The 97,491-nt window shown below is 42.7% G+C and carries 101 protein-coding genes, 4 tRNA genes and 4 pseudogenes (1 of these 109 cut by a window edge); 34 read left to right on the forward strand and 75 right to left on the reverse strand.

From position 1 onward, the window contains the following. The 3 genes from gnd to ahpF all read left to right on the forward strand — a co-directional run. A protein-coding gene (gene gnd, locus MY9_RS20390) for a decarboxylating NADP(+)-dependent phosphogluconate dehydrogenase (protein ID WP_014666060.1) crosses the window boundary here: on the forward strand, positions 1-940 show its 3' portion. The gene continues 467 nt to the left of window position 1, outside the view; 940 of the gene's 1,407 nt are visible here — the last part of the coding sequence; its start codon lies off the left edge, out of view; the stop codon is at positions 938-940. Between the two features lie 473 nt (positions 941-1,413). Continuing rightward, complete coding sequence (ahpC, locus tag MY9_RS20395; protein ID WP_014666061.1) at positions 1,414-1,977, forward strand: alkyl hydroperoxide reductase subunit C; 564 nt, start codon at positions 1,414-1,416, stop codon at positions 1,975-1,977. Between the two features lie 13 nt (positions 1,978-1,990). Then, positions 1,991-3,520: an alkyl hydroperoxide reductase subunit F gene (gene ahpF, locus MY9_RS20400; RefSeq protein ID WP_014666062.1), complete on the forward strand. Its 1,530-nt coding sequence runs from the start codon at positions 1,991-1,993 to the stop codon at positions 3,518-3,520. A 109-nt stretch (positions 3,521-3,629) separates the two neighbouring features. Here ahpF and MY9_RS20405 read toward each other — a convergent pair whose 3' ends face one another. Then, a complete protein-coding gene (locus tag MY9_RS20405) occupies positions 3,630-4,982 on the reverse strand; it encodes a polysaccharide pyruvyl transferase family protein (RefSeq protein WP_014666063.1) in 1,353 nt (450 codons plus the stop codon). A 287-nt stretch (positions 4,983-5,269) separates the two neighbouring features. Then, positions 5,270-5,421 (reverse strand): annotated as a pseudogene (locus MY9_RS21715) (family 1 glycosylhydrolase); the annotation flags it as partial. Positions 5,422-5,683: 262 nt separating this feature from the next. Here MY9_RS21715 and MY9_RS20410 point away from each other — a divergent pair. From MY9_RS20410 to fbp, 3 genes are all read left to right on the forward strand, one after another. After that, positions 5,684-6,235 carry a hypothetical protein gene (locus tag MY9_RS20410; protein WP_041521546.1) on the forward strand — a complete coding sequence of 184 codons (552 nt, stop codon included), beginning with the start codon at positions 5,684-5,686 and terminating at the stop codon, positions 6,233-6,235. 40 nt (positions 6,236-6,275) lie between these two features. Next, positions 6,276-6,437 carry a hypothetical protein gene (locus MY9_RS20415; protein WP_014666065.1) on the forward strand — a complete coding sequence of 54 codons (162 nt, stop codon included), beginning with the start codon at positions 6,276-6,278 and terminating at the stop codon, positions 6,435-6,437. 203 nt (positions 6,438-6,640) lie between these two features. Next, entirely contained in the window at positions 6,641-8,566 is a 1,926-nt protein-coding gene (gene fbp / locus MY9_RS20420) for a fructose-1,6-bisphosphatase (RefSeq protein ID WP_014666066.1), read from the forward strand. A 1,026-nt stretch (positions 8,567-9,592) separates the two neighbouring features. Here the strand turns inward: fbp and MY9_RS20425 are convergent. The 6 genes from MY9_RS20425 to MY9_RS21415 form a co-directional block, all read right to left on the reverse strand. Next, entirely contained in the window at positions 9,593-12,310 is a 2,718-nt protein-coding gene (locus MY9_RS20425) for an AbiH family protein (RefSeq protein ID WP_014666068.1), read from the reverse strand. 46 nt (positions 12,311-12,356) lie between these two features. Beyond that, positions 12,357-15,515: a type I restriction endonuclease subunit R gene (locus tag MY9_RS20430; protein WP_014666069.1), complete on the reverse strand. Its 3,159-nt coding sequence runs from the start codon at positions 15,513-15,515 to the stop codon at positions 12,357-12,359. A gap of 21 nt (positions 15,516-15,536) precedes the next feature. After that, positions 15,537-16,823, reverse strand: a complete 1,287-nt coding sequence (locus MY9_RS21410) for a restriction endonuclease subunit S (protein WP_014666070.1) — start codon at positions 16,821-16,823, stop codon at positions 15,537-15,539. Then, positions 16,813-18,405 (reverse strand): type I restriction-modification system subunit M, encoded by a 1,593-nt coding sequence (locus tag MY9_RS20440; protein ID WP_014666071.1) that lies wholly within the window; start codon positions 18,403-18,405, stop codon positions 16,813-16,815. Before MY9_RS20440 ends, MY9_RS21410 begins: the two co-directional genes overlap by 11 nt. A gap of 390 nt (positions 18,406-18,795) precedes the next feature. Continuing rightward, positions 18,796-19,275: a 23S rRNA (pseudouridine(1915)-N(3))-methyltransferase RlmH gene (gene rlmH, locus MY9_RS20445; protein ID WP_003226975.1), complete on the reverse strand. Its 480-nt coding sequence runs from the start codon at positions 19,273-19,275 to the stop codon at positions 18,796-18,798. A gap of 80 nt (positions 19,276-19,355) precedes the next feature. After that, positions 19,356-19,526: a CxxH/CxxC protein gene (locus MY9_RS21415; RefSeq protein ID WP_003219122.1), complete on the reverse strand. Its 171-nt coding sequence runs from the start codon at positions 19,524-19,526 to the stop codon at positions 19,356-19,358. Positions 19,527-19,712: 186 nt separating this feature from the next. Here MY9_RS21415 and MY9_RS20450 point away from each other — a divergent pair, with 186 nt between their 5' ends. Then, entirely contained in the window at positions 19,713-20,126 is a 414-nt protein-coding gene (locus tag MY9_RS20450) for a hypothetical protein (protein WP_014666072.1), read from the forward strand. A gap of 33 nt (positions 20,127-20,159) precedes the next feature. On the opposite strand, the gene fdhA is transcribed toward MY9_RS20450, so the two are convergent. The 6 genes from fdhA to MY9_RS20480 form a co-directional block, all read right to left on the reverse strand. Continuing rightward, a complete protein-coding gene (fdhA, locus tag MY9_RS20455; RefSeq protein ID WP_014666073.1) occupies positions 20,160-21,386 on the reverse strand; it encodes a formaldehyde dehydrogenase, glutathione-independent in 1,227 nt (408 codons plus the stop codon). 62 nt (positions 21,387-21,448) lie between these two features. After that, complete coding sequence (locus tag MY9_RS20460; protein ID WP_014666074.1) at positions 21,449-21,619, reverse strand: hypothetical protein; 171 nt, start codon at positions 21,617-21,619, stop codon at positions 21,449-21,451. A gap of 101 nt (positions 21,620-21,720) precedes the next feature. Then, entirely contained in the window at positions 21,721-21,969 is a 249-nt protein-coding gene (locus MY9_RS20465) for a DUF2651 family protein (RefSeq protein WP_014666075.1), read from the reverse strand. 15 nt (positions 21,970-21,984) lie between these two features. Continuing rightward, complete coding sequence (locus MY9_RS20470) at positions 21,985-23,148, reverse strand: hypothetical protein (RefSeq protein ID WP_014666076.1); 1,164 nt, start codon at positions 23,146-23,148, stop codon at positions 21,985-21,987. Positions 23,149-23,158: 10 nt separating this feature from the next. Beyond that, the gene (locus MY9_RS20475; protein ID WP_014666077.1) at positions 23,159-23,896 is read right to left on the reverse strand and encodes a YiiX/YebB-like N1pC/P60 family cysteine hydrolase; all 738 of its coding nucleotides are present in this window, start codon (positions 23,894-23,896) and stop codon (positions 23,159-23,161) included. A 147-nt stretch (positions 23,897-24,043) separates the two neighbouring features. Then, the gene (locus tag MY9_RS20480) at positions 24,044-24,514 is read right to left on the reverse strand and encodes a GNAT family N-acetyltransferase (RefSeq protein ID WP_014666078.1); all 471 of its coding nucleotides are present in this window, start codon (positions 24,512-24,514) and stop codon (positions 24,044-24,046) included. Between the two features lie 110 nt (positions 24,515-24,624). Between MY9_RS20480 and rapG the strand changes: the two genes are divergently transcribed. Together rapG and MY9_RS20490 are read left to right on the forward strand one after the other, a co-directional pair. Beyond that, entirely contained in the window at positions 24,625-25,722 is a 1,098-nt protein-coding gene (rapG, locus tag MY9_RS20485; RefSeq protein ID WP_014666079.1) for a response regulator aspartate phosphatase RapG, read from the forward strand. After that, complete coding sequence (locus tag MY9_RS20490; protein ID WP_014666080.1) at positions 25,723-25,839, forward strand: Phr family secreted Rap phosphatase inhibitor; 117 nt, start codon at positions 25,723-25,725, stop codon at positions 25,837-25,839. It begins immediately after the preceding gene. Positions 25,840-26,075: 236 nt separating this feature from the next. Here MY9_RS20490 and rocF read toward each other — a convergent pair whose 3' ends face one another. The 3 genes from rocF to rocD all read right to left on the reverse strand — a co-directional run bounded on the left by rocF (position 26,076) and on the right by rocD (position 29,871). Then, positions 26,076-26,966, reverse strand: coding sequence for an arginase (gene rocF, locus MY9_RS20495; protein ID WP_003226959.1), 891 nt, complete (start codon positions 26,964-26,966; stop codon positions 26,076-26,078). A gap of 73 nt (positions 26,967-27,039) precedes the next feature. After that, positions 27,040-28,443: an amino acid permease gene (locus MY9_RS20500; protein WP_014666081.1), complete on the reverse strand. Its 1,404-nt coding sequence runs from the start codon at positions 28,441-28,443 to the stop codon at positions 27,040-27,042. 222 nt (positions 28,444-28,665) lie between these two features. Continuing rightward, on the reverse strand, positions 28,666-29,871 hold the full coding sequence (rocD, locus tag MY9_RS20505) for an ornithine aminotransferase (protein WP_014666082.1): 1,206 nt from the start codon (positions 29,869-29,871) through the stop codon (positions 28,666-28,668). Positions 29,872-30,111: 240 nt separating this feature from the next. Here rocD and rocR point away from each other — a divergent pair, with 240 nt between their 5' ends. Continuing rightward, positions 30,112-31,494, forward strand: coding sequence for an arginine utilization regulatory protein RocR (rocR, locus tag MY9_RS20510; RefSeq protein ID WP_014666083.1), 1,383 nt, complete (start codon positions 30,112-30,114; stop codon positions 31,492-31,494). On the opposite strand, the gene MY9_RS20515 is transcribed toward rocR, so the two are convergent. Both MY9_RS20515 and MY9_RS20520 read right to left on the reverse strand, forming a co-directional pair. Beyond that, a complete protein-coding gene (locus MY9_RS20515) occupies positions 31,476-32,942 on the reverse strand; it encodes a sensor histidine kinase (RefSeq protein WP_014666084.1) in 1,467 nt (488 codons plus the stop codon). The two genes, rocR and MY9_RS20515, sit on opposite strands and share 19 nt — an antisense overlap. Next, entirely contained in the window at positions 32,939-33,622 is a 684-nt protein-coding gene (locus MY9_RS20520) for a response regulator transcription factor (RefSeq protein ID WP_014666085.1), read from the reverse strand. Before MY9_RS20520 ends, MY9_RS20515 begins: the two co-directional genes overlap by 4 nt. 211 nt (positions 33,623-33,833) lie before the next feature. Between MY9_RS20520 and MY9_RS20525 the strand changes: the two genes are divergently transcribed. Both MY9_RS20525 and MY9_RS20530 read left to right on the forward strand, forming a co-directional pair. Then, positions 33,834-34,733, forward strand: a complete 900-nt coding sequence (locus MY9_RS20525) for a PepSY domain-containing protein (RefSeq protein WP_014666086.1) — start codon at positions 33,834-33,836, stop codon at positions 34,731-34,733. A 160-nt stretch (positions 34,734-34,893) separates the two neighbouring features. Further along, positions 34,894-35,394: a PepSY domain-containing protein gene (locus tag MY9_RS20530; protein WP_014666087.1), complete on the forward strand. Its 501-nt coding sequence runs from the start codon at positions 34,894-34,896 to the stop codon at positions 35,392-35,394. Here the strand turns inward: MY9_RS20530 and MY9_RS21720 are convergent. From MY9_RS21720 to dnaB, 14 genes and pseudogenes are all read right to left on the reverse strand, one after another. Further along, a pseudogene (locus MY9_RS21720) lies at positions 35,391-35,520 on the reverse strand (hypothetical protein). The gene MY9_RS20530 and the pseudogene MY9_RS21720 sit on opposite strands and share 4 nt — an antisense overlap. Positions 35,521-35,539: 19 nt before the next feature. Further along, complete coding sequence (gene htrC / locus MY9_RS20540; RefSeq protein WP_014666088.1) at positions 35,540-36,742, reverse strand: serine protease HtrC; 1,203 nt, start codon at positions 36,740-36,742, stop codon at positions 35,540-35,542. A gap of 81 nt (positions 36,743-36,823) precedes the next feature. Then, a complete protein-coding gene (locus MY9_RS20545; RefSeq protein ID WP_014666089.1) occupies positions 36,824-37,618 on the reverse strand; it encodes an MBL fold metallo-hydrolase in 795 nt (264 codons plus the stop codon). Between the two features lie 21 nt (positions 37,619-37,639). Further along, positions 37,640-38,482, reverse strand: coding sequence for a WalRK two-component regulatory system regulator WalI (gene walI / locus MY9_RS20550; protein ID WP_014666090.1), 843 nt, complete (start codon positions 38,480-38,482; stop codon positions 37,640-37,642). Beyond that, entirely contained in the window at positions 38,469-39,836 is a 1,368-nt protein-coding gene (gene walH, locus MY9_RS20555; RefSeq protein WP_014666091.1) for a WalRK two-component regulatory system regulator WalH, read from the reverse strand. The genes walI and walH overlap by 14 nt, the downstream gene beginning before the upstream one ends. After that, a complete protein-coding gene (walK, locus tag MY9_RS20560; protein ID WP_014666092.1) occupies positions 39,826-41,661 on the reverse strand; it encodes a cell wall metabolism sensor histidine kinase WalK in 1,836 nt (611 codons plus the stop codon). Before walK ends, walH begins: the two co-directional genes overlap by 11 nt. Positions 41,662-41,668: 7 nt before the next feature. Next, complete coding sequence (gene walR / locus MY9_RS20565) at positions 41,669-42,376, reverse strand: cell wall metabolism DNA-binding response regulator WalR (protein WP_003244363.1); 708 nt, start codon at positions 42,374-42,376, stop codon at positions 41,669-41,671. Positions 42,377-42,760: 384 nt separating this feature from the next. Next, a tRNA-Phe gene (locus MY9_RS20570) sits at positions 42,761-42,833 on the reverse strand. Between the two features lie 35 nt (positions 42,834-42,868). Beyond that, positions 42,869-42,945 (reverse strand) — tRNA-Asp (locus MY9_RS20575). A gap of 81 nt (positions 42,946-43,026) precedes the next feature. Continuing rightward, positions 43,027-43,098, reverse strand: a tRNA-Glu gene (locus MY9_RS20580). A gap of 9 nt (positions 43,099-43,107) precedes the next feature. Continuing rightward, positions 43,108-43,183, reverse strand: a tRNA-Lys gene (locus MY9_RS20585). 223 nt (positions 43,184-43,406) lie between these two features. Beyond that, positions 43,407-44,699, reverse strand: a complete 1,293-nt coding sequence (gene purA / locus MY9_RS20590) for an adenylosuccinate synthase (protein ID WP_014666093.1) — start codon at positions 44,697-44,699, stop codon at positions 43,407-43,409. Positions 44,700-44,904: 205 nt separating this feature from the next. After that, the gene (locus MY9_RS20595) at positions 44,905-45,324 is read right to left on the reverse strand and encodes a VOC family protein (protein WP_014666094.1); all 420 of its coding nucleotides are present in this window, start codon (positions 45,322-45,324) and stop codon (positions 44,905-44,907) included. A 120-nt stretch (positions 45,325-45,444) separates the two neighbouring features. Continuing rightward, complete coding sequence (dnaB, locus tag MY9_RS20600; RefSeq protein ID WP_003226923.1) at positions 45,445-46,809, reverse strand: replicative DNA helicase; 1,365 nt, start codon at positions 46,807-46,809, stop codon at positions 45,445-45,447. Positions 46,810-46,978: 169 nt separating this feature from the next. On the opposite strand from dnaB, the gene MY9_RS20610 reads away from it, so the two are divergent. Beyond that, positions 46,979-47,179: a DUF2188 domain-containing protein gene (locus MY9_RS20610; protein WP_014666095.1), complete on the forward strand. Its 201-nt coding sequence runs from the start codon at positions 46,979-46,981 to the stop codon at positions 47,177-47,179. A 47-nt stretch (positions 47,180-47,226) separates the two neighbouring features. Here MY9_RS20610 and MY9_RS20615 read toward each other — a convergent pair whose 3' ends face one another. After that, the gene (locus MY9_RS20615) at positions 47,227-47,430 is read right to left on the reverse strand and encodes a hypothetical protein (protein WP_014666096.1); all 204 of its coding nucleotides are present in this window, start codon (positions 47,428-47,430) and stop codon (positions 47,227-47,229) included. A gap of 121 nt (positions 47,431-47,551) precedes the next feature. Between MY9_RS20615 and MY9_RS20620 the strand changes: the two genes are divergently transcribed. From MY9_RS20620 to MY9_RS20630, 3 genes are all read left to right on the forward strand, one after another. After that, positions 47,552-47,692: a YycC family protein gene (locus MY9_RS20620; RefSeq protein WP_003242786.1), complete on the forward strand. Its 141-nt coding sequence runs from the start codon at positions 47,552-47,554 to the stop codon at positions 47,690-47,692. Between the two features lie 72 nt (positions 47,693-47,764). Continuing rightward, on the forward strand, positions 47,765-48,973 hold the full coding sequence (locus MY9_RS20625) for a CynX/NimT family MFS transporter (RefSeq protein ID WP_014666098.1): 1,209 nt from the start codon (positions 47,765-47,767) through the stop codon (positions 48,971-48,973). Positions 48,974-49,078: 105 nt separating this feature from the next. Further along, on the forward strand, positions 49,079-51,142 hold the full coding sequence (locus tag MY9_RS20630) for an ArnT family glycosyltransferase (RefSeq protein ID WP_014666100.1): 2,064 nt from the start codon (positions 49,079-49,081) through the stop codon (positions 51,140-51,142). Between the two features lie 36 nt (positions 51,143-51,178). Here MY9_RS20630 and rplI read toward each other — a convergent pair whose 3' ends face one another. The 4 genes from rplI to MY9_RS20650 form a co-directional block, all read right to left on the reverse strand. Further along, positions 51,179-51,628, reverse strand: a complete 450-nt coding sequence (gene rplI / locus MY9_RS20635) for a 50S ribosomal protein L9 (RefSeq protein ID WP_003226915.1) — start codon at positions 51,626-51,628, stop codon at positions 51,179-51,181. Then, a complete protein-coding gene (gdpP, locus tag MY9_RS20640) occupies positions 51,625-53,604 on the reverse strand; it encodes a cyclic-di-AMP phosphodiesterase GdpP (RefSeq protein ID WP_014666101.1) in 1,980 nt (659 codons plus the stop codon). The genes rplI and gdpP overlap by 4 nt, the downstream gene beginning before the upstream one ends. Positions 53,605-53,640: 36 nt before the next feature. Then, positions 53,641-54,570, reverse strand: coding sequence for a YybS family protein (locus MY9_RS20645; RefSeq protein WP_014666102.1), 930 nt, complete (start codon positions 54,568-54,570; stop codon positions 53,641-53,643). 225 nt (positions 54,571-54,795) lie between these two features. Further along, positions 54,796-54,945, reverse strand: a complete 150-nt coding sequence (locus MY9_RS20650; RefSeq protein ID WP_014666103.1) for a hypothetical protein — start codon at positions 54,943-54,945, stop codon at positions 54,796-54,798. 145 nt (positions 54,946-55,090) lie between these two features. Here MY9_RS20650 and cotF point away from each other — a divergent pair, with 145 nt between their 5' ends. Continuing rightward, positions 55,091-55,573: a spore coat protein CotF gene (gene cotF / locus MY9_RS20655; RefSeq protein WP_014666104.1), complete on the forward strand. Its 483-nt coding sequence runs from the start codon at positions 55,091-55,093 to the stop codon at positions 55,571-55,573. A 29-nt stretch (positions 55,574-55,602) separates the two neighbouring features. Here the strand turns inward: cotF and hypR are convergent, their stop codons facing one another. Further along, positions 55,603-55,980, reverse strand: coding sequence for a transcriptional regulator HypR (hypR, locus tag MY9_RS20660; protein ID WP_014666105.1), 378 nt, complete (start codon positions 55,978-55,980; stop codon positions 55,603-55,605). A 204-nt stretch (positions 55,981-56,184) separates the two neighbouring features. Here hypR and MY9_RS20665 point away from each other — a divergent pair, with 204 nt between their 5' ends. Further along, positions 56,185-57,114 carry a manganese-dependent inorganic pyrophosphatase gene (locus MY9_RS20665; protein WP_014666106.1) on the forward strand — a complete coding sequence of 310 codons (930 nt, stop codon included), beginning with the start codon at positions 56,185-56,187 and terminating at the stop codon, positions 57,112-57,114. A gap of 32 nt (positions 57,115-57,146) precedes the next feature. Here MY9_RS20665 and MY9_RS20670 read toward each other — a convergent pair whose 3' ends face one another. Continuing rightward, on the reverse strand, positions 57,147-57,593 hold the full coding sequence (locus MY9_RS20670) for a DUF6376 family protein (protein ID WP_014666107.1): 447 nt from the start codon (positions 57,591-57,593) through the stop codon (positions 57,147-57,149). A gap of 11 nt (positions 57,594-57,604) precedes the next feature. Then, positions 57,605-57,925, reverse strand: a complete 321-nt coding sequence (locus tag MY9_RS22060; RefSeq protein ID WP_040081162.1) for a hypothetical protein — start codon at positions 57,923-57,925, stop codon at positions 57,605-57,607. Between the two features lie 100 nt (positions 57,926-58,025). Between MY9_RS22060 and MY9_RS20680 the strand changes: the two genes are divergently transcribed. Beyond that, complete coding sequence (locus MY9_RS20680) at positions 58,026-59,333, forward strand: MFS transporter (RefSeq protein WP_014666109.1); 1,308 nt, start codon at positions 58,026-58,028, stop codon at positions 59,331-59,333. Between the two features lie 38 nt (positions 59,334-59,371). Here the strand turns inward: MY9_RS20680 and MY9_RS20685 are convergent, their stop codons facing one another. The 7 genes from MY9_RS20685 to MY9_RS20720 all read right to left on the reverse strand — a co-directional run bounded on the left by MY9_RS20685 (position 59,372) and on the right by MY9_RS20720 (position 62,010). After that, the gene (locus tag MY9_RS20685) at positions 59,372-59,719 is read right to left on the reverse strand and encodes a hypothetical protein (protein ID WP_014666110.1); all 348 of its coding nucleotides are present in this window, start codon (positions 59,717-59,719) and stop codon (positions 59,372-59,374) included. A 1-nt stretch (position 59,720) separates the two neighbouring features. Then, the gene (locus MY9_RS20695; RefSeq protein WP_014666111.1) at positions 59,721-60,065 is read right to left on the reverse strand and encodes a hypothetical protein; all 345 of its coding nucleotides are present in this window, start codon (positions 60,063-60,065) and stop codon (positions 59,721-59,723) included. A gap of 15 nt (positions 60,066-60,080) precedes the next feature. Further along, positions 60,081-60,266 (reverse strand): hypothetical protein, encoded by a 186-nt coding sequence (locus MY9_RS20700; protein ID WP_014666112.1) that lies wholly within the window; start codon positions 60,264-60,266, stop codon positions 60,081-60,083. Next, positions 60,266-60,658: an Hsp20/alpha crystallin family protein gene (locus MY9_RS20705; protein WP_014666113.1), complete on the reverse strand. Its 393-nt coding sequence runs from the start codon at positions 60,656-60,658 to the stop codon at positions 60,266-60,268. Before MY9_RS20705 ends, MY9_RS20700 begins: the two co-directional genes overlap by 1 nt. A gap of 97 nt (positions 60,659-60,755) precedes the next feature. Continuing rightward, positions 60,756-61,001 carry a hypothetical protein gene (locus MY9_RS20710; protein ID WP_014666114.1) on the reverse strand — a complete coding sequence of 82 codons (246 nt, stop codon included), beginning with the start codon at positions 60,999-61,001 and terminating at the stop codon, positions 60,756-60,758. A 35-nt stretch (positions 61,002-61,036) separates the two neighbouring features. After that, positions 61,037-61,507 (reverse strand): hypothetical protein, encoded by a 471-nt coding sequence (locus MY9_RS20715; RefSeq protein ID WP_040081157.1) that lies wholly within the window; start codon positions 61,505-61,507, stop codon positions 61,037-61,039. Positions 61,508-61,620: 113 nt separating this feature from the next. Further along, positions 61,621-62,010 carry a YybH family protein gene (locus tag MY9_RS20720; protein WP_041521465.1) on the reverse strand — a complete coding sequence of 130 codons (390 nt, stop codon included), beginning with the start codon at positions 62,008-62,010 and terminating at the stop codon, positions 61,621-61,623. Between the two features lie 146 nt (positions 62,011-62,156). On the opposite strand from MY9_RS20720, the gene MY9_RS20725 reads away from it, so the two are divergent. Further along, positions 62,157-62,996, forward strand: coding sequence for a pentapeptide repeat-containing protein (locus MY9_RS20725; RefSeq protein WP_014666117.1), 840 nt, complete (start codon positions 62,157-62,159; stop codon positions 62,994-62,996). A 35-nt stretch (positions 62,997-63,031) separates the two neighbouring features. Here MY9_RS20725 and MY9_RS20730 read toward each other — a convergent pair whose 3' ends face one another. Further along, on the reverse strand, positions 63,032-64,246 hold the full coding sequence (locus MY9_RS20730) for an MFS transporter (RefSeq protein WP_041521547.1): 1,215 nt from the start codon (positions 64,244-64,246) through the stop codon (positions 63,032-63,034). A 186-nt stretch (positions 64,247-64,432) separates the two neighbouring features. On the opposite strand from MY9_RS20730, the gene MY9_RS20735 reads away from it, so the two are divergent. From MY9_RS20735 to MY9_RS20745, 3 genes are all read left to right on the forward strand, one after another. After that, on the forward strand, positions 64,433-65,311 hold the full coding sequence (locus MY9_RS20735; protein ID WP_014666119.1) for a LysR family transcriptional regulator: 879 nt from the start codon (positions 64,433-64,435) through the stop codon (positions 65,309-65,311). Between the two features lie 14 nt (positions 65,312-65,325). Next, positions 65,326-65,769 (forward strand): GNAT family N-acetyltransferase, encoded by a 444-nt coding sequence (locus MY9_RS20740; protein ID WP_014666120.1) that lies wholly within the window; start codon positions 65,326-65,328, stop codon positions 65,767-65,769. 82 nt (positions 65,770-65,851) lie between these two features. After that, positions 65,852-66,331 (forward strand): hypothetical protein, encoded by a 480-nt coding sequence (locus MY9_RS20745; RefSeq protein WP_014666121.1) that lies wholly within the window; start codon positions 65,852-65,854, stop codon positions 66,329-66,331. Between the two features lie 24 nt (positions 66,332-66,355). On the opposite strand, the pseudogene MY9_RS22000 reads toward MY9_RS20745, so the two are convergent. The 3 genes and pseudogenes from MY9_RS22000 to MY9_RS20755 form a co-directional block, all read right to left on the reverse strand. Next, a pseudogene (locus tag MY9_RS22000) lies at positions 66,356-66,492 on the reverse strand (LysR family transcriptional regulator); the annotation flags it as partial. Positions 66,493-66,499: 7 nt separating this feature from the next. Beyond that, on the reverse strand, positions 66,500-67,162 hold the full coding sequence (locus MY9_RS20750; RefSeq protein WP_014666122.1) for an MBL fold metallo-hydrolase: 663 nt from the start codon (positions 67,160-67,162) through the stop codon (positions 66,500-66,502). A gap of 166 nt (positions 67,163-67,328) precedes the next feature. Further along, positions 67,329-67,781 carry a MarR family transcriptional regulator gene (locus MY9_RS20755; protein ID WP_014666123.1) on the reverse strand — a complete coding sequence of 151 codons (453 nt, stop codon included), beginning with the start codon at positions 67,779-67,781 and terminating at the stop codon, positions 67,329-67,331. Between the two features lie 117 nt (positions 67,782-67,898). Between MY9_RS20755 and MY9_RS20760 the strand changes: the two genes are divergently transcribed. Both MY9_RS20760 and MY9_RS20765 read left to right on the forward strand, forming a co-directional pair. Continuing rightward, positions 67,899-68,345 carry a GNAT family N-acetyltransferase gene (locus MY9_RS20760; RefSeq protein WP_014666124.1) on the forward strand — a complete coding sequence of 149 codons (447 nt, stop codon included), beginning with the start codon at positions 67,899-67,901 and terminating at the stop codon, positions 68,343-68,345. Continuing rightward, the gene (locus MY9_RS20765; RefSeq protein ID WP_014666125.1) at positions 68,342-68,947 is read left to right on the forward strand and encodes a YczE/YyaS/YitT family protein; all 606 of its coding nucleotides are present in this window, start codon (positions 68,342-68,344) and stop codon (positions 68,945-68,947) included. The genes MY9_RS20760 and MY9_RS20765 overlap by 4 nt, the downstream gene beginning before the upstream one ends. Positions 68,948-69,042: 95 nt before the next feature. Here MY9_RS20765 and satA read toward each other — a convergent pair whose 3' ends face one another. Next, the gene (satA, locus tag MY9_RS20770) at positions 69,043-69,564 is read right to left on the reverse strand and encodes a streptothricin N-acetyltransferase SatA (RefSeq protein ID WP_014666126.1); all 522 of its coding nucleotides are present in this window, start codon (positions 69,562-69,564) and stop codon (positions 69,043-69,045) included. 392 nt (positions 69,565-69,956) lie between these two features. Between satA and MY9_RS20775 the strand changes: the two genes are divergently transcribed. The 6 genes and pseudogenes from MY9_RS20775 (at position 69,957) to MY9_RS20795 (ending at position 75,171) form a co-directional block, all read left to right on the forward strand. Further along, positions 69,957-70,313, forward strand: coding sequence for an MmcQ/YjbR family DNA-binding protein (locus tag MY9_RS20775; RefSeq protein ID WP_014666127.1), 357 nt, complete (start codon positions 69,957-69,959; stop codon positions 70,311-70,313). Positions 70,314-70,472: 159 nt separating this feature from the next. Beyond that, a complete protein-coding gene (locus MY9_RS20780) occupies positions 70,473-71,039 on the forward strand; it encodes a dihydrofolate reductase family protein (RefSeq protein ID WP_014666128.1) in 567 nt (188 codons plus the stop codon). A gap of 281 nt (positions 71,040-71,320) precedes the next feature. After that, positions 71,321-71,487 (forward strand): annotated as a pseudogene (locus MY9_RS21420) (DUF255 domain-containing protein); the annotation flags it as partial. Positions 71,488-71,702: 215 nt separating this feature from the next. Beyond that, positions 71,703-72,116 carry a MerR family transcriptional regulator gene (locus MY9_RS20785; RefSeq protein WP_050982296.1) on the forward strand — a complete coding sequence of 138 codons (414 nt, stop codon included), beginning with the start codon at positions 71,703-71,705 and terminating at the stop codon, positions 72,114-72,116. Beyond that, complete coding sequence (locus MY9_RS20790) at positions 72,113-73,030, forward strand: DMT family transporter (RefSeq protein WP_014666130.1); 918 nt, start codon at positions 72,113-72,115, stop codon at positions 73,028-73,030. The genes MY9_RS20785 and MY9_RS20790 overlap by 4 nt, the downstream gene beginning before the upstream one ends. Positions 73,031-73,101: 71 nt before the next feature. Beyond that, on the forward strand, positions 73,102-75,171 hold the full coding sequence (locus tag MY9_RS20795; protein ID WP_014666131.1) for a thioredoxin domain-containing protein: 2,070 nt from the start codon (positions 73,102-73,104) through the stop codon (positions 75,169-75,171). Here MY9_RS20795 and MY9_RS20800 read toward each other — a convergent pair. Continuing rightward, positions 75,168-76,067, reverse strand: coding sequence for a CPBP family intramembrane glutamic endopeptidase (locus tag MY9_RS20800; protein WP_014666132.1), 900 nt, complete (start codon positions 76,065-76,067; stop codon positions 75,168-75,170). The genes MY9_RS20795 and MY9_RS20800 overlap by 4 nt on opposite strands. 226 nt (positions 76,068-76,293) lie before the next feature. Between MY9_RS20800 and MY9_RS20805 the strand changes: the two genes are divergently transcribed. Further along, on the forward strand, positions 76,294-77,649 hold the full coding sequence (locus tag MY9_RS20805; protein WP_014666133.1) for an MFS transporter: 1,356 nt from the start codon (positions 76,294-76,296) through the stop codon (positions 77,647-77,649). Between the two features lie 33 nt (positions 77,650-77,682). On the opposite strand, the gene MY9_RS20810 is transcribed toward MY9_RS20805, so the two are convergent. The 11 genes from MY9_RS20810 to MY9_RS20860 all read right to left on the reverse strand — a co-directional run bounded on the left by MY9_RS20810 (position 77,683) and on the right by MY9_RS20860 (position 86,342). After that, positions 77,683-78,237, reverse strand: coding sequence for a sugar O-acetyltransferase (locus MY9_RS20810; protein ID WP_014666134.1), 555 nt, complete (start codon positions 78,235-78,237; stop codon positions 77,683-77,685). A gap of 17 nt (positions 78,238-78,254) precedes the next feature. Further along, on the reverse strand, positions 78,255-78,635 hold the full coding sequence (locus tag MY9_RS20815; RefSeq protein ID WP_014666135.1) for a VOC family protein: 381 nt from the start codon (positions 78,633-78,635) through the stop codon (positions 78,255-78,257). Between the two features lie 54 nt (positions 78,636-78,689). Further along, positions 78,690-79,625: a LacI family DNA-binding transcriptional regulator gene (locus MY9_RS20820; RefSeq protein ID WP_014666136.1), complete on the reverse strand. Its 936-nt coding sequence runs from the start codon at positions 79,623-79,625 to the stop codon at positions 78,690-78,692. 60 nt (positions 79,626-79,685) lie between these two features. Further along, positions 79,686-80,444: an exodeoxyribonuclease III gene (gene xth / locus MY9_RS20825; protein WP_014666138.1), complete on the reverse strand. Its 759-nt coding sequence runs from the start codon at positions 80,442-80,444 to the stop codon at positions 79,686-79,688. Between the two features lie 60 nt (positions 80,445-80,504). Beyond that, positions 80,505-80,744, reverse strand: a complete 240-nt coding sequence (gene rpsR / locus MY9_RS20830; protein ID WP_003219224.1) for a 30S ribosomal protein S18 — start codon at positions 80,742-80,744, stop codon at positions 80,505-80,507. 43 nt (positions 80,745-80,787) lie between these two features. Further along, on the reverse strand, positions 80,788-81,306 hold the full coding sequence (ssbA, locus tag MY9_RS20835) for a single-stranded DNA-binding protein SsbA (RefSeq protein WP_003219228.1): 519 nt from the start codon (positions 81,304-81,306) through the stop codon (positions 80,788-80,790). A gap of 40 nt (positions 81,307-81,346) precedes the next feature. Next, entirely contained in the window at positions 81,347-81,634 is a 288-nt protein-coding gene (gene rpsF, locus MY9_RS20840) for a 30S ribosomal protein S6 (RefSeq protein WP_014115888.1), read from the reverse strand. Positions 81,635-81,744: 110 nt separating this feature from the next. After that, the gene (gene ychF, locus MY9_RS20845) at positions 81,745-82,845 is read right to left on the reverse strand and encodes a redox-regulated ATPase YchF (protein WP_014666140.1); all 1,101 of its coding nucleotides are present in this window, start codon (positions 82,843-82,845) and stop codon (positions 81,745-81,747) included. A gap of 126 nt (positions 82,846-82,971) precedes the next feature. Continuing rightward, positions 82,972-84,975 carry a molybdopterin-dependent oxidoreductase gene (locus MY9_RS20850; protein ID WP_014666141.1) on the reverse strand — a complete coding sequence of 668 codons (2,004 nt, stop codon included), beginning with the start codon at positions 84,973-84,975 and terminating at the stop codon, positions 82,972-82,974. Positions 84,976-85,025: 50 nt separating this feature from the next. Further along, positions 85,026-85,232: a DUF951 domain-containing protein gene (locus MY9_RS20855; protein WP_003219236.1), complete on the reverse strand. Its 207-nt coding sequence runs from the start codon at positions 85,230-85,232 to the stop codon at positions 85,026-85,028. Between the two features lie 93 nt (positions 85,233-85,325). Beyond that, complete coding sequence (locus MY9_RS20860) at positions 85,326-86,342, reverse strand: YkvI family membrane protein (protein ID WP_014666142.1); 1,017 nt, start codon at positions 86,340-86,342, stop codon at positions 85,326-85,328. Between the two features lie 442 nt (positions 86,343-86,784). Here MY9_RS20860 and yyaC point away from each other — a divergent pair, with 442 nt between their 5' ends. Continuing rightward, on the forward strand, positions 86,785-87,402 hold the full coding sequence (yyaC, locus tag MY9_RS20865) for a spore protease YyaC (protein WP_014666144.1): 618 nt from the start codon (positions 86,785-86,787) through the stop codon (positions 87,400-87,402). A gap of 38 nt (positions 87,403-87,440) precedes the next feature. Here yyaC and spo0J read toward each other — a convergent pair whose 3' ends face one another. Beyond that, positions 87,441-88,289 carry a stage 0 sporulation protein Spo0J gene (spo0J, locus tag MY9_RS20870; RefSeq protein WP_014666145.1) on the reverse strand — a complete coding sequence of 283 codons (849 nt, stop codon included), beginning with the start codon at positions 88,287-88,289 and terminating at the stop codon, positions 87,441-87,443. Then, positions 88,282-89,043 (reverse strand): sporulation initiation inhibitor protein Soj, encoded by a 762-nt coding sequence (gene soj / locus MY9_RS20875; RefSeq protein WP_003219244.1) that lies wholly within the window; start codon positions 89,041-89,043, stop codon positions 88,282-88,284. Before soj ends, spo0J begins: the two co-directional genes overlap by 8 nt. A 248-nt stretch (positions 89,044-89,291) precedes the next feature. On the opposite strand from soj, the gene MY9_RS20880 reads away from it, so the two are divergent. Next, positions 89,292-89,732: a PH domain-containing protein gene (locus MY9_RS20880; protein ID WP_014666146.1), complete on the forward strand. Its 441-nt coding sequence runs from the start codon at positions 89,292-89,294 to the stop codon at positions 89,730-89,732. Positions 89,733-89,782: 50 nt separating this feature from the next. Here MY9_RS20880 and noc read toward each other — a convergent pair whose 3' ends face one another. The 8 genes from noc to rpmH form a co-directional block, all read right to left on the reverse strand. Further along, positions 89,783-90,634, reverse strand: coding sequence for a nucleoid occlusion protein (noc, locus tag MY9_RS20885; protein WP_014666147.1), 852 nt, complete (start codon positions 90,632-90,634; stop codon positions 89,783-89,785). A gap of 121 nt (positions 90,635-90,755) precedes the next feature. Continuing rightward, positions 90,756-91,475, reverse strand: a complete 720-nt coding sequence (gene rsmG, locus MY9_RS20890) for a 16S rRNA (guanine(527)-N(7))-methyltransferase RsmG (RefSeq protein WP_014666148.1) — start codon at positions 91,473-91,475, stop codon at positions 90,756-90,758. A 13-nt stretch (positions 91,476-91,488) separates the two neighbouring features. After that, positions 91,489-93,375 (reverse strand): tRNA uridine-5-carboxymethylaminomethyl(34) synthesis enzyme MnmG, encoded by a 1,887-nt coding sequence (gene mnmG / locus MY9_RS20895; RefSeq protein ID WP_014666149.1) that lies wholly within the window; start codon positions 93,373-93,375, stop codon positions 91,489-91,491. 20 nt (positions 93,376-93,395) lie between these two features. Then, on the reverse strand, positions 93,396-94,775 hold the full coding sequence (mnmE, locus tag MY9_RS20900) for a tRNA uridine-5-carboxymethylaminomethyl(34) synthesis GTPase MnmE (RefSeq protein ID WP_014666150.1): 1,380 nt from the start codon (positions 94,773-94,775) through the stop codon (positions 93,396-93,398). Between the two features lie 310 nt (positions 94,776-95,085). Beyond that, positions 95,086-95,712 (reverse strand): RNA-binding cell elongation regulator Jag/EloR, encoded by a 627-nt coding sequence (gene jag / locus MY9_RS20905; RefSeq protein ID WP_014666151.1) that lies wholly within the window; start codon positions 95,710-95,712, stop codon positions 95,086-95,088. Next, positions 95,709-96,494 carry a YidC family membrane integrase SpoIIIJ gene (gene spoIIIJ / locus MY9_RS20910; protein WP_050982297.1) on the reverse strand — a complete coding sequence of 262 codons (786 nt, stop codon included), beginning with the start codon at positions 96,492-96,494 and terminating at the stop codon, positions 95,709-95,711. The genes jag and spoIIIJ overlap by 4 nt, the downstream gene beginning before the upstream one ends. A gap of 144 nt (positions 96,495-96,638) precedes the next feature. Next, a complete protein-coding gene (rnpA, locus tag MY9_RS20915; RefSeq protein WP_003242628.1) occupies positions 96,639-96,989 on the reverse strand; it encodes a ribonuclease P protein component in 351 nt (116 codons plus the stop codon). Between the two features lie 150 nt (positions 96,990-97,139). After that, positions 97,140-97,274, reverse strand: coding sequence for a 50S ribosomal protein L34 (gene rpmH, locus MY9_RS20920; RefSeq protein WP_003178075.1), 135 nt, complete (start codon positions 97,272-97,274; stop codon positions 97,140-97,142). Positions 97,275-97,491: the final 217 nt, after the last annotated feature.

The raw sequence follows: 97,491 nt of genomic DNA on the forward strand, positions 1-97,491 counted from the left end.
AAAAATCGCAGCTCAAGTCGGAAACGACCCTTGCTGTGTCTATATCGGACCAAAAGGAGCAGGGCACTTTACAAAAATGGTGCACAACGGCATTGAGTATGCCGACATGCAGCTGATTGCAGAAGCGTATACGTTTTTAAGAGAAACGCTGCGTCTGCCACTTGATGAAATTGCATCTATTTTTGAAACATGGAATCAAGGTGAGCTGAAAAGCTATTTAATAGAGATTACAGCTGAGATTTTACGCAAAAAAGACGAAAAAACAGGGCAGCCTCTGATCGATGTCATTCTTGATAAAACCGGCCAAAAAGGAACCGGAAAATGGACGAGCATGCAGGCAATTGATAACGGCATCCCGTCCACGATCATCACAGAGTCCTTGTTCGCCCGCTACCTATCATCCTTAAAAGAAGAACGCGTAGCGGCTCAAGATGTATTAGCAGGCCCGGAAACGGAAGAAAAACATTTTGATAAAGACACGTGGATCGAATACGTCAGACAGGCTCTTTACATGGGGAAAGTATGCGCCTACGCACAAGGCTTTGCCCAATACAAAATGTCATCTGAGCTTTACGGCTGGAGCCTGCCGCTCAAAGACATCGCGTTGATTTTCCGCGGCGGCTGCATCATCCGCGCAGATTTCCTAAACGTGATCAGTGAAGCATTCAGCGAGCAGCCAAACCTGTCAAACCTGATGATTGCGCCTTATTTCTCAGATAAGCTCCAGGCTTATCAAACAGGCATGCGAAAAGTCGTTTGCGAGGGCATCAGCACCGGAAGCTCATTCCCATGCTTAACAACAGCGCTCTCTTATTACGACGGCTACCGCGCAGGGCGTTCCAATGCGAACCTCTTGCAGGCGCAGCGCGATTACTTTGGCGCTCATACGTATGAACGGACTGATATGGACGGCGTTTTCCATACAAATTGGTCTGAATAACCTGTATCAAAAACACGGTCAGTTTCAACTGAACCGTGTTTTTTTCATCTATGTTTTCTTCTCAAACAACAGAAGACATAAGTTATGTTTTAAATATCATAAACAGTGATACAATAATAGCTAGAAACAATCCCCAAGACCATCATGTGACAGCAGCTTGCTGTTTTGTTCTATTCTGCTTTTGGTCTTTGTCCTTTGCTCCTTGCCTATGGTGTCATAAAATGTTCAAATGCTTACAACGTCTTGGCATTCTCGTTTATAAAAGTCCTTGAAAACCTTGTCTAATTGAGAATCAGCCTCTCATCTGTTATAAAAGAAATGCCTAAATCCTACCTGTCACACCTTTAACAAGATGAAAAAAAGTAGGTTATGGCTTGACAAAAAATATATATTAATTAATAATTCATATATAATTAGAATTATTATTGAAAGCGAATATGCTTTCTAATACATTTTTAGGAGGAATATACATTATGTCTTTAATCGGTAAAGAAGTACTTCCATTCGAAGCAAAAGCATTCAAAAACGGTGAATTCATCGATGTAACAAACGAATCTTTGAAAGGCCAATGGAGCGTGTTCTGCTTCTACCCAGCAGATTTCTCTTTCGTATGCCCAACTGAGCTTGAAGATCTTCAAAACCAATACGCTGCACTTCAAGAATTAGGTGTTGAAGTATACTCTATCTCTACAGATACTCACTTCGTACACAAAGGCTGGCATGACAGCTCTGAAAAAATCGGCAAAATCACTTACGCAATGATCGGTGACCCATCTCAAACGATCTCTCGCAACTTCGATGTTCTTGACGAAGAATCTGGTCTTGCTGACCGCGGAACATTCATCATCGATCCAGATGGCGTTATCCAAACTGTAGAAATCAATGCGGGCGGTATCGGCCGTGACGCAAGCAACCTGATCAGCAAAGTAAAAGCAGCTCAATACGTTCGTCAAAACCCAGGTGAAGTTTGCCCGGCTAAATGGGAAGAAGGCGGCGAAACTCTTACACCTAGCCTTGATCTAGTAGGTAAAATCTAAGGAGTGCATTCAATTGGTACTTGATGCAAATATCAAAGCACAATTAAATCAATATATGCAGCTAATTGAGAATGACATTGTTCTCAAAGTTAGCGCAGGCGAAGATGACACTTCTAAGGACATGCTGGCTCTCGTTGATGAGCTGGCTTCCATGTCATCTAAAATTTCAGTTGAAAAAGCTGAATTAAACAGAACGCCAAGCTTCAGTGTCAATCGTGTCGGAGAAGACACTGGCGTGACTTTCGCCGGTATCCCTCTGGGCCACGAATTTACATCATTAGTGTTGGCGTTGCTCCAAGTGAGCGGCAGACCGCCTAAGGTAGACCAAAAAGTCATTGATCAGGTGAAGAAGATCAGTGGTGAATACCACTTTGAATCTTATATCAGCCTGACATGCCACAACTGTCCTGATGTTGTACAAGCTTTAAACATGATGAGCGTGCTGAACCCGAACATTACGCACACGATGATTGACGGTGCAGCATACAAAGCAGAAGTTGAAAGCAAAAACATTATGGCAGTGCCGACCGTTTACCTGAATGGCGAATCCTTCGGAAGCGGCCGTATGACGCTTGAAGAGATTCTTGCGAAAATGGGCAGCGGCGCAGATGCATCTGAGTTTGCTGACAAAGAGCCGTTTGACGTTCTTGTTGTCGGAGGCGGACCTGCTGGTGCAAGTGCAGCGATCTACACTGCACGTAAAGGCATCCGCACTGGTGTTGTCGCTGAACGCTTCGGCGGACAGGTTCTTGACACCATGAGCATCGAAAACTTCATCAGCGTCAAAGCGACGGAAGGACCGAAGCTTGCGGCAAGTCTTGAAGAGCATGTGAAGGAATATGATATTGATGTCATGAACCTTCAGCGTGCGAAACGCCTTGAGAAGAAAGATCTGTTCGAACTTGAACTCGAAAACGGCGCTGTCCTAAAAAGTAAAACAGTGATCCTTTCAACAGGTGCACGCTGGCGCAATGTCAACGTACCTGGTGAACAAGAGTTCAAAAACAAAGGTGTCGCATACTGCCCGCATTGTGATGGGCCATTGTTTGAAGGCAAAGACGTTGCGGTGATCGGCGGCGGAAACTCTGGAATCGAAGCAGCGATTGACCTTGCAGGTATTGTCAATCACGTTACCGTGCTAGAGTTCGCGCCAGAACTGAAGGCAGACGAAGTCCTGCAAAAACGTCTCTATAGCCTGCCAAACGTCACTGTCGTGAAAAATGCACAAACAAAAGAAATCACAGGCGATCAGAGCGTTAACGGCATCACATACACAGACCGCGAAACGGGCGAAGAAAAACACGTTGAACTTCAAGGTGTATTCGTCCAAATCGGTCTCGTGCCAAACACAGAATGGTTAGAAGGAACGGTTGAACGCAACCGCATCGGCGAAATCATTGTCGACAAACACGGCGCAACAAGCGTACCTGGCTTATTTGCTGCCGGCGACTGCACAGACAGTGCGTACAATCAGATTATTATTTCTATGGGATCAGGTGCAACTGCCGCTCTCGGCGCGTTTGATTACCTAATCCGTAACTAATATAAGAAAGCCGCAATTGCCAGATTGGCAGCATTGCGGCTTTCTTTTTTATTCCAAAAATATTGCAAGTTTTATATAACTGTAATATAGTTGTAATGTTAGTGAATGGTTACTTCACACTCAGCATATTTGCTGTTTTCAAGGCGATACGCACTGATTTTCGATTTAAAGTGCCCTGATACTTTTTGACCTTTTTCTTCAGATCTTTAATGGTTTTTTCCTTTTTGGCAACTTCTAATGCCATAAGCGCTTCCCAGCGTTTCGCTGTTTCTGTGGAACTGCAGCCGCTAACTGTAGTCACAGGCGGAAGAAGCTTCGTATTAGATAGTTTTTCTTCAAAAGGAACGGTATCAGGAATCGCTTTCTCTTTATAAATATGGTCTAATTCATTTTGATTCAAGAAGCTGATGAAATGGTCAAAGTTTTGCGCTTGCTGTTTCTCAGGCTGATGAAAATTAAGTGTTTCGATTAATTCTGACAGTTTTGTCTGATCAGTTATCTCATTTGCCATGACATGCGTTAATTGATGGTACTCAGCTAATTCACGCATTCTGGCATCTTTCGGAAGCAACAGGCTCGGTGTACCGGCAATCGTCGCCGCGATATTTCCATGCAGCCTTGCGCCAAAGCTCAAATCGGCTTGTCTCAGAAAATCCAGCCAAGTCGGCACATTTAAAAAGAATCGGACTCTATCATTCTGATAAGCCGGGTCTTCCATGCTGACCGGATAATTATCAGCAGGCTTCGCCAGCGCAGGCGCACCCGCATACGTCAGAATCATTTCTTTTCGCCATTGCGGAATAAAGTAATGATTCGGGAACTCTTTCATGCTTCTTGTAATGAAATCCAGCACATGCTTTGGAGACAGCCTTGATGAGTTAACCGTCACCATTGATTCCGGTGTGATATTGGTTTCTCTTATCTTCAGTTCTCTGCCAAACGCATACATAGAAGGACAGCCAATTACCGTATGGTCAATGCCTTCACGGAAACCTAATCTTGAAAGATATTTCGCTGTAATTTCACCGCGGACACCGATCATATTTGATCTCTCCAGCACGGCACTTACAAACGCCTTTACATCCTCATCAAAAGGAAAACCTTCATTTAATTTTGGTTCAAACGGAGCCCGTAAACCAACACCAATCACAACAACTGGAATGGTTAGTTTCTTAATTAATTGGGTATATTTCCGTAAAGAAGGCACGAAATCCTCGCGGAATGCATCTGCCAGCGGAATAATATACATATCATATGTTTTATTAATTTGTTCAGCATCCGCTGGATGAATCCGATAATAATCAGGAGTAATCGTTGTCCCTTCTGTCATCAGCGTGCGAAACACACTGTAGGCATATACTAGGTTTCCTACATTGCCGCCAATGGAGTTGCGAACAATCATTTCAGCTGCGTTAAATGTATCAAATGGTGATATGCCAGCTCTTATTAAAATGTTTTTCAATGTGATGTTGCCCCTTCCTCGCCAAATTTTTGTCAGGAGATTTGCTGAGGGAACTCTATCATGATCTTAAAATCTTCAGTCAGACACCCGCTTTCATCCCTTTTTTCTCACAAACTCTCTCCCTTTCTTCCGTTCTAATATTAAATTATACAAAAAAGGATCTTACAGGTGAAATCATAACATAGCAATCAGATCTGGTAATGTATTCCCATTACTGGATATTGGGTCAGGTCATACCAAAAACCCGAACCGCACTTCAGTAAAAGTGCTTGATTCGGGCCAGCTTCTTATAGTTCCTCGCCATTCGTATGAATAACGTTTTTGTACCACTCAAATGAATCTTTCTTATATCGCTTCATGGATCCGTTTCCTTCATTGTCACGAGCAACATAGATCATGCCGTAGCGTCAATAATGCCCCAAAGCGTATAGCCGATTAAACATAGCTTTTTGTTGTGAACTATTTTACATTAGCAACTCTTTTTCTTTTATGAATACTTCAGTAAAAAAGTGGTGTTCCTATGTAGAAAAATATTAGTGGTGTTACTAGAATGAAAAGTCTCATCAATTATCTATGACTTTTGAAACGAAAATGTAAATATAGGTAGTTCGATATAATGAAATTTCAGTCACTTCTTAATTTAAGGGTTTAACAGGCAAAACGTCTCTGTTAGTATGGCAACCAAAGGAGAAGGATAAATGATGCAAAGGATAATGAAGCTAACCACAGTAAAATTGGCGGCCTTGGTATTCCTAGTAGGTGCCTTAGCCCTCCCGGTTTTACCTATTGCAGCGAATGCTACAGAATCCCAAGCTACATACAATATTGAAAACCTCAATGATAGTGAGCTGAAGATGACGTTCGATCATGCAGATGTTCAGCTTGCTGATGGAAATGCAATATTAAAAGATCATGTAACAGGCGAAGAACAAGTTCTCCCTAGAAGCTCAACTGACAAAAATGGTGATCCTGTTACACTTCAATACGAAAAAATTGATCATGGCGTTTTGATCAAAGTTGTAAACCAAGACTCTAGACAAACTAGCGGTACAATCAGCACTCAATCCGTTGGAAAATGTATTCTAGGTACTGGCGGCGGTGCGATAACAGGTGGAGGTACACTAGGTCTTGCAGGAGCTGCCGTAGGAACAGTCACAATCCCCGGTATTGGAACTGTAGGGGCTGGCGCTGTTGGTGCGATTACCGGCGCGGTTGGCGGTGGGATGACAGGGGCTGCTGCATCTTGCTTCTAATATAGAACTCTTCTTTCATTAACTATGGAAGGTGGTCGACATGTACAAAATCATCATTCCTGCCATACTAGCCATCTTCGCGCTCTGGATACTTTTACAGATTTCCCTGGAGATGAGCATCGTTAAGAATCCAATGAACTACTTTATCGTATTCATTGTCTTTTTCCTCTTTATCAAGATGTTGAAAGAAAAACAACAATAGTTTGCTTTGAACAGGAAACCAGATTTGACATCTGGTTTTTTTGTGTTTCACTTTATCCACTCGTTTCAATTGTCTCTAAAAGCAGTTATGCGGTACTATCATATAAAGGTCCAATAATGAAAACCAATGTCATACTTTTAAATTCACCTTATCATGCACATGCTCATAAATAGGGGTTTATTCTAAAAAGGGGATGGACGATTTTGGAAAGCAAGTACCTAGATCTACTCGCGCAAAAATACGATTGTGAAGAAAAAGTGGTAACAGAAATCATTAATTTGAAAGCGATATTGAACCTGCCAAAGGGCACTGAGCATTTTGTCAGTGATTTGCACGGGGAGTATCAGGCATTCCAGCACGTGCTGCGCAATGGTTCAGGACGAGTCAAAGAGAAGATACGCGACATCTTTAGCGGTGTCATTTACGATAGAGAAATCGATGAATTAGCGGCATTGGTCTATTATCCGGAAGACAAGCTGAAGTTAATCAAACATGACTTTGATGCGAAAGCGGCATTAAACGAGTGGTATAAAGAAACGATTAATCGAATGATTAAGCTCGTTTCTTATTGCTCCTCCAAGTATACCCGCTCCAAACTGCGCAAAGCACTGCCTGCCCAGTTTGCTTATATTACGGAGGAGCTGCTATACAAAACAGAACAAGCTGGCAACAAGGAGCAATATTACTCCGAAATCATTGATCAGATCATTGAGCTTGGCCAAGCCGATAAGCTGATCACCGGCCTTGCTTACAGCGTTCAGCGGCTGGTGGTCGACCATCTGCATGTTGTCGGCGATATTTACGACCGCGGACCGCAGCCAGATAGAATTATGGAAGAACTGATCAACTATCATTCTGTCGATATTCAGTGGGGAAATCACGATGTCCTTTGGATCGGCGCCTATGCCGGTTCCAAAGTGTGCCTGGCCAATATTATCCGCATCTGTGCCCGCTACGACAACCTGGATATTATTGAGGACGTGTACGGCATCAACCTGAGACCGCTGCTAAACCTGGCCGAAAAATATTATGACGATAATCCAGCGTTCCGTCCAAAAGCAGACGACAACAGGCCAGAGGATGAGATTAAGCAAATCACCAAAATCCATCAAGCGATTGCGATGATCCAATTCAAGCTTGAGAGCCCGATTATCAAGAGACGGCCGAACTTTAATATGGAGGAACGGCTGTTATTAGAGAAAATAGATTATGACAAAAACGAAATCACGCTGCACGGAAAAACATATCAACTGGAAAACACCTGCTTTGCGACGGTGAATCCGGAACAGCCAGATGAGCTATTAGAGGAAGAAGCAGAAGTCATAAACAAGCTGCTGTTCTCTGTCCAGCATTCCGAAAAGCTGGGCCGCCATATGAATTTTATGATGAAAAAAGGCAGCCTTTATTTAAAATATAACGGCAACCTGTTGATTCATGGCTGTATTCCTGTCGATGAAAATGGCAATATGGAAACGATGATGATTGACGATAAACCGTATGCGGGCCGTGAGCTGCTCGATGTATTTGAACGATTCTTACGGGAAGCCTTTGCTCACCCGGAAGAAACCGATGACCTGGCGACTGATATGGCCTGGTATTTATGGACAGGCGAGTACTCCTCCCTCTTCGGAAAACGCGCCATGACGACATTTGAGCGTTATTTCATTAAAGAGAAGGAAACGCATAAAGAAAAGAAAAACCCCTATTATTATTTACGCGAGGACGAGGCAACCTGCCGAAACATCCTGGCAGAATTCGGCCTCAATCCAGATCATGGCCATATCATCAACGGCCATACACCTGTAAAAGAAATCGAAGGAGAAGACCCAATCAAAGCAAACGGAAAAATGATCGTCATCGACGGCGGCTTCTCCAAAGCCTACCAATCCACAACAGGCATCGCCGGCTACACGCTGCTATACAACTCCTACGGCATGCAGCTCGTCGCCCATAAACACTTCAACTCCAAGGCAGAAGTCCTAAGCACCGGAACCGACGTCTTAACGGTGAAACGATTAGTGGACAAAGAGCTTGAGCGGAAGAAAGTGAAGGAAACGAATGTGGGTGAGGAACTGCTGCAAGAGGTTGCGATTTTGGAGAGTTTGCGGGAGTATCGGTATATGAAGTGAGGGATGTGGGGTTCAGGGATTATTCTCTGGACTCTTTTGCGGTTTTTCATTTAGTATAGCAAATTGCTAGAAAGTCTGGTTATTTGCAGTCATAAATTCATAAATAACCAATACAAATTTGAAAAGATGAAATAGTTCGCTATCAACTAACTTGAAGAAGGTTGCCCTTACTTTTTTATAAACAAGAAGGATGGAAGTCATTACAAAAGCTGAGAATTAAATAGCGAAGGAAATCGCTGTAGGTTTCGAAACACTGTTCGAACATGTTTACCATTCGCTGTTGCGGCGTTATTAGCGTTGTCTACTTCTCAGCGTTTTAGACCAACAATCATAATAGAATTTTAACCTTGAATCATACAGCAGTATTAGTCGAAATCATATCAGATCAAAATCTATAGGGTACTTCAAAAATATCAAACAATATATGCTTTATATTGTAATTAATAAAAATACGTTTGAACAAATAAAAAGACTTTTAAGAATAATTAATAAAATTTAATTGGATTTTGTATATACAGAACAAACAGATTAAACAATCTCAATGGGGTAGTAATCAATGGAATAAGCCAAAAGCATATTTAGATAATGGGCGGGTGAAGATTGATAATAAATAATCGAAGTGAACGCTCGTATAAACCATTCAAAAATATCTAAAAGAAGTGGAAAGAAGGTCGATTATTGCGAACACGTCTAAAAGAGCAAAGGCGAATGTCGTCATAAATTACTCGTTGAAATAGCGAAAAAAATGGTTTAAACCTGTCCTAGTACTTAATATCTCATTTTAAGAATCTTTTCAACCTTGATATTGCCGATGTAATAACACTGGACAAACTTCCATGGATCAAGTAGTTCCAAGATCATTGTTATATAAAATAGTCCCCGATTATTTAGTAATTGGGGACTATCTAACCCTTAGTATTCTGCTTCTCCATTATTGTATTCAAAAAAATATATAACTCAAGAGGGACAGAGGAGGTGGGGACTCCATTAACTATTTTCATTAATCGTGGTTAGCTCTAGCTTTATTTACTTTTCAACTCTTCTTAATTCATCATTCAACCACGCTATCTTTTCATCCAACGCTTTATGCCAATCTTGTTTCATTGCCTGGGCATACTTAATTGGGTTAGCTTCCAAATTTTTGGTCTTGTAGCTATCATAATCTTTACTATTAATAATCCCACCAATATTGGGAATACTATTGGCACCTGCAACATACTGTATAGCTGATAGATCAAGTTCATCTTTTGAAACAAACCACGCTTTAGAAAAATCCTTAATGACTTTATCTCGGGCTTGTGTTAACAATTTACGTTTTAGTTCTAGTACATCTTCTTCTGTGTTTAATTTTATATGATCAATCTCATCCGTGATTTCAAGGTAAACTTCCATTACAATAGCGGCTTTATTCTCTTGCTTTAAAGTTTTATAAATTTCTTCAATTACAGATTTATTTCCTGTTGCATACTCATATAACAAACTATCAATTCTGGTATATTTATTAGTAACAGATTTTGTCCCCGGGTCATATTCATTATTTTTATTTGAATTACTTACAGCTTTCTGTTCTATATCCTGACCTATCAACTTGATAGTTTGAATTTTCGTACTCACTTCTTCTAAAAATTCCTCAACAATTGATTGATTTCCTATATTTGATATTTCTAAAAACAAGTTGCTTAATTTTATTAAGATAGCGTTATCTATTAAACCCTCAATACTATTAAAGAACTGAAAGTGAGGATTTCTATACTCCAAATAATATTCTTTAATTGACTTTATATCCTTATCTACAATAAATTTAGTATCATTTGAAAAAACATCTAAGATAACATCAACAATGATATTACGGCATGAAGTCATTTGATCTGGAGTTTTTAAATGAAAGAGTCTAAATTTAGGGAAACCTACTGATTCTTTATTATCCCTCATAATCGATGAAAGCTTAATAAAATTGTCAGGATAGCCATTTAAAACTATTTCCTCAATTTTGTTTCCTACTGTTAATTTAGGAACTAATTCTGAGGTATAATCAATATGTAAAATTTGTAGATTTTCTAAATGAACTTCTTCTTTGTAAACATTTTCCTCATTGGTTATAGAAATATTAACCTCTAATAAATTTGTCGATTTTTCCAGTATATCTTTTTTAATTAAAATGTCTGTATTTCTCAATATTGTTAATTTTTCTATATTATTGTTCTTATAAGAATGAATAGAGAAGATATTCTCTTGTGTATCTAATAAATTAGCTGTATAAGAGCAATCAATTATTTCAAGTCTATTCAATGATTTACAGACAGAAATATCTGCGCTCTTATTACATCCATTCATTAGTGTGCAATTTTCCATTTTAATATAATTTAATCTACTACCTCTATTTAATAGTTGGATGAAAAAATCACTATTTATTTCTGTATTAGAAAAGATAACCTTATTCACCCACTGCAACACAACTAGAAAATCCTTTGAATTGATAAGTTTATTAAAGTCAATTGATTCTATTGTTTCTTCAAAATATAGCCGAGATATACTTGAAACATTTTCATCCTGTACCATTTTTTTAGCAATACAAAGTACTCTCTCTATATTACTCGGCCTTATTCTGAATTCCTTAATATTACGAAAAGTAAAATGGTCTATAGATAATGATAATTCAGATAATATATCTTCTTCCGGGAATTTATTTGTTAAGAAAGGATCTATAGTCCTATATTCCTCATAGTTTGATACTATTAATCTATCCTTCATTAATATCTCTAAGAAAGGAACCAATACAATTTTCTCAGCAATTGTCGAACCAAATTTTTTTAGAATTTCTTCCATTTTAAAAATATAATCATCTTCATAATAAAAAATAAACACCTTATTTGCTTTTTGGATTAACTTTGATAAGAATGGAAAATCACTTCCTTGAAGAGAATGTCCTATAATAAATAAATTATGATTTATATCTTCATTGTTCAAATCAATAGTAGATATTATTTTTTTTCTTGTTGAATTTAATAATTCATTTTCTTTAATTCTAAACAACTTATCATTAATTAAAGACTGAGAATAATGAATCTTATCTATTTCCTCACTATCTGTAAATCCCCCTCCAAATAAGATATTTTCTTCTTCAAGACTACCATGGATATGAAAAACTCTTTTTATCGCTTTGTTCACTTCTGATTTAGATTGAGGTAAATTACTAGAATCATAAAGCACACTCTCACATAAATCCTTAATTGTGTTCGTATAATTAAAATTAATAAAGAAAGTATTTTCATCTTTAATCATTTTTTTAAAAAATGGATTCACTTCTTCTGTGAATTTTTTGAAATCAGAATGCCCATTCTGAATTGTCTTTTGTTCAACCCATCTTGGGTATTCAGCTGAAAGATATTCATGAAAATCCTCTTCTAACCTTTTAATAGAATCATTTATAGATGTTATGTCAAAGATATCTTGAGTTTCTTTATTTTTCTGGGATCTATCATTTATTCTTCTAACCGTTTCTTCATATAAACTTTCAAAATCGGACCAATTCAAATGGAAATCTTCATATTTCCTCAGAAAAAGTCTATTATAGTTATATAATTCATAATCTTCTATGAATCTTTTTCTATTCTTAATATATTCAATGAAATTCTGATATGAACTCTTGAGACCAATACTCATATCAAACCCATTTCCAACAATAACTATATTTCTTGTACTATTATTATTAATATCTATCATTTCTTGATATTCTTTGTTCATAAAGTATTCTCCCAATAAGCTTCTAATGATTCGTTAAATATCAAATCTAACGTAATTCATCATTCAAAGGTACAATAACTTCATCTAACGTCTTTCTCCACTGGCGCTTCAGTTCTGGTCCGTATTTCAATGGTTTTGCTTCTGGATGTACGGCTTTATATTTATCAAATTGCTTGCTATTGATGATTCCTCCGATATTCGGAATAGGGTCTGCCCCTATCACATATTGAACTGCAGATAAATGCAGCTCATCCTCTGCCACAAACCAAGTATTCGCAAATTCCCTAACCGCTTGGCTGCGTTTTTTCGTGAAGAATCGTCTTTTCACTACAAGAATATCTTCCTCTTCATCTACTTTTTCCGTATCAATGGCATTTAACATCTTACGGTATACGTCTTTAACAATGTCTGACTTATCCAGTTTTTGAAGTGCGCTTTCGATCTCATTACGGATATTCTGGTTATTGGCCGAGTATGTTTCTAATAGTCGATCAATATACGTTGAATCAATATCATAGATCTTCACTGCATTTTCTCCATAAAACTCAATGTCTGAAAAATCCGGCTCCGGGCCATCTTGACCCTCTTCATCTATAAGTGAACCTTTAATCGTGTGATAGATACCAATATATTCTTCTAGTGTTTCCACCTGTTCTTGAAGTGCTGCTGATTTCTCTATATCATCGTTGTAGTCATCATATGTAACTAACGCTTCGTAAGAATTATTTAGCTCTTGAAATGCTTTCACGAACTCAATTCGGGTTTCAAGAGATGTGTGCTCATCAATATCGGTTGGATTGGGAATTAACGTAGTTAGCGCTTTGTGAGCCTTTCTAAAGCGTTTCTTCGATTCATAATACGTTGGATAAACAAGACTAGATTCCTCTTGTGCATGAGAATATAACTTCGTTGCATTCTTTACGTTTTGTTCCATTGTGAAAGGTTTACGGAATGTCACAATTAATCCTTTTGTCTTTCCTGGATATGTACGATTGGTCCTAGAAAAGGCTTGAATCAAATTGGCATAACTTAAATTCCGATCCACAAATAACGTTTGAATCGTTGGGGCATCAAAACCAGTCAATAACCGATCGACAACAATGACAAGGTCAATTTGTTTCCCAAATTCTTTAAATTCCCCTTTTTTACGAGCTAACCGATTGTTAATATCACCATTATATCGTTCAATATCTTCTATCGACCAAGCAGTGTGGTAGTAATCGTTATAATCCTTAATAATCTCAATCATTTCATCTTGAGTTTGCTTGGAATCTTCCTCGTTTTCTTGCATTGAATACGTAATCGCAATCCGGGGAAAGTCAGGATCTTCAATTGTACGCCCTGTTCGGATCGGGTGTCCCGCAAACTCTTTTGTTAACCAATCTAGATCTTTCGTCATTTCTTTAATGGCCTGATAGTAACGTTTCGCCATATCAATGGAACTTGTTGTTAAAATAGCTGATTTTTGCGGGCGGCCGTTTTGAAAATCAAATTTAATATAAGCATTATCCGGCCTAAAAATCTTATGAATGACTTTTTGAATATGTTCATCATTCTCGAACGAAGATGGTTCAAGATATGCTTCTTTTTCGATTCCATCCATTTGATCAATCATATCGTTAATTTCATCATCACTACAATTGGCGTATTTTTCTTGATGACGCAGCTGTACGAAAATATGATTATTTAATGAAGTGGGGTCAATTGTATCTTCATGCTCTACTTGAAACCCTAAAACAGCACCATCATCTAACGCATTCTTAATGGTATAGGTGTGCAAAACGTCTCCATATTGGTCACGAGTAGTGCGAGATAATCGACCCTTCGCTTGTTTTTTATTTTCATTAAATATCGGTGTCCCTGTAAATCCGAACCAAGTTGAATTTGGAAAGAACCCCTTAATGACTTCCATGCCTTTTGCACTTAACGCACGATGGCATTCATCCACGACAAAGACAATATGCTGCCCCAGCAGTTTCTTAAAGCGCTGAGTACCTTTTTGCTCCTCTTGCCTTTGGGCATAGCGCAAGGCCGCTTCTAGTTTTTGACGAGTGGTAATAATCACTGTATTAGAATTGGCATCAGACAGTAGAGTATCACTTAACTCCTTGGCACTTCCCGTTCCGACAATCAAGCTATTCGATATTGCATCACCAGAAGAAATACCGGTATTAAACTCAGAAGCAAACTTGGTGAATTCTGTCGTCGTTTGATTATCTAAGTCTTTTCGGTCAATCAGCATAATCGTACGGTCTACACCTGGTTTGCGAGCCAATAACTTGGTAGACACAAAACTTGTCAACGTTTTTCCTGAACCCGTCGCATGCCAAACAAAGCCGGATTGATGCCTCATGGCGGATGTAAACAAGGCTTCTATAGCATGAATTTGATACGGTTTTAATACCACTAGAGCTTTGTTGTCTTGGTCTTCACTCACAATTGTATAATTGGCAATCAAACGGTGTGCATCTGGAATGTTTAACACTTGTTTCACAAACTCATAGAGATTTTCTACTTTTCGATTATCCGTTGTCCGCCAGCTAAAGAGCAATTTCTTATGCATATCTTTTGGCAGCGCATTGGCAAAATAGCGAGTCGTTTGTTCGTTGGAAATGACAAATAACTGCAAGGTAGAAAAGATATTGTTTCGAAACATTCCTTCTTCTGCGTATTTCTTGATTTGATAATAGGCTTGGAATACGCCGTCTTTGGCACTGGCCTGTTTTAATTCAATTTGAACAATAGGCAATCCATTAATGAGAAGTGTCACATCAAATCGCCGATCACGCCCATCAACGTTAGCCTTTTGTTTCGCTATCTGGTGAACGACTTCGTATGTAGAAATTCCTCCGCCAATGTCTTGATTGGAATATAGTACCAACGACATGGAACCCAATGAAACATCTTCACGTTCAATCGTAATACGAGCAATTCCATTTTCCCCTTTGAGCCATTTTGCAGCATCGAAGGGTGTCTGCGTTTTCGATAATAATTCTGTTTTAATCTTGTCAAACTCTTTATCAGAAATTGGATGTTCCCCAATTTCTGATAAGTTGTTTTGCGTGATTTTTTGACGCAAGTTCTCCCATAGGTCTTCTTCCGATTTTAAATCAGGACGACAATTCCACTGATTATACCCTTCCCCTAACACTTCGATCAGGCGACGTTCCACTTCAGCTTCATTTTTATGCAGGATCGTTGTCATATTTCCCCCCCTCTTTATTCGTTAGACAAACATTTTTTGCAGAAATGCTTTTTTTGTTTCTTTTAAGGTTTCTAATTCACTTTCATGGAGAGCGATCGTGTCGTCTAGTTGTTTGAAGAAGTTGCCGATTTGAGTTTGTTCTTCCAATATCGGGAACACACTTTCAAACTTTAAAAGGTTTGTTGTGCTAATTCCAAATACCTTCATTCCTGTACCTGTCTTATAACCATACTTCCTAAAAGTTTGGGAGTTAATCAAATAGTAAAGAAACAAAGAATCTATTTGCTTCGGTCTCAAAGCTATCGTATGGAGTCCAGAAACTAGTTTGTATGGCACATCTATAGTAACTACTGCAGGTGCGGCTATTCCTTGATAATCTTCTGAAGCATCAGCTAATACTAAATCTCCCTTTTCCAGGAGTTCATAGTTTCCAGCCGCTTTAATGTTTGGCAAATCGCTAAACTCATCTATTATATCGGCAACTTTTGTATGGATGTCACCATAATGTATATACTTGTATCCTGTATATTCATTCGTCTCGACATCACGAGATAAAGAATATGATTTTACCCTATCCACCATTGAATCTAATTTACGCTCTTCCCACTCTCCAGTAAATCCCGGGAACCGAACCTCCGGCACAGACTCTCCTTCTTTTGGAAACATTTTTTGCAAGAACCCCTGTTTTGTTTGTTTGAGGGTGGTTAGTTCTTTCTGGTGAAGAGCGATAGTTTCGTCAAGACGTTTAAAGAATGAACCGATTTTGGTTTGCTCCTCTAATATTGATGGAATACCAACGCTTACTTTTGAAAAATCACGTTTAGTAATATGTGGTTGCGCTGAACCAACTTGATTTGTTGACATAAACGTATCAATAATATTTCCACGTAATACAGCTGTCATGTAATCATCGGACACTTGATTACTCATTATAGGTCTAAGAATTAACATAGCAGAGTTAATACGAACAGAAGGATAGTGATTCCTAGTTTTCTTATCATAGTATGCAACGTTTCCCAATGTTCCGCGTGATGTTAGAACAAAGTCATAAAGTTCTAATTTTCCACTTCTTAGTGATTCATCTTTTTCTTTAGTGATGTACTTTTTAGTTGAGAAATCAAAACCATTTTTCTTAACGTTACCAGTATCTAAGAATAAAGTTTCTCCATTTTCATTAAAGTCGGACTCCCCAGGATAATTTTTGCCTCTATCTCCATCCAAAATATTAAAAATATCTCCTAATTTACGCTCTTCCCACTCTCCGCTAAATCCTTCAAATCTCACTTCTGGCACTCGCTTATTTCCCACGATTAAACACCTCTAACGCACCCTTGACCCATTCCACATTTTCTTCATCATATTGCAACGAAGAAATCATGTCATACAGGCTAGATTCTAGTTCTGCTTTTTCTTTTCGAATATCTTTAATCTTTGCACCAATCGCAGCCATATCCACAGGTTCTTCTTCCTCAAACGTATCTACATATCGAGGAATGTTCAAATTGAAATCATTCTCTTTGATCTCATCAAAGGTAGCGACGTGCGCATATTTCTCAACATCTTCTCGCTTCTTATACGTTTCGACAATCTTATCAATATTTTCTTTAGAAAGTTTATTTTGGTTCTTTCCTTTGATAAACTCTTTACTTGCATCAATAAATAACACATCACGAGTGTAGCGATTTTTTTTCAAGATGATGACTGTTGTTGGAATCGATGTGCCAAAGAATAAGTTTGCTGGCATGCCAATCACGGCATCAATGCAGCCATCTTCTAATAATTTCTTGCGAATCACACCTTCTGCCGCTCCACGGAACAGTACTCCATGCGGTAAGACGATGGCCATCGTTCCCGAATCTTTCAAATGGTAGAACCCATGTAAAAGAAAAGCAAAGTCGGCTTTTGATTTTGGCGCTAACTTTCCGTAACGATTGAAACGTGAATCATCTAAGAATGTAGCATCTGCAGACCATTTTGCAGAGTATGGTGGATTCATAAGAACAGAATCAAAGGTATATGGCTCATCTGTCGGCCAATCTTTGTTCAATGTATCCCCATTGCGTAAACGCATATCTTCTTTATTAACACCATGCAAAATTAAGTTCATCTTCGCTAGATTAAAAGTTGTTGTGTTTAGTTCTTGTCCATGATATTTTATACTATCTGGATAATTAATATAGTTTCGAATATTCAACATTAAAGAACCAGATCCCATGGTCGGGTCAAATACGCTAAATAATTTTTTGTCTTCTTGACCGATTGCGGCAATACGCGCCATCATTTCAGATACTTCATGAGGTGTATAGAATTCTCCAGCTTTCTTACCAGCTTCAGAGGCAAATTGACTAATTAAGAACTCATAGGCATCTCCAATCACATCGCCATTATGCCCAATTACATCGACATCATTTAGCTTCCTTAGTACTTCTGAAATGGTAATGTTTCGTTGTTGATCATCTGATCCTAGTTTTTTTGATTTTAAATCCACATCATCAAACAACCCATTAAATTGATCATATTTAGTAGACAAATCAATAAAGGCTTTATTCAGGTCATTTAACTGAAACGTGTTTAGTTTCGCTTGATTGGTTAATACATTAAATAAATACTCTGGTTCAATATCATAGCCTAATGTATCAACTAACGTTTCAATCAAATCACCTCTTATCTCTTCATCTCCTAATAAATCCTTATACAATTGCGTTTGTTTTTCTTGTGTGTTGTATTTATCTAGAGATTCATCTGCTATCTCAACTACTTTTTCTAATAACTTGTCAGATAAGTATTTGTAAAAGATTAATCCTAATAAGTAGTTTTTATATTCTGATGCATCCATTTTGCTTCGCAAGTTATCTGCAGCACTAAATAATATTGCGTTTAATTCAGCCATATTGTGTTCCTCACTTTTTCTATTATTGGTCTAATTGCTTTAAAATTCCTAAATAAAGTTGCTCTTCAAGTTCTACTTGTTTCTTTGCCAGAGCTTGATGCTTTCTAGAAAATGAAATAAGCTTTCTCTATTGTCCGTTGCATCTTAATACATTGTAACTTGATATTCAACTCTTTTAAAATTGCTGAGCTTAATTTTGTACATTATTTCCCTGTATAGAAAATTCCATTTGCTTTTTCATTAAGTATGATCCATTCATGGTTAACATAAATATCTCCTATCTAAATGATTATGTTATATTAAGTGTTTCGCAAAGTTTTGGTTTATGATCTTCACTTGGTTTAAGTTATTTACCATACCGGCTATAGAACTAACATGACTAAATGTAACCTATTTATGATAAGGCTCCCCACGATTAATCCGAAAAGCCCGATAAATCTGCTCCACCAGAATAAGCCGCATCAACTGATGAGGAAACGTCATCTTTGAAAACGACAGCTTTTCATCCGCTCGCTTCATCACTGCGTCGCTCAATCCAAGTGAGCCGCCGATGACGAAGGTGACTTTGCTTTTTCCATATGTAGCCAGCTTATCTATTGTATCGGCTAGTTCTTCGGATGTTTTCATTTTTCCTTCGATGGCGAGGGCGATGACGTGGGCGTCGGGGCTGATTTTGGATAGGATGCGGTCGCCTTCTTTGTCTTTTATGATTTTCATGTCCTGGTCGCTTAGGTTTTCCGGCGCTTTTTCGTCCGGGAGTTCGATGATGTCGATTTTTGCGTAGGCCGAAAGTCGTTTGGTGTATTCTTCAATGCCTTGCTTGAGGTATTTTTCTTTTAGTTTTCCGATTGTCACAATATTGATATTCACAGGTCATCCCCACTTTAAAAACAAGTTATTCATATATGTTGTCCACAATTGTGGATATATTTTCTGTATTTTGTGTAAGATCATTCGTTCCCCACTATATATACTGCGGGGTCTCCACATAATTCACAGGCTGTGGATAAACTGTTAGTATGTTCGATTTTTCTGATTTCGGGCGGCAGCTCGTGGTCGTCTATGTACATATCCAGCACCGTTTCGATGTGTTCTTCACAGGAATAATACGCTTGTTTCATGTTCAAATCCTCCGATGGTTTCTTGCGTTATTGCAAATATTCTCTTCCCAATATAACCTATTTATTCACATGTTAGTAGTGCTTCGGGCTGAGTTTTATCCACAATTCGACAAACAAGCTGTTGATGACTCTATTTCGCGACCGTGTGTTAGTTTGGATGTAACCGATGTGTGGGGAGGTTTGCATTTGCGCTTTAGATGGGTTTGGCTTTTTGTGATCATGTTGCTGCTTGCTGGGTGTCAGCCGTCTTATTGGGTGTTGGAGAAGGATCGAATCGGTGAAGGCAGTTCCGAGCTAGAATTATACGCAAATTACCTTCAAACACATGATGACGTAAAAGGGTATCAAGTCTTCACCATTTTAGAAAGCAGAAAGATGGTTATTGTGTCTCTCGGAAGCAGCGATAAGGATAAGAAGCTTGAGGTGTCAGACGTCAAATACTCACCTAAAGAAAAGATTGTAACTGTGAAACGAAAGCCGGCTCCCGAGGAAAATGAGAAAAACCCTTATATTTTGATTGGACTGGACAAAATCGAAGGGGATTTCATCGTACAGGATGAAACGGGAAACCGCTTTGAAGAAACGGATTATCAGCAATAAAGCCGGCGTTCTGAGAACGTCCGGCTTTTTCTTTTACTTCAATGTCCCATGCGGGTCGATGACGAATTTTTTGGCTGCGCCTTTGTCGAAGTCGCTGTAGCCTTTTGGCGCGTCGTCCAGAGAAATGACGGTGGCGTTGACCGCTTTTGCGATCTGCGCTCTGCCGCTCAGGATCGCTTTCATCAAATTGCGGTTGTATGTCATTGCCGGCGTTTGTCCGGTGACGAAAGTGTGGGCTTTGGCCCAGCCGAGTCCGAAGCGGATTTTTAATGAGCCTGTTTTGGCGTCTGCATCCTTTGCACCGGGATCTTCGGTCACGTATAAGCCCGGAATTCCGAGGCTGCCTCCGACCTGGGTGACATCCATGATCGAGTTCAGCACGGCGGCTGGCGCTTCTCCTTGATTGCCGTGCCCGGATGCTTCAAAGCCGACACAGTCCACTGCGGCATCAACGGTTGGTTCACCTAGTATTTGTTCAATTTGCTCGCCAAGGCGGTCGTGTTTTTGCACGTTGACCGTTTCACAGCCGAAGCTTCTCGCCTGTGCCAGTCTATCTTCGTTCAGATCGCCGACAATCACGGTGGAGGCCCCTAGGAGCTGAGCGGAGTGTGCAGCAGCCAAGCCGACAGGCCCCGCTCCCGCGATATAAACGGTTGAACCTGTTTGCACGCCCGCTGTGTAAGCTCCGTGGAAGCCGGTCGGGAAAATGTCGGACAGCATGGTCAAATCGAGAATCTTTTCTAACGCCTGTTCTTTATCAGGGAATACCAAAAGCTGAAAATCAGCGTAGGGCACCATGACGTATTCAGACTGGCCGCCGACCCAGCCGCCCATATCGACGTAGCCGTAAGCCGAGCCCGGCCGGTCAGGATTGACATTCAGGCACACGTGCGTTTTCTGCGTTTTGCACATCACACAGCGCCCGCAGGCAATATTAAAAGGAACGGATACGATATCGCCTTTTTTGATAAATTCAACGTCCCGCCCCGTATCAATAACTTCTCCAGTAATTTCATGCCCGAGCACCAAGCCATCAGGCGCCGTTGTGCGGCCTCTGACCATATGCTGGTCGCTTCCGCAAATGTTGGTTGTAATGACTTTGAGAATAACCCCATGCTCACATTTTCGATTCACATTTGCCTTCGGGACGCCGGGCCCGTCCCTTAAGATTAACTCCGGATAACCGATATCCTCCACCGCCACGTTTCCTTTGCCTTTGTACACAACCGCTTTGTTTCCTGTCAACGCCATTCCTCCCATTCATGTGTTTGGACTCTTTGTCCTAGAACATGACTTCGGTTCGGCATGACCCTTTCCCTTTTTCACGACTGTTTTTTCTGTATTCTTATAACGATAAAGATGCCAAGAAAGCAGCCGATAATAGTTCCTGCGATGTCTAACCAGTCGACTTTACGTCCATTTAACAGGAACACAGTAATGCCCGAAACCAGGCTGATCATAACTGCCAGAAGAATAACCCGTTTGGTCCGCATGTCATTACTCCTTTAGATTCGTTTCTATACCATACCCAAAATCTCTGCAAACTTCGGTTCAACAAAAAAAGAGACTTTATACCAGTCTCTTCGTAAACAGATCAATTAAAAAATTTCCTGAGAAATAATGTACCAATACTGGTTACTAACGCGATTGCCGTATACACAACAACCCAAAACATGAATGAGCTATTGCCCGAAGCTAACGTAAATAACAATATCAAACTCGCGATAAGGACAATCAACGGCGCCACCCAAAATCTCTTAAATAAAAAATGACCCGCTATACCAAATACACCTGCAATGATCGGAAAACCAAAAACGATAAATAAAACGGCGATAGCTCCCATACTAACCTCCTTGCCCTAAAACCCCTTCATCACCTCAACATCATACAGCTTCAAATGACTCTTTGGCGTCACAACGTCCTTTACCTTCCCAATCTCTTTTTCTTTCATTTTCTTTCCGGTTTTCAGACTGTACTGTTCAATGTAGGCAGGCTTGTTATACGTGTATGTGAAGAAGTAGAGACTGCTGCCTTTTTGGGTGATTTCTTTGAAATCGGCTTTCATTTTGTCGCGGGAAAGAGTGAAGGCGATGCTTGTTTTTCCTGTCTTGGCATCGATTTTATACACCTTTCCGAAGCCGTCAATGAAGTACAGGTTCCCGTCATAAGAGAAGAAGCTTTTTTTGAAGCTAAAGGGCATGGAGCTGTATATCGTTTGTTCGTCGTTTTTGTATTCGGCGATGTCGTGCAGCTCTACTTTGCCGCTTTTTTTGTTGACCTTGACCATTTGATAGAGATTGCGCGCCTTTTGGCCGCGAATCATGACATACACAGCTTGGTCGTCCACGGCAAGCTGGGATTCGACTGAGGCTCCTTCCCTGTACTGCCATTCCGTTATCTTGTGGTAGGTGAGCTTCTTCTGATCCGCTTGAATCTGAAGGAGCTCATAGACTTTTTCGTCAGCTGTCGGAACGAGTGCGAAAATCGAACCGTTATGAAAACCGGAGGCCCGAATGTAGGATGGGATGACGTCTTTTTTCCACTCTCCGTTCATTTGGCGGTACAGCTCTGAGCGGTATCCGTCTCTCTTTTTGTCATAGCCGGAGTTGTATAAGGTATAAAAACCGTCCGTGTTTTGCAGAAAGCCCGCGCTGTCTCCGGTGTGCTGATAGGCTCTTTTATGAGAACTCAGGCCGTTTTTGATCGTGTAAATCGTGTTTTTGTCCTCCAGCATCACACTGTCGCCGTGAACCTTGGCTGAGCCCAGCTCAAGGCCCTTCATCTTAAAGGAAGACAGCGACCCGTCCTGGCTGATAAACAGGGCGTAGCTTTTCCCGCCGCCAAATGCATCTTGATCCGCAGAGGATGAGAAATACAGCAGGATTTCTTTGTCATCCAGGAAACTGGGATCTCTGAGATCCTGCTGATTCACGGCTTTATGGCTTTTGAGAGGGGAAACGAAGACAAATAGTGCGATTCCTGCGAGAACAAGCATGGCAATGGTGATCATCCACTTTTTCATATCCCTCTCCTTATCTGATGGTCATAATGGTTGCTGTATAGGATGAACTGGTGATGTCGCGCGGATACACCCCTAAACCTCCGTTGCTGTCTATATCAATGCCGGCTTTCAGCAAAAAGGCGGACCATAGGAGCTTTGAACAGTTTTTGGCGCCGTCATGGCCGGTACTTCTGTTATTGACGAAGTTAAATGAGTATGGGTCGCCGACTTTTGATACCGCCCAGTCAGCGGCAGCTGTTTTTTGAGATGAGGTAACACTGACGGTCTGCACAATGGAGTTGTCTTCCACGTCTCTGGCATTGTAAGCGATCTGCCTGACACCGTCGCCCGGGACAGATTCAACAATTTTGTCAGCGGCGGAATACATGCCGACGTGGCCATGATTATAGTAGGCTGTGTAGGAGTTCGTGTAATAGATATTGCCTTTCGCGCTTGTCGGGAGTTTTTTCGTGCCGGACGAGCCGCCCATGATAGACATGCCGCTTTCCTTGGCGAGCTTGTCACCTTCTGCTTTGTCAGCTGTGATTTCCTTATAGAACTGTTTTAGGATAACGTCTTGCTTTACGTGCTGCTGTTTGGCAATCTGGCTGGCCGATTTCATGATTTCCTCCGGTGTCGTGCCTGGCTGCAGTGCGGCAATTTCTTCTGCATAGTTTGTGGTCTTTACGGCTTTGGCTGGAGAAACAAACAGGCCGCCGCATATTGTAAGCGCTACCATAAACATTGATACCCTTTTCTTCATTCTCATTACATCTCCTCTTTTCATTTAAATGTAGGAAAATATACTTCCCTTCTCTATTATATTAGGAATATATGGAAAGAAACTAGTCCTTTTACTGAATTTTTAGAATTTATTTACAGAAGACTAAAAAAGGCCTTTACCAGACCCTTTTCGTTAAAGCTCTTTGCTCATCACCACGTCTGTTTCTTGAAATCCGGTTCGCTCATATAGCTTTCGCGCCGTCTGATTATGGGCAAAGACGTGAAGGGACAGCTTCCGGATTCCCATGCTGCGGGCCGTGTTATCTAATGCTGCCAATGCTTGCTTTGCGTAGCCCTTGCCCCGATACGGTTCATATAACCCGAAATCGTAAATAAACGCTTCCTGCTGCGGATGCTCCGGTTCAGCATGGATCCAGAACCAGCCAACGATTTCCTTTTCATTCAGCGTGAGGCTCCACAAATGGTGATGGGGGGTTTCCAGCCCTCTCGGAAGCAGATCAGTAAACGTCTGCCTAGACAAAAGCTGTGCGTCTTCAGGCAGCCATGCTCCCGCTTTTACCTTTTCTTCCGCGTAATGCTTTGTTGTGTACGTGAGATAGGACCGAAATTCTTCTGTCTGCATAGGGGTCAGTATGATTGTCATATCATCTCTCCTTCATATATTGACTAGAGGATTTTACATAAAATAGAAAGAGGTGTTACTATCAGAATAAGCAACTGAGATTGATAAGTCACTAGAGAAAGGAGTTTCACATGAATAAGATTGCACCTGCAGAAATCGCTAGCATGCTCAACGATTGGTACCTTGCTATCAAGAAACATGAAGTGGAAGAGTCCTCCCGTTTATTTGAAGAAGTGAAGCCTTTATTGGATGACATGGAAGAGGATCAGGAGGTGCTTGCCTACTTCTCCTTATTGGAACTGCGCCACAAGGTTTTGCTTCACGAGGCGAGAGGACAGGGCTTTCAGCATGAGGAGCCTTCTCATATGAATGCTACGTCTGACATGCTGAAATATTACTTTTTTCTGTTTGAAGGCATGTATGAGGCCTATAAAAATAATTATGATATTGCCATTGGGCTGTATAAAGATGCTGAGCAGTATCTCAACAACATTCCCGATCCGATTGAGAAAGCCGAATTTCACCTGAAGGTCGGAAAGCTCTATTATAAGCTGGGACAAAATATTGTGTCCCTCAATCATACACGGCAAGCGGTCAAAACGTTCAGGGAAGAGACTGATTATAAAAAGAAGCTGGCTTCAGCCCTGATTACCATGTCAGGCAATTTTACCGAAATTGGGCAGTTTGAAGAAGCTAAAACATATTTGGACGAAGCAATTCGGATCACAAGAGAATTGGAGGATCATTTTTTTGAAGCCCAGCTTTTGCATAACTTCGGACTTCTCCATGCGCAAAGCGGCCAATCAGAACAAGCAGTCTCCAAATTAGAAGAGGCCTTGCAGAACGAAGAGTATGCCCGCTCCACCTATTATTATCACTCTGCCTACCTGCTGATACGAGAGCTGTTTAAGATCAAAAAGAAAGAACAGGCCTTTTCTTATTACCAAGAAGTGAAGGAAAAATTGGCTGCTGAGCCGAATAGAATATGTGAGGCAAAAATAGACATTTTATATGCCATTTATGCAGAAGGGGGTCATGCGGAAACGTTTTACTTATGCAAACAACATATGGATGACTTGTTGTCCGAGAAAGAGTATGACAGTGTAAGAGAACTTTCCATTTTGGCTGGCGAACGGTATAGGGAACTTGAGCTTTACAAAGAAGCTGCCCACTTTTTTTATGAAGCATTACAAATTGAAGAACTGATTAAACGAACGGAGGTTATATAAATGAAAAAATTTTTGATTGGCGCAGGCGTCGCAGCGGTGATGTTATCAGGCTGGTTTATTGCGGACCATCAAACCCATTCACAGGAGATGAAAGTCGCTGAGAAAATGATTGGATAAATGAAAAACCCCCGCGGGTGCGGGGGTTCAATTTAACGAAAGAATCCTAAAACGGTTTGTAGTTTTAGGATTCTTTCATCTTTTCAGCGTGATTGAAAACCCTTGAAGTCTAGGAAGAACGAGCATTGGAGCGCAGCGAATGTTTGGAATTCGTGAGCACCGAAGCGCAGGCCTGACAACGAATGCGAGGGTTTGTCGACACGCTGAAACCCCCGCGGGATGCGGGGGCTTTCTTATTACAAGAGCTTCTTCCCTAGCAGAGATTCTACAAGCTCTACTGCTGTTTTGCCCGTTTTGTTTTTGTGATCAAGGATCGGGTTAACCTCAACGAATTCGGCTGAGGTAATGATGCCTGCGTCATACAGCATTTCCATAGCCAGATGGCTCTCCCGGTAGCTGATGCCGCCGACGACGGGGGTTCCGACACCCGGTGCGTCGTTCGGATCAAGTCCGTCCAGATCAAGGCTCAGATGGACGCCGTCACATGCTGATAAATAATCAAGGGTTTCTTCAATGACCTTTGTCATGCCAAGACGGTCGATTTCGTGCATCGTATACACCTTCATGCCGCTTTCCTTAATGTACTTGCGCTCCCCTTCATCAAGTGACCGTGCGCCAATGATAACGACGTTTTCCGGTTTGATTTTAGGCGCGTAGCCTTCAAGGTTAACCAGTGACTCGTGGCCAATGCCGAGGCTGACCGCGAGCGGCATGCCGTGAATATTGCCCGATGGTGAAGTTTCAAGTGTATTCAAGTCGCCGTGCGCGTCATACCAGATGACGCCGAGATTATCGTAATGCTTCGCTGTGCCTGCCAGCGTGCCGATCGCAATACTGTGGTCACCGCCCAGGACAAGCGGGAATTTTTTCTCTTCGATGACTTTGTTGACCTTTTGCGCGAGTTTTTCATTTCCCGCCAAAACGGAATTCAGGTTTTTCAGTTCCTCGTCATTTTTGATTTTTTCGCGGTTGATCGGAATGTCACCGAGATCTTCAACCGTATACCCCATGTCTGACAGCCGCTCGATCAGATGAGCGTAGCGGATGGCACTCGGGCCCATATCCACTCCGCGTCGTGCTTGTCCTAAATCCATTGGCATTCCAATAACCGAAATCGTTTTATCCATCTGTGATTCCACCTCAACATTTAAGATAATGTCCTATGCGGGTTCTAACAAAGATGACTTGCGGACAACGTTTTTAAAGCTCTAGCTGACGATTTGCCTGCTGGCGTTTTTTAATGACGACATGATAAATGATGTAGCAAATGATCATAAACGGTACGCCGCAATACAGCGCGATACGCTGCTCCGGATCAAATGCAAGGCTGATAAGCACGACTGTATTTAACGTCAGGCCGATCAGCGGAAGCACCGGATACAGCGGTGTTTTGAATTTCAAATCTTCTGTCTTGCCGCCTTCGCGGATATATTTGCGTCTGAACATGATTTGGGAAAGCGAGATCGTAATCCAGCCGACCTGCGCGCTCATCCCCGCCAATGATAACAGCACCATATATACGGTTTCAGCCTGCGCAAACTTTGTCAGAAGTGATAGGCAAGCCACAGCCATCGTTACGATTAACGCATACATCGGTACACCGCGCTGATTTGTTTTGCCGAGCGCTTTAAAGGCCTGTCCTTCATTCGCCATCGCGTACAGGATACGCGTTGATGCGTATAAACCTGAATTCGCAACAGATAACAGCGCGATTAAAATAACAAAGTTCATGATATCAGCAGCATATGGGATTCCAATTTGCTCAAATACGGCAACAAACGGACTTTCCACGACTCCCGCCTGTTTCCACGGAATCATGCCGGCAATGACAACGATGGAAAGAACAAAAAATACAAGCGTTCTCCATACTGTCTGTTTGATCGACCGCGGAATCGTTTTTTCAGGGTCTTCACTTTCTCCGGCCGCAACCCCGATCAGCTCAGTTCCCTGGAACGCAAAGTTCACGGTAATCATCGTAATCAGCATTGCCTTTATGCCGTTCGGAAATAACCCGTCTTCATAAAAATGCGTCAAAAACGGCGCATGCTCTCCGCCCTTCAGATCAATCAGGCCAAACATGGCGGCTCCGCCGAGAATAATAAATAAAAGGATAATCAAAATTTTAATGCCTGAGAACCAGAATTCAGATTCCGCAAAGGCTTTTGTGGTGATCGCATTTAGAATAAACATCAGTGCCGCAAAGACCAGACACCAGATCCACACGTCTATATGCGGAAACCAGCGTTGCATCAGCTGCCCCGCTGATAAGAATTCAATGGCGCATGTAACCGCCCAGCCGAGCCAGTACAGCCAGCCGAACGCAAACCCGAAGGCCGGGCTGATAAATTTCGTCGCGTAGGTCTGGAAGGACCCCGATACAGGAAAGGCGACTGCCAGCTCTCCTAAGCAGAGCATGGTCAAAAACATGATAAAGCCGCCCACTAAATAGGACAGAACCGCGCCGAGCGGTCCCGCTTGGTTAATGGTAAACCCGGTTCCAAGGAAGAAACCGGTTCCGATCACTCCGCCCAATGAAATCATGAACAAATGGCGTGATTTCATTGTCCGCTGGAGCTGATTTCCGTTATCTTGGTTTGTATTCACATTCTGCACCCCTTCAGCAACTTGTATTGGATCTAAGCTGGAACATCTGCATGGTGCTATCCCAGTTTGCTGTCCAAAGAGCCTCTATCTATTTAATATAAAATTCACTTCTTCTCATAAAGATACATTATACTAAAATACTGCAGCTGAGCAAATAGGGAGTGCTGATTTTTCTGTTGTAAATTTATACAAACGAAGTGAATATCCCTTCATGGTGCGGGTTTATGCGTTTTGCAGCACGTGCTTGATTTTCTCTATCGCCCAATCCAAATCCTTTTTGGAAATGATTAATGGCGGTGCAAAACGAATAACAGTATCATGCGTTTCCTTGCATAAAAGCCCTTCTTCCTTCAAACGCTCACAATACGGACGTGCCGCTTCTGTCAATTCCACACCGATAAACAGCCCTCTGCCACGGACTTCTTTAATGATAGGGTTGTCAATGCTCTCAAGCTCGCTTTTAAAGTATTCGCCAAGCTCAAGAGAACGATCCGCCAGCTTTTCATCCTCCAGCACTTCTAATGAAGCGATAGACACTGCACATGCAAGCGGGTTTCCGCCAAATGTGGAGCCGTGTGATCCCGGGTTAAACACGCCTAAGATCTCGCGGTCCGCCGCAATGCATGAGATCGGGAACACACCGCCGCCAAGCGCTTTGCCCAAGATATACATATCCGGAACAATGCCGTCCCAGTCACAGGCAAACGTCTTGCCTGTACGTCCGAGACCCGTTTGAATTTCATCCGCAATAAACAAGACATTCTCTTCCTTACAAATCGCCGCCGCTTCCTGTAAAAATCCTTCAGGCGGAATGACAATGCCCGCTTCGCCTTGAATCGGTTCAAACAAGAATGCCGCTGTATTCGGCGTAATGGCCTGTCGAAGCGCTTCCACATCGCCGTAAGGAATGAGTTTGATCCCCGGAAGCATCGGGCCGAATCCTCGTTTATATTCCTCTTCAGAAGAAAGAGATACCGCCAGCATCGTGCGGCCGTGGAAGTTCCCGACACATGCGATAATTTCCGCTTGATTGTCTGCTACGCCTTTCACTTCATACGCCCAGCGTCTCGCCGCTTTCACCGCAGATTCAACCGCTTCGGCTCCTGTATTCATCGGCAGAATCATCTCTTTGCCTGTCAGCTTAGCTGTTTTTTCGTAAAACGGCCCAAGCTGATCGTTGTGAAACGCGCGTGATGTGAGGGTAATTTTATCAGCCTGATCCTTCAATGCCTGAATGATTTTCGGGTGTCTGTGACCCTGGTTTACCGCAGAGTAAGCACTCAGCATATCCATATATTCATTGCCTTCCGGGTCCTTTACCCAAGCACCCAGCGCTTCAGAAATGACAATCGGGAGCGGGTGATAATTGTTGGCTCCATAATGAGACGTCTGATCAATAATTTCTTTGGATTTAGATAAAGCTGGCATATTTGAATTCCCCCTTGTTTTCTGTTTCAACATGTTATCCTGCTTTCCCTTTATATAAATGCAAGTTCTGTGCCAAATCAAGAATTCGTGTGTTTTCTACAATTTTCGAGGACAAGGTGCAAAAACATTCTGATATTTCGAGCAAAAATTTCAGTGAGTGCAAAATTCTTTTGCATATCCTCTCCATTTTTTTATAAAATAGAAGAAATATTAAGAAAATAATTGAGGGAGGTTCATACAGTGGTCAAGGACAGCGAATTCCTCACATTGGTTTTTCAGAGCATTTTAGATGAAATCGATGTTGGCCTGCACGTAGTGGACGAGCATGGTAACACGATCGTTTATAACAATAAAATGATGCAGATTGAAGATATGGAGAAGCATGACGTCCTGAATAAAAACCTGATGGATGTGTTTATGTTTTCAAAACAGCAGGACAGTACGCTGGTACAGGCGCTCCAGGAAGGCAAGACGATTAAAAATGTGAAGCAAAGCTACTTCAATAATAAGGGCCAGGAAATCACGACGATCAATCATACCTATCCCATCGTCCAGGACGGCAAAATCAAGGGTGCCGTTGAAATTGCCAAGGATGTGACAAAGCTAGAACGGCTGATCAGGGAGAATATGAACAAAAAGGGCAGCACCACCTATACGTTTGACAGCATTCTTGGCACCAGCCCGGCCATTCAAGACGTCATCGAAAACGCCAAGCGGGCAACCCGCACGTCATCATCTGTCCTTCTCGCAGGTGAAACCGGCACGGGAAAAGAGCTGTTCGCGCAAAGTATCCATAATGGCAGCGATCGTTCAGGCGGCCCGTTTATTTCCCAAAACTGCGCGGCACTGCCAGACAGCCTTGTGGAAAGCATTTTGTTCGGAACGAAAAAAGGCGCGTTTACGGGCGCTGTCGACCAGCCCGGCCTGTTTGAACAAGCCCATGGCGGCACGCTACTGTTAGATGAAATCAATTCGCTGAATCTCAGCCTTCAGGCAAAGCTGCTGCGCGCCCTTCAAGAACGAAAAATCAGGCGTATCGGTTCAACAAAGGACACACCGATTGATGTACGTATTATTGCCACGATGAATGAAGACCCAATTGACGCGATTGCCGGCGAACGGATGAGGAAGGACTTGTATTACAGGCTGAGTGTCGTGACGCTGATCATCCCGCCGCTTCGGGAACGAAAAGAAGACATTTTGCTTCTCGCGTCGGAGTTCATCCAGAAAAACAACCATCTGTTCCAAATGAATGTTGAACACATCAGCGAAGACGTGAAGCAATTTTTTCTTTCTTATGACTGGCCGGGAAATATTCGTGAGCTTGAGCATATGATCGAAGGCGCCATGAATTTCATGACGGACGAGCAAACGATTACAGCCTCCCATCTGCCCTATCAATACCGCATGAAAATCAAGCCTGCTGACATTCCAGAGCCTGAACCAAGACATCAGCCGGCTGCGGACTTAAAAGAAAAAATGGAAAGCTTCGAAAAATATGTGATAGAGAACGTGTTAAGAAAACACGGCCATAACATCTCGAAAGCCGCTCAGGAACTTGGCATCAGCCGACAAAGCCTTCAATACCGGCTGAAGAAATTTTCTCACTCATCTGACGAATAAGCTGGTGCAGGAAGCCTGATCATAAATACAGTGCCTCTGCCGATTTCACTTTTCACGTCAATTGTCCCATTGTGGCTGTCGATAATCGATTTCGTTATGGCGAGGCCCAATCCCGAACCTCCATATTTCCGGGAGCGGGATGGGTCTGCCCTGTAAAACCGGTCAAACACATGTGGTAAGTGCTCCGGCGCGATGCCTGTGCCGTTGTCCGCTATCATCAGCATAACGCTATCACGGCCTTTTTGCAGTGAGATGGTAATGGCACCGGCTTTCTCTTTTGTATACTGCACCGCGTTATAAACCAAATTCAAAATAACCTGTTTCATCTTATCCCTGTCAAACACCGCTTCAGCATCATCTTCTAGCAGCAGCTGCAGTCTTCTTTCTTTTGCAAGCAGACTGAGCTGCGGCTCCATTTCCCTTATGAGCGCATCGAGATTTCCCCTCTTCATTTCAAAGCTCGGCACCCGATCAATTTTTGCTAAAAACAACAGATCCTCTATCAGCCGAGTGGCTCTCTTCGACTCTTCATACATACTATTCAGCGCCCTATCTCTCTGCTCCGGCTGAAGCGCGGCGCCACGCAGCAGCACTTCGATAAAGCCGTGTATGGACGTTAAAGGCGTTCTCAATTCATGTGAAGCGTCTGATACAAATTGCCGGATGCGCTCCTTCGCTTCTTTTTCTGCTTTAAATGACGTTTCAATCCGCTCCAGCATGCGATTAAACGAAATGGCGAGCGTGTCAATTTCCATTTGTTTTCGATATACAGGAAGCCTTTTATTCAAATTTCCTGCATTGATTTCACCCATCATATGTACCATTTGTGATAACGGTTTAAGCGTATGTCTGACCACTGGCAAGAATGTAAAAAGCCCGAGCAGGAGCGCGACAAGCGAGAGTGTAGAGTAAGTGCTGATTTGCCGGAGCAGTACGTCCTTCAGTGGTTCTGTTAAAGCACTCATTTGAATCACGCCTGCTTCTTTTCCATCGATATTAATAGCCTGAAATACAATCAGCACTTCCTCGCCGGATTCATTTTTCGTGACTCTATAATGCAAAGCCATCGTATCTTTTAATGCCTCATCATATACACTTTTTTTCACTGTCGGCGGCGCTCCCGCATATGGGTCGGTCGACAATACCGTACTGTCTTTTGTTTTCTTATCAATAAAAACAATGGTCACGCCCGGATAAATAAAGGCGGGACGGACAGCACCATCTGACTTTTTCAAGCCGCCGGGATGGCTTTTGTATGTTTTAATGTTATTCCAGATGGTCGGCTCCGTCGAATTGATATAACTCTGAATGCTGACAGCCCGGTTTTCATATAATAGGCGTTTTCCAAACACATATTGTAAAGCGCCAACAAACACCAATAGAAGAACGAGAATGCATAATGAGCGGCATAAAAGCTGAAAGCGCAGCGTTTTGAATCGTTTTTTCATTCTATATCCACCCGATAGCCCGCGCCCCGAACCGTTCGGATTACTTCATGCTTTTTGTCATTCAGCTTTTCCCGCAAGGAACGGATGTACACTTCGACAATATTTTCTTCTCCGTAAAAATCATACCCCCATACTTTATCCAGAATCCTCGCTTTACTGAGCACAAGGCCGTGATTCAGCACCAAAAACTTTAAAAGCTCGTATTCTGTTGCTGAAAGCTTGAGCACCTCTTCCTGATAGCGGATTTCTCTGCGCCGATCATCAATTCGAAACGGACCGAGCGCGACTTCTTCAAACAGGTTGGGAAAGTGATCCCGAATTCTTGCATAGATTCGCGCCAGCAGCTCTTCAAAGCTGAAGGGTTTGATCATATAATCATCAGCGCCCTCTGTCAGCGCTTTTACCCGAACCCCCACCTCATCCTTGGCCGTAAGCATAATAACGGCGGTATGGCCGGTTTTTTTCATCATCCTCGATACTTCCAGTCCATCCATTCCAGGCATCATCACATCCAGGATGGCCACATGCGGCTGAAATGTCTTTACGGTGTTCATCGCTGTCATTCCGTCAGCTGCTGTCTTCACTTCAAAGCCTTCATTTTCAAGGCCCATTGTCAAAAAATCTAATATCGCCGGTTCATCGTCCACGAGCAAAATCTTGATGCCTTTCATCCTATTCATGCTGTGCTCTCTCCTTAGTTGGCATAAACCTCTGATTAGTTTTTTCCCTTCCCCTCCTATTATTCGTTTTTACCTGAAAACAAACTGAATCTTCCCTAAAAATCAGCTGAATTCAGCAAGTTTTCAGCCAGCCCTCATTTGATTTTCAGCTTCAGCCTATACAATTGCCTTAGTTGGTACAGCCAACAATGAAATAAAGGAGGAATCTCACATGAATATCACTAAAGTTTTATCAGGAGCTGCACTGGGAACGATTATTTCAATCAGTTCTTTCACTTCTGCTCACGCCGCGGTCATTCAAAAGGATGATACATCAACGAAGGTCGAGACGAAGCAGCAGGCTTCCATCACAATAGCAAAGGCAAAACAGGTTGCGTTGAACAAATGCAAAGGTGCGGTTCAAACGGCCCAAATGAAGAAAGTGAACGGCACATACGTATATGTTGTGAAAGTTCTCGGTGAGGACGGCAAACAGCATACGATGAACGTCAACTGCAACAGCGGCAAAGTTGTGAAACATGATGTTCAAAAGAAACAAATCTATATCAGCAAAACAAAAGCCCAATCGATCGCTTTGAAAAACTGCAAAGGTGCGATTCAATCTTCTGAGCTGAAGCAAGAAAACGGTGTTTACGCTTACGTCGTGAAAGTAATGGGTGAAGACGGAAGCCTTCACACGCTCCATATCAATGGAGAAAACGGCAAAGTCGCAAAACACGAGCAAAAGAAACAAGCACATCTTTCTAAAACAAAAGCGCATCAAATCGCACTCAACAAATGCAAAGGCGCAGTTCAATCTTCTGAACTGAAGAAAGAAAACGGCGCATACATCTACGTTGTCAAAGTGCTTGGCGAAGATGGAAAAACTCATAAAATCCATGTCAACTGTGACAGCGGTAAAATCGTAAAACAAGAAGTGCAAAAGAAAAACGCAGCCGTTACAAAAACAAAAGCACATCAAATTGCACTAAATAAATGTAAAGGCACAGTGAAATCTACTGATTTGAAGAAAGAGAACGGCACATTCGTTTACGTGTTTAAAATTACTGCCCAAAACCACACTGAACATACAGTGAAAGTGAACGCTGAAAACGGAAGCATTTGCAAATAAAATAACTGCTTGCCAGCAGTAAAATAACTCAAATTCAACGTATAACACCAGTCTTGTTTTAACACAAAGTTCTAAGTTCATGTCTACCTTTTTCTAAATACTCTTTTAAACTGAACGTGTGTGACCCGCGTTCAGTTCTTTTTCTAAGGAGGACCCACAAATGAATATGAAAATATGTTCTGCAGCTGCTTTAGGCGCGGTCATTTCAATCAGTTCTTTATCATCCGCACACGCGGCTGTTCTGCATAAAGAAGACACTGCTAAAGTTCAAACCCAGCAGCAGGCTTCTATTACGCTCTCTAAAACAAAAACTGTCGCTATAAAGAACTGCAAAGGCGTAGTTCAATCAGCACAAATGAAGAAAGCAGACGGCGTTTATGTCTATGTCATTAAGGTGCTTGGTGAGGATGGCAAAATTCACACCTTTAACATTAACCGCAACAGCGGAAAAATCGTCAAGCATCACGTTGAACATAAACAAGCCGCGATCACAAAAGCAAAAGCACAAAGCATTGCGTTGAACAAATGCAAAGGTACCGTCACATCTTCTGCATTGAAGAAAGAAAATGGCACCTATGTGTACATCATCACCATCACAGCCAGCAACCACACGGTTCAAACCATTAAAGTCCATGCAGATAACGGAAGTATTTGCAGCTAACAGCCATTTACTGCTGTTTCACGTGTAACATCCATCTTGTATTTTTCTTCATATTCGATATATCCTTTTCAACTGAACGGGCGTGACCCCCGTTCAGTTTTTTTGCATATCAAAACAGCCTGGCAAACGATGCCAGACTGTTTGATTAACTTCCTAATTGGTCTGCGGACGACAGCTTGATGTCAACAGATTTTTCTTTTCCGCCGCGGTAAAACTTCACCTTCACCCGATCACCGACTTTTTTCTGATAAAGCCGTTTTCGCAGATCAACAATATCATTTACTTTGTATCCGTCAAATTCCGTGATGACATCGAGTTCCTTCAGTCCTGCTTTTCCGGCAGGTGAAAAGGCGTCTACGCCCATCACAACCGCTCCATTGGTGACGTTCTTAGGAAGCTTTAATGTTTCATCCCAATGATAGCTTGCGATATCGCTTAAGGATTTCATCTCAATGCCAAGGAACGGGCGTTTGACCTTTCCGTATCTCTCTAAATCCTCTATCACAGGGATCACGAGCTTAGACGGAATGGACAGGCCAATCCCTTCAACTGCTGACTCGGCAATTTTCATTGAATTGATGCCAATGACCTTCCCATCCATATTTAACAAAGCGCCGCCGCTGTTCCCAGGGTTAATGGCCGCATCTGTTTGCAGGACTTCTGCGTTCCAATCAGGCTGTCCGTCACCGTTTGAATCCACTGGGATCGCCCTCTCCGTACCCGAGATGACGCCTTGTGTGACAGAGCCAGCAAACTCAAGGCCTAACGGGTTCCCGATCGCAATAACCGGCTCCCCAGACTTCACTTTATCTGAATTTCCGAAATCGGCGACTGCTTTAATCTTATCGCTTTTCACCCGTAAAACGGCAAGGTCCATCAGCTGGTCGCTGCCGACAAGATCAGCTGATACACGTGAGCCGTCTTTCAAGCTGATTTCAATTTGGGAAGCGCCTTCGATGACATGATGGTTGGTCACGACATAAGCGGTATGGTCATTTTTCTTATAGATGACGCCAGAGCCGCTCCCAGCCTCGCCGCTCTCTCCCCGTATATCTGATTTTTGGATGTTCACAACACCGACAACGGCGGGCGACACATTGCTGACAATCTTGGTGACCGTATTGTTGACACTGACATTCACCGTCCTGATTGATTCCCGGCCGTTGTTGTTCTGCTGCTGATCTAAAGCGCCTGTATCTAGCCCTTCATTTGAAAGGTACGGCATGATAAACGCCATTAATACGGCACCGACAATCACGCCGATCAGACTTGAAAGAAAATATCCTTTTTTGCTTCTCTTTGGCTGTTCAGGAGTAGTATGTTCTTCCTCACGTTCGTAATCCACCATATTCCATCCTTTCCAAGAACGTTAATATGGTTATATTGTGGGTTAGAAACTCCTAGAATAGTCATGATTTACATAGAAAAATTATACAGCGCAAAGCGGAGTGGCCTTCTTCGGGTCGGTGTCGTATAAGTCAAATGTCTCACCCGTCACAAATCCTTTAGAAGCCAATGTCTGCTGCACAGACATTCTTGCCAGCTCCTTCATGTTGTTGTCCTGGCTTAAGTGCGCCAGGTAAATACGGGACGTCTCATCGCCAATGACATCCGTCATCGCCAGGGCAGCATCTTCATTTGAAACGTGCCCGACGTCACTTAAAATCCGCCGCTTGATGCTCCACGGGTATCTTCCCATTTGCAGCATGCCGACATCATGATTGCTTTCAAACACAAACACATTCGCAGAACGGATAATGCCTTTCATCCGGTCGCTGACATATCCCGTATCTGTCATTAATGCGAGCTTTCGGCCGTTATAATGGAACACATAAAACATCGGCTCGGCCGCATCGTGGGAAACGCCAAACGATTCAACATCAAGTCCGCCGAACGATTTGACTGATTCCATCGGAAATACAAACTTTTGATCGGTGTCAATTTTCCCGATTTGATTCTCCATCGCTTTCCAAGTCTTCTCATTCGCATAGATCGGAAGCTTGTACTTTCTGGCGACCACACCAAGGCCCTTAATATGGTCACTATGCTCATGCGTCACAAAAATGCCGTCTACATCATCCAGCTTACGCCCGATCTGCGCCATCAGCCCGTCCATGGCTTTCCCGCTCAAACCGGCGTCCACTAAAAATGCGTGATCCTCTGTTTCAAGGTAAAACGCATTTCCCGTACTCCCGCTCGCAAGTACGCTAAATTGCAAGCTCATGTCTGTCTCACTCCATTATTTTCATTGATCTGTATCTAAAATCGTACTCTCCAAAGCATTCACAGTAAAATACTCTTGTACTGTCTTTTTCTCGCCGTTCACTTTTTTATCGTACTCGACTGTAATTCTCCATACCGGCGCCAGCACCTGCGTACTTGTCAGCGGATATTGTGCTACATAGCCGAATTTACAGCTCTTCACAGTGCTGTATTCTTTTAATTGATTTTGATAGTACAACAGCTCAACCGCATCCATTTCAGTAATTAAGCTTTCTTTCTGGATTTGCTTGAAGGTCTCAAGCGTTGTCTGGTCGTACGACACAACCTCGTTTTTACCGTTTAAGTGCAATACCACTTGCCCGATCATATTAGAGGGATTATCGGTCTTTTGGTAAATATAATGGCCTTCATACGTTTGGAAGAAAATAATTTCTTTCTTCGATTTATCAACCTTCCAAAGCTTATATTTTTCGCCATCTTGAATCTTCGAAGAAACAAGTGCCTGCGCATCGTCTTCGATATTCTTCTTTGACAGGGCGATTGGATTTGCAAACTTCATTTTCAGGCTCGTTACTTTATGATCATCACTAGGCATGTCCATCAAAGGCTTTTGATCCTTCAGCGCCTCAATTTCCTCCTTGGTGAAGGCTTTTTGATTTGCTGTGATCCGATAGCCTTCTGTCGCTTCCTTATTCAAGCCTTCATACGTGATATGATCGGCCCTCATGTCGTGCTCGACATCATTTTTAATGACTTCATATTCCTTGCCGGTAGCCTGCCATTTTTGAAAAAACTGATAGCCTAAGAAAATATCTAAAATGAGGAAGGCAACGATGAAGATTGATTTTGTCTTATTCCACTCCACTGTTAGCCTCCTCCTTTTTCAATAAGTCCTTTGTAATCGGCACAATTTTTCCATTTACTTTCATCGCCCAAACCGGTTCCAGTTCAACGAGAGGATCATCGTTGGTTGATGTGGATACCAATTGATAAGCAAGGAAGATCTGATCAATTTTGTCCGTATCATAAGCGGTTTGTCTCGAAAGCAGCATCTTCACTTCGCTGCCGCTCATCAGCTCTGTTTCACTTGTTTTAATCGGATTCGTTCCGAGACTGTAATTCGGCCGCTTATAGCTGAGAATGTCATCATTCGCCCATTGCACCGTAATCGCCGATGTCGCTCCGAAAGGTTTGGTGGTGCTGTTAATGACCGGGAGCTGATCCATAAAGATATAGAAGCTCAGCTGTTGGCTGTCATTGATACTGAAAAATTGATAGTGATCCGTCCAGCTTCCGGTATCCTCAAGGTATTTTTGGCTCTTTTTGATTAATTCTCCCGTTTGATAGGATGTGCTCTGCACCAAATTGCGCTGCTGGAATTGCACCTGGCGCTGGCTAAGATTCACATCTAAACGGCTGATCCCATCTGTCAGTACATTTCTGTTGTTGTAATTCGAATCTTCCCTTACAATGCTCGGATCGCTAAACAAAGCCTGCTTAAAGGTATTTGTTTTAATCGATTCAGTGACAAATTCTTTTTTGTCCATCGTAAGCGGTTTGTTTGGCAGCAAGAACTCTTTCTTTGAGCCAATGGAGAACAAACTGAACGCCGGCATATTTGATTGCCTGTTTTTCAAGTCGTTCATAATGTTCCGGTAGTTTGCCGACTCAACCGTCACTTCAAGAATGAGCTGTTTGCTGTAAGACACCAAATAGATTTTCTTGTTCGCTTTTGTTTCATTGAATGGGATCAGAATATGATCAAACGAACTGTATTCAAACGACTGATTAGACCATTTAAACAGCGTTTGGAAAATATCAATCGGGATCGTATCGCTGAATTGCAAATCAAGCTTGGCTTCAGAACCGCCTATACCATAAAACCAACTCTTGAATCCAGACTTGTCATACTGATCCGAAATATCTTTAATTCCTTTTACATCCCAATGCGGCAAGTCAGACCAGATTTCTTCATAGAGGGCATTGTCATCCACTTTGTAATGAGCGCCGTCATCATGGATAAACATGTCTCGCGGCCTTACCGTTTCAGACAGCTTTTGGGTCGTTTTTTCGATTTTGTGTTTCTCACGCACGGTAGACTCTGTTGAGGATGAGCCTTCAGAAAAGTTTGGCTGGAACGTCCATATCCCCCATGTGAAAACAAGACTGATGACGACGAGTACGGTAAGTAATATCGTTTTTATATTTTCACGCTTCATCCCAATCATCCTCTTGTTCCTCTTTATATGGAAGAGTAAATGTAATCGTCGTGCCTTTTCCTTCTATGCTGTCCGCCCAAATATCTCCACCGTGCGCCTGTACCATTTCCTTGGCAATCGCCAATCCCAGGCCGGTGCCGCCAAGCTTTCTCGTTCTCGCTTTATCCACCCTGTAGAAGCGGTCAAAGACTTTTTCGACATCTTTTTTCGGAATGCCGATCCCTTCATCCTTCACGCTGATATAGAGCAGTTCTTCCTCTTCATTGACATCAATCGAGAACGTGACATGTCCGCCTTCGGGTGAGTATTTTAATGCGTTAGAAATAATATTATCGAGCACCTGCGTAATTTTATCCTGGTCAATCTCGACGTACAGGTTTCTGTCCGGCAGATTGCGGATAAACTCCACATGCTGCTCTTTTGTCATTTCAAAACGGTCAATAATAAGCGACATAAACCGGACAATCTGAATCCATTCCCGGTTAAATTGATAATCCTTACTGTCAAATTTCGACAGCTGAAGCAAATCATTGACAAGCCGGATCATACGCTCTGTTTCATTTTGCGTCACCATCAAGAAGCGCGGAGCAATGTCTTTATTTTCCCACGCGCCTTCAGCTAACGCTTCTAAATAGCTGCGCATTGTCGTGAGCGGCGTCCGCAGCTCATGTGATACATTCGCAACGAATTCTCTGCGTTCCTGATCCATTTTCTCTTGTTCGGTTACATCATAAATGACAGCGATTAAACCATCAATTTTGCCGTGTTCCCTTTGAATCACAGAGAAATTCACGCGAAGCACCGTTAATTGATCATCGCGCTCAATTTCAAGCAGCATAGAATCCTGCTGCTCCACCAAATCTTCAAAAGTATAATTCTCTTGAAGCCCCAGCAAGCTTGTAATCGGCATTTCTAAGGCTGTTTCACGTGAAACGTTCAACAGCTCCAGCGCCGGACTGTTTAGGAGAATAATTGCTCCGTTTCGGTTTGTGGCGATAACGCCGTCTGTCATATAGGCAATAACAGAGGCTAGCTTTCTTCGTTCCCCTTCAGTCATCGCCTGAGCATCTTCAAGTTCTCTCGTTAAGTGGTTAAACGTTGTGGCGAGCTGACCAATTTCATCATGCCCGTACTTTTTAACCTTCCTTGAGAAATTCCCTTTCGCAAGCTCCATCGCCTGCTTTCGCATATCTGAAAGCGGGTGGGTAATGGTTCTTGCCAGAAAAATACCGAGAAGAGCCGTCAAAACGAGTGCCAAACCTGTGCCGGACGCTAGTATCGTGTTGATTGTCTTCATTTGATTAAAGACATCTTCCATACTCGCGACAACATAGATCGCGCCGACAACCTCTTGGTTTTCAGTCATGACGGGCTTCGCGGAAATAAGAACTCTGATTTTGCTTTTCGGGTCATAATATTTTCTTAAATACGACTGTTTGGTGGAAAAAATCCTCTTAAAAATCAGATCGGTCGTTTGTTTCCCTGCCACTTCCTCACCATACGGCTTTGAAGACCCGACCACTTCATAGCTTTTATCTACAAAACTAATTTCCCGAACCTCATCACTTTTCGTGAAATCACTCAGGATACGGCTGACGTCATCCTTTATGACAGTGCTGTCGTTATCGCTCTTATATTCTTGTTCGATATAATAAGAAAGGTTGTCGATTCGCTGATTCAGCGATTGTTCATAAGAGCTGATCAGCGACTTCTCTACCTGATTGACAAAATACACACCAATGATTTGCATAGCAATGATGATCAAAAGCACATAAATCAAGGTAATTTTAAATTGGATCGACCGAAAAAAACCAACCTTATTCATATGGGCATTAGTCCTGTTCTGGGTTTCTCAAGTAATAACCTACACCGCGGCGTGTGACAATCCAATTTGGATGGCTCGGGTTGTCCTCAATTTTTTCACGAAGCCGGCGGACTGTTACGTCAACCGTTCTGACATCGCCGAAGTAATCATAGCCCCAAACGGTTTGAAGCAAGTGTTCACGGGTCATCACTTGTCCGATATGTTTTGCTAAATAATGAAGCAATTCGAACTCACGATGAGTCAATTCGATTGTTTCATCTCGTTTTGATACAACGTACGCGTCAGGGAAGATGACGAGAGAGCCGATATGAATCTCATTAGAGGAAGGCTCTTCCTCCGCAGGCGCTGTTGTCAGCTGGCGGCGCAGATTCGCTTTTACACGCGCCAGAAGCTCGCGTGTGCTGAATGGTTTTGTGACATAGTCATCAGCACCGATTTCGAGTCCGATAACCTTGTCAATTTCTGAATCCTTAGCCGTCAGCATAATGATTGGCATATCGTATTTCTTTCTGACTTCACGGCATACTTCAACGCCGTCTTTATTAGGGAGCATAATATCTAAAAGAATTAAATCAGGCTGAAGCTCTTCTACCATTTCAACGGCTTCGTTTCCGTCGTGGGCACAGTGCACCTCATAGCCTTCTTTTCTTAAGTTAAATTCCAATATATCTGCAATCGGTTTTTCATCATCTACTACAAGGATCTTTTTATCCATCATTTTGATTTTCCTCCTGCCGAATGACTTCATTTCATCTATATCACATTCGTTTCATCACTTAAGACCCATGTAAAGAATGGGTCCTTGTCTATTATAACGGTTTAAGGGCAAAAGATAAAAAAAATAAAGGTTTAGAAAAAAAACACACATTTCACCTTTATCCGCCCATTGTTTATCTTTTGTCATGCTGGTCAACTTTTTTTAAAAAAGATAACTTTATTGAAACCTCCCCTCACCGGAGTGCGTCTTTATCAATGACGTCTTCTTCTTTGAACCGGCCCCAGGGCCGGTTCTCCCTTTTTCTTCTATTATAACATTCCTCATGTTTGCCTTTTTCCTAAAAGAAAAAACGCACCTACGATTGCAGATGCGTTTGGTAAGTGGCTCGGGACGGAATCGAACCGCCGACACACGGATTTTCAGTCCGTTGCTCTACCAACTGAGCTACCGAGCCAAATGTTTTATTTTTCTCTACCAAGTAAAGTAAAATGGCGGTCCGGACGGGACTCGAACCCGCGACCTCCTGCGTGACAGGCAGGCATTCTAACCAACTGAACTACCGGACCTTACAGTAATTGCCCGGAGAGCTGTCGTGTCAGCTCTCACAGACAAATAAGGAATTTAGCAATAACGCTAAAGTAAATCAATGACCCGTACGGGATTCGAACCCGTGTTACCGCCGTGAAAGGGCGGTGTCTTAACCGCTTGACCAACGGGCCTTCACGAAATGGTGAGCCATGAAGGACTCGAACCTTCGACCCTCTGATTAAAAGTCAGATGCTCTACCAACTGAGCTAATGGCTCTTAAAGATGTCGGAATTTCTATAGAGCAAACGACTTAGATCTAGTTCTTATCTCGTACTCTATTGAAGCAGTTTCCGTAACAACGAGATTTATAATATCACGAACAAATAGAAGTGGCAATAACTTTTTTGGTTTTTTTCATATTTTTTTCTCAGACCAACTTATATGCGGGCTTCAAACAAAAAACAAGCCCCTGATATAGGGGCTTGCAGGCATATTCTATTTAGTTCGCACGGTATACACTGCGAAGGACATTTGTTTGTGAGCGGTCTGGACCGACAGAGAAAATAGAAAGCGGAATGCCTGTCAGCTGAGACACACGCTCAAGATAATGGCGCGCATTTTCCGGAAGCTCGCTCAAGCTCTTCGCACCTGTAATATCCTCAGTCCAGCCTGGCATTTCTTCATAAACCGGCTCACATTCAGCAAGTGCTTTAAGACTTGCTGGGAATTCTTCAATGATTTCGCCTTTGTAGCGGTACGCCACACAGATTTTCAACGTTTCAATTCCTGTTAAGACGTCAATTGAGTTCAGAGAAAGATCTGTAATTCCGCTCACACGGCGGGCGTGGCGGACAACGACGCTGTCAAACCAGCCGACGCGGCGCGGGCGGCCTGTTGTTGTTCCATATTCGCGTCCGACTTCACGGATTTGATCACCGATTTCATCTTTCAGCTCAGTCGGGAAAGGACCGTCTCCGACACGAGTCGTATATGCTTTTGATACACCGACAACGTGCTGAATTTTGGTCGGGCCGACACCAGAACCGATCGTGACACCGCCGGCAACCGGGTTAGATGACGTAACAAACGGGTATGTTCCTTGGTCGATATCAAGCATAACCCCTTGTGCGCCTTCAAATAATACACGGCGCCCTTCATCAAGAGCATCGTTTAAGACAACAGATGTATCGCAAACGTATTGTTTGATCTGCTGGCCGTACTCATAATATTCGTCTAAGATATCCTCAATTTTAAACCCTTCTGTCTCGTACATTTTCTCAAGCAGACGGTTTTTTTCTTCGAGATTGCGTTCAAGCTTTTCCGCAAACGCGTCACGGTCTAACAGATCCGCGATGCGAATTCCGATGCGGGCTGCTTTATCCATGTAAGCAGGGCCGATTCCTTTTTTCGTTGTGCCGATCTTGTTAGCCCCTTTACGCTCTTCTTCCACTTCATCCAATTTCAAATGATACGGCAGAATGACGTGAGCTCTGTTGCTGATTCTCAGGTTATCTGTACTGACGTTGCGTTCATGAAGATACGCAAGCTCTGTGACTAATGCTTTCGGATCTACAACCATTCCGTTTCCGATGACACACGTTTTATCCTTATAAAAAATTCCAGACGGGATTAAGTGAAGCTTGTATGTGATTCCGTCAAACTTGATTGTATGCCCTGCGTTATTTCCGCCTTGATAACGGGCGATCACTTCTGCATTTTCTGATAGGAAATCTGTGATTTTACCTTTTCCTTCATCGCCCCATTGCGTACCTACTACAACTACTGAAGACATGTCCGTGCACCTCCGTTAACCTTTCAAAACGATTCTATTCAAACAAATCAAGTTTATCAGTGAAGAAACAGAAAGTCAATTGTAAATCCGAACATTAAATTATTGTAAATCTATATTCGTTCGCTTTCATTCGTTTTATAAGCGTTTTCTCACCATTTTGTCATAAAAAGCTTGTGAAACTTTCATCCTTTAGCATGAAAAAGAATTACTTGCCTGATATTCCTTTTGAATTCATAAAAACAACCCGCCAGCCGTCCGGGTCCTCTATCGTCACGCCCCCATTGCTCCAGTACGGATTCTCTGATTCCACCTCTCGATAGCCCATGTGCTTTAGCTTTGAACTGATCGCTTTCAGTTCATCTGCATCTGGCACATAAAAAACAAGGAGGCTGTCGGGATGGGGAACAGGGGCAGTGCTTTCCCCTTCATACTGAGTGAATTCCAAATGATAATCGGCATGAGGAAGGCCGAACATGACACCGTCATACCCGTTATGCTGTGAAAATTCTCCTATTCGTTTCAAGCCCAGTCCCTCTTCGTAAAAACGAACAATCTCATCAAGCTGGCCTGTAGGACGCGCAATTCGGATTTGTGCTGCGTGAAAAGACGAAAAACGGTTTCCCATATTGTTACCATCTCCTTTTTGCACCATTTTATTAAAACGCTTTCAAATTTTCATCCGCTGAGCGGACGGTTTCTCTTCCACCTTTCGAACGAAAAAAACCCCAAGATCAGCTCTTGGGGCTTATGCGCCGGGCGGAACGCCTGCGTCATCAAAACGCCGTTCCAGGTTGACGAATTTGTTGTATTCTTTTACGAACGCAAGAGACACGGTTCCTACCGGGCCGTTACGCTGTTTGGCGATAATGATTTCGATAATGTTTTTATTCTCGGTTTCTTTGTCATAGTAGTCATCACGATAAAGGAACGCGACAATATCCGCGTCCTGCTCGATACTTCCTGATTCCCGGATATCAGACATCATCGGACGTTTATCCTGACGCTGCTCAACACCCCGGGAAAGCTGAGAAAGCGCGATAACAGGGACTTGCAGCTCCCTGGCAATCGACTTCAGTTCACGGGAAATTTCTGATACTTCCTGCTGACGGTTGTCCTTTGAACGGCCGCTTCCCTGAATCAATTGCAGGTAATCGATCAAAATCATGCCCAGCCCGCTTTCCTGCTTCAAGCGGCGGCACTTGGCGCGGATTTCACTTACCCGAATCCCCGGTGTATCATCGATGTAAATTCCGCTGTTCGACAGGCTTCCCATTGCCATCGTCAGCTTGCCCCAATCCTCTTCAGTCAGGTTACCGGTACGGAGATTCTGGGCATTGATATTTCCCTCGGCACAGAGCATACGCATAACGAGCTGCTCTGCACCCATCTCAAGACTGAAAATCGCTACGCTCTCATCGGTCTTGGTCGCCACGTTTTGTGCGATGTTCAGGGCAAAGGCTGTTTTCCCCACTGACGGACGGGCAGCCACAATGATCAAGTCGTTGCGCTGGAAACCCGCAGTCATCCGGTCAAGCTCCGTAAAACCTGTTGGAATCCCTGTGATATCACCTTTTCGATTGTGAAGCTGTTCGATATTATCATAGGTTTGGACAAGGACGTCCTTAATGTTTTGGAAGGCACTCGTATTTTTGCGCTGTGCCACTTCCATAATCGTTTTTTCCGCTTCACTGAGTAAATCCTCGACCTCATCTTCACGGGTATACCCGTCTTGAGCAATCGTTGTCGCGGTTCTGATTAATCGGCGAAGAATCGATTTTTCCTCAACGATTTTCGCGTAATATTCTATGTTAGCCGCTGTCGGCACCGAGTTTGCGATATCTGTCAGATATGAAATGCCGCCTACTTCTTCCAGCAGGTCTGTGTTTGCAAGCTCTGAAGTTACCGTCACCAGATCAACCGGCTCACCTCGGTCACCGAGCACCAGCATCGCATTATAGATTTTTTGGTGGGACATTCTATAAAAATCATCTGGAATCAATACTTCTGAAGCCAGTGTTAAAGCAGACGGCTGTAAAAAAATAGCGCCTAACACGGCTTGTTCGGCTTCTATATTTTGCGGAGGAAGCCGATCATTCAGAAGGTCTGTCATGCTAAGCACCGTCCTCTCATTAAAAAATCTCCAACCTCCATTCTACCATTTCTACAGAAAAAAAATAGAAAAATTGTCTGTTTCCTGTTTTTTTCAGTTAGCAGATTGGATCGTTTTGGACAGTAACAAGGCGGGAAAAATGCAATAAAACATAAGGGAGGAATGAAAAATGATTAAAAAATACGCGATTACACCGAATGTTGATGCGGATGGCTGGTTTATTGAGGTGGAGAATGTGGCGCCGACAGCTTTGTATACGTCTAAAGACGCCGCTATTGAAAAGGCCAAACAGGTGGCTAAGGAAAACAGTCCGGCAAAGCTTGTCATTTATGACCAGTTTAAAAATGTGGAAGAGGAACTCTCATTTTAGTGAATGAAAGCCTTCGCTGCAGCGAGGGTTTTTTAGCGGTTATCGGTTTATTTCATCCATTGGATGCCTATGTCCATCATCAAATCTGCCGCTTTTTGATACAGATCCCACTCCTCAAGCGAAGCAAATTTCCCCATCAGCTCTTGAAGCTTTAGCCTCACTGCTAAGTATTCTTCGAATGTGACAGCTTTTTCAGTGTCTATTTGGTGTTCCTTCAGCATTTGTTTTAATAAGGACAACGGTGCGTGCATAAGAGCCCTCCTTACAATCATTTATAACGGGCATTTTTCGATTGCTCTATTCCTTTGTTACATCTTCTTACATTTCACATCTGATTCTTGTACAATGGACAGAAGAGAGGAGGGATCTTTTGTGAGACCTTTGCAAATTTCTGCTGAAACTGCACAAAAGCTTGCAGAGTCCTTGAATCTGCCGCTTGAACAGATCATGCATATGCCTCAGCATATTCTGCTGGCCAAAATGGCTGAATTGCAAAAAGAGGACAAATCATAGCCTTCATTCACATACTTGCTTACCTGTTTCGGGATAATATGATGTATATGTTAGAAAAAAGGAGTAACTGCTTTGCCACATCCACAAAATAAAAAAATCCAATCATTTTGGCTGATCGCCGGCATTATCTTTATCGCCTTTAACTTACGGCCCGCGATCACTTCAGTCGGTCCGGTCATCAGCTCTATCCGGGCAGAGCTGCACATGTCAAATGGGGCAGCCGGGTTTTTGACCGCACTGCCGCTGCTTTCATTTGCAGTTCTTTCTCCGCTTGCGCCTAAGCTCGGGCAGCGCCTCGGAAATGAGCGAACCTTATGGCTAGGTCTCGTGGTACTGTTGATCGGTGTTTTGACTCGTTCTACCGGATATACTGCCGCTTTGTTTTTCGGAACGGCACTTATCGGCGTCGGGATTGCGATTGGTAACGTACTTTTGCCAAGCTTAATCAAACATAAATACCCTGAAAAGCCAGGGCTCATGATCAGCCTGTATACGACATCAATGAATATATTCGCTGCGTTGGCATCAGGTGTCAGTGTTCCTTTAGCGACCCAGATGGATGGCGGATGGAAACAGGCCTTTCTCTTATGGGGCGGGCTGGCTTTGCTTGCATTGCTGATCTGGATACCCCAGCTGCGCCATCGGGATACGGCAAACAAGGCAGTGAAGCTTCAAAACAGTTCCATTTGGGCTTCCAAAATGGCATGGTATGTCACCATCTTTATGGGACTGCAATCGTTTTTATTTTACAGCAGCATCGCTTGGTTTCCTGAAATTCTCCGTTCACACGGGATTGATACGGCAACAGCCGGGTGGATGGTATCACTCATGCAATTTGCGAGTCTGCCTTCCACTTTTCTGACACCGGTTTTAGCTGATCGTGTGAAACAGCAGCGCGGTATCGTTGCAGCGCTGGCCTCAGTTTATTTGATCGGCCTCTGCGGATTATTAGCGGGCGGCAGCCATACATTGCTTGCCATCTGGATGATCATTATCGGTATCGGGCAAGGCTCCAGCATTAGTCTGGCGCTCACTTTGATTGGCCTCCGCAGTGAAAATGCCCAGCAGGCCGCTGCGCTGTCAGGCATGTCTCAGTCATTCGGCTACCTGCTGGCAGCAGTCGGGCCAATCTTTGTCGGCTATCTCTTTGACCAGACGCATTCATGGACGATGCCGATTGTGCTTCTCATTGCTGCCTTGATCGTAATGGGAGCAGCCGGACAGGGAGCCGGACGAGATCGATACATTTTTCAGTCAGCAAAACAAAGAAATTCAGCATGAAAGCGGGGAAGATATCTCCGCTTTTTTCTTTGAATATTTATGATTTATTCATAGGTTTTTCATATTTGTTTTTTACAATGAGACACTATAAAGAGGTGAAAAACGATGAAAACCAAACGATTCGACGCAGCTCTTATTCTTATTTTGCTTACAGCGGCTTTTCTGAATATGTATAACATTTGGCAGGATGACACAGCGAACCAGTACTATTTGGCTGCTGTGAAAAGCATGACGCAAAGCTTCCACAATTTCTTCTATGCGTCATTTGACCCTTCCGGATTTGTCACAGTGGATAAGCCGCCTGTTGTGTTATGGGTTCAAACGATTTTCGCACTGATTTTCGGCGTTCACACGTGGAGTGTGATCCTTCCTCAGGCTCTCGCCGGAGTTGGATCTGTATTCCTTCTCTACAGAATGATTAAGCCGACTTTTGGAGTTGGAGCGGCCCGCATTGCCGCACTTGTCATGGCACTGACCCCTATTGCAGCAGCTGTCAGCCGGACAAACAATATTGACAGCATGCTTGTCTTTACCTTATTGCTCGGTTCAGCTTGCCTGCTTAAGGCAGTAAAACAAGGCAAGCTGGTTTGGCTGCTGACGGCATTTGCCCTAATTGGGCTCGCCTTTAATATGAAGATGATGCAAGCATTTATGGTCTTGCCTGCATTTGTGATATTCTACCTGATTGCTTCCCGGGTTGCTCTGAAGAAAAAAATCGGATCTCTGATTCTGTCTCTTGTCCTTCTCACAGGCCTCTCCCTCTCATGGGCGGTTGCAGTGGATTCGATCTCACCCTCCAGCCGGCCTTATGTCGGAAGCAGCCAGACCAACTCCGTGTTAGAACTGGCCTTTGGCTACAACGGCACCGAGCGACTGCTTGGGCAAACTACGGGCCTGGCAAAGGGTGATATGAATGCTGCTGGCGGAGGGAACATGCAGAATCAAGACAACATGCAAGCGCCAAATGGTAACGGTTCATCTTTTTCTCAGAACGGAAATCAATCATTCGGAAACCATTCACAAGCGCCTCAGCCGCCTAACGGACAAACCGGCGCTTCCAATGGAGGCGGAGGCACACCTCCCACAGGCGGCAACGGACCTGGAAATGGAGGGCCTGGCGGTGGCGGCGGAAAAAGCATGAATATGTTCGGCACCGGTGATGCTGGACCGCTCCGTCTCTTCCAATCGGCACTTTCCGGCCAAATCAGCTGGATGCTTCCATTCGCATTGATCGGATTGCTAGGCGGAATCGTCAGCTGGTATCGTGATCGCCGCGGACAGGCTGCTGAAATGAAAGAAACGCTATTCTGGACGGCATGGCTCGTTCCTGTGGCTGGTTTCTTCAGCATCGCGGGATTCTTCCACCAGTATTACTTGATTATGCTGGCACCGCCGATTGCCGCGCTTTCTGGAATCGGCTGGCATTCGATGTACCGCTTATACAAAAACAATAAAGACTGGTCCAGCTATCTTCTGCCAGCAGCCGTTCTGATCACATCCGCGTTCCAGGTGTATATCCTGAGTGCTTATACAAGCCAAATCGGCAGTGTATGGATGTACGTACTGGGACTCTTAGGACTCGGGATCACCCTTGCACTTTTGATGCTTAAACGCAATCATCCGTTCAGTAAGCAACTGACCATCCTCAGCTTGTGCATTCTGCTGCTCACACCAGTCTATTGGTCAGCAACGCCGCTTCTATACGGAGGCAACAGCGTCCTTCCTGAATCCGGCCCGCAGCTCAAAAGCTCGGCAAACGGCGGGAACATGTTCTCTTCAGAGGTCGACAGCGGGCTCCTGTCCTATCTGAGAAAGCACAATACTGGCGAAGAATATTTATTTGCCACTTTGACAACCGTAACAGCTGCGCCATACATCATTAACGAAAATGAGTCTGTTATGGCAATGGGTGGGTTTAATGGCACGGATCCCATTCTGACTGTGTCCGAACTGAAAAAACTAATCAAAGAAGGCAAAGTGAAATACTTTCTTCTCTCAGAAAACAACTCAGGCAACAGCGAACTTGTTTCCTGGATTAAGAAAAACGGAAAAGAAATATCGTCTGAAGAGTACAGCAGTTCCTCCAACAGCACAAACAGCACTCAGCAAGGCATGATGAGAGGAGGACCTGGCGGAGAAAGCCAGCAAACTCTTTATCTCGTGGAATAAAAAAGAGGCTTGGATTGATCCAAGCCTCTTTTTCTATTAAGCTTCTTCTTTTACATGTACCTTTAACACTGCCTGCACCTCAGGATGCAGCTTCACAGGCACGTTTGTGTATCCTAATGCACGAATGCCGTCCGGCAGTTCAAGCTTCCGCTTATCTACTTTAATGTTATGGTCTTTTTGCAGCTGTTCAGTGATTTGCTTGCTTGTCACTGAACCAAATAAACGGCCGCCTTCACCTGATTTTGCGCTAAGTTCAACAGTCAGTTTTTCTAATGTCTCTTTCAAGCTCTTAGCCTGCTCAAGCTCGGCAATGGCTTCTTTTTTCTCTTTCTGCTTTTGTCCGTTTAGCGCGCTGATGTTTGACGCGTTCGCTTCAACCGCGAGGCCTTTTTTAATGAGAAAGTTATGCGCATAACCGTCTGCTACGTTTTTGACTTCACCTTTTTTTCCTTTTCCTTTTACATCTTGTAAGAAAATAACCTTCATCTCTGTACGCCTCCCTCAAAATACTCATCTATGGCGTGCTTCAGCCGTTCCAGCGCTTCAGAAACTGAAATGCCGGACAACTGCGTCGCCGCATTTGTTAAATGCCCTCCGCCTTCCAGCGCCTCCATGATGATCTGCACATTTACCTCGCCAAGTGACCGCGCACTGATACAAACCGTTTGTTCATCCCGTCTCGCCACCGCAAATGAAGCCTCAACCTCACTCATCGACAGCAGCGAATCGGCAGCCTGCGCAATCAGGACTTGATCGAAGTATTCCTCTTCATTTTCAGGAAGAGAAGCAATCGCAATGTTATCTTTATAGAGGACCGTATGCTGGATCAGCTTCGCCCGTTTAATATAGGAATCAACGGTTTCTTTCAGGAACTTCTGCACCAGCACCGTATCGGCGCCTTTTGCCCTTAAATAAGAAGCCGCATCAAAAGTCCGCGAGCCCGTGCGGAGAGAAAAGCTCTTTGTATCCACTATTATACCAGCTAATAGGGCTGTTGCTTCAATCATATTGATTTTTAAGCGTTTCGGCTGATATTCAAGCAGCTCTGTCACCAATTCCGCTGTGGAAGAAGCGTACGGTTCCATATAAACGAGCAGCGGGTCTCTGATAAACTCCTCACCCCTGCGGTGATGGTCGATGACCACGATATGTTCAATTTTATTGACCAGCCGTTCCTCCATAACAAGCGACGGCTTATGTGTATCAACGATCACAAGAAGCGTGTCATCATTAGAAATTTCCATCGCTTCTTCAGGCGTAATAAATCTTGACCACAGCTCTTCATATTTTTTGATTTCCTCAATCAAACGCTGCACACTTGATCCGATTTGATTTGGGTCAATCACAATAAAGCCATCTTTGTTATTTGCCTGTGCCACCTTTAAAATCCCGATCGCTGCGCCGATAGAATCCATGTCGGGGAATTTATGCCCCATGATAATCACATTGCTGCTTTCAGAGACGATTTCCTTTAAGGCATGAGAAATGACGCGGGCCCGCACCCTTGTTCGTTTCTCCATTGGATTTGTTTTACCTCCGTAAAACTTCACCTTGCCGTTTGGCAGCTTAATGGCTACCTGGTCTCCGCCGCGTCCCAGTGCTAAATCTAAGCTGGATTGCGCCAAATCGCCAAGTTCTTTCAAGGAAGAGACCGAAGCCCCGACACCGACGCTTAACGTCAGCGCTACACCGTCAAATGAGGTTTTTTCCCGCACTTCATCAAGAATCGAAAACTTCGAATTTTCGAGTTCAGTTAAGATGTGTTCATTAAGCACAGCGATAAAGCGTTCTGAAGACGTCCGTTTCAAGAAGATCCCGTACTCCTGCGCCCAAGCGTTCAGCAGAGATGTCACCTGGCTGTTCATCGTGCTTCTCGTCTGGTCATCCAATCCTTGTGTCACATCATCATAGTTATCAAGGAAAATATAGGCCAGCACGGTTCTTTCGTTTTCATATAGCTTTTCAATCTGGATTTGTTCTGTAACATCAAAGAAGTATAAGAGACGCTCATCCCGTTTGATGACAACCCTAAACTTACGGTCATTCAATGAAACCGTTTCCGATTCCACCTCTTGTTTGATCAGCGGTACCACCGATTCACAAGTATCGTAAAGTGATCTCCCCACTAAAGTGCTTTCATTAAAGCAAGAGGAAAGAAACGGATTTGCCCATTCTATATAATATTGGTCATTAAAAAGCATGATTCCGATCGGCATTTCCATCAATGCCTCTTCACCGACTTTTTTCAACCTGTAGGATAACGTTGAAATATAAGCATCTATCTCTTTTCGAATAAGAGAATCAGCACGTCTAATAAAAAACAAAATAACTGCCAGCAGCAGCACTTCGACGGCTCCTAATATCCAGTTAAAATAAAAGCTGATGAGGATTGTAATGATTGACAGAGCAATCAATGCGTAGATGGGATACCGAAACAGCGGTTTTTCATAAAAGCTTGGCATTTCTATCACTCCCCACCATGTGAGTAAAACTCATGTTCACTTCACCTTATTCCTTATATGAAAGCCTATATCTAAGACGCCTAAAATGCGAATGACTGCCATGAATACCGGATGCACAAACCCGAGTACGACAGCAATCACAGCCGCAGCCTTCGGATATTGTTTCTTATGGCAATAGAAAAAGATAAATGATAAACCTTGGATAAAAATCAGAAACCCGAGTATAAACTCCCCATTTAAAGCGATAGAGTACAGCATTTGGCCTTTTTCTAAAGGCAAAAATGAAAGCATGACAATGATCAAATACAGCACTACAACACTTTGCGGAAACTTCAACTCTCTAAAAGGCTTTAGATTAGGAATATCGGGGGAGAATCGCCTTAAGAGCGGCTTAGCGATAAGGTAACTGAGGAAAGAAAAAATAGCTCCTACCATCACAATAGCTGTTGGAAAAAGATATTGAACGATACCCAATTGTTCTTCCATCAGTTTTAATTGCTTCTCAAACTGTTCAGCATTGCCCGACTGCTTCACTACATTTTCTACAATATCAAGAGATTGCCGGTATTGTGTCATCGCCTCATCAATGATATTGATACCCAAAAACTGAATGCTTATCACAAAATAGAAGACAATACTTAGCATATAAATAAGCGCGCCCGAAATAATGGCGTGCCCGGGCTCTTTCCTTTTGAAAAAATGTCCCATGGCAATGCCGGCGCAAGCTGACATAAAAGCTACAATAAGTCCGTTAAAGGACCCGACAATAAAAACAACCGGAAGACTGACAGCGCCCATCCATATCCCTAGCTTCAATCCATGTCTGATCGTATACAGGATCATTGGCAGCGGCAGTGCAAATAACAGAATTGTTCCAATCACAGGAACATAAACGACCAAAAGCGTGATGATCGCAAACAGACTGATTAAAATAGCACCTTCCATTAATGCTCTCGTTTGTTTCACTTAGTCACCTCGTATCATCTCGAACATACGAATAGAAAAGAGCAGCATAAACGACTGCTCTTTTGTTATCGCTGCAAACGCTTTGCACCGAATGTTTTTATATCATCTCTAAATTTCACTTTTATATTTTAACATAAGTCCAAATCGCAAGTAAAATGACGCTAATGTTTCATGTGAAACATAAAAAAAGGAAAAGACATTCTTGGAAAAGAATGCCCATCACCATTAATGTTTATCATCCATAAAGCCAGAAGATTCTTTGTTTTTCTTTTTCGTTTTTCTGACATACATAAAAATTAAGATCACCAGTAAAATAGTTGTTGCTTGCAGAACGCCGCTGCTAAACAAGAAAAAGTTCTTTATCATGTCCCACATTGAATTTCACCTCTTTGTGCATGTTCTCAACCCGTAGCCTATATAAGGTGAATTTCCCTTTTTAAAAACTTCAAAACATCATGAACAACATTGAGCGTTGGGCATATGCTGATATGGAATCTGATTGATAAAGGAGAATTTTCACATGGATGAACGCAGAACATTGGCTTGGCATGAAACACTAGAAATGCACGAGCTGGTTGCTTTTCAATCAAACGGACTTATTAAACTGAAGAAAATGGTAAGAGAAGTAAAAGATCCTCAGCTCAAACAGCTTTATAACGTGTCTATTCAGGCCGTTGAGCAAAATTTGAGAGAGCTTCTTCCGTTCTTTCCACAGGCTCCGCACAGAGAGGATGAAGAAGAAGAACGCGCAGATAATCCATTTTACAGCGGTGACCTGCTCGGTTTTGCCAAAACGTCTGTCCGCAGCTATGCCATCGCCATTACAGAAACAGCAACACCTCAATTAAGAAACGTACTGGTCAAACAGCTGAATGCTGCCATCCAGCTGCACGGCCAAGTTTATCGATACATGTATCAGCATGGATACTATCCGTCTTACAACCTTTCTGAACTGTTGAAAAATGACGTCAGAAACGCCAACAGAGCCCTTTCAATGAAATAAAACAAGCAGCAAAGGAGTTCCCTTTGCTGCTATTTTTGCTGATCCTTCAGCAAGCCGTTCGTACGATAAGATTCCAGCACGTCTCTGTTGGATTCTCCCCATTCTTTCATTTGCAAAACAATCGGTTCAAGTGTTCGCCCGAATTCCGTCAGAGAATACTCAACCTTCGGCGGCACCTGTTGATAAACCTCACGATGCACGATGCCGTCCGCTTCCAGCTCCCGCAGCTGAAGAGTAAGCATTCTTTGAGTAATATTCGGGCAGATTCGCCGAAACTCATTAAACCGTTTCTTGCCCTCTATCATGTGATAAAAAAGAATTCCTTTCCACTTTCCGCCAATGACATCTAGCGTAAATTCAACTGGACAGCCTTCTTTGTTCGGGTATATATTCTTTTTTTCACTCATTTATGACCCTCCAATAGTACCTTTTTTGATACTACATTACATTTTGCAACTAAGCTACCCAGTATTTTACACAGCTTTTCTCCTCAGCTCAAAGAAAATGCTTCTTATTCACATCAATTTTTAAGGGTTTGCATGATTACACCTGCAGCAAGACGTGTTAAACTATATAAAGATGACACTACTTAAAAAAGGATAGGAGCTATCATGGAAAAGATACTTATTTTCGGACACCAAAACCCAGACACAGATACGATTTGTTCTGCGATTGCTTATGCTGATTTGAAAAACAAACTCGGCTTCAATGCTGAGCCTGTCCGTCTTGGACAAGTAAACGGCGAAACACAATACGCGCTTGACTATTTCAAACAAGAAAGCCCGCGCCTTGTTGAAACAGCTGCAAACGAAGTAAACGGCGTTATCCTGGTTGACCATAACGAACGCCAGCAAAGCATCAAAGACATTGAAGATGTTCAGGTTTTAGAGGTTATCGACCATCACCGCATCGCCAACTTTGAAACAGCTGAGCCGCTTTACTATCGTGCTGAGCCTGTAGGCTGTACGGCTACGATCTTAAACAAAATGTACAAAGAAAATAACGTGAAAATCGAAAAAGAAATTGCCGGCCTGATGCTGTCTGCGATCATTTCTGACTCACTGTTATTCAAATCCCCAACTTGCACGGACCAAGACGTAGCAGCAGCAAAAGAGCTTGCGGAGATCGCTGGCGTAGATGCTGAAGAATACGGCTTGAACATGCTGAAAGCAGGCGCTGATCTAAGTAAGAAAACAGTGGAAGAGCTCATTTCTCTTGATGCGAAAGAATTTACACTCGGCAGCAAGAAAGTCGAAATCGCACAAGTAAACACAGTGGACATTGAAGATGTGAAAAAACGCCAAGCTGAATTAGAAGCTGTGATCTCAAACGTTGTGGCTGAGAAGAATCTTGATCTGTTCCTTCTTGTTATCACAGATATCTTAGAAAATGATTCACTTGCTCTTGCAATCGGTAACGAAGCAGCGAAAGTGGAAAAAGCGTTCAACGTGACATTAGAAAACAACACAGCTCTCTTAAAAGGCGTTGTGTCCCGTAAAAAACAAGTCGTTCCTGTCTTAACTGACGCAATGGCTGAATAATCAAAAAGCATCCCGTGTCGGGATGCTTTTTCTTATTCACCAAGCTTTTCAATCTGTCCCATTACATCAGTGATTTGCTTTGCGTTTTGGACCAGGTCTGACTGCTCCAAATCTTCAAGCGATACCTTGCCTTTCTCGACTTGTTTCAACACCTCTTCAGCGCTTTTCTGCAAGGTTTCGTTATGCTCCTGAATGGTTTGATGAATCTCCGCCGCGGCATCAGGCGGTGTTAACTCATTAAAATCAGCGGCAGCCTTCTGAATCGACTCAAGCTGCGCTTCAAGGTTTTCTTTCGCCTCGGTGTCATTTACAGCTTTCTCAGCCAATTCAGGCGCTTCCTCTGCAAATGTCTTCACCTTCTCCACATACCCCGCTGCCTCACCCGTATAGTTCAACCCGTCGTTCACCTGATCAAGCATACCGCAGCCGCCTGCACTCAAAAGACCCACTCCGGCAAGTACTGTCAAAATAATCTTCATTGTCAGCCTCCTCAACGTTTCTTCTTCACTGTTTCTTTTAAGATCGGGATCAATTTCTCTTTCGCTAACGGCAGCCCTTTTCTCACCAGTTCACGCTTCAGCCACTTTTTCAACGTAGACATCCTGACGCTCCTCTCCCTTTTTGATAAAAATGAAAAAAACTCCACCAATTTGGTGAAGTTCCGAAACAAAAAGACCTTCACCAAATCAGATTTGGCAAAGGTCTCGCTAACAATTAGATTGCCAGCAAAGCCGAGGACATCTTGTCCCGTAATGACGACTTTACTGTGAAAGCTACTCCCCTTTGGAGTGTTCATTTTTATTACTTTCATTCTAAAGCACCCATCTGTTCCAGTCAAATTCCTTCCGTTTACATAAAAGCGCGCTGTGGTATTTAAAATTTGAATGGTTTTTCCATCAGGAGATCATGCTATGAAAGAGGAGGTTTTCATCATGAGTCAAGAGCGCGTGAAACGGCCTGGGCATACCAGATGGTACATATCTTCGTTACTTAGCGGCATTATTATTCTTAATTATTTTGACCGAGTGGCCATCTCTGTAGCGGCACCTGCGATACAAGATTCGTTTCACCTTACTGCAACTGAACTCGGCATCGTATTTTCCATTTACACGTATTCCTATACACTGATGCAGCTGCCTGTCGGAAGTTTGCTGGACCGGTTTGGGGTGGCATGGGTCACAAGGGTTGGAATGACAATATGGAGCTTTTTAACGATCCTTCTTGCTTTTTTACAGGGGAAATTGCTGCTGTATCTGTTCCGGTTTCTCATTGGGCTGACGAGCGCCTCTGCATTCCCTGCTGCCTCTAAGGCAACCGCTCTATGGTTTCCTCCAAGTGAGCGGGGATTGGCAAATTCACTGTTCGATTCAGCCGCCAAGTTTTCAAACGTCATCGGAGCGCCATTGGTCGCCTTTCTTGTCACAACGTTTGACTGGCGTGTCGCCTTTTTGACGATTGGATGCATCAATGTGCTGTTTACGATCTTTTTCTGGCAGTATTATGAACAGCCTGAACGGCACAAACGCATTTCCAAAAGTGAACTCAACTATATTCAAAAACACAACACCATTAATACAGAGCAAATCCCTTACAAAACGGGTCCGCTTTTAAAAAAGCTTTTCACCAACCGCAAAGTATGGGGCTTAATGATCGGATTTACAGGGTACGGGTATACATTCAATCTGCTGCTTACCTGGCTTCCGACTTTCTTTAAACATACATACGGGATGGATCTCATGTCGTCCGGTTTATTTACAGCCGTGCCGTGGCTGATCTCAACCATTTCTGGAATCGCTGTCGGCGGATGGCTCGTCGATTATTTTATTAAGAAAGGCTATCCAAACACCAAGGTGTATCGAACCGTAATCATAGTCGGGATGAGCTTCGGCTTTTTCTTTTTGGGCTCCATTCTGACGAACAATATTACCGTAGCGATTATTTGTATTTCCATCGGGCTCGCTGGAATTTCTGCTACCGCTCCGGTTGGCTGGTCCATCTCCGCTGAGCTCGCGCCGATCGGTTCCGTATCCATGCTGAGCTCTATGGTGAACCTCGCAAACAACCTGTTCGGAGGCATTATTGCTGCATCACTGACAGGGTATTTGTTTGATGTGACAGGCTCCTTTACGCTCAGCTTTCTGGTAGCCGGTTTTGTGCTGTTGCTGGGCTTGGTTTTTTATGTGTTTGTATTAGGGGAAGTAAAACGGATTAAACTATAGAACATGAAAAAGAGAGCTGCCAGTTGGCAGCTCTCCCATTACATCAAAGAATCCGGCCCGTCCCCATTTACCTTCTCCTCGTCCTGTTCCTCTATATCAAGCCCCGAAGCTAGCATTTCCTGCTCTATCTGTTCGAGCACCTGCTCGTTTTTTCCTTGAAGACCACCTTCATAATGAAAAGCATCCTGTGTGCCGTTTTCCTCTATTGTCGCTAAAATATCGTGGATATCATTATGGTCTCCTGAAATGGAGCCGAATCCTTGGTTTTGTTTTTTATAATTCACAAAACCGCTGGGGAGGTTGTTTCCGAGGTTTACACATGATGCGCCTTCAACCGTACCAATGGAAATGGAGCCAATAAAAAAAGAGGGAGAAAACCGTTTCACGTTAAACATCCTTTCCCTGATTGATGGTATACGGCACTGGTTTTCCGTCTATTTTGACCTCAATATCATCTTTTTTTGTTTTCTTTAATCGAGACTGCGATGTGGATTTCTGATGAACATGAGGAGAGAATACGTTGCCAAGATTCAGCATCCCGCTTAGCTCCTGTACATCCAGGTGATCGAGATGAAACGCTAAATCGTCTAAATGCAGCTTCTCTACATTCAATTCCTGTACATCCATCTTCACAAAAACAGAAGGGGTGCGTTTCTCCTGGGAGGATTGTTCAAGCGTATGGACTTTTTGGGCTAATTCTTCAAGCTTTTTTAGGACCTCATCTATGCTCATATACGCCATCCCTTTTTAAAAACTTTTCTCCACAGCTCCCGCATTTCCTTTGATTTTATTATGTTTCCCCTTTATGGCGCCAAAACCTTCATTGATAAAGGTTTCACTTTTTCTGCCTTTTTGGACATTTGTTCCGACAAAGAGGCCAGAAGAATTTCTCAGATGGTTAACCCGCAAAGAACCGTATTTGATAGAGGTCATCACTCTTCTCCTTTTTCATTAGTGCGGTGCGGAACGGTAACCGTTACTATTCCGCTTTCAAATTTCGCACGAATCTGACGCAGATCATACTCTTCGGGAATGGCGATCTCCCGTTTGAAGGGGCCGTAAAACCGTTCTCTGGCGATCCACTCTTGTTCCTCTTCCATCGGCTGGGGGGTAATCTTTCCTTCAATGATGAGTGTGCGATCCTTTTGGCTGATTGACATATCCCCTGCACGTGCACCAGCTACATCAATGGTTATCGTCAATCTGTGGTTTGTTTTTATGAGATCGGCTCTCGGTTCGACAAAGGGAGCAATTTCGCGCAGCAGCTCAGCGAAATCCTTTCCCATCATTTCTTTCACATGGGGATAAAAATGAGATTTTGGCATAAATAAAAACCCCCTGCACATAGCCATACATCTTTAGAATCTATAACTATGCTTATGTGCTTTTTTTGGAGGTATGCTAAAAGAAAACTATTCACCGTTAAAGAGTTTGATTTTGTACACTTGGCGATATATTTTGGTTATTCATGACACCGTCTATGCCATCAGGGTCAATAACCGTTGAAACATTCCCCTGGTTCAAGACATTTCCTGCGAAGAAGCCGATTCCGTTATTTACCTTACGATGCGCAGCCCATCCGGGTAACTGATTTTCTCCAATCGCGATGGCTGTATTTGTCTGCTGGGAATTCACATTGATTGCACCGAGTGTAAAACCGATAGCCAAACAAATCCTCCTCCTTTTCAAACCAAGGCAGCCTCTTAAAAGTAATCATTTATTTGACAGTCATTTTCGTCGTTATCTATCACGAATGACGAGTTTTGAGTGTTTTGAATCGTGCCTAATAACCTTCCCTGGCCGGACGTTCGTTTACTATGTGAACTCCAGCCGGTAAGTTCGTTTTCGCCAACTGAAATGGCGGCACATGTATCCAGAACGTTAATATTCATTTCTCCAACATCAATATCATTCTGGTTTTCTCCCGAGTTCCCTTCAAAGGAAATCCTGTTTTCATGATGAATCGGCGTATCTACCTCATCGTTATCCATCACATAGCTAAAATTATGAGACACCTGGGAGTTGGTCATTGATCCGAGTCCGTAATTGTTTTTCCGATGCGAAGACCAATTATGCGCATAATTGGTTCCGATAAATATTCCTGAGGAGGTATCAATTGAAATCACGCTAATGTTGCTGACTTGAACCTGGTTTACTGCTTGTCGATGATTCAATCTTATTCAGTCCTTGATATGTCTTTTCAGTCCATTACTTTACAATATGTTTTACATCGATTATTGGTTCGGGTTCTTTTTCAAGCAGTATCTGACTTGGACACGTCCGTAAGCTAAAGACCAATTAAATCCGTACCATATGAATTATCGATTACGCAAAGCCACTCGCCTTGCGCATTCTTCTTAAAGACATAGGTCGCCCTTCTTTCCATCGCATACTCGGAGTCCTTTTTATCCGAATCAAGCAATGTCTGAGAAAGGACGAGGACAGTGTCACCTGCTTCCAGCATGATCATTTCTCCTTGTGTCGGCACAATATGATGATTAAAATAGTTCGCGATCGTGATAAACGCTTTTTTGATTTCTTCTTTGCCTCGCGCGATCATGCCAGGCTTCACAACTAAAATGGCATCTTCCGAGTAGTAATTCATCAGTGTATCAAAATCTTCATTTTGGATTGCCAAATCACACGCAGAGATGATGTCTTTCAATTGCTGTTCCAAATGAATTCCCCCAATCATCATGATTGGATATATTATACAATGTTTGACACGCTGAAACCGTAAAAACAAAATGAAAAGGATCCCTATTTCCTATATAATCAAATAGATATATTTAACAAAGTACCCAAGTGAAGGGGTGGACAATTTTGTCTGCGGAAGTAACGTTACATGACCATATACATCATGATTTAAGCGCGGATTGCCAGCATTGTTTTGGCTTGTGCTGTGTCGCCTTGCCTTATGCGAAGTCGGCAGATTTTGCTTTTGACAAAGACGGAGGCACGCCTTGCCGCAACTTACAATCAAACTATCAATGTTCGATCCATAAAAATCTCAGAGAAAAAGGATTTCGAGGCTGCTCTGCATATGAATGCTTTGGCGCCGGCCAAAAAGTATCCCAAATCACTTATGAGGGAAAGGATTGGCGAAACAGCCCCGAAACGGCCAACGAGATGTTTGGCGTTTTTCCTATCATGCAGCAGCTGCATGAAATGCTCTGGTATTTACATGAAGCTCTTTCTATAGATATAGCCAAGCCGATTCATCCTGAACTAAGAACCAGTTTCGAAAAAATAGAAAAGCTCACCAGACTCAGCAAAGAACGCCTGCTGACACTGCAGGTGGACGAGCATCGAGCTGAGGTCAATAAATGGCTGTTAAAAACGAGTGAGCTGGTGCGTGCCCAAGCCCGCAATCCAAAACTCCCGAAAAAAGTCAGCCGGGGAAGTGTCCTGATCGGTGCAAAACTAAAAGGGCTTGATTTGCGAGGAGCAAATCTAAGAGGAGCGCTGCTCATAGCCGCAGATCTGAGAAATGCCGATTTGAGAATGACAGACTTTATCGGTGCAGATATGAGAGACGCTGATCTCAGCGGCGCCGACCTGACCGGATGCATCTTTCTGACACAGGCACAGGTGAACGCCGCCAACGGTGATTCGAACACAAAGCTGCCGCCGTCTTTACGAATCCCTGCCCATTGGAAATAAAAAAGGACCCGCTTACGGTCCTTTTTTTACTGTCATCAATTCAATTCTTTTTCGTTCCTTTTATCCGGCATTTTCATACTTTTTGCCAAGTATCCCGACAGCCATAACGCAGCCAGCAGCATGAAGGTGATCATACCGACCACGCCCAGCCAGTGAAAAGCAGACCAGAATAGCCCTCCGACTGTTCCGCAAACGCTTGAACCGGCGTAATAAAAAAACAAATACAGCGATGAAGCCTGTGCTTTGTTGTAAAGAGCTCTCCTGCCCACCCAGCTGCTTGCAACTGAATGCCCTCCGAAAAAACCGAATGTAAAGAGGGCAATCCCCAGTATTTTCACTGCCAGCATACTGTTTATCGTGAATAAAGCACCTGCAATGACAATGAAAATATTTATCACCAGTATTTTCGGATAGCCATACCGATCAACCATTCTTCCAATGAAAGATGAGCTGAAAATGCCTACAATCATCACAATAAAGATCCAGCTGGCAAATGCTTTATTAAGCGAGTACGGTGGGCCCAGCAGCACATACACAATGTAATTAAACAATGCAACATTGCTTCCGAGCAGCAAAAAACCAATGAGAAACAAGCTGAATAGTTTGCGGTCTCTCAAGTGGCCGATCAGAGACATTCCCAACTTCCCGAGCTTCAATTTTCTTGGCGTAAAATGCCTGGATGGAGGCAAATTCATAAAAAATATAACACTAGCAATCAAACTAATGACACCAATTGATCCCATCGCCATATGCCAATTCACGTACTCGCTCAGAAGCCCGGAAACGATCCTTCCAAAAACGGCGCCGATTGCATTTCCGCTGATATACAGTCCCATCGCTGATCCGAGACTTCCAGGTTCAATTTCTTCTCCGAGATAAGCCATCGCAATTGACGGAAGGCCTGCGAGCGCAACGCCTTGAATGGTTCGCAATACGAGGAGCGTATGAAAGTTCGGACTCAAGGCCGATGCCAGACAGAGAACCGATGCGGCCAGCATGGAAATACCCATAATCGGCTTGCGACCCCATACCTCTGATAATGAGCCAAAGACAAGCATGCTCACTGCTAACAGCATTGTGGTAACGGATAAAGAGAGACTCGCCACAGTAGGCGTCACATGAAATTCCCGCGTGAATTCCTCCATGAGCGGCTGTACGCAATAAAGAATCGCAAATGTATTGAAGCCTGCAGCGAAGAAAGCAAACGTAATTTTACGAAAAACTGGTGTGCCTTTTTGAATGTATGTCATTGGGGTTTTATCTGCCCCTCCGCATGTTGTTGAGCACTGCAATTCATATAAAACCATCCTTTATTCTTCCGATTTCAAACATCCTCGAGTCTGTTTATACTTTTATCTTAGCACCGTCGATATATGATGTATAATGCATATAAAATATCCTTTTGATGCTTATATGTAATAAGGGAGGAATGATGATTGGAATGGGAACAACTTGAATATTTTCAAACCCTAGCCCGGATGCAGCACGTGACGAAAGCCGCAAAAAGCCTCTCCATCACACAGCCTGCACTTTCACGCTCTATCGCCAGGCTGGAGAATCATTTAGGCGTCCCGCTTTTTGACAGGCAAGGACGATCCATTACCTTAAATCAATACGGACACATTTTTTTGCGACGGGTGCAGGCGATGATGAAGGAGTACACCGAAGGAAAAGAAGAAATCCAAGCTTTATTAAAGCCAGACCAAGGCGTAGTCTCTCTCGGTTTTTTGCATACATTAGGCACTACGCTCGTGCCCGATCTCATCGGCTCCTTTCAGCAGGAATACCCCAACATTGCCTTCCAGCTGAAGCAAAACCACTCTTATTGGCTGCTTGAACGATTAAAATCGGGTGATCTCGACCTCTGTCTGCTCGCTTCGATTAAGCCTGAAAATCCGATCCAATGGATCAAGCTGTGGAGTGAAGAGCTCTTTTTATTTGTGCCAATTGATCACCCATTAGCCAATCGTGAGAGCATTACCCTGACCGAGATTGCCGGGGAACGGTTCATTTTATTGAAAAAAGGCTACGCGCTTCGAATGACGGTCGATGAGCTGTTTGAGAAGGCTGATATACAGCCGAACATTATGTTTGAAGGAGAAGAAGCCGCCACTGCCGCAGGTTTTGTGGCAGCCGGACTGGGCATATCTATTCTGCCAGACCTGAAAGGCTTAGACCAAAGCAAAATCGCCAAAATCCGCGTCAGCTGGCCGGAATGTCAGCGTGTCATAGGGATTGCCTGGATAAAAGGCAGATTTTTATCACCGGTTGCTGAGACCTTTAAACAATATGTCATCAGCCATTTTTCGGAGTAAGGGAGGATTCAAGCATGAAGGTCAAAAAAATCACGTCAGAACAAGATTTACATAAAGCGTTTGAAATCAGAAAGGCAGTATTTGTAGAGGAGCAAGGCTGTCCTATTTCGGATGAATTCGATGAGTTCGATACACTCCACGGTGACTGCCGGCACATTCTGGCTTATCATCAGAATGTACCCGTTGGCACTGCACGCGTCCGTATCGTTGACCACGCGGGAAAACTGGAACGAATCTGCATTCTGAAGCCTTACCGCAAATTCGGTCTGGGAAAAGTAATCGTCGGTGCATTAGAACGTATCGTGAAAGAACAAAGCATATCTGCCTTCAAACTGCACGGCCAGACACAGGCAGCAGGCTTTTATGAAAAGCTAGGCTATCAGACTGCATCAGAAGAATTTATGCTGGACGGCATTCCGCATGTGCTGATGACAAAACAGGACGATTCTGCGCTATAGATAATTCACAAATTTGTCACTTATGAGCATGAACGGTTCATTGGTATACTAATCACCGATTATAGAGAGAAGGAATGATTGTATGCCAGCAAATAAAAAAGAAGGCCTTATATTTGGCGTGATGATGTGCTTTGGAATGGTCTGCGTCATGTCGATTTACAACGCCATCATCAACGGAGCCATTCAGGATTTTTCAATGATGGCCGTTTTTGAAATGGCCATCGGTTTTATGGTCGCCCTCCTGTTAGATTTACTGTTAGTGGGCCCCCTCGCCAAGAAGATTGCATTCAGCATGCCGTTCGACAAGACTAAAAAAATATATGTCATCCTTGCCATGTCAACTTGTATGGTGATCGGCATGGTGCTTTGTATGTCTGTGTTCGGTTTAGTGACAGCGATTCTGGCAAATGGGCTGAACGGAGACAGCCTCTTCAGCACCTATCTTATGATTGTGTTGAAAAATTTCATCCTGGCCTATCCATTGCAATTACTGATTATGGGCCCATTAGTCAGAGGGATTTTCATGAAATTTGTAAAACCAAAGCTCACAGCCACAATTTAAATAGAATAGGAGTGAGCCTGACACTCACTCCTTTTGCTCATGAATCGAATGTAAAACAAGCTCCGCAAAAGCCTCTGCGGCAGGCAGCTGCCACTTTTTCTTTTTGAGTAAATCGGATCAAGGACTGCACCATGCTGAAGAACTTTCAGCTTATGTTTTTCACTTCCATTAATCCCTATACCTTACCACATAGTTTTTATACAATTCTTCGTTATAAAGAATTTCTTTGCCATGTGAAGAGCAAATGAGCGTTGGTTTGATTTGATCTATGATTGAGCCGCTATCGATGTTCTCATTTATATCAACACTGAATCTTCTTATAGGTGGGTGTAAATCCTCCTTACTCGTGATAAAAAGGTCGCCCGTTAATAGAGTACAATCGATTTTATGATCATACACGACATGCCCCGGGGAATGTCCGGGTGTTAAATCATATTGCAGAGGTAAGTGAGCAAGCGTTTGCTCTGTCAGCGGCTGAACAATATGGGCTACCCCTGTGTTCTCTGCTTCATTTTTGTTTGGATAAGGCGCTTCTCCATTGATATATATAAGTTCTTTCTGGTGGGCATAAATCGGAAGATCAAATCTCTCTAACCATTTTGATGCACCTCCGATATGATCACTGTGGCCATGGGTAAGCAAAATGGCTTTTGGATTGCCGATCGCTAACGCTGCCCTAATTTGAGCATCAGCAAAACGTTCTATCCCCGTATCAACAATATAAACATCATCACCATCTTTAATAAACCAAGTATGAACCGGGACACGAAGGGGAACATCAAGCTCAAATTCACATTGAAAGACATGTTCTGATAGTTGTCTCAAGTTCATCAAAACCACTCCCTTTGGAAATTTCTTGCTATCATTACTGTAATACAAATCAATTCAATATGTAACTACGCACGTTTTTGTAACTTGCATTGTGAAATGATCGAAACAGGAAATTGGCCCTTCCCGGACTCATATTTGGTTCTGTCGATAAGGTACATTTTGTACATTAATAATCCCTTTTGTTCCCCTTCTTCACATACTCCCAATCACGTTCTACATTTTTCCTCACTCTATGAAGGAGTGCAGAAATGGTTTCCTTTTCCTCATATGTAAAACCAGACAAAGCGACTTCCGTGGAATGTTCTCCTTCTCTTCTTAACAAGGGATACACCTTTTTCCCTTTCTCAGTCGGGAACAATTTTTTTATTTTTTTATTTTGCTCATCTGGCAGTTTTTGAATAAATCCCTGCATTTCCAGCTTCTTAATGGCCCGCGCGGCCGTTGTCCGGTCCACTTTTATCATTTCCGCCAGCTTCTCTTGAATAATTCCCGGATTTTCATATATGCGTACGAGATAGAGATACTGCCCTCTTGTTAAGTCCAAATCTTTAAATTCGATATTGCTTATGGAATCCAACGCTCTTGCTATCATGCCGATTTCACGCAAAATATCATTCATTCTAAAACTCCTCACGTATTTTTGTTGTAATTACAACAAAACTGTTTTAACCTTACTATTATAAGACCACATGCATGCTGGACAGTCCAGACTAATATCAGAAAAGGATTGATTTAGATGAGTATAAAAAGAATAACAACTGAAGCGGATTTACATGAAGCTTTAAAGATTAGAAGAGGCGTTTTCATTGAGGAGCAACATGTGTCTGAAGCCGATGAGTTCGATGAATTTGATACGCTTCAGGAACAATGCCAACATATCTTGGTATATCATGAGAATCAGCCTGTCGGCACCGGCCGTGCGCGCATCGTTGGCCATACAGCAAAGCTGGAAAGAATCTGCATCCTAAAACCTTACCGTAAGTACGGATTGGGGAAGATCATCGTAAGCGGGTTAGAGGAAATCATGAAAGAAAAAGGACTGACTTCATATAAGCTGCATGGTCAAACACAAGCGGCAGGCTTTTATCAAAAACTGGGCTATCAGACTTCTTCACAGGAATTTATGGAGGACGGCATCCCTCACGTCTTGATGACAAAAGAAATATCGCGGAATATAACATGAAATATATGTATTACGGAATAGGCATACTTATATTAAGTTTGGGCATTTCCTTAACCATACAATCAGGACTGGGCACATCACCCTTCGATGCCCTTTTGGTTGGTCTGTCAAAAGAAATCGGTCTTACCGTAGGAAGCTGGGAGGTCCTTATTTCTGTGATCCTCTTAATCTGCAACGCTATATTAACGAGAAAAAAACCTATTTTGCTGGGCTTGATTACAGCATTCATTACTGGAATAGGCATTGACCTATGGTTGTTTGTTGTAAAAAACACCATCTATCTAAACGCGTTGTTAAGCAAACTGATTTGTTTCGGAATTGGTTTGGTGCTCATCGGGCTTGGAACAGCCATCTATCTTCAGACAAAATTCGCATCAACACCGATCGATCATTTGACACTTATTATCCGAGATCTCACCAAAAGAACAATCTTGTTTTCAAGAACATTGGTATACGCTCTTTTCTTAGTATTAGCCATCATCTTTAAAGGCCCTATCGGCATCGGAACCCTATTAACCGTCTGTTTGGGAGGAATGCTCCTTCACGTTTTTATGCCTATTGTGGAAAGACATTTCTTATCAAAGAATAGAAGAGGTTATTAAGAAACCTCTTCTCGATCCAAAAAACGAAACGCAAAACAAGCCCCATTTCGTTCGTCAATTCTTTATCTCTGGTACTGTTGAGATTTTATAATCAATTAAAATTTATAGTACCAAAAAATCGCAATTTCATTTGCTGTTGGAAAGTTGGAATAAAGCATCGTATCAACCGCACCTATTATAAAGTGATGTTTGGCATAAAAATGACAAGCTGAAACATTAATATCTTGGGTTTCAAGCATAAGACCACAAAAATGATTCTCCTTTGCCCACTCAATCGCTTTATGTAATAATGCTGTTCCAACACCTTTTTTTCTATAGTCTTTTGCCACGGCAATGTCCTCTATTAGTGCATACCCATTCCAGTTAGAACGGATCTTAATCCGGCCAATGCAGTTGTTTTCAAGATAATATAAAAAAGCCGCTTTCCCCTCTTCTTCAACATAACTAACATCCATGTCATCATCTTCATATTGTTTAAAATAAGGTTTGGAAAATCGTTCCTCAGTATATGTCCAAACACCGTTTTCAAAAGCAGGTATCATTCTCCCAAAAACAACGAAAGGTTCGTTTGGTTTATTGAAATCTTTCATATTCAAATGAGTCATTTTCATGATCATATCAATCTCCGCCAATCGAGAAATATTTAGAAAAATCGTTTCGACACTATTCAATAACAGCTTCCAAAAGTGCACTCTTTAACATTACCTTTTATATAGCGATTTTTCTATTTCACTACCATAATGAGGTATTTCACCAGAGAGGCTTGTGGTACAGTAAAAAGGAACAGAAACAAGAGAAAAGAAGATGATCCCATGCCCACTAATAATAAAACTCGCCCACACCCCTGTTGACTAGTACCCATGGAAATAGCAAAAAAACTTATATTAGTAAGGATGAGAAACAGCTTCTGCCATTGGTGACATCTCTATTGAAGCATCCATAGGACAACCAAGGATTGCTCTTTGATTTTTCCAAGAAGAAATGAGAGTGAATAAAGGAGTAATGGAGTATGTTAACAAGAGAAGATATCTTTAAACACGTCAAAGAAAAATACGGTACATCGCCTGATTATCCGTGGGAGAAATACCCAAACTATGCTTCTTTGAGACATGAATCAAACAAAAAATGGTACGGTCTTATTATGAATGTTCATCCGGAAAAATTAGGCTTGGAAGGACATGACGAAATAGATATTCTAAATCTAAAATGTCCCCCTGAAATAAGTGATAGCTTAAGAAATGGAGAAAATATCTTACCCGGATATCATATGGATAAGGAACATTGGATTTCACTTGTTTTGGAACGTATAGATCTAGAAGGAGAAATTTATAACTTAATCGAGCAGAGCTTTCATTTAACCAAGTAAAGATAAATAGTGTTCCTGCTAATCAAGCTACGAAGATTAGTGGACACTTTCATTTTAGGATATTGTTCTTCTCTCTGTCCACAAACGCAACTTAGTCCATCTGGTGCGAGAGTGGGAGAAGAATTTCTACCAACTTCTTATATAAAAGGATGAATAGTTATGACAAATAACTTAAAACAGAGAAGAATAATTTTAGATTTAGCAGTTACTCTAGATGGTTTTATTGAAGGGAAAAATGGAGAAGTTGATTGGTGCATTATGGACCCTGATATGGGGTTTACTGATTTCTTAAATCAAATTGATACTATTTTATATGGTAGAAAAAGCTACGATTTATGGGGACAATATATTCCAAAAAAAGAAGACCCTGATACAGAAAAGGAAATTTGGAAATTAGTTCATAGTAAAAAGAAATATGTTTTTTCCAGAACACAAAATGAGATTGATAATCAAGCCATATTTATAAATGATAATATTCTTGAAGAAGTAAATAAATTGAAGAAAAAGCCTGGTAAAGACATCTGGCTATATGGTGGAGCGAGTCTCATTACAACTTTTATAAATTTGGGGCTTGTTGATGAATTTAGATTATCTATTCACCCTGTTGTTTTGGGACAAGGAAAACCGTTGTTTATTGATGTAAAACAGAGGATAAATTTAAAAATGGTGAATGCAAGAACATTTTCCTCTGGCGTTGTGCAAATCGTTTATCATTGGAATGGCTAAAAAAATCTTCCCCTCCAAAATATACATTGTAAGGTAACACTCGACAGTTATTTTTCTTATTGAACTAAAGGGGAATCCTAAATAATGGGTTCCCCTTAATACTATGGAATTATCAACATCGAATTTTAACAGAGCCCAAAATATCTTTTCCTGTAATAAAAGAAAAGAAGACTGAAAAGGACAAATTAACATAATTAAACATTATAGTATATTTTATTCTCCCTCTTTTAAGTAAATCAGCTAAGTTTTGTATTTATAAAAAAACGAAAGAAGATGATCCCATGCCCACTAACAATAAACCCAATAGATTAATCGCTGAGAAGTCTACTTATTTTACTTCACATGCTCACAATCCTGTTGACTGGTTCCATGGGGAGAAGAAGCCTTCGAAAAAGCGAAACGCGAAAACAAGCCGGTTCTTGTCAGCATCGGTTATTCGACTTGCCATTCGTGGCCTAGGAAATCAACTCGTGCGGAACTCCATTAACAGAAGCCATTTTAAACGATAATACCATGTGTTCTAATAATACAGTTTATCTTTTATGTCATTCATTATCTAAAACCTGTAATCCGTAACCATGCGGTAGCAGTTTTTTTTATTTGCTTGACTTAGAGTTAACTCTAAGTTGTAAACTAACTTTAATCAAAAGAGAGGGATGATGTTTGTTGTATTCCATTAGTAAAGCTGCTGAGAAGACTAGTATTAGCTCGTATACATTAAGATATTACGAAAAGATTGGGTTACTTCCCCCACCAAAACGAAAAAACAGTGGAAGGCGTTTTTATACAGAGACTGATATTCAGTTCATGACATTCCTGAAAAGTTTAAAGGAAACAGGTATGTCTTTGGAGGATATTAATGAGTTTGTCAAAGACGGCTGCATATTGGAAAAAATCAATTCAGATGTTAAATCAGCACAACTCTCCCCATCTATAAATAAACGTATTGAGATTTTAACCAAGCACTTAGAGAAAATGGAGATTAAAAAAAGGGAGCTGGAAGAAGTAATTTCTACTACAAAAGGAAAACTGGATACATATTATTCAATTTTGAAAGAGGAAGTGGAAAACAAATGAAACATTTAAATATATATCTGATGTTAATTGGCTTCTCTATTTTTACAGGAGCTACTTTTAATCTTGCAAAATATACGGTTGGATATTTTTCTCCATCGTCCTCTGCGGCATGGCGTTTCGGTTTAGCTGCTGCGGTGATGCTCCTCATTTTGATTTTTACTGAAGGTATAAAGAAGAGTCAATTACGGAAAAACGCCGTTTCATACATTGTTCTCGGAATTATAGGAATATTTGGATTTAACGCCTTGTTTTTTATTGGTTTGAAATACACATCTCCCGTTAACGGAGCATTAATAATGGGGCTGAATCCTTTATTAACAGCAATTCTCGCTCGAATTATCTTAAAGGACAAAATGACAAAAAAACAAGTGCTCGGCATATTCTTTGCATTCATCGGTGTATTGCTAGTCATTACACAAGGTTCTATCGAAACCATTAAAACCTTATCAATTTCAGGCGGAGATTTAATAATCTTTACAGGTAACGTTTGTTGGGCACTTTATGGTGTACTTGGACGGCGGTTTGTAAAAGATGGCACTCCGCTATCTACAACCACTTATACGATGGTTATCGGGGCTGTTAGTTTAATAGTAGTTTCATTATTTACATCCAAACCTGTTTCTTTATCGAACATCCCGATTGGAGTTTGGGGGGCAATTGCCTTTATGGCTTTCTTTACAAGCGTTTTGGGTTACCTATGGTGGAATCAGGGGATTAAGGAGATTGGGGCAGGTAAAACATCTTTATTTTTCAACCTTGTTCCCGTTGTAACGATGATTATTTCATTTGCCATTGGCACACCGATAAAGGTATTTCAAGTTATTGGGGCTGTGTTAGTTATAATAGGCGTTTTAACTGCTTCGGGGGTAATACGTATTCCTAAGTACAATACTAGAGAACAGTCAGCTGTATAAAGAAGCAGGGATTATTTTTGAGAAAATGTGTTAAGTTAAATATAAACTAATTACAGAAAGCAGGTGATCCCATGCCAAACAAAAGTAAACCCAATAGATTAATCGCTGAGAAGTCTCCTTATTTACTCCAACACGCCCACAACCCTGTGGACTGGTTCCCTTGGGGAGAAGAAGCCTTTGAAAAAGCAAAATGCGAAAACAAGCCGGTTCTTGTCAGCATCGGTTATTCGACTTGCCATTGGTGCCACGTCATGGCCCACGAAAGCTTTGAAGACGAAGAAATCGCGCGTCTTCTCAATGAACGGTTTGTGGCGATTAAAGTCGACCGGGAAGAGCGGCCGGATGTGGATTCTGTTTATATGCGAATCTGCCAGCTGATGACCGGGCAGGGCGGCTGGCCGCTGAATGTGTTTATTACGCCTGATCAGAAGCCGTTTTACGCGGGTACATATTTTCCAAAGACGAGTAAATTCAATCGTCCTGGTTTTGTTGATGTGCTTGAGCATCTGTCTGAGACGTTTGCGAACGACCGCGAGCATGTCGAGAATATTGCGGAGAACGCCGCTAAACATTTACAGACCAAAACAGCTGCAAAAACTGGTGAGGGCCTTAGTGAGTCAGCGATTCACCGGACATTCCAGCAGCTTGCCAGCGGGTTTGACACGATCTACGGCGGTTTCGGGCAAGCACCGAAGTTTCCGATGCCTCATATGCTGATGTATTTGCTTCGTTATTACCACAATACAGGGCAGGAGAATGCTTTATACAACGTGACGAAAACGCTGGACAGCATGGCGAATGGCGGCATTTACGATCATATCGGGTATGGGTTCGCCCGCTATTCAACCGATGACGAGTGGCTCGTTCCCCACTTTGAAAAAATGCTCTACGACAATGCGCTGCTGCTGACCGCTTATACCGAAGCCTATCAGGTCACGCAAAATAGCCGCTATAAAGAGATTTGTGAGCAGATCATTACGTTCGTTCAGCGGGAAATGACCCATGAAGACGGAAGCTTTTTCTCCGCTTTAGATGCGGACACAGAAGGAGAAGAAGGAAAGTACTACGTATGGTCAAGGGAAGAGATTCTAAAAACGCTTGGAGACGAACTCGGAACTTTGTATTGCCAAGTGTATGACATCACTGAAGAAGGAAACTTTGAAGGCAAAAATATTCCGAACCTCATTCACTCAAAGCGGGAACAAATCAAAGCGGATGCCGGGTTAACTGAAGAAGAGCTCCGCCTCAAGCTTGAGGACGCAAGACAACGGCTCTTGAAGACACGCGAAGAAAGAACCTATCCGCATGTCGATGATAAAGTGCTGACCTCATGGAACGCGCTGATGATCGCGGGTCTCGCCAAAGCGGCAAAGGTATACGAGGAACCGAAATATCTCAGCTTAGCGCAAGACGCCATTACATTTATTGAAAACCATTTAATCATCGACGGCCGTGTGATGGTCCGGTATCGAGACGGCGAAGTGAAAAACAAAGGCTTTATCGACGATTACGCTTTTCTCCTATGGGCCTATCTCGATCTCTATGAAGCTTCGTTTGATCTTTCTTATTTACAAAAAGCGAAGAAACTGACAGATGATATGATCGGCTTATTTTGGGATGAGGAGCATGGCGGATTCTATTTTTCCGGGCATGATGCAGAAGCCTTAATCGTACGGGAAAAAGAAGTGTACGACGGCGCCGTGCCTTCCGGAAACAGTGTGGCAGCCGTTCAGCTGCTTCGTCTTGGACAAGTCACAGGCGACTTATCACTAATTGAAAAAGCAGAAACGATGTTTTCCGTGTTCAAGCCAGACATCGACGCGTATCCGAGCGGCCATGCTTTCTTTATGCAAAGTGTGTTAAGGCATCTGATGCCTAAAAAAGAAATCGTGATTTTTGGAAGTGCAGACGATCCAGCCAGAAAACAAATCATAACGGAGCTTCAAAAAGCCTTTAAGCCTAACGACTCCATTCTGGTGGCAGAGCAGCCCGAGCAATGCAAAGACATTGCGCCATTTGCAGCAGACTACCGCATCATAGACGGCAAAACAACCGTGTATATTTGTGAAAACTTTGCCTGCCAGCAGCCGACAACGAATATCGAAGAAGCCATCCAAACGTTAATAAGCAGCAGGGATTAAGACCCTTGCTGCTTACTTTTTGATTTCTTATGGTACCATAAAGCGATCCCCGCAAACACAAGATTGACCGCTATCGTCAAGAAAGCCTCCCACATCGGGTTCCCCCGCGTAACCGTAAATAGAGAAGGAATTCCTCCATACACACTGTTTTTTTCTGTGATAAACATACACAAAAACATATTATTCGCAGCGTGGGCGCCAAGTGAGATTTCAATACTGCCAGTTTTAATCGTGTAATAGGTCCACACAAAACCAAATGTTAAGTACTCAATTCCTGCCCAAACAGCACCGTTGTTCATTTCTGGATTCGCAAAATGTAATACGCCAAACAATCCCCCGACAATCAATGTCAAGATAAGATGATTTTTCGTCAATCTCCCGAAGGCTTGAAGCAAAAATCCCCTGAAAAACAATTCCTCAGCTGATGTCTGAAACGGAACTAAAATGAGGGCCGCTGCTAGCAGCCAGATAAATCGTGATGCATCAAAGGCTTGCATTGAATAATTGTCTGGATGAATCGCAAAATCAATCAATTGTACGGCGATCATCAGCAAGAAATAAGCCATAAAACCAAAGGAAATTCTCCGCCAATTCATCTTTGAATTTGGTGTAATCACAGTTCGGAAAGGCCGCTTCAAAATAAAGCGCACAGCCAGCCAAACTCCCGGAATGGCGAATAAATAAATCACATGGGACAAATAAAGATCTACGAGAGGATCACTCAGCACAGCTTCATCCAAATCAAACGTGATATTGGGATTCACAATAACCGTGAACAGTATAGCGAAAAGGTAAGCTATATTCCCGAATACATATAACCCTACCATCACCAAAAAAGCGAAAAAATATCTCCACAGCGTATTGTTTCCTTCTATAGGACGGATAAATGAATTCATTCCTTCTATGTCTCTTCCTTTCAATGAGAATATCACTATATATTTGCATAAATTGGTCTATGAATCTACTGTTTTGGAAATCTTTTAAGCAAATGCACGGAAAAAGTGCGAATTTAGTTCTCCCATCTAGTGATTTGAACTCTGTCGCCAATGAACCAAGATACTTATAATATTCCCAAGAGGGGAATTATCAGTCTTTTCTTACTACTTTAAAAGGGGGTTTTTTATGAATACGATCTTCAATCAGAAGAATGCACATCCTTTCTCAAACGCAGCGAATCGTTTAGACCGCCTTCCGATTTCACGCGTTCATTTCCAAGTGTTAACCGCTCTCGGCATTGTTTATTTCTTTGATCTCGCAGATTTATTTACCCTCAGCAATGTAGCACCGGCACTGATCGAGCATTGGGGCATTCCGCTTTCAACCATTGCCAACGTGACGGCGGCTTCATTTTTAGGCATGTTTTTAGGCGCTTCGCTGGGCGGACGGCTGTCCGATCGAATCGGCCGCAAAAAAGCCTTAAATCTATTTGTCTTTGTTTTCTCAATCGCATCGCTGTGCAATGCTGCGGCATGGGACATTCCATCTTTAATGACATTCCGTTTTCTCACCGGATTTGGCGTCGCAGCAGCCATGGTCATTACGAATAGCTATTTGGCGGAGTTTTTCCCTTCAAGTGTCCGTGGAAAATATATTTCTTTCTGCGCCATGATTGGATTGATCGGCGTTCCGATCACCAATATTGTGTCTGCCTTTGTCATACCGCTTGGTTCATGGGGATGGAGGCTTGTATTTGTATGGGGTGCCGTCGGCCTTATTTATTTTTTCTTCATCCGCCGTCTGGAAGAGTCACCTCGCTGGCATGAAAATCGCGGTGAATATGCGAAAGCTGATGCGATCCTCAACCGAATTGAGGCGCAGGTTGAACAGGAGAAAGGCCCGCTTCCGGCACCGGCTCAGCCTAAAGAAAACAGTTCTGTTCAACAGCATGCCGGTTACGCAGGATTATTGAAAGGCAGAAACCTCAAAATCACCATTATTTTATCTGCTGTATGGATTTTTGAAACGTTTGGGTTTTACGGGTTTGCCTCATGGGTTCCAAGCCTGCTAAAAAGCAATGGCGTCACCATGGAAAATACATTGTGGTATAACGTATTGCATTCTGTCGGCGCTCCGTTGGGCGCACTGCTCGGCTCCATGATTTCTGAGAGATTTCAAAGAAAGTGGATTTTAGCTGCCAGCGCGTTTCTGACGGCCATCGCAGGGCTCTTATATGGCATGACTTTTATTCCCATCATGATCATTGTGTTTGGTTTTATCGTGAATATCACAGAACGGGTTTTCACCTCGAACTTATACGCCTATACATCTGAACCTTATCCGACTGAATACCGCTCGTCCGGCAGCGGATTAGCCTACGGTCTGGGCCGTTTTTCAAACATTTTCGGCTCATTGCTTGTCGGATTTATTGCCGTTCAGCTCGGCTATGTCAGCGTCTTCTTGTTTATAGGCGGCTGCTGGCTCGCATGCTCCTTGCTGTTAATCTGCTTCGGCCCTAATACCAATGCGAAACAAATTTAAAAAAGTCAGTGCGGAGCTGCCGCACTGATCTCTTTACAATTCCTTCAATATCCTCGCAGGGTTTCCGCCTACAACAGTGTTAGCGGGCACATCCTTAGTCACAACAGATCCTGAAGCAATCACCGCATTATCACCAATTGTCACTCCTGGGTTAATCACTGCCCGGCCTCCGATCCAAACTTGATCTCCAATTGTCACAGGCTTACCGAACTCCTTCCCGGACTTTCTTTCAATCGGATCGAGAGGATGGCCGGCCGTGTAGATATGTACACCTGGCGCAATCAAACAATGACGGCCGATACGCACCTCACACACATCTAAAATGACACAGTCAAAATTAACAAATGTGTGATCTCCGATATGAATATGATAGCCATAATCACAGCGAAATGTCGGCAGAATCGTGACTTGATCCCCAACCGAACCGAGCAGCTCCTTCAAAAGCTCTGTCCGCACTGCATCATCTTCCGGTGTTTCGTTATATTGTCTAATCAGCTGTCTCGCATGCTTGCGTTCTAGTAATAGTTGTTGATCTTCCGGATTGTATAATTCGCCGGCTGCCATTTTTTCTTTTTCTGTCCTCAGCATTCAAGTCACTCCAGATGTTAAATTGTAATTTCAATTAAGTTTCCTTCATCATCTTCAATCACACTTTCATAGTAGCCGTCTCCCGTTGTCCTTGGGCCGTTTACTACTGCGAAACCGTCCTTCTTCAATCGAACAGTCAGTTCATCAACCTTCTCCCGGCTTCCTACGGAAAAGGCAATGTGTGCCCAGCCTGTCATTGTTTGTGAAGGCGGATCGGTCACATTCCCTTTTTTCATAATCTCCAGCCTTGCTCCGGAATCAAACGTAATAAAATAAGATTTAAAATCCTTTTTCTCATTATGATACAAATCATTCGCTTTGCCATTAAAATACGTTTCATAAAAAGACTTCATTCGCTCTAAATCATTGACCCAGATCGCTGTATGTTCAATCCGCATGTCTTCTCCTCCTTTACCTTCAATGAAGTTATAACGTATGAAATGCATTTCAGTTCAAGCTTTTTTCTCAAAGTTATGCTGAATTTTGATATCAACGGGTTCATCCTGCAAAAAAAGAGAAAATGCGGCGGTGCCAAGCTGCTCAAGATTCAAATCGAGCGATGGAAATCCAAGAACACGGCTGATAGAAGTATTTCCCTCACCTATGATTTCAACATCCCAATTATTCTTCCGGGCAAATAGATGAATTCCAGCTGCCACTTCATCACTGTTTGCATAAATAGCAGTAGGAACCCGTTCGCTCGTATAAAAGTGCTCAGCTGCCCGCTCACCGTCATTCATATCATTACATCCAGACAGCATATGGCGGTCTTCCAGCCTCCCGCAAACAGATTGATAGGCCGCAGCTTTATCAGCCGTGCTTGGGCTCCTGTCGGCTTCTCTGACGCATGTAAAAGCGATATTCTCATGTCCGCGGCTTTTTAGATAGCGAAAGCTTTCTGCATAAGCAGCTTTTCTGTCGTTATACGCACATGGGACATCAATGTCACCGGTTTCCTCACAAGCGATGATTGGCCCATATTCCTGATAAGCTAAAATCTTGTCCCAATGATTGGCGCGAGAAGTAATAATGAGGCCGTCAATTTTCTTTGTTTTTAACAGCTCTAAATATTTGATTTCAATAGCGGGGTTATAATTGGTGGGGAGGAGCGTCGTTGCATACTCATGCTGAAAAGCAGCCTTGGTGATTCCGTTCACGATTTTATCAAAGCAGGGATGATCGCTATAAGGCAGAATCACACCGACCGTATGGGTTTTCCCGCGAATGAGATCGATTGCGGTTCGATTTGGTGTATAATTCAATTCCTTCATGACTTGATGGACAAGCTTTCTCTTTTCTACAGACACATACGGATGATGATTCAATACACGCGAAACAGTTGAAACAGATACATTTGCCAGTCTTGCAATCTCTTTTATATTTGCCATCCTCTTTCTCCTTTTTCATATAAAAAAAGCAGTAAGTGTAAAATCCTTACTGCTATCTCATCATATATTGATGATAAGTTCAACAGGACAATGGTCGGAACCCATGACATCCTTTGATATGCCGGCATCTTCAATCTGTTCCTTAAGGCTTTCAGAAACAACAAAATAATCAATGCGCCAGCCGATATTTCTGTCCCGGGCGCCTGCACGATACGACCACCAGGAATAAGCGCCTTCAAGATCAGGATAAACATGACGGAAGGAGTCAACATAGCCAGCCTCTAATAAACGAGAGAATGCCCCTCTTTCTTGATCGGAAAATCCAGCGTTCTTCCGGTTCGCCTTTGGATTTTTTAAATCGATCTCCTGGTGAGCCACATTCAAATCACCGCATAAAATGACCGGCTTTTTCTTATCCAATTCAAGAATATAAGACAACAGAGCCTCTTCCCATTGCATGCGGTAATCGATTCGCTCTAATCCCCTTCTGGAATTGGGCGTGTAAATGGTCATCACAAACACGTTTTCAAATTCCAGCGTAATCACTCTGCCTTCTTGGTCATGCTCTTCTATTCCGATACCGTACATGACACGCAGCGGCTCTTGCTTAGAAAAAACAGCTGTGCCGGAATATCCTTTTTTCACTGCATAATTCCAATACACATGATAGCCCTCAGGCTGGAGATCAACCTGTCCGTCCTGTATCTTTGTTTCCTGAAGACATATGATATCTGCATCCTCTTCTTTCAGATAAGAGAGGAAATCCATTTTTCTCATCACAGCCCGCAGGCCGTTTACATTCCATGAAATCAGCTTCATGTTTCATCCCCCTATAAAAAAGAGCAAGAACCCAAAGGTCCTTGCTCTTTACGTATCAGCTTACTCACCGCTTACGTATGGAAGTAAAGCCATTTGACGTGCGCGTTTGATCGCTGCAGTCAATTTACGTTGGTATTTAGCGTTTGTTCCAGTTACACGACGTGGTAAAATTTTACCGCGCTCAGAAACAAACTTTTTAAGAAGATCTACATCTTTGTAGTCGATGTGCGTGATGCCGTTAGAAGTGAAATAACACACTTTACGGCGTTTCGCACGACCGCCTCTGCGTCCTCCTGCCATTGTCATTTCCCTCCTTTCTTTTTCATTTTAGGCGATAATCACATTAGAATGGAAGATCATCATCCGAGATGTCAATCGGTTTGCCATCGTTGGCAAATGGGTCATCATTAAAGCTGTTCCCCTGATTGCGTCTCTGGTTGTTTTGATTTCCCCCGAATGGATTATCATTTTGGCCTCCGCCAAAGTACTGGCCTCCGCCGCTGTTTCCTTCGTTGTATCCACCTGAACCAGAACCGCCGCCGTTTTTCGGCTCAAGAAATTGAACACTTTCAGCTTGGACCTCTGTCACGAAGACACGCTGTCCTTGCTGGTTTTCATAGTTTCTTGTTTGTAAACGGCCATCTACGCCTGCAAGGCTTCCTTTTTTCAAGAAGTTTGCAACGTTTTCGGCTTGTCTTCTCCAAGTGACACAATTAATGAAATCGGCCTCACGTTCTCCGGACTGGTTCGTAAATGTACGATTCACAGCAAGAGTAAACGTAGCAACAGCCGCACCGTTTGGCGTATAACGAAGCTCTGGGTCTTTTGTCAGTCTTCCGACTAATACAACTCGGTTAAGCATAAGAAAGACCACCTTTTACCATTATATATTTCAAAATTGCTTATTCTTCTTCTTTAACAACAATGTGGCGAATGATATCGTCACTGATCTTAGCTAGACGGTCAAATTCTTGAACTGCCGCAGCATCAGCTTGAACGTTTAAGATTTGGTAGAAACCGTCGCGGAAATCGTTGATTTCGTAAGCAAGACGACGTTTACCCCAATCCTTTGTTCCAGTGATCTCCGCACCGTTAGAAGTCAGAACGTTGTTGAAACGCTCGATAACTGCTTTTTTAGACTCATCGTCAATGTTTGGGCGGATAATGTACATAACTTCGTACTTTCTCATCTGTTTGCACCTCCTTTTGGACTAAGCGGCCCATAATGGGCAAGGAGCAATAATTCTATTACTCACAATTTTATATTATACCAAAGCTCTTGTCCCTTTACAACTGCATCCTAAACATTAAATCGGAAATGAATAACATCTCCGTCTTGGACAACATATTCTTTCCCTTCGAGGCGGACTTTTCCTGCTTCTTTGGCTCCTGCCATACCGCCGCCCGCAAGAAGATCCTCATAAGCAACTGTCTCAGCGCGAATGAAGCCTCGCTCAAAGTCACTATGAATAATTCCTGCACACTCAGGGGCTTTCATACCTTTTTTGAATGTCCAAGCTCTGACTTCCTGCTCTCCCGCCGTGAAGTATGTTGCAAGGCCAAGAAGAGAGTAAGACGCTTTGATCAGCTGATCAAGACCTGATTCTTGAATGCCCAGCTCTTCCAAGAACATTTGCTTTTCTTCGCCTTCAAGCTCAGCAATCTCGGATTCGATTTTCGCACACACAACGATTACTTCTGCGTTTTCGCCGGCAGCGTACTCGCGAATCTTTGCTACATTTTCATTGCCAGATGGATCAGCCACTTCATCTTCACTTACATTGGCCACATACAAAATAGGCTTCGAAGTCAGTAAATGGAGCTGCTTCACAAGCTTTTGCTGCTCTTCAGTGAATTCTACAGATCGAGCAGGCTTTTCACTCTCAAACGCTTCTTTCAGTTTAGATAAAATCTCAAACTCATATACAGCGTCTTTATCTTTTTGTTTCGCAAGTTTGCTGACGCGTGTAATCCGCTTTTCAACCGTTTCCATATCGGCGAGGATCAGCTCAAGGTTGATCGTTTCAATGTCATCAATCGGATCAACTTTTCCGGAAACGTGTGTAATGTTGTCATCGGAAAAAGCACGGACAACGTGGCAAATCGCGTCAACCTGGCGAATATGGGATAGGAATTTGTTACCGAGTCCTTCTCCTTTAGATGCGCCTTTTACAATCCCTGCAATATCAGTAAATTCAAAAGCAGTCGGCACAGTCTTCTTCGGGTTGACCAGCTCAGTCAGCTTTTGCAGACGATCATCAGGTACTTCTACAATTCCCACGTTCGGATCAATCGTACAGAACGGGTAGTTCGCTGATTCGGCACCGGCCTGTGTAATTGCGTTAAATAGTGTTGATTTCCCGACGTTCGGCAAACCAACAATTCCAGCTGTTAAAGCCATTCTTTCATCTCCTCTATATAAAACCGTCATTGTATGAACGTATTTTGAACCTAGAGCAATTATAAGGAGGTTCACTGGAAAAGACAAGCTGACAAAAAAGCATTTTCAGCCTGCCAATCCCTTTGATTATGCTTTTTTCAAGCCTACTAAACAGTCAAAAAGCGTACTTCCCATTCCATTATCAGAATTTGTATCATTTGTCAGTGCATTGACTGAACCTCCAAAAGCCGCCCACATGCCTTCATCTATATTAATCGTCTTCGCATGAGCCTGCTTCATCACTTTCACCGTTCCCTTCAAGCGTCCGCGGTCATTAAAGATGACAACCTCGTCTCCATCCTGAAGATCCTGCTCAGCCGCTATATCTGGAGAAATATCGACCTGAACGTGCTGAAGCTTTTCAATAAACGGCACATGCTGTGAATGGTTGGAACGCTGCGGGTGAATGGACAACAGCGTATAAGGATACTTTCCAGCTAACGCCTCATTATGGAAAACAGATTCTTCGGGCACATTTAATTGAAGCAAGCCGCTAAACCCTTTTTGCTCAGCTAGTGACGAAGTAAATTCAAATTTCCCGCTCGGCGTCAAAAACTCATAGTCATCCCACGGAACCTGCTTGACCGGGAGAGGGAGGTGGCCTTTTTCTTTTAAACGCTCGAGTGTCACACCTTCTGCTTCCAATGAAGAAAGCCCCATCTCTAGAAATTCTTCAGTACTATGCTCAAACAGCTCGCCAAACCCAAGACGTTTTGCAAGCTCTGACCAGATCCAGCTGTCCGACTTCGCTTCACCTTGAGGCTCCACAAGTTTTTTTCCGTACTGAACATAGTGGTGATACATACTGGAATAGTAGATATCCTCTTCTTCAAAAACAGTGGCAGTCGGCAAAACATAATCACACAGCTTTGCGGTATCTGTCATAATGGAATCAATGGCTACCGTCATTGGAACCTTTTCAAAAGCTTGTCTGACTTTGTTTGTATTCGGCACCTGAGTCAGCGGATTTCCGCACGTCACAATCATCATCTCAATCGCAGGATCAGCAGCGGTCAACACTTCTTCAGCCTGCGTCATCATTGAGAATGAACGTGATGCTGTTTTTAATTCCGGCAGCGTCAGCTTTGTTTTAGCAAAGCTCTCGCCAATCTGGACATTTCCGAAATTCGCGCCGCCGCCCTTAATTCCGACATTTCCGCTTGCCGCAACGAGTGCATCAATCCAGCGAATCGTTCCGCCGCCGTTTTTATATCGCTGCATGCCTAGCCCCATAAAAGTAGACACCGGACCATCTGCATACAAACTGGCCAAATACTCCAGCTCCTCCATAGAAGTTTCTGTTTTCACAATAAACTCTTCCAGAGAAACAGTTTTCAATAGCTCTTTCACATCATCAAAACCGACAGAGTGCTCAGAAATAAACGTTTCATCCGTTCTTCCCGTCTCAATCAGAACCTTCAAAACGGCTGCCGCAAGCCAGCCATCCATTCCCGGCTTAACAGAGATATAGCGGTCGGCAAGCTTAGCAGTCGGATTGAAGATCGGATCAATCACCGTAATCGTGGCGCCCTTCTTTTTCACCTGCTGCAAGTGATGGTATAAGTGCATATTTGTTCTGGATACATTTCTTCCCCACACAACAACATGCTTGCTGTTGTAAATATCAAGCGGGCCGTGCCCGTACGAACGGCCAAAATCCCAGCTTTGCGCCTCGATGCCGGAGCCCCAGCATATGCTTCCGATGATTTCAGTCACACCGCCATATCCATTAAAAAAACGCTGATCAAGCGCTTTTAACAAACCATTATTCGCATAATCATGGCTGTGCAAAACAGCAGTCGTCTCCGACGTTTCCTTGATCTCCCGAAGTTTGTCGGCAATTTCATCAAGTGCCTGCTCCCAGGAAATCCTTACAAACTCGCCATTTTGTTTTTTCATCGGATAGCGAAGCCGATCAGGCGAATTTGTTTTTGTCTCAAGCATTCTGCCGCGGCCGCAGATTTTGCCCTCCGTAATCGGATGGTTTGGATCCCCGTCCACTTTCGTTACCTTTCCGTCTTCAACAGTCACCAAAAAGCCGCAGCTGTCCCAACAATTCAGCGGACATGCCGACTGATGCACTTTGCTCATCGCCGTCTTCTCCTTACCTTCTATATGAAAAAGCATGAGTGTCGGCCTATTTATGAAGTAGGCTCCTCATGCTTGACTAGTACTTTTTTTAGTTTTCTTTCAAATTCTTTTCTCGGAATCATAACACTGTGAGAGCATCCCTCACACTTAATACGAATATCCATTCCCATGCGTATAATTTTCCAGCTGTTCGCTCCGCATGGATGCGGTTTTTTCATTTCTACGATATCATTCAGGCCAAAGTCTTTATCCGCCAAGACCCTTCACCTCTTTTCATAAACTGCTGTATCTATTGTACAAAAAAACTGATCATAAGAGCAATCAAGATACCTGAAAAGAAATACATCCTCTTATTTCCATTTACTTAAAATAGGATATAAGAGAAGACAAACTAACAAATACAAATTTAACATCCCGTATATCGGGTACAAAAACGCGATCAAATCAGAAAATCCGAAAGAAGTAAAAGGTACCATTAACACTAACAAAATCAACACAATCAACCATCTCGGCATATGAACAAACCCCATCAGCCGGCTGGACAGCCCCAGCAATCCCGCTACCGTCGTCGTGTAAATGGCCAGACACAGCACCGCCGTCATACATAAAAAAAGGACATAAGGCGCACCCTCCAAAACGGCAAACAGCGGTATTTCAAACTGAGAAAGGGAGCCCGCCAGCTCCACTAACGTTTCATTATAAACAAATGAGATCACGCCAAAAATGAGACCGCTTGCCACACTTGCGATTTTCGCTTCTCCGAGTCCTTTCATCTCTTTCCCAACAGAGGATAAAATCGCAACAACTGAAAGGATGTTTAAAGAAGTAAACGTTATGCTCGCAGGCCAGTTATACTGCTGAGACAAATCAATCGTCCACGTATGGTGATGTGTGCTCTGAAAGGAGATCAGCGCATATAAAAGGCCCGCTACTAACACAGGAATCAAAATACTATTTATAGATAATATTCCTTTCACATCCCACAAAAACAAACACACTGTCACGATGCAAATCAGCGCGATTCCCCACCAGAAAGGAAGCTTGTACATCTGCAGGGTCACACCGCCTCCGGCAATCATCACCATAGTCGTCGAAAACAAATAAAAAATGATGAGAACATCATAAATTTTCGCCAGCCACGGCCCCATTAAATGCTCCAGAACCGGCAGAAAATGAGTGGATTGAACCTTAAAACTGATTTTCATCACAATATAAGACGAGAAAATGAACATGATTGTAAACAGCACAATAGCAAGTCCGCTTTCCGCCCCAAAAAACTGCCAAATCTCCTGACCGCTCGCATATCCGGCCCCGATCAGGCTCCCTAATATGAGCAGCATCCACTTCATTCCGGCTCTCCACAACATCATCACCTCATAGACAAAGATCAGCTTGTTTCCGTTATTGTTACTATATAAATAAAAGAAGGTAAAAATTCCATATTTTCATAGACATTTGAACACAAGCTGAAATTACCATCCGAAATACTCATAAAAAAAGACTGCTGATGCAGGCAGTCTAAAAAAATATCATTTTGCCGCGGAATGAAGGAATGAACCTCATTAACCATGCCTATCTATAAAGTGTTTTGTAAGCAGACCATAGCTTGATCATGATCGAGGCAATGGGGGACAATATTTGTAATTCACCCACTAACCATTCATATCATAACCTCTACTTTTTTAAAATCTCCGGTGTCATACACAAAGCATAAAAAACCGTACTGCTGGATATACTGTAAACAACCTTACATAACGAAACACACACCATAGCAATTCTGTTACCTACTATAACAAGGAAGTGAAACCTATGAATCGAAAAGGCGGGCTTTTTTCCTCTCAGGAACGAGTAAAACAATACGTTTCACATACAGATGCAGCTGCAGCAAAGCAAATCCAAACCATTCTTTCTTCATCCTTACGTAAAGCTGCCGGCAAACCAATTGTCGTGGTTTGTATCGGAACAGACCGTTCAACCGGTGATTCATTGGGCCCGCTCGTAGGAATGAAACTCAAACAGATGCAGCTCACCAGATTCCATGTCTACGGAACCTTATCTGACCCCGTCCATGCTGTGAACATGAAGGATAAAATCAGCGACATTCAAAAATTACATAAAAACCCATTTGTTATAGCGGTCGATGCATGCTTGGGCCGCGTTAAGAGTGTGGGTTCATTTCAAATCGGAGACGGGCCATTAAAGCCTGGAGCCGGTGTGCAAAAAGACCTTCCTGAAGTGGGAGATCTTCATATTAACGGAATCGTGAATGTGAGCGGTTTCATGGAGTATTTTGTATTGCAAAATACAAGACTCAACTTGGTCATGAATATGGCCAATGTTCTCGCGGAAGGATTGAGTTTAACAGATCGGACAGAGTGGAGACAAGAACGCCTGAACCCGCTGCAAAGGCTCACTGGGCGCATATAAAACAAAAACCATCTTCGTTTGAAAGATGGTTTTTTCATTTATGATTCTCGTTCAGATAAAAGCTCTAAAATCCGGTCAAGGTCTTCATTAGAGAAAAATTCAATTTCGATTTTGCCTTTTTTCTTCTGTCTTTTAATATGAACTGTTGTTCCAAAATAATTTTGGAGATAGGATTCCCGTTCTTTTAGAACCGCGTCTTTCACAGGTTCTTTTTTCTTTGTTTCACGTGGAACATTCTGATTTAACTGCTGAATCAGCTGCTCAAGCTGGCGGACATTAAGCTGCTCCGCAATCACTTTTTGAACAAGCGGTTCAAGCTTATTTTTGTTTTTCAAGCCAAGAAGCGTGCGTCCATGTCCCATAGAAAGCGTACCTTCAGCAATAAGCTGCTGAATATTTTCTGGCAGTGTCAGCAGTCTTAAATGATTCGCAATATGCGGTCTGCTTTTTCCAAGACGTTTGGCAAGCTGTTCTTGCGTGAGATCTAAGTGTTTCAGCAAAGAGTCATATGCCTGTGCCTCTTCAAGCGGAGATAAATCTTCGCGCTGAAGGTTTTCTAATAAAGCAATTTCCCTCATTAACGCCTCTGATAATTCACGGACAATCGCGGGAACTGTCTCTAAACCCGCCAGCTTCGCTGCCCGAAAACGCCGTTCCCCCGCAACAATATCATAGCCTTTTAAAGATTTCCTGACGATAAGCGGCTGAAGAATGCCATGCTGCAGCACTGATTCTTTAAGTTCAGCTAATGCCTCGTCATCAAAGTGTTTTCTTGGCTGATAAGGATTAGGGCGTAAATCGGCAATTTTAATTTCTTCAACTGTCTCTTCAGACAAATCGACCTGATTAAATAACGCATTAATCCCTTTTCCAAGGCCTTTAGCCATTCGCAGCCACTTCCTTTGCTAAATCTAAATATACTTCCGCACCTCTTGACCGCGGATCGTATAAAATGATGGGTTTTCCGTGACTCGGTGCCTCACTCAGACGGACATTACGCGGAATAACTGTCTTATATACTTTATCTCTAAAATACTTTTTAACCTCTTCAATCACTTGAATGCCAAGGTTTGTCCGAGCATCAAGCATTGTCAGCAATACACCTTCAATCATTAAATCCGTATTCAAATGCTTTTGCACAAGACGTACTGTATTTAATAACTGGCTGAGCCCCTCCAAGGCATAATATTCGCACTGTACAGGAATCACAACGGAATCCGAGGCAGTAAGGGCATTAATCGTCAGCAGCCCTAGTGATGGCGGACAATCAATGATAATGTAATCATAATTTTGCTTTACTGCTTCAAGTGCTCTCTTCAATCTCACTTCTCTTGAAATTGTAGGAACCAGCTCGATCTCAGCCCCGGCAAGCTGAATCGTCGCAGGGATCACGTCCAAGTTCTCGACTGTCGTTGCTTTAATAATATCTATAACATCTGCATCATCTACTAAAATATCGTACACACACTGCTCTACATCGGCTTTTTCAATCCCTAATCCGCTTGTCGCATTTCCCTGCGGATCAATATCTACCAGCAGAACCCTTTTCCCTATGTAAGCCAAACATGCCCCAAGGTTGACAGACGTCGTTGTTTTGCCGACCCCGCCTTTTTGGTTCGTAATTGCTATGATTTTTCCCACGATGTCACCTACTTTCACATGAACATGTACTATCTTGCTTCTATTCTATCAAAAAAAGATTAAAGCGTTTCATTTTTTTCATTATTTTGTTCCGAATCAGAAGGGAAATAATTGAAAATTCAAGCACGTTTTATGCTTTCTCTTATAAATTCTACAATTTCTATGTTTTTTTGACTTAAAAAAGGAATTTCTTAAAGAAAAAAAGAAGAAGTCACAGTAACAGAACGCGGAAACAGGACGGTGAGAGAATGGTTTATCAAACAAAGAGAGATGTACCCGTTACGCTGATGATTGTGTTTCTCATATTACTGATACAAGCAGATGCCATTGTTCCTTTTGTGCTGGGAAATATGAGAGTTTCGGGCTGGGTCATTTTTATTCTGCTGACTCTTTTAAACGGACTCATCATATGGAGCTTTATTGATTTGAAATATGTATTGAAGGAGCACCACCTGATCATTAAAGCCGGACTGATCAAACATCAAATTCCTTACGAAACAATCGATAAAGTGATCCAAAAAAAGAAGCTGTGGTCAGGTTTCCGTCTTATCGGCTCACGTCATGCCATCACGGTCTACTATCAGGGAGGATGGGGACATGCGGTGATTTCACCGCAAAATACTGAAGAATTTATCCACAAGCTCAAAGAAAAGAATTCTAATATAACAATTTTCACTAAAAGTAATTAATTGCCTTTTTCAATGAATATAAAAAGCTCTCCTGCTTTTCAGGAGAGCTTTTATTTTGGTATGCGAATCGTTAATTGAATATATTCTTCAAATTCTTCTTCTTCCGTATTCAATTTTACACCACTGTCCTCCACCATTGATAGTGACTGGCGAATCGTGTTCATCGCAATTCTTGTATCTCTGCTGAACGCTTTGCGTCTCGGCTTTGGCTTTCTCTGGCCTTGCTCCAGCATTTTCACCACGCGGTCTTCCGTCTGCTTTACATTTAAACTTTTCTCAATAATCTCTGTGAGCAGTGTGACTTGGAGCTCAGGCTGTTTCAGCGGAATCAGCGCTCTGGCATGACGCTCGGTGATTTTCTTCTCCATAATCGCGTCTTGGACCGGCTGAGGCAGCTTTAATAACCGGAGCTTATTCGCGATTGTAGACTGCCCTTTTCCTAAACGCTGTGCGAGTGCCTCCTGTGTTAAATCATGCAGCTCAAGCAGCCTAGCATAAGCATGGGCTTCCTCAATAGAAGACAATTCTTCCCGCTGCAAGTTTTCAATTAACGCCACAGAAGCGGTTTCCGTGTCGGAAAAATCCTTAATAATCGCTGGAATCTTTTCCCACTCAAGCGATTGCACCGCTCTCCAGCGTCTTTCACCTGCAATGAGTTCGTATTGGCCTTCTTCTTCTGTATGCCTAACAACAATCGGCTGAATAATGCCGTGTGTATGAATGGTCATTGCTAACTCTTTGATTTTTTCATCTGAGAAAATGGTGCGTGGCTGAAAACGGTTGGGAACGATAGCATTTACCGGTATTTCCAGAATCTCTTCTTTGTTTGTATCATGTTCAGCAATCTCCGGCTCCTGTTCCTTCTCACCAAGCCCGAAGAAACGAGAGAATGAATGCTTCATGTACCTACACCACCTTTAAAAACTGCCATTTTTATAATTCTATTTTCTCATGGTTTTTCCTGCTATACATCCATCAATTTTGATGAAAATATGATGGTATTGTCATATCAGGCTGTCTAAATTACCCTTCAATTGGCGATTTATTAGGAGTTCCCGGTTTTCTTGGATACTTCTTAGGTGTATTTTTTATCTTGCGTATCACCATAATATTACGATCGCTTTCTTCAATAGGCAGCTTAAAGGAATGGACATTCTCAAGTTCTCCTCCAAGCGTCGTGATTGCTTTTTTGCCTGCATTCAGTTCTTCCTCAGCTGATGCTGCTTTTAAAGCAACAAATAAACCGTTTTTCTTCACCAGAGGCAAGCAAAGCTCACTCAAAACAGATAATCTTGCAACTGCTCGCGCCGTCACAATATCATAGCTTTCCCGCACGTCTTTCCGTTGTCCGAACGTTTCAGCTCTGTCATGGCAGAATGTTGTATTCTCCAATTGCAAAGCTTCAGATAACTTTTCTAAAAACGTAATCCGTTTGTTCAGTGAATCCACGATTGTGACATTGAGGTGCGGAAAACATATTTTTATCGGCAGACTCGGAAAACCCGCTCCCGCTCCGACATCACAAATCGTGTTCACTTGATTGAAGTCGACATAGAAAGCAGCTGTAATGGAGTCATAAAAATGCTTCAGATACACTTCTTTTTTCTCTGTAATTGAAGTCAGGTTGATTTTTTCATTCCATTCAACCAGCATGTCGTAATACAGCTCAAATTGCTCCAGCTGACGGGGAGAAAGGGAGATCCCTTTTTCCGCCAAACCGGAAGTGAATTCTTCAATATTCATGCCGTCATCCTTTCTACTCGGCTATCTTCGCAATGCGTCCCTGCTCTAAATACACCAATAGAATTGAAATGTCCGCCGGGTTTACACCGGAAATGCGGGAAGCTTGGGCAACAGACAGAGGGCGCACATTTTTCAGCTTTTGACGCGCCTCAGTCGCGATCCCTTTGATTGCGTCATAATCAATTCGATCCGGAATTTTTTTATTTTCCATCTTCTTCAGTTTTTCCACTTGCTGAAGAGATTTTTCAATATATCCTTCATATTTCACTTGGATTTCCACTTGTTCTGCTACGTCTTGAGGAACCGGCACTTCTGGCGGTGCCAGTTTTGTGACTGTTTCATAGTTCATTTCAGGACGTTTCATTAAGTCTGTGCCGCGAACTCCATCTTTCAATTCACTTCCGCCAAGAGAACGGATATATTCTTGGTTTTCTGGAGACGGCTTGATAATTACAGAATACAGACGTTTTTTCTCCGCTTCGATCGCCGCTTTTTTCTTCTCAAAAGCTGCATACCGCTCATCAGAAATCAATCCAATGCGGTGCCCGATTTCTGTCAGGCGCAAATCAGCATTATCATGGCGAAGAAGCAATCTGTATTCAGCACGTGAGGTCAAAAGACGATAAGGCTCATTAGTCCCTTTTGTTACAAGGTCATCAATCAGAACACCAATGTAGGCGTCAGAACGGCTTAGAATCACTTCTTCTTTTCCAAGCGCTTTTCGTCCTGCATTGATTCCCGCCATAATTCCTTGTCCCGCGGCTTCTTCATAACCGGATGTTCCGTTAATTTGGCCTGCAGTGTAAAGGTTGGTGATTTTTTTCGTTTCAAGTGTCGGCCAGAGCTGTGTCGGTACGATCGCATCATACTCGATCGCATAGCCGGCTCTCATCATTTGCACGTTTTCAAGTCCAGGAATCGTTGCAAGCATTCTTTGCTGTACGTCTTCTGGAAGACTAGTAGATAAACCTTGGACATAGACTTCCTGTGTATTTCTGCCTTCCGGCTCAAGGAAGATCTGGTGACGCGGTTTATCATTAAATCGTACAACTTTATCTTCAATGGACGGGCAATATCTTGGGCCAGTACCTTTGATCATACCGGAATACATCGGTGAACGGTGCAGGTTGCTGTCAATAATCTCATGTGTCTCAGGGCTTGTATATGTCAGCCAGCAAGGGAGCTGATCTGTGATATACTCCACTGTTTCATATGAGAAAGCGCGAGGCACTTCGTCACCAGGCTGAATTTCCGTTTTGCTGTAATCAATCGTGTCGCTTTTAACGCGAGGCGGCGTACCTGTTTTAAAACGAACAAGGTCAAAACCCAGTTCCTCCAAATGCTCAGAAAGCTTAATAGAAGGCTGCTGGTTATTCGGGCCGCTTGAGTAAGACAGATCGCCAAGAATGATTCGTCCTCTTAGATATGTCCCTGTCGTCATGACAACTGCTTTCGCACGATAATGTGCGCCGGTTTGTGTAATCACACCTCGGCATTCACCGTCTTCAACGATCAGCCGCTCCACAATTCCTTGCAGCAATGTTAAGTTTGGTTCTTTTTCAAGCGTATTTTTCATTTCGTGCTGATATTGGAATTTGTCTGCTTGCGCACGCAATGCACGAACCGCAGGACCTTTTCCTGTATTCAGCATTCTCATTTGAATATGCGTTTTATCGATGTTTCTTCCCATTTCTCCGCCAAGCGCGTCAATTTCACGGACGACAATCCCTTTTGCGGGGCCGCCGACAGACGGATTACATGGCATAAATGCAACCATATCTAGGTTGATGGTCAAGACAAGCGTTTTGGCGCCTTGGCGTGCAGATGCGAGGGCAGCCTCAACACCGGCATGCCCGGCGCCAATCACAATCACATCGTATTGGCCTGCTTCATACCCCATGATTCTAGTTCCTCCTTTTATTATTTTCCTAAACAGAATTGTGAAAAGAGCTGATCAATTAAGCTTTCGTGAACAGAATCTCCGATGATTTCGCCCAAAAGCTCCCAGCATCTTGTAAGGTCGATTTGCACCATGTCGATCGGGACATCCTGCTCGATGCCGCTAAGCGCATCTTCAATGGCACGTTTTGCTTGCTGTAAAATAGAGATGTGACGTGTGTTGCTGACATAAGTCAGATCCCCGCTTTCAATGGCACCCGTGTAGAACAGCGATTGAATCGCTTCTTCCAGATCATTGATGCCTTCCTCTTTTAAAAGGGATGTCGTAACAACTGGACGTCCATGGGCAAGTTCACGGACACGCTCAGTGTCAATCTTCGCCTCAAGGTCAGTCTTATTCAAAATCACGATAACGTCCATGCCCTCAACGGCTTCAAAAAGCTTTACATCTTCTTCAGAAAGCTCTTCACTATTATTAAGAACAAGTAAAATCAGGTCCGCTTCCTTCAGAACCTGGCGGGAACGTTCAACACCGATTCGCTCAACAATGTCTTCTGTTTCGCGAATACCTGCTGTATCAACCAGACGAAGCGGGACGCCTCTTACATTCACGTATTCCTCAATTACATCCCGTGTCGTTCCGGGAATATCGGTTACAATGGCTTTTGCCTCATGAACGAGACTGTTCAGAAGAGATGATTTTCCTACGTTCGGCCGGCCGATAATGACGGTAGAAAGACCTTCACGCAAGATTTTTCCTTGCTCAGAAGTCCTCAACAGCGCCTCAATTTCCTTTTTCACGGCGGTTGCCTTTTCAACTAAAAGCTGATGCGTCATTTCCTCTACATCATCATACTCCGGATAATCGATATTCACCTCAACATGAGCAAGGGTTTCTAAAATCTCTCTGCGCAAACGGCGCACCAAAGCAGAAAGACGCCCTTCCATTTGATTCATAGCAACGTTCATTGCCCGGTCCGTTTTCGCTCTGATTAAGTCCATAACCGCTTCCGCCTGTGAAAGATCGATTCGCCCGTTTAAAAACGCACGTTTCGTAAATTCGCCAGGCTCTGCCAGTCTCGCTCCCTCTCTCAATGCGAGCTGAAGCACTTGGTTCACAGTCACAATTCCCCCGTGACAGTTAATCTCGATAACATCTTCTCGTGTAAAAGTTCTCGGCGCTTTTAACACTGATACCATTACTTCCTCAACGACACGATCTGAAGGTCTGTCTACGATATGACCATAATGAATCGTATGTGATTCAACCGAGCCGAGTGTTTTTCCCTTCGGTCCTTTATAAATTTTATCTGCGATTTGAATGGCTTCTGGTCCGCTCAACCGTACAATCGCAATCGCGCCTTCTCCCATCGGTGTGGAAATTGCCGCAATTGTATCCATGCTGTTCACCTCTCTTTACTTATGTTTCATCTATATAAAAAAATTTTTATTATGCCAAAACTAAAAGATAACATAGTTTGGTTCGAAGTGGAAGATGTGTTATCCACAGAAATAGAAATTCGTCCCTTATTACTTTAACTTATCCACATGTGAATAACAATTAATTTTATTTCCTGAACTTCCTTTTTATCAACAGGATACACCCAAAAAGAAAAAACTTAAACGGCAAAACCTTGATATTACTAGGAAAAGTAGATTTTTCGCATACAAAAAAACCGAAATCCGATTTTTACCGGACTTCGGTTTTATGCTATTTTTTATGGGAAATAACGAGATGGCGATTTTCGCCTTCACCCATTGAATATGTTTTGATCTGGTGGTTTGCATATCCAGAAAGAGTATCATGAATAACTTTTCTTTCACTGGATGGCATAGGCTCAAGCTGGATTGCTTTTTTCGTTTTCAAGACCTGGTCAGCAAGCCTGATGGCCAGCTGGCTCAGCGTTTCCTTTCTTTTCAAACGATAGTTTTCTGCATCCACCGTCACATTTTTATATTGGCCTGGATAACGGTTAAGAACTAGCTGTGTCAATGTTTCAAGAGCATTTAAGGTTTGTCCTCTTTTCCCAATCAACAATGCCGTTTTTTCACCTGTTATATGGAATCTCACTGTCTTTTTGCTTTCTTGAACAGTCACATCAGACTTTCCGGCAATGGCTTCGGCGATCGTTTGAAGATAAGACTTCGCTTGCTGAATCGGATCAATCTTTTCAACTAGCTTGACGACCGCCGGCTTTTTACCGAAAATACCGAGAAACCCTTTGTGTCCCTCTTCAATAACAGTAATTTCTACTTTATTCCTCGTTAATCCCATCTCTTGCAATCCGGACTGTACTGCTTCATCGACATTTCGCCCTGCAGCAGTCACATTCCTCACTTTTTCTTTCCTCCGGCTTTTTGCGGCTCAGGATTTTTTTTAATATCAGGCCCTTTAATGAGGAAAGTTTGCGCAATCATAAACAAGTTACCGACTACCCAATAAAGAGAAAGAGCCGCCGGGAAGTTGATCGCAAATACGATAATCATAATTGGCATAATCCAAAGCATCATCGCCATTTGCGGATTTTGCTGCGCATTGCCCGCCATCATCAGTTTTTGCTGAACAAATGTGGCGACACCGGCAACGATAGGAAGAATATAGAAAGGATCCTTTTCTCCTAAGTCAAACCATAAGAAGCTATGCTCTGAAATCGCCTGTGTTCTCATGATCGCATGATAGAATCCAATTAAAATCGGCATCTGGATCAAAATCGGGAAACATCCCGCCAATGGATTAACACCATGCTTTTGGAATAAAGCCATTGTTTCCTGCTGAAGCTTTTGCTGTGTTTTTTGATCCTTTGAGCTGTATTTTTCTTTCAGCTTTTGCATTTCCGGCTGTAAAGCCTGCATCGCTTTCGAACTTCTCAGCTGCTTAATCATCAGCGGTAAAATTAATAAACGAATTAAAATGGTAACAAGAATAATTGAAAGTCCGTAGTTATCTCCCGTCAATTTCGCTACATACGTAATGAGCTCAGACAATGGATATACTACGTACTTGTCCCAGAAATGCGGACTATCTGCAGTGATCGGCTCTTTCACACTCGAGCATCCAGCCAAAAGCATGAATACGCCAACCATACTTAATAGCAACCCTATTCTCCTTTTCAACAACATTTCCTCCTATAATTAATCTTTACACTCTTTTATTGCAAAGCATACTTGTATGTATTTTAGCATCTTTCAGTTTTAAATGGTGTCTTTTTCTGATCAACCAGAAAGGAAGCGCTTTTAAAAGTTGTAAGAAAGCAGTGGTGATGCCTACTTTGACGAAGATTTCTTATATAATGAAGACTTTCTGAATAGATGCTGCAGACTTTTTTTCGTTTCCTCATATGTCAGCTGGCTCGCCGGTTTTCTGGCAATAATGATGTAATCCTTTTCCTTCAGTCTCTCTTTCTCTTCAAGAAAGGCCTGCCGAATCAAACGTTTGATCCGATTTCGCATCACAGCATTGCCAATTTTTTTGCTGACGGAAAGCCCGACACGCAGCTCATCATTTTCAGGCTGATCAAGCGTATATAAGACAAACTGGCGGTTTGCAACTGATGTCCCATGTTTAAACACTTTTTGAAAATCTTCATTTTTCTTTAAACGATTTCGCTTCTTCAAATGACTCACTCCGATACTGGCTGGCAGAAACTTTTAAAATTTATTATGAAAATGAGATGCATTGAACCAGGAAGCAAGCCCCGGTTCATTACGCATCACATCTATCTTTTCCCATAACGTGAAAAAAGACCACTGACATTATTCAGTGGCCTAAGCTGATAATACTTTTCTGCCTTTGCGGCGACGGCGTGCTAAAACTAGACGACCGTTTTTTGAACTCATACGGCTTCTGAAGCCATGAACTTTGCTGCGTTTACGGTTATTCGGTTGGAATGTTCTTTTCATTTATGACACCTCCCTCGAGGAATAGCTGTTAAAGACAGTCTTACTTATTATATTTGCGTTACCTATTCATTGTCAACTTTACTAGTGCTTTTATTTCTTGCAACCATAATAGGATACCATACCTTTTCAACTTTCGAAACCTTATTTTTTAGATTCCTTAATTTAACGAAAAAAAGACAAATCCAAACAATTTGCCCCTAAAATCACGCGTGTGGAT

It is taken from the genome of Bacillus sp. JS, assembly GCF_000259365.1.
GTDB lineage: Bacteria > Bacillota > Bacilli > Bacillales > Bacillaceae > Bacillus > Bacillus stercoris.

Bases quoted from the DNA above. Each gene is read 5' to 3' on its own strand.
- MY9_RS20520 (WP_014666085.1), bottom strand. From the start codon at position 33,622: ATGAATAGGATGAAAGGCATCAAGATTTTGCTCGTGGACGATGAACCG.
- noc (WP_014666147.1), bottom strand. From the start codon at position 90,634: ATGAAGCATTCATTCTCTCGTTTCTTCGGGCTTGGTGAGAAGGAACAG.
- spoIIIJ (WP_050982297.1), bottom strand. From the start codon at position 96,494: ATGTTGTTGAAAAGGAGAATAGGGTTGCTATTAAGTATGGTTGGCGTA.
- walH (WP_014666091.1), bottom strand. From the start codon at position 39,836: ATGAAGCGTGAAAATATAAAAACGATATTACTTACCGTACTCGTCGTC.
- MY9_RS20415 (WP_014666065.1), top strand. From the start codon at position 6,276: ATGTACAAAATCATCATTCCTGCCATACTAGCCATCTTCGCGCTCTGG.
- MY9_RS20805 (WP_014666133.1), top strand. From the start codon at position 76,294: ATGAATACGATCTTCAATCAGAAGAATGCACATCCTTTCTCAAACGCA.
- MY9_RS20700 (WP_014666112.1), bottom strand. From the start codon at position 60,266: ATGACCTCTATCAAATACGGTTCTTTGCGGGTTAACCATCTGAGAAAT.
- MY9_RS20610 (WP_014666095.1), top strand. From the start codon at position 46,979: ATGATTAAAAAATACGCGATTACACCGAATGTTGATGCGGATGGCTGG.
- mnmE (WP_014666150.1), bottom strand. From the start codon at position 94,775: ATGGATACAATTGCGGCAATTTCCACACCGATGGGAGAAGGCGCGATT.
- rocF (WP_003226959.1), bottom strand. From the start codon at position 26,966: ATGGATAAAACGATTTCGGTTATTGGAATGCCAATGGATTTAGGACAA.
- MY9_RS20740 (WP_014666120.1), top strand. From the start codon at position 65,326: ATGAAGGTCAAAAAAATCACGTCAGAACAAGATTTACATAAAGCGTTT.
- spo0J (WP_014666145.1), bottom strand. From the start codon at position 88,289: ATGGCTAAAGGCCTTGGAAAAGGGATTAATGCGTTATTTAATCAGGTC.
- MY9_RS20880 (WP_014666146.1), top strand. From the start codon at position 89,292: ATGGTTTATCAAACAAAGAGAGATGTACCCGTTACGCTGATGATTGTG.
- cotF (WP_014666104.1), top strand. From the start codon at position 55,091: ATGGATGAACGCAGAACATTGGCTTGGCATGAAACACTAGAAATGCAC.
- walK (WP_014666092.1), bottom strand. From the start codon at position 41,661: ATGAATAAGGTTGGTTTTTTTCGGTCGATCCAATTTAAAATTACCTTG.
- MY9_RS20490 (WP_014666080.1), top strand. From the start codon at position 25,723: ATGAAAAAATTTTTGATTGGCGCAGGCGTCGCAGCGGTGATGTTATCA.
- htrC (WP_014666088.1), bottom strand. From the start codon at position 36,742: ATGGTGGATTACGAACGTGAGGAAGAACATACTACTCCTGAACAGCCA.
- MY9_RS20425 (WP_014666068.1), bottom strand. From the start codon at position 12,310: ATGAACAAAGAATATCAAGAAATGATAGATATTAATAATAATAGTACA.
- MY9_RS20800 (WP_014666132.1), bottom strand. From the start codon at position 76,067: ATGAATTCATTTATCCGTCCTATAGAAGGAAACAATACGCTGTGGAGA.
- MY9_RS20615 (WP_014666096.1), bottom strand. From the start codon at position 47,430: ATGCACGCACCGTTGTCCTTATTAAAACAAATGCTGAAGGAACACCAA.
- rpsF (WP_014115888.1), bottom strand. From the start codon at position 81,634: ATGAGAAAGTACGAAGTTATGTACATTATCCGCCCAAACATTGACGAT.
- mnmG (WP_014666149.1), bottom strand. From the start codon at position 93,375: ATGGGGTATGAAGCAGGCCAATACGATGTGATTGTGATTGGCGCCGGG.
- MY9_RS20465 (WP_014666075.1), bottom strand. From the start codon at position 21,969: ATGGGAGCTATCGCCGTTTTATTTATCGTTTTTGGTTTTCCGATCATT.
- MY9_RS20765 (WP_014666125.1), top strand. From the start codon at position 68,342: ATGAAATATATGTATTACGGAATAGGCATACTTATATTAAGTTTGGGC.
- xth (WP_014666138.1), bottom strand. From the start codon at position 80,444: ATGAAGCTGATTTCATGGAATGTAAACGGCCTGCGGGCTGTGATGAGA.
- MY9_RS20525 (WP_014666086.1), top strand. From the start codon at position 33,834: ATGAATATCACTAAAGTTTTATCAGGAGCTGCACTGGGAACGATTATT.
- MY9_RS20860 (WP_014666142.1), bottom strand. From the start codon at position 86,342: ATGTTGTGGAGAGCCGGAATGAAGTGGATGCTGCTCATATTAGGGAGC.
- MY9_RS20810 (WP_014666134.1), bottom strand. From the start codon at position 78,237: ATGCTGAGGACAGAAAAAGAAAAAATGGCAGCCGGCGAATTATACAAT.
- MY9_RS20430 (WP_014666069.1), bottom strand. From the start codon at position 15,515: ATGACAACGATCCTGCATAAAAATGAAGCTGAAGTGGAACGTCGCCTG.
- ahpC (WP_014666061.1), top strand. From the start codon at position 1,414: ATGTCTTTAATCGGTAAAGAAGTACTTCCATTCGAAGCAAAAGCATTC.
- MY9_RS20460 (WP_014666074.1), bottom strand. From the start codon at position 21,619: ATGCGGACCAAACGGGTTATTCTTCTGGCAGTTATGATCAGCCTGGTT.
- MY9_RS20850 (WP_014666141.1), bottom strand. From the start codon at position 84,975: ATGAGCAAAGTGCATCAGTCGGCATGTCCGCTGAATTGTTGGGACAGC.
- dnaB (WP_003226923.1), bottom strand. From the start codon at position 46,809: ATGACAGACCTTCTGAATGATCGGCTTCCTCCGCAAAATATAGAAGCC.
- MY9_RS20755 (WP_014666123.1), bottom strand. From the start codon at position 67,781: ATGAATGATATTTTGCGTGAAATCGGCATGATAGCAAGAGCGTTGGAT.
- MY9_RS20650 (WP_014666103.1), bottom strand. From the start codon at position 54,945: ATGTGGGACATGATAAAGAACTTTTTCTTGTTTAGCAGCGGCGTTCTG.
- yyaC (WP_014666144.1), top strand. From the start codon at position 86,785: ATGAATCGAAAAGGCGGGCTTTTTTCCTCTCAGGAACGAGTAAAACAA.
- rpsR (WP_003219224.1), bottom strand. From the start codon at position 80,744: ATGGCAGGAGGACGCAGAGGCGGTCGTGCGAAACGCCGTAAAGTGTGT.
- rplI (WP_003226915.1), bottom strand. From the start codon at position 51,628: ATGAAGGTTATTTTCTTACAAGATGTAAAAGGAAAAGGAAAAAAAGGT.
- MY9_RS20775 (WP_014666127.1), top strand. From the start codon at position 69,957: ATGTTAACAAGAGAAGATATCTTTAAACACGTCAAAGAAAAATACGGT.
- MY9_RS20795 (WP_014666131.1), top strand. From the start codon at position 73,102: ATGCCAAACAAAAGTAAACCCAATAGATTAATCGCTGAGAAGTCTCCT.
- MY9_RS20705 (WP_014666113.1), bottom strand. From the start codon at position 60,658: ATGCCAAAATCTCATTTTTATCCCCATGTGAAAGAAATGATGGGAAAG.
- MY9_RS20480 (WP_014666078.1), bottom strand. From the start codon at position 24,514: ATGACAATCATACTGACCCCTATGCAGACAGAAGAATTTCGGTCCTAT.
- MY9_RS20595 (WP_014666094.1), bottom strand. From the start codon at position 45,324: ATGGGAAACCGTTTTTCGTCTTTTCACGCAGCACAAATCCGAATTGCG.
- MY9_RS20670 (WP_014666107.1), bottom strand. From the start codon at position 57,593: ATGAAGATTATTTTGACAGTACTTGCCGGAGTGGGTCTTTTGAGTGCA.
- hypR (WP_014666105.1), bottom strand. From the start codon at position 55,980: ATGAGTGAAAAAAAGAATATATACCCGAACAAAGAAGGCTGTCCAGTT.
- ssbA (WP_003219228.1), bottom strand. From the start codon at position 81,306: ATGCTTAACCGAGTTGTATTAGTCGGAAGACTGACAAAAGACCCAGAG.
- ychF (WP_014666140.1), bottom strand. From the start codon at position 82,845: ATGGCTTTAACAGCTGGAATTGTTGGTTTGCCGAACGTCGGGAAATCA.
- MY9_RS20470 (WP_014666076.1), bottom strand. From the start codon at position 23,148: ATGAAAAAGTGGATGATCACCATTGCCATGCTTGTTCTCGCAGGAATC.
- MY9_RS20695 (WP_014666111.1), bottom strand. From the start codon at position 60,065: ATGAGCATAGATGAGGTCCTAAAAAAGCTTGAAGAATTAGCCCAAAAA.
- MY9_RS20750 (WP_014666122.1), bottom strand. From the start codon at position 67,162: ATGAACTTGAGACAACTATCAGAACATGTCTTTCAATGTGAATTTGAG.
- rocD (WP_014666082.1), bottom strand. From the start codon at position 29,871: ATGCCAGCTTTATCTAAATCCAAAGAAATTATTGATCAGACGTCTCAT.
- MY9_RS20630 (WP_014666100.1), top strand. From the start codon at position 49,079: ATGAAAACCAAACGATTCGACGCAGCTCTTATTCTTATTTTGCTTACA.
- rapG (WP_014666079.1), top strand. From the start codon at position 24,625: ATGAATAAGATTGCACCTGCAGAAATCGCTAGCATGCTCAACGATTGG.
- MY9_RS20515 (WP_014666084.1), bottom strand. From the start codon at position 32,942: ATGAAAAAACGATTCAAAACGCTGCGCTTTCAGCTTTTATGCCGCTCA.
- MY9_RS20815 (WP_014666135.1), bottom strand. From the start codon at position 78,635: ATGCGGATTGAACATACAGCGATCTGGGTCAATGATTTAGAGCGAATG.
- MY9_RS20820 (WP_014666136.1), bottom strand. From the start codon at position 79,625: ATGGCAAATATAAAAGAGATTGCAAGACTGGCAAATGTATCTGTTTCA.
- rpmH (WP_003178075.1), bottom strand. From the start codon at position 97,274: ATGAAAAGAACATTCCAACCGAATAACCGTAAACGCAGCAAAGTTCAT.
- MY9_RS20780 (WP_014666128.1), top strand. From the start codon at position 70,473: ATGACAAATAACTTAAAACAGAGAAGAATAATTTTAGATTTAGCAGTT.
- MY9_RS20545 (WP_014666089.1), bottom strand. From the start codon at position 37,618: ATGAGCTTGCAATTTAGCGTACTTGCGAGCGGGAGTACGGGAAATGCG.
- MY9_RS22060 (WP_040081162.1), bottom strand. From the start codon at position 57,925: ATGAAAGTAATAAAAATGAACACTCCAAAGGGGAGTAGCTTTCACAGT.
- satA (WP_014666126.1), bottom strand. From the start codon at position 69,564: ATGATCATGAAAATGACTCATTTGAATATGAAAGATTTCAATAAACCA.
- MY9_RS20790 (WP_014666130.1), top strand. From the start codon at position 72,113: ATGAAACATTTAAATATATATCTGATGTTAATTGGCTTCTCTATTTTT.
- rsmG (WP_014666148.1), bottom strand. From the start codon at position 91,475: ATGAATATTGAAGAATTCACTTCCGGTTTGGCGGAAAAAGGGATCTCC.
- MY9_RS20745 (WP_014666121.1), top strand. From the start codon at position 65,852: ATGCCAGCAAATAAAAAAGAAGGCCTTATATTTGGCGTGATGATGTGC.
- MY9_RS20530 (WP_014666087.1), top strand. From the start codon at position 34,894: ATGAATATGAAAATATGTTCTGCAGCTGCTTTAGGCGCGGTCATTTCA.
- MY9_RS20475 (WP_014666077.1), bottom strand. From the start codon at position 23,896: ATGAGAATGAAGAAAAGGGTATCAATGTTTATGGTAGCGCTTACAATA.
- MY9_RS20680 (WP_014666109.1), top strand. From the start codon at position 58,026: ATGAAAGAGGAGGTTTTCATCATGAGTCAAGAGCGCGTGAAACGGCCT.
- MY9_RS20730 (WP_041521547.1), bottom strand. From the start codon at position 64,246: ATGACATACATTCAAAAAGGCACACCAGTTTTTCGTAAAATTACGTTT.
- gdpP (WP_014666101.1), bottom strand. From the start codon at position 53,604: ATGCCAAGCTTTTATGAAAAACCGCTGTTTCGGTATCCCATCTACGCA.
- fdhA (WP_014666073.1), bottom strand. From the start codon at position 21,386: ATGGGAGGAATGGCGTTGACAGGAAACAAAGCGGTTGTGTACAAAGGC.
- MY9_RS21415 (WP_003219122.1), bottom strand. From the start codon at position 19,526: ATGAAACAAGCGTATTATTCCTGTGAAGAACACATCGAAACGGTGCTG.
- MY9_RS20760 (WP_014666124.1), top strand. From the start codon at position 67,899: ATGAGTATAAAAAGAATAACAACTGAAGCGGATTTACATGAAGCTTTA.
- MY9_RS20440 (WP_014666071.1), bottom strand. From the start codon at position 18,405: ATGGCTGAATTAAACGCAATATTATTTAGTGCTGCAGATAACTTGCGA.
- MY9_RS20410 (WP_041521546.1), top strand. From the start codon at position 5,684: ATGCAAAGGATAATGAAGCTAACCACAGTAAAATTGGCGGCCTTGGTA.
- purA (WP_014666093.1), bottom strand. From the start codon at position 44,699: ATGTCTTCAGTAGTTGTAGTAGGTACGCAATGGGGCGATGAAGGAAAA.
- MY9_RS20665 (WP_014666106.1), top strand. From the start codon at position 56,185: ATGGAAAAGATACTTATTTTCGGACACCAAAACCCAGACACAGATACG.
- walR (WP_003244363.1), bottom strand. From the start codon at position 42,376: ATGGATAAAAAGATCCTTGTAGTAGATGATGAAAAACCGATTGCAGAT.